117 protein-coding genes and 1 pseudogene (2 of these 118 only partly in view) are annotated in these 115,343 nt (G+C 49.0%); 21 read left to right on the top strand and 97 right to left on the bottom strand.

From position 1 onward, the window contains the following. The 27 genes from I8U23_RS07970 to I8U23_RS08100 all read right to left on the bottom strand — a co-directional run. On the bottom strand, positions 1-428 hold the beginning of the coding sequence (locus tag I8U23_RS07970; protein ID WP_062843229.1) for an NADH-quinone oxidoreductase subunit N. Its footprint begins 1,081 nt before the window's first position; 428 of the gene's 1,509 nt are visible here — the first part of the coding sequence; the start codon lies at positions 426-428; the stop codon falls past the left edge of the window. 4 nt (positions 429-432) lie between these two features. Further along, positions 433-1,953 (bottom strand): complex I subunit 4 family protein, encoded by a 1,521-nt coding sequence (locus tag I8U23_RS07975; RefSeq protein ID WP_121874272.1) that lies wholly within the window; start codon positions 1,951-1,953, stop codon positions 433-435. Next, the gene (gene nuoL, locus I8U23_RS07980; RefSeq protein ID WP_049720704.1) at positions 1,950-3,806 is read right to left on the bottom strand and encodes an NADH-quinone oxidoreductase subunit L; all 1,857 of its coding nucleotides are present in this window, start codon (positions 3,804-3,806) and stop codon (positions 1,950-1,952) included. The genes I8U23_RS07975 and nuoL overlap by 4 nt, the downstream gene beginning before the upstream one ends. Before the next feature lie 39 nt (positions 3,807-3,845). Further along, positions 3,846-4,151 carry an NADH-quinone oxidoreductase subunit NuoK gene (gene nuoK / locus I8U23_RS07985; RefSeq protein WP_037996651.1) on the bottom strand — a complete coding sequence of 102 codons (306 nt, stop codon included), beginning with the start codon at positions 4,149-4,151 and terminating at the stop codon, positions 3,846-3,848. 1 nt (position 4,152) lies between these two features. Further along, positions 4,153-4,656: an NADH-quinone oxidoreductase subunit J gene (locus I8U23_RS07990; protein ID WP_037996647.1), complete on the bottom strand. Its 504-nt coding sequence runs from the start codon at positions 4,654-4,656 to the stop codon at positions 4,153-4,155. Next, positions 4,656-5,099, bottom strand: a complete 444-nt coding sequence (gene nuoI, locus I8U23_RS07995; RefSeq protein WP_037996710.1) for an NADH-quinone oxidoreductase subunit NuoI — start codon at positions 5,097-5,099, stop codon at positions 4,656-4,658. The genes I8U23_RS07990 and nuoI overlap by 1 nt, the downstream gene beginning before the upstream one ends. Before the next feature lie 25 nt (positions 5,100-5,124). Beyond that, positions 5,125-6,099, bottom strand: a complete 975-nt coding sequence (gene nuoH, locus I8U23_RS08000; RefSeq protein ID WP_049720705.1) for an NADH-quinone oxidoreductase subunit NuoH — start codon at positions 6,097-6,099, stop codon at positions 5,125-5,127. Beyond that, positions 6,099-7,199 carry an NADH-quinone oxidoreductase subunit D gene (locus I8U23_RS08005; RefSeq protein WP_037996645.1) on the bottom strand — a complete coding sequence of 367 codons (1,101 nt, stop codon included), beginning with the start codon at positions 7,197-7,199 and terminating at the stop codon, positions 6,099-6,101. Before I8U23_RS08005 ends, nuoH begins: the two co-directional genes overlap by 1 nt. A gap of 5 nt (positions 7,200-7,204) precedes the next feature. Then, entirely contained in the window at positions 7,205-7,906 is a 702-nt protein-coding gene (locus tag I8U23_RS08010; RefSeq protein ID WP_370526928.1) for an NADH-quinone oxidoreductase subunit C, read from the bottom strand. Beyond that, positions 7,903-8,421 carry a NuoB/complex I 20 kDa subunit family protein gene (locus I8U23_RS08015; protein WP_049720706.1) on the bottom strand — a complete coding sequence of 173 codons (519 nt, stop codon included), beginning with the start codon at positions 8,419-8,421 and terminating at the stop codon, positions 7,903-7,905. The genes I8U23_RS08010 and I8U23_RS08015 overlap by 4 nt, the downstream gene beginning before the upstream one ends. After that, complete coding sequence (locus I8U23_RS08020) at positions 8,412-8,783, bottom strand: NADH-quinone oxidoreductase subunit A (RefSeq protein WP_037996639.1); 372 nt, start codon at positions 8,781-8,783, stop codon at positions 8,412-8,414. The genes I8U23_RS08015 and I8U23_RS08020 overlap by 10 nt, the downstream gene beginning before the upstream one ends. 289 nt (positions 8,784-9,072) lie before the next feature. Beyond that, a complete protein-coding gene (atpC, locus tag I8U23_RS08025; RefSeq protein WP_037996704.1) occupies positions 9,073-9,330 on the bottom strand; it encodes an ATP synthase F1 subunit epsilon in 258 nt (85 codons plus the stop codon). A 132-nt stretch (positions 9,331-9,462) separates the two neighbouring features. Next, positions 9,463-10,869: a F0F1 ATP synthase subunit beta gene (gene atpD / locus I8U23_RS08030; RefSeq protein WP_037996637.1), complete on the bottom strand. Its 1,407-nt coding sequence runs from the start codon at positions 10,867-10,869 to the stop codon at positions 9,463-9,465. Positions 10,870-10,926: 57 nt separating this feature from the next. After that, the gene (gene atpG / locus I8U23_RS08035) at positions 10,927-11,802 is read right to left on the bottom strand and encodes an ATP synthase F1 subunit gamma (protein ID WP_037996636.1); all 876 of its coding nucleotides are present in this window, start codon (positions 11,800-11,802) and stop codon (positions 10,927-10,929) included. 82 nt (positions 11,803-11,884) lie between these two features. Continuing rightward, positions 11,885-13,402, bottom strand: coding sequence for a F0F1 ATP synthase subunit alpha (gene atpA, locus I8U23_RS08040; protein WP_037996634.1), 1,518 nt, complete (start codon positions 13,400-13,402; stop codon positions 11,885-11,887). Positions 13,403-13,432: 30 nt separating this feature from the next. Beyond that, on the bottom strand, positions 13,433-13,975 hold the full coding sequence (locus I8U23_RS08045) for a F0F1 ATP synthase subunit delta (protein WP_037996632.1): 543 nt from the start codon (positions 13,973-13,975) through the stop codon (positions 13,433-13,435). Further along, positions 13,972-14,460 (bottom strand): F0F1 ATP synthase subunit B, encoded by a 489-nt coding sequence (atpF, locus tag I8U23_RS08050; RefSeq protein ID WP_037996629.1) that lies wholly within the window; start codon positions 14,458-14,460, stop codon positions 13,972-13,974. Before atpF ends, I8U23_RS08045 begins: the two co-directional genes overlap by 4 nt. 95 nt (positions 14,461-14,555) lie before the next feature. Beyond that, positions 14,556-14,780, bottom strand: coding sequence for a F0F1 ATP synthase subunit C (gene atpE, locus I8U23_RS08055; RefSeq protein WP_037996628.1), 225 nt, complete (start codon positions 14,778-14,780; stop codon positions 14,556-14,558). A gap of 94 nt (positions 14,781-14,874) precedes the next feature. After that, the gene (gene atpB / locus I8U23_RS08060; RefSeq protein ID WP_049720708.1) at positions 14,875-15,633 is read right to left on the bottom strand and encodes a F0F1 ATP synthase subunit A; all 759 of its coding nucleotides are present in this window, start codon (positions 15,631-15,633) and stop codon (positions 14,875-14,877) included. 18 nt (positions 15,634-15,651) lie between these two features. Continuing rightward, the gene (locus I8U23_RS13735; protein ID WP_037996626.1) at positions 15,652-16,029 is read right to left on the bottom strand and encodes an ATP synthase subunit I; all 378 of its coding nucleotides are present in this window, start codon (positions 16,027-16,029) and stop codon (positions 15,652-15,654) included. Positions 16,030-16,035: 6 nt separating this feature from the next. Continuing rightward, positions 16,036-16,245, bottom strand: a complete 210-nt coding sequence (locus I8U23_RS08070) for an AtpZ/AtpI family protein (RefSeq protein WP_037996624.1) — start codon at positions 16,243-16,245, stop codon at positions 16,036-16,038. A gap of 213 nt (positions 16,246-16,458) precedes the next feature. Then, on the bottom strand, positions 16,459-17,088 hold the full coding sequence (gene upp / locus I8U23_RS08075; RefSeq protein WP_037996622.1) for a uracil phosphoribosyltransferase: 630 nt from the start codon (positions 17,086-17,088) through the stop codon (positions 16,459-16,461). 132 nt (positions 17,089-17,220) lie between these two features. Continuing rightward, positions 17,221-18,462 (bottom strand): serine hydroxymethyltransferase, encoded by a 1,242-nt coding sequence (locus tag I8U23_RS08080; protein WP_049720709.1) that lies wholly within the window; start codon positions 18,460-18,462, stop codon positions 17,221-17,223. 70 nt (positions 18,463-18,532) lie between these two features. Further along, a complete protein-coding gene (locus tag I8U23_RS08085) occupies positions 18,533-19,078 on the bottom strand; it encodes a TIGR01440 family protein (protein ID WP_049720710.1) in 546 nt (181 codons plus the stop codon). After that, the gene (gene rpiB / locus I8U23_RS08090) at positions 19,075-19,518 is read right to left on the bottom strand and encodes a ribose 5-phosphate isomerase B (protein WP_037995829.1); all 444 of its coding nucleotides are present in this window, start codon (positions 19,516-19,518) and stop codon (positions 19,075-19,077) included. The genes I8U23_RS08085 and rpiB overlap by 4 nt, the downstream gene beginning before the upstream one ends. 59 nt (positions 19,519-19,577) lie before the next feature. Further along, a complete protein-coding gene (locus I8U23_RS08095) occupies positions 19,578-20,222 on the bottom strand; it encodes a low molecular weight protein arginine phosphatase (RefSeq protein ID WP_131470954.1) in 645 nt (214 codons plus the stop codon). A 137-nt stretch (positions 20,223-20,359) separates the two neighbouring features. Further along, the gene (locus I8U23_RS08100; RefSeq protein ID WP_037995831.1) at positions 20,360-20,920 is read right to left on the bottom strand and encodes a manganese efflux pump MntP; all 561 of its coding nucleotides are present in this window, start codon (positions 20,918-20,920) and stop codon (positions 20,360-20,362) included. A 139-nt stretch (positions 20,921-21,059) separates the two neighbouring features. Between I8U23_RS08100 and I8U23_RS08105 the strand changes: the two genes are divergently transcribed. Beyond that, positions 21,060-22,208: a metallophosphoesterase gene (locus I8U23_RS08105; protein ID WP_198050898.1), complete on the top strand. Its 1,149-nt coding sequence runs from the start codon at positions 21,060-21,062 to the stop codon at positions 22,206-22,208. A 58-nt stretch (positions 22,209-22,266) separates the two neighbouring features. On the opposite strand, the gene I8U23_RS08110 is transcribed toward I8U23_RS08105, so the two are convergent. The 5 genes from I8U23_RS08110 to prfA form a co-directional block, all read right to left on the bottom strand. Further along, positions 22,267-23,334, bottom strand: a complete 1,068-nt coding sequence (locus I8U23_RS08110; protein WP_049720714.1) for an L-threonylcarbamoyladenylate synthase — start codon at positions 23,332-23,334, stop codon at positions 22,267-22,269. Between the two features lie 48 nt (positions 23,335-23,382). After that, complete coding sequence (locus tag I8U23_RS08115; RefSeq protein ID WP_037995837.1) at positions 23,383-23,856, bottom strand: GNAT family N-acetyltransferase; 474 nt, start codon at positions 23,854-23,856, stop codon at positions 23,383-23,385. 73 nt (positions 23,857-23,929) lie between these two features. Continuing rightward, the gene (gene spoIIR, locus I8U23_RS08120) at positions 23,930-24,598 is read right to left on the bottom strand and encodes a stage II sporulation protein R (RefSeq protein ID WP_049720715.1); all 669 of its coding nucleotides are present in this window, start codon (positions 24,596-24,598) and stop codon (positions 23,930-23,932) included. 59 nt (positions 24,599-24,657) lie between these two features. Further along, a complete protein-coding gene (gene prmC / locus I8U23_RS08125) occupies positions 24,658-25,554 on the bottom strand; it encodes a peptide chain release factor N(5)-glutamine methyltransferase (RefSeq protein ID WP_049720716.1) in 897 nt (298 codons plus the stop codon). Between the two features lie 17 nt (positions 25,555-25,571). After that, a complete protein-coding gene (gene prfA / locus I8U23_RS08130) occupies positions 25,572-26,651 on the bottom strand; it encodes a peptide chain release factor 1 (protein WP_037995745.1) in 1,080 nt (359 codons plus the stop codon). Positions 26,652-26,848: 197 nt separating this feature from the next. Between prfA and I8U23_RS08135 the strand changes: the two genes are divergently transcribed. After that, on the top strand, positions 26,849-27,874 hold the full coding sequence (locus tag I8U23_RS08135) for a CPBP family intramembrane glutamic endopeptidase (protein WP_037995747.1): 1,026 nt from the start codon (positions 26,849-26,851) through the stop codon (positions 27,872-27,874). 25 nt (positions 27,875-27,899) lie between these two features. Here I8U23_RS08135 and I8U23_RS08140 read toward each other — a convergent pair whose 3' ends face one another. The 9 genes from I8U23_RS08140 to I8U23_RS08185 form a co-directional block, all read right to left on the bottom strand. Further along, the gene (locus I8U23_RS08140) at positions 27,900-28,514 is read right to left on the bottom strand and encodes a thymidine kinase (RefSeq protein ID WP_198050899.1); all 615 of its coding nucleotides are present in this window, start codon (positions 28,512-28,514) and stop codon (positions 27,900-27,902) included. A gap of 182 nt (positions 28,515-28,696) precedes the next feature. After that, a complete protein-coding gene (gene rpmE, locus I8U23_RS08145; RefSeq protein ID WP_037995751.1) occupies positions 28,697-28,897 on the bottom strand; it encodes a 50S ribosomal protein L31 in 201 nt (66 codons plus the stop codon). Between the two features lie 189 nt (positions 28,898-29,086). After that, positions 29,087-30,073 carry a M23 family metallopeptidase gene (locus I8U23_RS08150; RefSeq protein ID WP_198050900.1) on the bottom strand — a complete coding sequence of 329 codons (987 nt, stop codon included), beginning with the start codon at positions 30,071-30,073 and terminating at the stop codon, positions 29,087-29,089. 92 nt (positions 30,074-30,165) lie between these two features. Then, entirely contained in the window at positions 30,166-31,437 is a 1,272-nt protein-coding gene (gene rho, locus I8U23_RS08155; protein ID WP_037995753.1) for a transcription termination factor Rho, read from the bottom strand. A gap of 72 nt (positions 31,438-31,509) precedes the next feature. Then, positions 31,510-32,472 carry a class II fructose-bisphosphatase gene (gene glpX / locus I8U23_RS08160; protein WP_037995754.1) on the bottom strand — a complete coding sequence of 321 codons (963 nt, stop codon included), beginning with the start codon at positions 32,470-32,472 and terminating at the stop codon, positions 31,510-31,512. 321 nt (positions 32,473-32,793) lie between these two features. Next, on the bottom strand, positions 32,794-33,441 hold the full coding sequence (gene fsa, locus I8U23_RS08165; RefSeq protein ID WP_037995757.1) for a fructose-6-phosphate aldolase: 648 nt from the start codon (positions 33,439-33,441) through the stop codon (positions 32,794-32,796). Positions 33,442-33,475: 34 nt separating this feature from the next. Continuing rightward, positions 33,476-34,330, bottom strand: coding sequence for a class II fructose-1,6-bisphosphate aldolase (locus I8U23_RS08170; RefSeq protein WP_037995760.1), 855 nt, complete (start codon positions 34,328-34,330; stop codon positions 33,476-33,478). A gap of 87 nt (positions 34,331-34,417) precedes the next feature. Then, positions 34,418-35,650, bottom strand: a complete 1,233-nt coding sequence (gene kce / locus I8U23_RS08175; protein WP_232335486.1) for a 3-keto-5-aminohexanoate cleavage enzyme — start codon at positions 35,648-35,650, stop codon at positions 34,418-34,420. Positions 35,651-35,673: 23 nt separating this feature from the next. Beyond that, on the bottom strand, positions 35,674-36,036 hold the full coding sequence (locus I8U23_RS08185; protein WP_037995764.1) for a response regulator: 363 nt from the start codon (positions 36,034-36,036) through the stop codon (positions 35,674-35,676). 260 nt (positions 36,037-36,296) lie between these two features. Between I8U23_RS08185 and I8U23_RS08190 the strand changes: the two genes are divergently transcribed. Beyond that, positions 36,297-37,202, top strand: coding sequence for a PIG-L deacetylase family protein (locus I8U23_RS08190; RefSeq protein WP_049720718.1), 906 nt, complete (start codon positions 36,297-36,299; stop codon positions 37,200-37,202). A gap of 88 nt (positions 37,203-37,290) precedes the next feature. Next, complete coding sequence (locus I8U23_RS08195) at positions 37,291-38,217, top strand: ketopantoate reductase family protein (RefSeq protein WP_037995767.1); 927 nt, start codon at positions 37,291-37,293, stop codon at positions 38,215-38,217. Between the two features lie 44 nt (positions 38,218-38,261). Here the strand turns inward: I8U23_RS08195 and I8U23_RS08200 are convergent, their stop codons facing one another. From I8U23_RS08200 to I8U23_RS08265, 14 genes are all read right to left on the bottom strand, one after another. Further along, positions 38,262-38,765, bottom strand: coding sequence for a GNAT family N-acetyltransferase (locus I8U23_RS08200; RefSeq protein ID WP_037995769.1), 504 nt, complete (start codon positions 38,763-38,765; stop codon positions 38,262-38,264). A gap of 174 nt (positions 38,766-38,939) precedes the next feature. Next, a complete protein-coding gene (locus I8U23_RS08205; RefSeq protein WP_037995771.1) occupies positions 38,940-39,245 on the bottom strand; it encodes a cytochrome C oxidase subunit IV family protein in 306 nt (101 codons plus the stop codon). 114 nt (positions 39,246-39,359) lie between these two features. Continuing rightward, the gene (locus I8U23_RS08210) at positions 39,360-40,979 is read right to left on the bottom strand and encodes a CTP synthase (protein WP_037995773.1); all 1,620 of its coding nucleotides are present in this window, start codon (positions 40,977-40,979) and stop codon (positions 39,360-39,362) included. A 143-nt stretch (positions 40,980-41,122) separates the two neighbouring features. Beyond that, positions 41,123-41,551, bottom strand: coding sequence for a DNA-directed RNA polymerase subunit delta (gene rpoE / locus I8U23_RS08215; protein WP_049720719.1), 429 nt, complete (start codon positions 41,549-41,551; stop codon positions 41,123-41,125). Positions 41,552-41,714: 163 nt separating this feature from the next. Next, positions 41,715-44,945 (bottom strand): fused isobutyryl-CoA mutase/GTPase IcmF, encoded by a 3,231-nt coding sequence (icmF, locus tag I8U23_RS08220; RefSeq protein ID WP_049720720.1) that lies wholly within the window; start codon positions 44,943-44,945, stop codon positions 41,715-41,717. Next, positions 44,932-45,582 (bottom strand): TetR/AcrR family transcriptional regulator, encoded by a 651-nt coding sequence (locus I8U23_RS08225; protein WP_037995778.1) that lies wholly within the window; start codon positions 45,580-45,582, stop codon positions 44,932-44,934. Before I8U23_RS08225 ends, icmF begins: the two co-directional genes overlap by 14 nt. Then, complete coding sequence (gene meaB / locus I8U23_RS08230; RefSeq protein WP_049720721.1) at positions 45,545-46,528, bottom strand: methylmalonyl Co-A mutase-associated GTPase MeaB; 984 nt, start codon at positions 46,526-46,528, stop codon at positions 45,545-45,547. Before meaB ends, I8U23_RS08225 begins: the two co-directional genes overlap by 38 nt. Positions 46,529-46,550: 22 nt before the next feature. Continuing rightward, positions 46,551-47,693, bottom strand: a complete 1,143-nt coding sequence (locus tag I8U23_RS08235) for an acyl-CoA dehydrogenase (protein ID WP_037995782.1) — start codon at positions 47,691-47,693, stop codon at positions 46,551-46,553. A gap of 29 nt (positions 47,694-47,722) precedes the next feature. Continuing rightward, positions 47,723-48,865, bottom strand: coding sequence for an acyl-CoA dehydrogenase (locus I8U23_RS08240; RefSeq protein WP_037995784.1), 1,143 nt, complete (start codon positions 48,863-48,865; stop codon positions 47,723-47,725). Between the two features lie 47 nt (positions 48,866-48,912). Next, positions 48,913-49,776 (bottom strand): 3-hydroxybutyryl-CoA dehydrogenase, encoded by an 864-nt coding sequence (locus I8U23_RS08245; RefSeq protein WP_062843221.1) that lies wholly within the window; start codon positions 49,774-49,776, stop codon positions 48,913-48,915. Between the two features lie 15 nt (positions 49,777-49,791). Continuing rightward, a complete protein-coding gene (locus tag I8U23_RS08250) occupies positions 49,792-50,973 on the bottom strand; it encodes an acetyl-CoA C-acetyltransferase (RefSeq protein ID WP_198050901.1) in 1,182 nt (393 codons plus the stop codon). Between the two features lie 198 nt (positions 50,974-51,171). Next, a complete protein-coding gene (locus I8U23_RS08255) occupies positions 51,172-53,145 on the bottom strand; it encodes a sensor histidine kinase (protein WP_037995789.1) in 1,974 nt (657 codons plus the stop codon). A 56-nt stretch (positions 53,146-53,201) separates the two neighbouring features. Further along, positions 53,202-53,915, bottom strand: coding sequence for a response regulator transcription factor (locus I8U23_RS08260; protein WP_037995791.1), 714 nt, complete (start codon positions 53,913-53,915; stop codon positions 53,202-53,204). A 92-nt stretch (positions 53,916-54,007) separates the two neighbouring features. Beyond that, complete coding sequence (locus tag I8U23_RS08265; RefSeq protein WP_037995794.1) at positions 54,008-56,074, bottom strand: (Fe-S)-binding protein; 2,067 nt, start codon at positions 56,072-56,074, stop codon at positions 54,008-54,010. 381 nt (positions 56,075-56,455) lie between these two features. Here I8U23_RS08265 and I8U23_RS08270 point away from each other — a divergent pair, with 381 nt between their 5' ends. From I8U23_RS08270 to I8U23_RS08280, 3 genes are read left to right on the top strand one after another with little or no spacing between them, the layout of a single operon-like run. Then, complete coding sequence (locus tag I8U23_RS08270) at positions 56,456-57,250, top strand: ParM/StbA family protein (RefSeq protein ID WP_037995795.1); 795 nt, start codon at positions 56,456-56,458, stop codon at positions 57,248-57,250. Further along, positions 57,247-57,513, top strand: a complete 267-nt coding sequence (locus tag I8U23_RS08275) for a hypothetical protein (protein ID WP_037995798.1) — start codon at positions 57,247-57,249, stop codon at positions 57,511-57,513. Before I8U23_RS08270 ends, I8U23_RS08275 begins: the two co-directional genes overlap by 4 nt. 27 nt (positions 57,514-57,540) lie before the next feature. Further along, on the top strand, positions 57,541-57,894 hold the full coding sequence (locus I8U23_RS08280) for a hypothetical protein (RefSeq protein WP_037995800.1): 354 nt from the start codon (positions 57,541-57,543) through the stop codon (positions 57,892-57,894). 29 nt (positions 57,895-57,923) lie between these two features. Here I8U23_RS08280 and kamE read toward each other — a convergent pair whose 3' ends face one another. The 12 genes from kamE to speE all read right to left on the bottom strand — a co-directional run bounded on the left by kamE (position 57,924) and on the right by speE (position 72,462). Next, positions 57,924-58,682, bottom strand: a complete 759-nt coding sequence (kamE, locus tag I8U23_RS08285; protein WP_198050902.1) for a lysine 5,6-aminomutase subunit beta — start codon at positions 58,680-58,682, stop codon at positions 57,924-57,926. Then, positions 58,679-60,259 carry a lysine 5,6-aminomutase subunit alpha gene (kamD, locus tag I8U23_RS08290; RefSeq protein WP_198050903.1) on the bottom strand — a complete coding sequence of 527 codons (1,581 nt, stop codon included), beginning with the start codon at positions 60,257-60,259 and terminating at the stop codon, positions 58,679-58,681. Before kamD ends, kamE begins: the two co-directional genes overlap by 4 nt. After that, the gene (gene kamC / locus I8U23_RS08295; RefSeq protein WP_082240680.1) at positions 60,256-61,887 is read right to left on the bottom strand and encodes a lysine 5,6-aminomutase reactivase ATPase KamC; all 1,632 of its coding nucleotides are present in this window, start codon (positions 61,885-61,887) and stop codon (positions 60,256-60,258) included. Before kamC ends, kamD begins: the two co-directional genes overlap by 4 nt. Continuing rightward, positions 61,856-62,914 (bottom strand): lysine 5,6-aminomutase reactivase subunit KamB, encoded by a 1,059-nt coding sequence (gene kamB / locus I8U23_RS08300; RefSeq protein WP_049720727.1) that lies wholly within the window; start codon positions 62,912-62,914, stop codon positions 61,856-61,858. Before kamB ends, kamC begins: the two co-directional genes overlap by 32 nt. Continuing rightward, a complete protein-coding gene (gene kamA, locus I8U23_RS08305) occupies positions 62,898-64,154 on the bottom strand; it encodes a lysine 2,3-aminomutase (protein ID WP_049720728.1) in 1,257 nt (418 codons plus the stop codon). Before kamA ends, kamB begins: the two co-directional genes overlap by 17 nt. Before the next feature lie 16 nt (positions 64,155-64,170). Beyond that, positions 64,171-65,211 (bottom strand): L-erythro-3,5-diaminohexanoate dehydrogenase, encoded by a 1,041-nt coding sequence (gene kdd, locus I8U23_RS08310; RefSeq protein ID WP_232335487.1) that lies wholly within the window; start codon positions 65,209-65,211, stop codon positions 64,171-64,173. Positions 65,212-65,317: 106 nt separating this feature from the next. Next, positions 65,318-66,697 carry a sigma-54 interaction domain-containing protein gene (locus I8U23_RS08315; RefSeq protein WP_037995820.1) on the bottom strand — a complete coding sequence of 460 codons (1,380 nt, stop codon included), beginning with the start codon at positions 66,695-66,697 and terminating at the stop codon, positions 65,318-65,320. A 144-nt stretch (positions 66,698-66,841) separates the two neighbouring features. Beyond that, on the bottom strand, positions 66,842-68,308 hold the full coding sequence (locus I8U23_RS08320; RefSeq protein ID WP_049720729.1) for a protein kinase domain-containing protein: 1,467 nt from the start codon (positions 68,306-68,308) through the stop codon (positions 66,842-66,844). Positions 68,309-68,522: 214 nt separating this feature from the next. Then, entirely contained in the window at positions 68,523-70,193 is a 1,671-nt protein-coding gene (argS, locus tag I8U23_RS08325) for an arginine--tRNA ligase (protein WP_049720730.1), read from the bottom strand. Continuing rightward, positions 70,180-70,620: a YwiB family protein gene (locus I8U23_RS08330; RefSeq protein ID WP_037996352.1), complete on the bottom strand. Its 441-nt coding sequence runs from the start codon at positions 70,618-70,620 to the stop codon at positions 70,180-70,182. The genes argS and I8U23_RS08330 overlap by 14 nt, the downstream gene beginning before the upstream one ends. A gap of 125 nt (positions 70,621-70,745) precedes the next feature. Beyond that, positions 70,746-71,621, bottom strand: coding sequence for an agmatinase (gene speB / locus I8U23_RS08335; protein WP_037996353.1), 876 nt, complete (start codon positions 71,619-71,621; stop codon positions 70,746-70,748). After that, positions 71,611-72,462, bottom strand: a complete 852-nt coding sequence (speE, locus tag I8U23_RS08340; RefSeq protein ID WP_037996355.1) for a polyamine aminopropyltransferase — start codon at positions 72,460-72,462, stop codon at positions 71,611-71,613. The genes speB and speE overlap by 11 nt, the downstream gene beginning before the upstream one ends. A 193-nt stretch (positions 72,463-72,655) precedes the next feature. On the opposite strand from speE, the gene I8U23_RS08345 reads away from it, so the two are divergent. Then, entirely contained in the window at positions 72,656-74,701 is a 2,046-nt protein-coding gene (locus I8U23_RS08345) for a transglycosylase domain-containing protein (RefSeq protein ID WP_049720731.1), read from the top strand. A 43-nt stretch (positions 74,702-74,744) separates the two neighbouring features. Here I8U23_RS08345 and I8U23_RS08350 read toward each other — a convergent pair whose 3' ends face one another. The 5 genes from I8U23_RS08350 to I8U23_RS08370 form a co-directional block, all read right to left on the bottom strand. Continuing rightward, positions 74,745-74,975, bottom strand: coding sequence for a hypothetical protein (locus I8U23_RS08350; RefSeq protein ID WP_049720732.1), 231 nt, complete (start codon positions 74,973-74,975; stop codon positions 74,745-74,747). Positions 74,976-75,165: 190 nt separating this feature from the next. Next, entirely contained in the window at positions 75,166-75,666 is a 501-nt protein-coding gene (locus I8U23_RS08355) for a YwhD family protein (protein ID WP_037998157.1), read from the bottom strand. A gap of 18 nt (positions 75,667-75,684) precedes the next feature. Further along, the gene (locus tag I8U23_RS08360) at positions 75,685-77,739 is read right to left on the bottom strand and encodes a sensor histidine kinase (protein ID WP_037998160.1); all 2,055 of its coding nucleotides are present in this window, start codon (positions 77,737-77,739) and stop codon (positions 75,685-75,687) included. Positions 77,740-78,051: 312 nt separating this feature from the next. Further along, positions 78,052-78,618, bottom strand: coding sequence for a hypothetical protein (locus I8U23_RS08365; protein ID WP_037998162.1), 567 nt, complete (start codon positions 78,616-78,618; stop codon positions 78,052-78,054). Positions 78,619-78,819: 201 nt separating this feature from the next. Beyond that, on the bottom strand, positions 78,820-79,569 hold the full coding sequence (locus tag I8U23_RS08370) for a YheC/YheD family protein (protein ID WP_037998165.1): 750 nt from the start codon (positions 79,567-79,569) through the stop codon (positions 78,820-78,822). Positions 79,570-79,859: 290 nt separating this feature from the next. On the opposite strand from I8U23_RS08370, the gene yycF reads away from it, so the two are divergent. From yycF to I8U23_RS08395, 5 genes are all read left to right on the top strand, one after another. After that, complete coding sequence (yycF, locus tag I8U23_RS08375) at positions 79,860-80,573, top strand: response regulator YycF (RefSeq protein ID WP_231855191.1); 714 nt, start codon at positions 79,860-79,862, stop codon at positions 80,571-80,573. Positions 80,574-81,145: 572 nt separating this feature from the next. Then, positions 81,146-82,402: an ATP-binding protein gene (locus tag I8U23_RS08380; RefSeq protein ID WP_369792469.1), complete on the top strand. Its 1,257-nt coding sequence runs from the start codon at positions 81,146-81,148 to the stop codon at positions 82,400-82,402. Continuing rightward, a complete protein-coding gene (locus I8U23_RS08385; RefSeq protein WP_049720734.1) occupies positions 82,395-83,774 on the top strand; it encodes a YycH family regulatory protein in 1,380 nt (459 codons plus the stop codon). The genes I8U23_RS08380 and I8U23_RS08385 overlap by 8 nt, the downstream gene beginning before the upstream one ends. Positions 83,775-83,789: 15 nt before the next feature. Further along, complete coding sequence (gene yycI, locus I8U23_RS08390) at positions 83,790-84,566, top strand: two-component system regulatory protein YycI (RefSeq protein WP_037998178.1); 777 nt, start codon at positions 83,790-83,792, stop codon at positions 84,564-84,566. Between the two features lie 3 nt (positions 84,567-84,569). After that, the gene (locus I8U23_RS08395) at positions 84,570-85,361 is read left to right on the top strand and encodes an MBL fold metallo-hydrolase (protein WP_037998180.1); all 792 of its coding nucleotides are present in this window, start codon (positions 84,570-84,572) and stop codon (positions 85,359-85,361) included. 38 nt (positions 85,362-85,399) lie between these two features. Here the strand turns inward: I8U23_RS08395 and I8U23_RS08400 are convergent, their stop codons facing one another. Then, positions 85,400-85,654 carry a hypothetical protein gene (locus tag I8U23_RS08400; protein ID WP_037998182.1) on the bottom strand — a complete coding sequence of 85 codons (255 nt, stop codon included), beginning with the start codon at positions 85,652-85,654 and terminating at the stop codon, positions 85,400-85,402. A gap of 173 nt (positions 85,655-85,827) precedes the next feature. Continuing rightward, positions 85,828-86,943 (bottom strand): hypothetical protein, encoded by a 1,116-nt coding sequence (locus I8U23_RS08405; RefSeq protein WP_037998264.1) that lies wholly within the window; start codon positions 86,941-86,943, stop codon positions 85,828-85,830. A 373-nt stretch (positions 86,944-87,316) separates the two neighbouring features. Between I8U23_RS08405 and I8U23_RS08410 the strand changes: the two genes are divergently transcribed. From I8U23_RS08410 to I8U23_RS13425, 4 genes and pseudogenes are all read left to right on the top strand, one after another. After that, complete coding sequence (locus I8U23_RS08410; RefSeq protein ID WP_037998185.1) at positions 87,317-88,507, top strand: S1C family serine protease; 1,191 nt, start codon at positions 87,317-87,319, stop codon at positions 88,505-88,507. A 71-nt stretch (positions 88,508-88,578) separates the two neighbouring features. After that, positions 88,579-88,770, top strand: coding sequence for a CxxH/CxxC protein (locus I8U23_RS08415; protein ID WP_037998187.1), 192 nt, complete (start codon positions 88,579-88,581; stop codon positions 88,768-88,770). Further along, positions 88,767-89,246 (top strand): 23S rRNA (pseudouridine(1915)-N(3))-methyltransferase RlmH, encoded by a 480-nt coding sequence (gene rlmH, locus I8U23_RS08420; RefSeq protein WP_037998190.1) that lies wholly within the window; start codon positions 88,767-88,769, stop codon positions 89,244-89,246. Before I8U23_RS08415 ends, rlmH begins: the two co-directional genes overlap by 4 nt. Before the next feature lie 59 nt (positions 89,247-89,305). Then, positions 89,306-89,513, top strand: a pseudogene (locus I8U23_RS13425) (VOC family protein); the annotation flags it as partial. A gap of 82 nt (positions 89,514-89,595) precedes the next feature. Here the strand turns inward: I8U23_RS13425 and I8U23_RS08425 are convergent. From I8U23_RS08425 to I8U23_RS08475, 11 genes are all read right to left on the bottom strand, one after another. Then, positions 89,596-90,882 (bottom strand): adenylosuccinate synthase, encoded by a 1,287-nt coding sequence (locus I8U23_RS08425; protein WP_049720737.1) that lies wholly within the window; start codon positions 90,880-90,882, stop codon positions 89,596-89,598. A 114-nt stretch (positions 90,883-90,996) separates the two neighbouring features. Beyond that, complete coding sequence (gene dnaB, locus I8U23_RS08430) at positions 90,997-92,346, bottom strand: replicative DNA helicase (RefSeq protein WP_037998192.1); 1,350 nt, start codon at positions 92,344-92,346, stop codon at positions 90,997-90,999. Positions 92,347-92,400: 54 nt separating this feature from the next. After that, positions 92,401-92,847, bottom strand: a complete 447-nt coding sequence (gene rplI / locus I8U23_RS08435; RefSeq protein ID WP_037998194.1) for a 50S ribosomal protein L9 — start codon at positions 92,845-92,847, stop codon at positions 92,401-92,403. Further along, complete coding sequence (locus I8U23_RS08440; RefSeq protein WP_037998197.1) at positions 92,844-94,820, bottom strand: DHH family phosphoesterase; 1,977 nt, start codon at positions 94,818-94,820, stop codon at positions 92,844-92,846. The genes rplI and I8U23_RS08440 overlap by 4 nt, the downstream gene beginning before the upstream one ends. A 126-nt stretch (positions 94,821-94,946) precedes the next feature. Continuing rightward, the gene (locus I8U23_RS08445) at positions 94,947-95,849 is read right to left on the bottom strand and encodes a DUF2232 domain-containing protein (protein ID WP_231855196.1); all 903 of its coding nucleotides are present in this window, start codon (positions 95,847-95,849) and stop codon (positions 94,947-94,949) included. A gap of 16 nt (positions 95,850-95,865) precedes the next feature. Continuing rightward, on the bottom strand, positions 95,866-96,177 hold the full coding sequence (locus tag I8U23_RS08450) for a MazG-like family protein (protein ID WP_037998200.1): 312 nt from the start codon (positions 96,175-96,177) through the stop codon (positions 95,866-95,868). A gap of 110 nt (positions 96,178-96,287) precedes the next feature. Beyond that, positions 96,288-96,515, bottom strand: a complete 228-nt coding sequence (gene rpsR / locus I8U23_RS08455; protein ID WP_037998203.1) for a 30S ribosomal protein S18 — start codon at positions 96,513-96,515, stop codon at positions 96,288-96,290. Positions 96,516-96,550: 35 nt separating this feature from the next. Next, positions 96,551-97,015 carry a single-stranded DNA-binding protein gene (gene ssb, locus I8U23_RS08460; protein ID WP_037998204.1) on the bottom strand — a complete coding sequence of 155 codons (465 nt, stop codon included), beginning with the start codon at positions 97,013-97,015 and terminating at the stop codon, positions 96,551-96,553. Positions 97,016-97,069: 54 nt separating this feature from the next. Further along, complete coding sequence (rpsF, locus tag I8U23_RS08465) at positions 97,070-97,366, bottom strand: 30S ribosomal protein S6 (RefSeq protein WP_037998208.1); 297 nt, start codon at positions 97,364-97,366, stop codon at positions 97,070-97,072. A gap of 170 nt (positions 97,367-97,536) precedes the next feature. After that, complete coding sequence (gene ychF / locus I8U23_RS08470; protein WP_037998211.1) at positions 97,537-98,637, bottom strand: redox-regulated ATPase YchF; 1,101 nt, start codon at positions 98,635-98,637, stop codon at positions 97,537-97,539. A 151-nt stretch (positions 98,638-98,788) separates the two neighbouring features. Continuing rightward, positions 98,789-98,992: a DUF951 domain-containing protein gene (locus I8U23_RS08475; protein WP_037998213.1), complete on the bottom strand. Its 204-nt coding sequence runs from the start codon at positions 98,990-98,992 to the stop codon at positions 98,789-98,791. A 329-nt stretch (positions 98,993-99,321) separates the two neighbouring features. On the opposite strand from I8U23_RS08475, the gene yyaC reads away from it, so the two are divergent. Continuing rightward, complete coding sequence (gene yyaC, locus I8U23_RS08480; protein ID WP_082240796.1) at positions 99,322-99,927, top strand: spore protease YyaC; 606 nt, start codon at positions 99,322-99,324, stop codon at positions 99,925-99,927. 94 nt (positions 99,928-100,021) lie between these two features. On the opposite strand, the gene I8U23_RS08485 is transcribed toward yyaC, so the two are convergent. From I8U23_RS08485 to noc, 4 genes are all read right to left on the bottom strand, one after another. Next, positions 100,022-101,161 (bottom strand): aminotransferase class V-fold PLP-dependent enzyme, encoded by a 1,140-nt coding sequence (locus I8U23_RS08485; protein WP_062843214.1) that lies wholly within the window; start codon positions 101,159-101,161, stop codon positions 100,022-100,024. Positions 101,162-101,182: 21 nt separating this feature from the next. Further along, positions 101,183-102,052, bottom strand: coding sequence for a ParB/RepB/Spo0J family partition protein (locus tag I8U23_RS08490; RefSeq protein ID WP_037998216.1), 870 nt, complete (start codon positions 102,050-102,052; stop codon positions 101,183-101,185). Beyond that, entirely contained in the window at positions 102,039-102,809 is a 771-nt protein-coding gene (locus tag I8U23_RS08495; RefSeq protein ID WP_049720741.1) for a ParA family protein, read from the bottom strand. Before I8U23_RS08495 ends, I8U23_RS08490 begins: the two co-directional genes overlap by 14 nt. Positions 102,810-102,997: 188 nt before the next feature. Continuing rightward, positions 102,998-103,828: a nucleoid occlusion protein gene (noc, locus tag I8U23_RS08500; RefSeq protein WP_232335488.1), complete on the bottom strand. Its 831-nt coding sequence runs from the start codon at positions 103,826-103,828 to the stop codon at positions 102,998-103,000. A 420-nt stretch (positions 103,829-104,248) separates the two neighbouring features. Here noc and I8U23_RS08505 point away from each other — a divergent pair, with 420 nt between their 5' ends. Further along, a complete protein-coding gene (locus tag I8U23_RS08505) occupies positions 104,249-105,439 on the top strand; it encodes a ParM/StbA family protein (protein WP_037998222.1) in 1,191 nt (396 codons plus the stop codon). 173 nt (positions 105,440-105,612) lie between these two features. Then, positions 105,613-106,971: a hypothetical protein gene (locus I8U23_RS08510; RefSeq protein WP_049720743.1), complete on the top strand. Its 1,359-nt coding sequence runs from the start codon at positions 105,613-105,615 to the stop codon at positions 106,969-106,971. Between the two features lie 69 nt (positions 106,972-107,040). Here the strand turns inward: I8U23_RS08510 and rsmG are convergent, their stop codons facing one another. The 8 genes from rsmG to rpmH form a co-directional block, all read right to left on the bottom strand. Continuing rightward, entirely contained in the window at positions 107,041-107,760 is a 720-nt protein-coding gene (rsmG, locus tag I8U23_RS08515) for a 16S rRNA (guanine(527)-N(7))-methyltransferase RsmG (RefSeq protein WP_037998227.1), read from the bottom strand. 37 nt (positions 107,761-107,797) lie between these two features. After that, positions 107,798-109,702 carry a tRNA uridine-5-carboxymethylaminomethyl(34) synthesis enzyme MnmG gene (gene mnmG, locus I8U23_RS08520; protein WP_049720744.1) on the bottom strand — a complete coding sequence of 635 codons (1,905 nt, stop codon included), beginning with the start codon at positions 109,700-109,702 and terminating at the stop codon, positions 107,798-107,800. 15 nt (positions 109,703-109,717) lie between these two features. After that, the gene (gene mnmE, locus I8U23_RS08525; RefSeq protein ID WP_049720745.1) at positions 109,718-111,094 is read right to left on the bottom strand and encodes a tRNA uridine-5-carboxymethylaminomethyl(34) synthesis GTPase MnmE; all 1,377 of its coding nucleotides are present in this window, start codon (positions 111,092-111,094) and stop codon (positions 109,718-109,720) included. A 118-nt stretch (positions 111,095-111,212) separates the two neighbouring features. After that, positions 111,213-111,845 (bottom strand): RNA-binding cell elongation regulator Jag/EloR, encoded by a 633-nt coding sequence (jag, locus tag I8U23_RS08530; RefSeq protein ID WP_037998235.1) that lies wholly within the window; start codon positions 111,843-111,845, stop codon positions 111,213-111,215. After that, positions 111,842-112,597: a YidC/Oxa1 family membrane protein insertase gene (locus tag I8U23_RS08535; RefSeq protein ID WP_231564651.1), complete on the bottom strand. Its 756-nt coding sequence runs from the start codon at positions 112,595-112,597 to the stop codon at positions 111,842-111,844. Before I8U23_RS08535 ends, jag begins: the two co-directional genes overlap by 4 nt. 24 nt (positions 112,598-112,621) lie before the next feature. Further along, positions 112,622-112,867 carry a membrane protein insertion efficiency factor YidD gene (gene yidD / locus I8U23_RS08540; RefSeq protein WP_037998237.1) on the bottom strand — a complete coding sequence of 82 codons (246 nt, stop codon included), beginning with the start codon at positions 112,865-112,867 and terminating at the stop codon, positions 112,622-112,624. 15 nt (positions 112,868-112,882) lie between these two features. Then, positions 112,883-113,236, bottom strand: coding sequence for a ribonuclease P protein component (gene rnpA, locus I8U23_RS08545; RefSeq protein WP_037998238.1), 354 nt, complete (start codon positions 113,234-113,236; stop codon positions 112,883-112,885). 127 nt (positions 113,237-113,363) lie between these two features. Then, on the bottom strand, positions 113,364-113,498 hold the full coding sequence (rpmH, locus tag I8U23_RS08550) for a 50S ribosomal protein L34 (protein WP_082240799.1): 135 nt from the start codon (positions 113,496-113,498) through the stop codon (positions 113,364-113,366). Positions 113,499-114,042: 544 nt separating this feature from the next. On the opposite strand from rpmH, the gene dnaA reads away from it, so the two are divergent. Further along, positions 114,043-115,343, top strand: the 5' portion of a protein-coding gene (gene dnaA / locus I8U23_RS08555) for a chromosomal replication initiator protein DnaA (protein ID WP_049720746.1). It continues 55 nt past the right edge of the window; the window shows 1,301 of its 1,356 coding nt (coding positions 1-1,301); it begins with the start codon at positions 114,043-114,045; its stop codon lies beyond the right edge, outside the window.

Here is a 115,343-nt window from a genome sequence, read left to right on the forward strand (position 1 = left end):
GAGAGGCTCAACAGCTCCAGACCGACGAACAATGTGATCAACTCCGCCGACGACACCATGATCATGGCACCGAGCAAAGCGGTAAGAAGCAAAGAATAATATTCGCTTTCCGCTTTTAACTCTTCGTCTTTCCGGAAGGAAAACAAGAAAACCAAAGCCGTTCCGGCAAGCAAAATGCCTTTGAGCGTCAAGCTCAAATGATCAATCCGGTACGAATCCCCCAAAATCTGATACGGTTCATGCCCCCAACCCATGCCGACAAAAACGCCTGCCGCCAAGATGGCCATGAGCCCGAAGATGCCCATCCATTTCTTTGACACCGTTTCTTTCAACAACAAATCCAAAATCATCAACAGAGCGGCGGCAACGACGATCGTCAGCTCGGGGGCCATCACCCTCAGGTCAAAATCCAGCAATGTTTGCATCATGCCCCTACCCTCCGATCCGAGATACAATAAGATCTAACGTTTCTTGCATCGGCGCACTCAAAACGGCCGGATAAACACCGATCAGGACAATCAACAGCACCATCACCAACATCGGAAAGCTTTCGCGCAAATGCAGATCGCCAACCGCCTGAAAACGTTCCGGCAACGGTCCGAAGGTCGTTTTCAACACAGCACGCAATGCATAAACCACGGTGAAAATCAACCCGAGTGCCCCGACCGCCCCAATCACCGGATGGTTTTGGAACACGCCGAGATAGGCCAGAAACTCGCTGATAAAACCGGACAGCCCCGGCAATCCCAAAAGCGCCAATCCACCGGTGAGGAAAATCCCCGAAAGTACCGGTGCCGATTTGGCCAGTCCGCCCAGATCATCCAATTCCGTCGTTTTGGCACGGTCATAAATGCTGCCGACGAGGAAGAAAAGCAGTGCCGAAATGATCCCGTGGGACACCGCCTGGAAAACCGCTCCGTTTAGTCCGGCCGTATTTAAAGCGGCCAACCCGAACAAAATGATCCCCATATGGCTGACACTGGAATAAGCCAGCACATGCTTCAACTCTTTTTGCACAATGGCAATACAGGCTCCGTACAAGATGTTTATCAAACCGAACACAGCCAGATAGATGGAGATTTCCTTCATTTGCACCGGGAACAACCCCAACCCGAACCGGATTAAACCGTAAGCCCCCATCTTCAGCAGAACCCCGGCATGAACCATCACCACCGGGATGGGAGCTTCGACGTGGGTTTTTAACATCCAGCTGTGGAAAGGAAACACGGGCAACTTAATGCAAAATGCGATTACCAGTGCCGCAAACGTTCCCCACAACATCGTTTTCAAAACCGGGGGCAACAGCGCAAATTGCCCCATCACCTGATCCATCCGGTCTTGCAACACCGAATAATCCAACGTGCCAAAGAGAAGCAGCAAACCCACCATGGCAAACAGAAGGAATCCGGATCCCAGCCCGTTAAACAACAAAAACTGGTTGGCTGCTTTCTCCCTGCCCAAAAATCCCCACTTTCCGATCAGAAAATAAGCGGCAATCAATGTAACTTCAAAGAAGATGAAAAAGAGAAACAGATTGGATGCGGAAAAAACACCAATCATCCCTGTCTCCAAGAGCAAAAACAGCTGGTAAAACCCTTTGGTCTCCTCCTTGATGAATCCGGATGCCGCGGCAGCCACGGCACTGATCAGGGTGGTCAAAACGATGAAGGGAAGCGATAATCCGTCCACTCCCATGCTGTAATGAAAAGTCCACGGTTCTCCCTGTAAGAGGGGGATTTGAAACCAGACAACCGATTTCACCCACTGTAACCCTTTCAACCCCTGATCAAATTGCGCATACATCACAAGGGACAGCAAAAGCGGCGGAAGTGTGGACAAAATCCCGCAAATCCGGTGCCAGCGCACTTTCTCACGGGGAAGAAAAATGAGAACCAAAGCCCCTAAAAGCGGGAGAAACGTGACCAATGAAGGCATCCAATCAAACCGACTCATTTAAATAACCTCCCCGCTGTCATTCCTACCATCAAAAGGACAAAACCAATCACACTCACCAACACATAAGTCTGTGCCTGCCCGTTTTGGATCTTGGAACCCAAACGCCCGATCCATTGGACGACCCAACTGACAAACCGGACAATCCCACCAATCACAAACCGGTCCCATCCGGACAAAAACCAGCCGATTCCTTTGATCGTCCAGACAAACAAATACTGATACAATTCATCCACATAATATTTGTTCAAAACCAGGCGATGGAGCCAAGGAACGGTTTGTGCCGCCTGACAGGCGCTGAACTTACCGTTTCCGTAAAACAGCCAGGCCAATCCGATTCCGGCAAGGGAAACCGCAACCGTCACGACCGCCAACCACACCGGAACCGATGCGGCATCCGAAACGGATTCGTTGCCGGCGGCCAACCAGTTTTCAAACCCCCCGCCGGGAAGCAAACCGACCCATCCGCTTCCAATTGAAAGAATCCCGAGCACGGCCACCGGAATCATCATCACGGCAGGCACCGGACGGTCTGCCTTGGGACCCCTCGGTTCCCCGGCAAATACCAGAAAGAAAAGGCGGAACATATAAAGAGCCGTGAAGAAGGAGGCAATCAAACCGGTGACAAAAAGCCCCGTCCTTCCATCCTGGTAAACGGAAAACAAGATTTCATCCTTGGAGAAAAACCCGGAGAAAGGCGGAATCCCCGCAATGGACAAACAACCGGCCAAGAACCAAACACCGAGTTGGCGGTGGGTTTTCCAAAGCCCGCCCATCTTCCGCAAATCCTGTTCATGGGCGAGCAAAACAATGACCGCGCCGGCTCCCAAAAACAACAACGCTTTAAAAAAAGCGTGGGTAAAGAGATGAAAAACCCCGGCCACATATCCGGCCGAACCCAGGGCCAACATCATGAAGCCGAGCTGGCTCACCGTGGAATAAGCAAGCACCCGTTTGACATCATGCTGCATCAATCCGATGGTTGCGGCAAAAATCGCAGTGAACCCCCCGATATAAGCCACCACATCCATGGCCGGAGGAGATGCCTGAAAGAGGAAAAACAGATTGGCAACGAGATAAACCCCGGCGGCTACCATGGTGGCCGCATGGATCAGGGCACTGACCGGCGTCGGCCCTTCCATGGCATCCGGCAACCAGGTATGTAATGGAAACTGTCCGGATTTTCCAACCGCTCCGATAAAGATGAGAATTGCCAACAAAGTGATCAAACCGGGGGACATTTGCCCGGAAACCACAGCCGTTTTCAAATCGGAAACTTCAAAGCTTCCCACATGCCAAAACATCAGGAGAATGGCAATGAAGAAACCGACATCCCCGATCCTTGTAACGACAAACGCTTTGTGTGCCGCTTCCCTGGCCTCCGGTTTGAAGTACCAAAACCCGATCAACAAGAAGGAACAAACCCCGACCAATTCCCAAAAGATATAGATCCACAACAGATTGGCCGCCATGACCAGACCAAACATAGAAAAAGTGAACAAAGCCAAATAAGCATAAAACACCCGGATCCGGTCATCCCGTTCCATATAACCGTACGAATACAGATGAACCAGAAAACTGACGATGCTGATGATCAAAAGCATCAAGATTTGCAGGGAACCCAGATGGATGCTGAATGAAACCGCAACGTCCCCCAGATTCAACCAAGGAATGTTCCATGTGACGGTTTCCCCGGACAACCAAACGTAAACGGACAGCAACAAAGAAAGAAAAGTTGCCGTCACTCCTGTTGCGGCCGCAATTTTCCTTTGGATGAATCCACGGCCGGACAGAAGCAAAAGAAATGCAATGAAAGGAAAAAGAGGAATCAACAGAGCCATGTTTGCTTCCATTTCTGACCCTTCCTTCTTTTAGAAGTTTGATTGCTTCCGCTAATCTCTCAGCGAATGATAACGGTCGGCTTCCGCCGTGGACACCTGCCGGTACAAGGCAATCAAAATGGCAATCCCCACAGCCGCTTCCGCCGCTGCCACCGTAATCGTAAACAGTGTGAAGATCTGGCCCGCCAGATTGGGAAACAGACCAAATTTGGAAAATGCCACAAAGTTGATATTCGCGGCGTTAAACATCAACTCAATGCAGAACAGGACCATCACGGCGTTTTTCTTCGTCAACACGCCATACAAACCGATACTGAACAAGATGGCCGACAAAGCAAGATATGAGGTGATGACCATCTCATTTCTCCTCCCTTTTTGCCAGAATGACTGCCCCGACCAGTGCCACCAAGAGTAAGATCGATGCCAGTTCAAACGGGATCACGTATTCAGTGAAGACCCGCTCTCCCAACCGGACGACGTTCCATCCTTCACCGTTATGCGGTTCGCTCCATACCGGCACCTGATAAATGATCCACATCATGACGCCAAAAAAGGCAGCGACAGTGATAAAACCGAGCACGGCATGCCATGGCGCAATCGAACTTTTCTCTTCATCCCGGTGTTTGGTCAACATGATCCCGAATAACATGAGAATCGAAACGGCCCCGGTATAGATCAGCACCTGGATCACCGCCAAAAACTCGGCGTTTAAGAGCAAATAAATGCCTGCGATACTGAAGAAAGTGAATGCGAGCGCCAAAGCCATATGGATGACCCTTGTAAAGTTGATCATAAACACGGCCCCGCCAATCGCCATGACGGAAAGGATAAAAAATGCAATGAATTCAGCGTTTACGGGCATTATTTTTTTCCTCCCGGTTTTTTGATGAGATTGGTGCTGTTTTCTTTTCGAATCTTTGTATTATTTTGGTTGAGCCACTCCAAATCTTTAAACAATTCATCCCTTCCGTAAACGGCGAGCTCATAGTTATTGGTCATGACAATGGCTTCTGTCGGGCAAACTTCCGTGCATAAATCACATAAGATGCAAATTTCAAAGTTAATATCGTAAGTGTCAATCACTTTCCCTTTCTTTTCCGGATGCTTTTTCCCCGTCAGTGAAATGCAATCGGTCGGGCAGATGCGGACACATTGGTTGCAGACAATGCATTTTTCCGGATCGAAATGCTGGATTCCGCGAAAGCGGTCCGGCATCTCGAGCGGCTCATCCGGATACCGGTAAGTGACCTTCGGCTTTGTCATGTTTTTGAGGGTGACTCCCAACCCTTTGATCAAGCCAAGCACCATTTTCCCCTCCAATCCTTTTCCGTTAATAATAAGTCCCGATCACCGGCACTTCTTTTAAAAGACAAGTCAGCAAAATATTGAGGAGAGCGACCGGCAACAACACCTTCCATGCAAACTGCATCAGTTGGTCGACACGAATCCTCGGCATGGTGGCTCTCAACCAGAACAGGAAAAACACGACCAGCAAAAATTTCAATATAAACCAAAGGACCGGCGGAACCCACGTGAAGCCGAATGGCGCATTCCATCCGCCCAGATAAAGCACGGTCGTCAGGGATGCCATGGCAAAAATGTAGGTATACTCCGCCAACATAAAAAACGCAAACCGGAAACCCGTATATTCCACATGGTAACCGGCCACCAGTTCCGATTCGGCTTCCGGCAGGTCAAACGGCGTCCGGTTCAATTCCGAAACCGACGCGATCAAAAAGACCACAAAACCGATAAATTGCGGAAAAATAAACCAAACCTCTTTTTGGGCCTCCACAATCTCGGCCAGATTTAATGAACCGACCGACAAAGCAATCCCGACGACAGACATCACCAGCGGAATTTCATAACTGATCATTTGCGCTGCCGAACGCATCCCGCCGATCAATGCATATTTGTTGTTGGAAGCCCAGCCTCCCACCAGGATTCCGATGATGGTAATGCTGGAAACTGCCATGTAATACAGCAAACCGACTGCAAAGTCAGAAAACTGAATGGAAGGGGTGAAAGGAATCACCGCCATCACGGCAAAAGCGGGAACAAAGGCAATCGCCGGCGCCAATTTAAACAATCCGGCATCCGCTTTTGCGGGAATGACATCTTCTTTGATGAGCAGCTTCAAAACATCCGCCACGGTTTGAAACATCCCCCGGGGCCCCACCCGGTTCGGGCCGATGCGGTTCTGCATCCAGCCCAGCACTTTCCGCTCAAACAAAATGGCATACGTCACAAACCCGAGTACGATCAGCAAAAGCAGAACCGGTCCGATGATCATCCACGGATTCATCAACAATCCACCTCCCCGAGCACAATGTCGATTCCGCCCAAAATCGCCACCAAATTGGATATATTCTCTCCTTTTAATAAAGTCGGGAGTATCTGTAAATTATAAAAAGACGGACGCCTGAACTTCAACCGCCACGGTTTGTCTTTCCCATTGCTGACAATATGGCAACCCAGCTCTCCCCGTGGAGATTCGATACCGCAATAAATCTCTCCTTCCGGAACCCGTAGGACCCGGGGAACTTTTCCCATGACCGGACCGCTTTCGGGGAACTGAGCAACCGCTTGTTCGACGATTTTCAAGGATTCATCAATTTCCCTCATCCGACACAAATATTTTTCATACAAATCTCCGGTTTTCCCGACCGGCACATCAAAATCAAACCGTTCATAAATCGAATACGGCTGGTTCTTCCTCAAATCCCAATCCACGCCGGTCACCCGTAAATTGGCACCCGACAGTCCGTATTCAATGGCCAGCGACGGCGAAACCACCCCGATTCCTTTGGTCCGTTGAATAAAGATTTCATTTCCGGTGATGAGATCATGGTATTCTTTCATTTGCCGTTTCATGTCCTCCGCGAATTGCCCGACCTTGTCAATCCAACCCGGAGGCGCATCCCATTTGACACCGCCCACGCGCATATAGTTGAACGTGATCCGGGCACCACACAACTCATTAAACAGATCCAAAATCTTTTCGCGGTCCCGAAATGCATATAAAAAGGGGCTTAAAGCACCGATATCCAACAAATAAGTTCCCATCCAAACCAAATGGCTGGCAATCCGGTTCAGTTCCATCACAATCACCCGCAAAAATTGGGCTTTTTCCGGAACTTCCAGTTGCATCAGCTTTTCGGTGGCATGGACGATGGAATAGTTGTTGGTCATGGCGGACAGATAGTCCATCCGGTCCGTATAGGGAATGATTTGTGTATAATTCAGATCCTCCGCCAGCTTTTCGGTTCCCCGATGGAGGTATCCAATCACCGGCTCGGCATCCACAATGATTTCCCCGTCTATTTTCACGACCAAACGGAGCACGCCATGGGTGCTGGGATGTTGAGGTCCGACATTCAGCAACATTTCTTCCGTTCTAAGCACAAGGATTAAACCTCCTTATCCAGTGGTTCGTAATCTTTCCGGAGCGGATGCCCCACCCATTCATCCGGCAACAAAATCCGTTTCAGATTCGGGTGCCCTTCAAAAACCACTCCCATCAGGTCATAAGCTTCCCGTTCATTCCAGTCGGCTGCTTTCCATAAATGAGCCACACTCGGCACTTTGGCTTCATCCCGGTCTGTTTTGACGCGAATGGCAATCTGGTGTTTCTTTTTGAAAGAGTAAAACTGATATACCACTTCGATTTCTTTTTGGTAATCCACAGCCGATAAATTGCGCAGATAATCAAAGGAAAACAACGGATCTTCTTTCAAAAGCCGGGCCACCTCAAGCCACTTTTCCCTGGCGATGACAAACGTGGGAATATGTTCGCCGGCCCGGTTGATATAATCTTCAACCACGGCGTCTTCCCCTGCTTTTTCCACGATTTCCTGCTTAAAACGTTTTAAAACCGGTTCAAGCGGTGACGGCTCTTCCGGTTTTTTCTCCTCTTTGTCGGCTGGTTTGGAACGGACGGAAGCAGACCTTGCCCGCCGGGGAACTGCTTTGTCTTTCGGTTTCGGGGATTGGGGAGCCGGTTTTTCCGGTTCTAAAGCATTTGGACTTGATCCAGCAGTTGATGCGTTTTTCTCTTCCAGTCCTTTTTCTTTTTCTTCAGATTTTTTCCGATCCTCTTCATGAGAACTCACCGGTTCGTCACCTTCTTCCCGTGTTTGGCTTCATAACGGATTTTTTCCTGCAATTTGTTGATTCCGTAAATCAAGGCTGCCGGGTTGGGAGGACATCCCGGAATGTAGACATCGACCGGCACAATTTGATCAACGCCTTTGACAACAGAATAAGATTTCACATACGGTCCGCCGGCAGTAGCACAAGACCCCATGGCAATCACCCATTTGGGTTCCGGCATTTGATCGTATAATCTGCGCAACAAAGGCGCCATTTTTTTGGTCACGGTTCCTGCGACAATCATGACATCCGACTGGCGCGGGGACGCACGAAAAATGACGCCAAACCGGTCGAGATCATAATGCGGGGCCCCCGTGCCCATCATTTCAATGGCGCAACATGCCAACCCGAAAGTAAGGGGCCATAAAGAACTGCTGCGCGCCCATGCTTTGATCTGTTCCAAATTCGTCGTCACCACATTGCGCTTTAATTCCTGCTCCTCAACCGGAGCCAATTTTTCAAAATTTACTCCCATTCTAACACCTTCTTTTTCCAAGCATAAAGCAAACCCAGGATCAGAAAGAAAACAAACAAAACCATTTCCACCAGAATGAACAGCCCCACCTCAGAGCGCAGAACATCGTAACCGGCTGCCCAAGGGTATAAAAAAACCGCCTCCACATCAAAGATGACAAACAAGAGCGCAAACAAATAATAGCGGACATTAAACTGAATCCAACTGTCCCCGGTCGGATCCACACCGCTTTCATAAGAAATGGCCTTATCCGGGGCGGGCTGATGGGGACGAAGCAGTTTTCCAATGGAAAGCGCCACAATGTGCAGAACAATGCCGAGAATAAAAAAGATGGCAATGATCCCGTGACTGACGGCAGACAAACAAACCCCTCCTTCATCTTGATCTATACAAAAAATAAAACGCTTACATTCTTTGAATGAAATACTAATTTTTCAGTAATAAAATGCTTTTTTAAAGCAGTGCTAAAAAGTTGGCAATCCCCTCCTCTATTGTTTGATTATACACTACTTTCCCAATTGTGAGAAGGATCGTGTCCTTGAGAAAAATAGCGCTTATCTGAGATGGTTTACCAAAAGCGGGAAATATTTTTCACAAACCTTAAAATAAAAAAGACACCTTCGGAAAAGGTGTCTTTTTGAAGATCCGTTTTTATACCTCTGCGGATTCAGCAAGAATGGTGACTTTATCAGGGCGCACTTCAATGAACCCGCCGCTGATTTTAAACGTCTCTTCCGATCCGTCATTTTTCACCCGAACGGTATCCCCGATAATCGGGCTCACAAACGGAACATGCTTGGCCATCACGCCAATCTCTCCATTGGCCGCCTTTGTCACCACCATATCAATGTGCTTGGAATAAACAATCCGCTCAGGCGTTACAATATCCAACTGCACTTTATTCCCCATCATGACCTGCTGATCCCGGGAACAACCACGGGATGTGGCAGGGCTTCACCTCCTTGTCCTGCGGAGTGAGCCGTGTATCCATCGATCGGCAAACCGGTTCAACCGGAAACCCGCCGCAAAAAATGCCGGGATCTACACCATGCGGGTATAACCCAGTTTTTTCGCTTTTTCAACGGCTTCGTCAATGCCGCCGACCATGTAGAAAGCGTCTTCCGGCAAGTCGTCATATTTTCCTTCCAGCACTTCTTTGAAGCTGCGAACCGTTTCTTTCACCGGCACGTATACTCCCGGGTTACCGGTGAACTGCTCAGCAACGTGGAAGTTTTGCGACAAGAACTTCTCCACTTTCCGTGCACGGGCAACCACGATTTTATCTTCCTCGGACAATTCATCCATTCCCAAGATGGCAATGATGTCTTGCAACTCTTGGTAACGTTGCAGGAGTTCCTGCACGCCACGGGCAACCTGATAGTGTTCTTCTCCCACCACTTCCGGCGTCAGGATGCGGGAAGTGGATGCCAGCGGATCCACCGCCGGATAAATCCCTTTTTGAGACAAACGACGTTCCAGGTTGGTGGTCGCATCCAAGTGGGCAAAGGTGGTCGCCGGAGCCGGATCGGTGTAGTCGTCAGCCGGCACGTAAATGGCCTGAATGGAGGTGACGGAACCTTTCTTCGTGGAGGTGATCCGTTCTTGCAATTGACCCATTTCCGTTGCCAATGTGGGTTGGTAACCCACCGCAGACGGCATCCGGCCCAAAAGTGCGGACACCTCGGATCCGGCTTGGGTGAAGCGGAAAATGTTATCAATGAATAACAAAACGTCTTGACCTTCTTGATCACGGAAATACTCCGCCATGGTCAAACCGCTCAAAGCCACACGCATCCGCGCCCCCGGGGGCTCGTTCATCTGTCCGAACACCATGACGGTTTTGTCGATGACCCCGGTGTCTTTCATCTCATGATAAAGATCGTTCCCCTCGCGGGTACGTTCACCAACCCCCGCAAACACCGACAATCCGCCGTGCTCTTGTGCGATGTTGTTGATCAACTCTTGAATCAAAACGGTTTTTCCTACTCCCGCACCGCCAAAGAGTCCGATTTTTCCACCTTTGGCATAAGGGCAAAGCAAGTCAACCACTTTGATTCCCGTTTCCAGCATTTCCTGCTCAGTCGATTGTTCTTCAAAGCTCGGTGCCGGACGGTGAATGGAGTGTCTTTCGGCTCCTTTTACTTCTCCGGCCTCATCAATCGGCTCTCCCAATACGTTAAACACCCGTCCCAATGTCGGACGTCCGACGGGTACGGAGATTGGTCTTCCCGTATCGATCGCTTCCATCCCCCGGACCAAACCGTCGGTGGATGCCATGGCTACGGTACGCACCGTGTTATCTCCCAAATGTAAAGCTGTTTCCAAAACAAGCTCGCTTCCGTCCGCCCGCTTGACTTTAATCGCGTTGTTAATCTCAGGCAGATGTCCGCGTTCAAACTCAACGTCCACAACCGGCCCCATAACCTGAAGCACACGTCCAGAACTCATCGAATTCCCTCCTTAAACTGCCATGCACTGGTTTCTTCACTTGTGAAAAGATCATGCTCAGCCGTTTAGCGCAGATGCACCGCCGACAATTTCAGCGATTTCCTGAGTAATTGCAGCCTGACGCGCACGGTTCAACTGTAACGTCAATTGATCAATCAACTCCGTCGCATTATCCGTTGCATTGCTCATCGCTGTCATTTTGGAAGCAAATTCACTTGCTTTCGCGTCGAGTAAGGCGCTGTAAATCAGAGATTCAGCATACCGGGGGAGCAAGACGGATAACACTTCTTCCTGCGATGGTTCATATTCGTAAGCTGTTTTCGGACCTTGTTTCTGCCCGCTCAAATCCTCGCTCGCAAGCGGCAATAACCGTTTGTCCAAAGGCCGCTGAACAACCGGGTTTACAAACTCGTTGTAAACGATGTACAGCTCGTCATATTTCTCTTCTGCATAAAAACGAACGGCTTTTTTCGCAATTTCTTGCACTTCATCATAAGAAGGTGAATCAGAAAGTCCCGTAATCTCATCAATGACTGGATAATTGCGTTTTTTCAAGAAGTCCCGGCCTTTCCGGCCAATGACAAACAATACGTACTCATCTTTGCTTTGATGCCGTTCATTCAAAGTCTGAAGCAACATCCGCAAAAGGTTGCTGTTGTATCCTCCCGCAAGGCCGCGATCCGACGTAATCACAAGATAGCCTGTTTTACGTACGGGGCGCGAAACCAGCATGGGATGTTTTGCATTCGTCGTACCTTGGGCAATGCTTACGATCACTTCACGCATTTTTTCCGCATAAGGACGCGCTTTTTCGGCTCTTTCCTGTGCACGGCGCAAGTTCGCGGCTGCAACCATCTTCATCGCTTTGGTGATTTGTCTCATTTTTTCCGTCGAACGAATGCGCCTTTTGATCTCACGCATCGATTGACCCATGTTTTCACCGCCTTTCCGCTGCCAGTCTCCCCGTAAGAGCCGCTGACGACCAGCGACTCTTTTCTACTTTATCTGAAACGGCTTATTTCTCGGTAACCGCAAACCCTTTTTTAAAGGTTTCGATTGCTTTTTTCAGTTTTTCTTCGGTCTCGTCTTCAAGCGCTTTTTTCTCCCGGATCGATTTCAGAATGCCTTCTTCATTGGTTTCCAGATAGCTGTGGAATTCTTTCTCAAAACGGCGCACATCTTCCACCGGGATGTCATCCAAGTGCCCCTTAGTGACAAGATACAAGGAAACCGCTTGTTTCTCAACAGGAAGCGGATGGTGTTCCTCCTGTTTCAAAATTTCCTCGGTGCGTTTTCCCCGCTCCAGTTTTGCTTTGGTGGCTTTGTCCAAATCCGAACCAAATTGGGCAAAAGCCGCCAGCTCATAGTATTGGGACAAATCCAAACGCAACGTTCCCGTAAGTTTTTTAATGGCTTTGGTTTGCGCCGCGCCACCGACACGGGATACCGACGTCCCCACACTGATCGCCGGACGGAAACCGGAGTGGAACAAATCGGATTCCAAGAAAATTTGCCCGTCGGTGATGGAGATCACGTTGGTCGGAATGTATGCGGACACGTCCCCGGCTTGGGTTTCAATAAACGGAAGTGCCGTCAAGGAACCGCCGCCGCGTTCGTCGGACAATTTTGCAGCCCGCTCGAGCAAACGGGAGTGCAAATAGAACACGTCCCCCGGATAAGCTTCACGGCCTGGCGGACGACGGAGCAAGAGCGAAAGCTCGCGGTAAGCAGCGGCTTGTTTGGTCAAGTCGTCATAAACGCAGAGAACATGACCGCCATTGTACATGAAGTATTCACCCATTGCACATCCGGCATAGGGAGCGAGGTACAAAAGCGGTGCCGGATCCGAAGCGCTGGCAACCACCACAATGGTGTAATCCATCGCACCGTAGCGGCGAAGCTTTTCAACAACTTGTGCAACAGTCGATTGCTTTTGCCCGATTGCCACATAAACACAGATCATGTCTTCATCTTTTTGGTTAATGATGGTGTCAATGGCAATCGTGGTTTTCCCGGTTTGACGGTCCCCGATGATCAACTCACGCTGCCCGCGTCCGATCGGGATCATGGAGTCAATCGATTTGATTCCTGTTTGCAGAGGTTCATGGACGGATTTCCGGTCAATGACACCCGGTGCAGGAGATTCGACGGGACGGAATTCGGTGGTTTCAATGGGGCCTTTTCCATCAAGCGGTTGACCCAACGGGTTGACGACACGGCCAAGAAGCGATTTCCCCACCGGAACTTCCATCAAGCGGCCGGTGCGTTTGACCTGATCCCCTTCACGAATATCCTGATAAGGTCCTAAAATAATAACCCCCACATGGTGTTCTTCCAAGTTCAAAACCATTCCCATGACGCCGTTTTTAAACTCAACCAGCTCACCCGCCATTGCGTTGGAAAGGCCATGAACTTGTGCGATCCCGTCACCTACTTGAATGACGGTGCCGACATCCGTCACTTCCACTTCGGAACGGTAATTCTCGATCTGCTCTTTAATCAGAGAGCTGATCTCTTCCGGTTTAATGCTCATAAATGTCACCCCAATCTTTCCGTCTGTGATCTATCCAACTTGATTTTGTTTCAGCTGTTCTTGGAAACGATTCAGCCTGGTTCGCAAACTTCCGTCGTACAAACGGTCGCCGATTTGCACAACCACGCCGCCCAGGATATCTGAATCCACTCTCTCAACCAGTTCCATGGTTTTCCCGATCATTGGCTCAAAGGTTGCTTTGACTTGTTTTTTATCCTCTTCGGTCAATTCAAATGCCGTCGTGACAACAGCTTCGACAATCCCTCTGGATTCATTTGCCAGCTTTTTGTATTCTTCATACAGATCAAAGAGAACGTTTTCCCGCCGGCGATCCACCAACAGATACATCAGATTCTTGGTGTAAGCATTCAACTGATCAAAGATTTTGGTGAGCAGTTCCTTTTTTTGTCCGTTCCCGATTGAAGGATGGCTGAGCCATTCCGTCAATTCCGGGAAAGCTTCCAATGTATCGGTGATTTGCTTCAAATCTTTCTCAACGGCATCGATCTGCTTTTGTTCAGAGGCAACTTCAAACAGCGCTTTGGCGTAACGTCTCGCTACCGTCTTACTCATTGCAATCTTCCTACCTCGTCAAGATAGCTGGAAACCAAATCGGAATGCCGGTTTTTGTCCAATTCTTTTTCCAATAATTTGGACGCCAACTGAACGGAAAGCCCGCCGACTTCATCACGCAAGCTGGCCAACGCTTTTTCTTTTTCGCGCTGAATTTCGTTCGTCGCCTCTTCCAGAATGCGCCCTGCCCGTTCCTGTGCTTGCTTGATGATCGCTTCCGCTTCGCGGTCTTTTTGCGCTTTGGCACGTTCAATGATCTCTTTGGCTTCCTGACGCGCTTTTTTCAGTTCCTGCCGTTGCTCTTCAAGCAGTTTTTCCGCTTCTTTTCTGCGTTCTTCCGCTTCCTTGATCTGGCCTTCGATGTGATCCTGGCGTTGTTTCATCACCTGCAGCATCGGACGAAGGGCAAACTTGGACACAAGAAGCATTAAAATAATAAATGCAATCAGCTGAAACAGCATCGTACCGATTTCGATGGTCAGCAATCCAACTCACTCCCTTCGGGATCGTGTTTCTTCTTCAATACGACCAGACGGGGACTTAAAGTCAAATCCCCGCCTCCATCATACGGATCGATCCATTAAATTACACCGAAGAACAACATGACACCAAATGCCACGGCAATAACCGGCAATGCCTCAACCAACGCAATCCCGATAAACGCCCGGGTGAAAAGTTTCCCTTCCATTTCGGGTTGACGGGCAGACCCTTCCAAATAACGGCTGTATACCACTGCGTTTCCAAATCCTCCGGCAATCGCTGCGACTGCGAGCAACAATGCACCAGCCAAAATGTTTACATCCATGATATTTCCTCCTCTGATTTGTTTTCGTTTCAAAATTTTTTTGATAGTCCATATGCGGATCAGACAAGACTGACTTCAGACTGCATTCTGATTGTCATGATTCAATTTTTTGCGCCATGTAAACCATGGCCAACACGGTGAAGACATAGGCCTGAATGGTTCCGACGAACAAGGAATAACCCAGCCAGACTATCAACGGGGCCCCGGTCAGGAACCAGCTGCCTTTCACCATCACAATGATCAACACTTCACCGGCAAAGATATTGGCCCATAAACGCATGCCGTGTGTCAACGGTTTCGCCACTTCATCCACCGCATGCATCAAGACCATCGGCCAGAAAGGCTGGAAGTAGTGGGAAATATAATGCTTGGGAGATTTTTTGAAGCCCAGGAAATGAGCCGCCAGCGTGATGGCCAAAGCCATGGCCATGGTTACATTGATGTCGGCGGTGGGCGATTTCCACAGGGCATACGCATAATGTTCCCCTTCTCCGGCTGAATCGGCCGCCCAAATTTTCAAAAACGGAATCGATACATGCGACTCGGCGACGACATTGAACATGACTCCCATCTGGTTGGAGATAAAGATAAACAGAAAAAGCGTGAATGCAAAGCCGAAGAAACGTTCAGCCGTTTTCCCCGAGATGCTGGCACGGACTATTCCCTGCGTAAATTCGATCACCATCTCAACCACATTCTGCATGCCGGTCGGAACAAGCGAAAGGCGACGGGCAGCAAGCATGGCGATCACAAAAACCAGGATGCATGCGACCGTGGTTGTAAACATGACCGTGACGTCAAATTGAATCGGAATCCCGGCCACTTCAAATCCCAGCTTCGGTGTAAGTTCCATTCCCTCACTCCTTTCTCTTTAAGATGAAGAGCGAATCACTTGGATAAACTGAGTGCAATAAAACAATATATAGCAAACTGGTAACCCTGCGACAATTGCCTTGACTTCAATCCATTCCGGAAATCTGACAGCAATCATGACAGCGAGGGCAACCATGAGATAACGATGAATCATTCCAACTCCCCGAAATCTTGGTTTTGCATGAAAGGCACTTTCCCTACCTATTTTTATTTTCCACAACAAGTTTAAGACATTGTACAAACTTACACATAAACCCAGGAAAACGCCTGCAACAATGCGTTGGTGCGGAGTCATAAACCAAATGATCAATAACAGAGTGAGGAGTCCGGTTGTGAGGGATACCACTCGCTTCCGAATGGTCTTCACGGTATCCATGAGGGTTCATTCCTTTAACAATGCTTTCAGGGTGTAAATGGCACTGAAAAAACCCACTCCCAATCCCAGCAACACTCCAGCCATCAAAAGATACGGCCGGGTTCCCCAAACCGTATCCAGTTTTTTCCCTAACCAAGCTCCCCCCAAGGTCAAAAGAACGATTTCCATTCCCATGGAACTGATCACGGCAAACAACCGCCATGCATTTCCGTTCAATTTAAAACCCCCGTAACATTTGGCATTTTCAAAGGGGAAGTTTCGCCGTAGGGAGCCGGATTGACAAGAGTGAAGTTTTCTCAGTTTTCCATCCTTCCCCCTGCCTATAGTAACGAAGCGTTCTATCTTTTGTCAACGTTTTCTCAAAAACACTTATGAACAAATTGTCGCAATTTAAAAAACTCCGCTTGAAACACCGGGTTTTTTTCAAAATTATTTTGTACCGAAGAGTCGATCTCCTGCATCTCCCAGTCCCGGAATGATATAACTTTTTTCATTCAGAACCGGATCGACTGCCGCGACATAAATATCCACATCATCGTGTTCTTTTTGCACGCGGTCAATACCGGCTTGAGCGGCAATCAAACACATCAGTTTGATTTGTTTGGCCCCCATTTCTTTCAGCACGGAAATTCCCGCTGCAGCCGACCCGCCCGTTGCCAGCATGGGATCGATCACAATCAATTCCCGTTCTCCGATATCCGGAGGCATTTTGGAATAATATTTCACCGCTTCTAAGGTTTCCGGATCCCGGTACATTCCCAAATGCCCCACCTTTGCGGCAGGGATCAATTTCAAAATTCCGTCCACCATGCCGAGTCCCGCACGCAAAATCGGAACGAGGCCCAGTTTTTTTCCGGCCAACACTTGACATTTGGCCCTGGCCAGCGGCGTTTCCACTTCCACTTCACGCAAAGGCATGTCTCTCGTAATTTCATAAGCCATTAAAGCGGCGACTTCGTCCACCAGTTCGCGAAACTCTTTCGTGCCGGTGTTTTTGTCCCGGATATACGTCAGCTTATGTTGAATGAGCGGGTGATCTAATACATGTACACGACCCACTTGCTTCACCTCTTTCTCATCTATTTTTTATCCAACTGATTATAACCATAATTCACCCTGTGTACACAACTTTTTTATATATGTTTCTTATTGCCAAAAACCCGACCCTCGCGGATCGGGCATATGAATCCGTTAAAGTTGTGGATACAAGGGATACGTTTCCGTCAGCCGGGCCACCCGTTTTTTGGCTTCCTCCCGTGCATTTTCGTCTTCCGGATTTTTCAATGTCAATCCGATGATTTGCGCGATTTCCTCCATGGCTTTTCCGTCCATGCCGCGGCTGGTCACAGCGGCCGTGCCAATACGGACTCCGCTGGTGACAAACGGTTTTTCCGGATCAAAAGGAATCGCGTTTTTATTGGTCGTGATCCCCACTTCATCCAGCAGATGTTCCGCTTTTTTGCCGGTCAGGTTGAAGTTGCGGACATCCATCAGGATCAGATGGTTATCCGTTCCGCCTGAAATCAGGTTAAACCCTTCCTCTTTCAAAGATTCCGCCAACTTTTTGGCATTGTCGACAATGTTTTGGGTATAGGTTTTAAATTCATCGGTCAAGGCTTCCCCGAGCGCCACGGCTTTGGCCGCGATCACATGCATCAGCGGTCCTCCTTGAACCCCCGGGAAGACAGATTTGTCAATTTGCTTTGCATATTTTTCTTTGCACAAGATCATGCCGCCCCGCGGCCCGCGCAACGTCTTATGTGTGGTGGTGGTGACAAAATCGGCATAAGGAACCGGATTGGGATGAAGTCCCGTCGCCACCAGTCCGGCAATGTGAGCCATGTCCACCATCAGATATGCACCGACTTCATCGGCAATTTCCCGAAACCGCTTGAAATCGATGATCCGGGGATAGGCGCTGGCTCCCGCCACAATCATCTTCGGCTTATGTTCCAAGGCAACTTTGCGAACTTCTTCATAATCGATCCGGTGGGATTCACGATCCACCCCATAGGCGACAAAATTGTACATTTTTCCGGAGAAATTCACCGGGCTTCCATGGGTCAAATGGCCCCCATGGGCAAGATTCATGCCCAATACCGTGTCTCCCGGTTCCAAAACGGCAAAATAGACGGCCATATTCGCTTGGGCGCCGGAGTGAGGCTGAACATTGGCGTGTTCTGCACCAAACAATTCCTTGGCACGGTTCCTTGCCAAGTCTTCCACCACATCCACATACTCACAGCCGCCGTAATATCTCTTTCCCGGATAGCCTTCGGCATACTTATTCGTCAAGACCGTCCCCATCGCTTCCATCACAGCCGGGGATACGAAGTTTTCCGAAGCAATCAACTCGATTTTATCCCGTTGACGCCCCAGTTCCTGTTGGATGGCTTCAGCCACTTGCGGATCGCTGGTGATTAATTGCTTCATGATTTGCCTCCTTGTCCTGTTCGGTAATTTTCTCTATTTTATCAAACAAGTTCTCTTTTTTGGACTCGGATTACTTTTCCAACGCATAAACGGCCCGCTCTCCCCCGATCAGTTTGGGGCGGGTCTTGGCCAACGTGACATGTGCTTGTCCGATCGTCTTTTGCTGAGAGCGTACGGGAACGGCCACAGGCTTTAAATGCATGCCGATCAGTGTATCCCCGATATCAATGCCCGCATCGGCCTGAATCTGTTCGACCACCACCGGTTGCTCCATGTGTCTGTACGCATATGCGGCCATGGCTCCGCCGGCATTGTTCACGGGAACCACCGTCACTTCCGGCCAACCAAAACGTTCGGCGGTTTTTCGTTCAACCACCAATGCCCGGTTCAAATGTTCACAGCATTGAAATGCCAGATGAAAGCCAGCTTGCTTTTGAATTTCCGAAATTCCTTCATACAATTCGCGCGCAATTTCCTCACTGCCGCCGGAACCGATCCGTTTCCCGGCCACTTCGCTGGTGCTCGTACCTACAACCAAAACATGTCCGGCATCCAAGGGCATCGCCGCCAATAAATCACGTAAGGCCCTTTTCACTTCCTCTTTCATCATGATCATCCTTCATTTTCCAATTGCTCGATCTTATCCAAACGGCGCTGATGACGGTCTCCCTGAAACTCGGCCTTCAGCCAGGTGCGGACAATGGATTTGGCCAGGTCGGGCCCCACGACCCGTTCGCCCAATGCCAGGACATTGGCATTGTTGTGTTCACGGCTCATCCGCGCCGAGTATTCATCGCTGACGACCGCACAACGGATTCCCTTGATTTTATTGGCGGCAATCGACATCCCGATGCCGGTTCCGCAAATTAAAATTCCCCGGTCAAATTCCCCTTCGGCGACGCGTTTGGCCACCGGTTTGGCATAATCGGGATAATCCACCGATGTGTCGCAATCACAACCTGCGTCCTCATAAGCAATGTTCATTTCCTCAAGCAGTCCTTTAATCTCTTCTTTCAAATTTCTGCCACCGTGATCGGATCCGATGATCAGCTTCATCCCTTCATCTCCCTCCTTGGATCCATCTTAGTATAACATCATCAATCCTTCCCGCCGGGTCATGATTCTTGCTCCCACCGGTCTAAAATCCGGTTAATGTATTTTTTCAATTCCGCGGCGCATTCCCGGTACCGCTCCACGCTGCCGCCGACCGGATCTTCAATATCCATTGTCCCATTCATCTCTTCCAGATATTGTTGTTCCTGTTCCCTCAGCGGCTTCAGGGCTTTTTCCATGGCGGCCTTTGCTTCGTCCGGCCAAGGCTCGTCCGCTTTGACGGAAAACTGGGCCTGAATTTTTGCCCGGATGCTTTCCGCTTCCAGATACAATTGATCCAGCTTTTTATGGATTTGCTCAGATTCTTCTCCCCACAAAGCATACTCTTTCAAAGTGTATATTTTTTCTCTGCTTTGCAAGAAGTTTTGTGCGATGAATTGTTTATGCGCTTCCGTCATCGCCAAAATCAAATCAGACCATTCGACGAGTTGCTGATTCAATAAACGGGAACGATGATTGCAGTTGATGCCTTTTTCTTTTAATACCTCCACCGCCTGCATGGACGGCCTCACCCCGTCGATGGCAGCAATTCCGGCGGACTTCACCTCGACCGGGATGTTCCTTTTCCTGGCCGTTTCACGGAACAATCCTTCTGCCATGGGACTCCGGCAGGTATTCCCCGTGCAAACAAACAACACCCTTTTCATGATGTTCACCTCAATTTTCACCTGTTCTTCAGTATCCGTTGAACAGATGGATGATATACCCTTTCCCCCTTTCTTTTAAAAACATACCACTAAATCCCCGGCGGCTTCCACATCTTCTCTGTTCCTGCCGCCAGCGGTCAAAACAGAAATTTTCCTCCCAAAAAAAGCAAAATAAACCCTCCGATCACTTCCCCGTAGCGGCCAATCCATCCCCCGAAAATTCGTCCGAGCATCAGTCCCGTTCCCGCCATGGTCAGTCCGGCGAAACCAAACAACAAAACCGCGAGCACCATGTCTGTCGAAAAAAAGCCGAGACTCAATCCAGCCGAAAGGGAATCCATGCTTACACTCAGTGAAAGCATCAATGTTTGCCAGAACGATTGAACTTGAAGTTCCTCCGAATCATCCCCTTTGACGACCTGGTACAGCATATTCAACCCCAACAAGCAAAGCATGATGCCTCCCAGCATGACGGCAATATCTTTCAACAAAGCACTTAAAAAGTGCCCGATCCCCATTCCCAAAAGAGGCATGATGATATGAAAAAGGCCGACGGACAGGCTGATCAACGTCATTTGCGAACCGGAAATCCGCTTCAATCCCAGCCCGATTCCCATGGAAAAAGCATCCATGCCGAGTGCTACCGCAATCATGGATAAAGTCATCACTTGACCCCATTGAATGAGTGTAAGCTCCATTGGTTCCCCCCCTGAGCCTGCTTGTCACATTCCATCATATGCCGGATCCCGAAAAAAAGAACCAAGCTTGCCATGGCCACCGGAATCTGTAGTAAAATCATCTACAGACCATTTCAATCAATTAAGAGGAGAGAGCCATATGTGGGGTCTGGTTATTTTGATTTTTTTGACACTGTATGGCCTGATGGGTTATTACATCGGCCGCAAAGGTTGGAAATATTTGATCCGTAAGGATTCCCCCGTAAGCAAAGTCCTTTTTATCGCGGCGCTGTTGGCACTGATCGTCCCTTTCCCGCTGTCCGAACTGGGAAAAAACCTTTTGCCTGAGCGCATCGGTTCCTGGTTGGGCATCTGGGGAGGACACTCCATGATCATCGTTTTATATTTGTTCTTTCTGATCCTGATGCTCGATGTGGTCCGCTTCATCGACCGCCTGGCCAAATTCATTCCTCCCGCCTTTAAAAATCATCATTTCACTCCTTATTCCCTGGCTGCGGCAGTTTTTCTCCTCGCAACGGTTCCCGTGGCTTACGGCAGTTGGAATGCACAACATCCGGTGGTCAAAAAATACAACGTCCACGTCAACAAAGATGCCGGCGAAATGAAACAACTCCGGATTGCCATGGTATCCGACATCCATTACGGTCCCGTCATCGATACGGACAGACTGAAAACCTTGCAACAGATGATTCATCAAATCAAACCGGATTTGGTTTTGTTGGCCGGTGACATCACCAACGGTCCTCTTCCGCCGGGGGAAGACCGGAAATTGGCCACTGCGTTGGGAAATATCAAGGCACCGTATGGCGTCTATGCCGTTCCCGGAAACCATGACCGCGATCTTGCCGAACGGGGAAGCGAACTGATGCAGGCGTTGAAACAAGCCGGCATAAAGGTTTTAAAAGACGAGAAGGTTGTATTCCCAAACCGTTTCACCCTGATCGGCCGGGATGACCCTCATTTGATCCGGGAACCGGGACGCAAAGATCTGGCATCTTTGATGAAAGGAACCGATTCTTCCCAACCCTTGATTCTTCTGGATCACCAACCGATCGAGCTGGAACAGGCACAAAAAAACGGCATTGACCTGATGCTTTCCGGGCATACCCACCACGGACAAATTTTCCCCGGAAACTGGATCACCGCCATGATCTACGAGAATGACTGGGGACTTTTGCAAAAAGGCGGTTTTTATTCCGTCGTCTCCTGCGGGTTCGGCACATGGGGACCGCCTCTTCGGATCGGAAACCGGCCGGAAGTCGTGGAAATCACGATGAATTTTACATAAACAGAAAAAAACAGCTGCAGAAGATTGCAGCTGTTTTTTGGTTTCAGGGCCTATTGTCTCACACTTCCACCATGTTGCCGGAGGCCGCTTTTTTCATGCGATTCATCACGGAAGCAAACAACCCTTGTTCCGGAAAAGCTTCCGCAAAAATCACATCCACCTTTTGTTCGTCAAAACGGCGCAATGCACCATACAAATGGCGGGCAACGCTGGCCGGATGGCGGCGGGATCCGGCTGCAATCACACAATCCGCCCGATCATACTTTCCTTGGTTCTCTTCCGTGGTGAGAACCCCGACCCGTTTTCCGTTTTTGACGGCCTCTTGGACTTGTTGTTGTATGTACAAAATCACCGCTTCCGGATTCCCTTTGACCAGCCACATTTCTCCCTGCGGGGCGTAATGCCGGTATTTCATGCCGGGTGAACGGGGCGTTTGGCTTGCGTCCATCAATCCGGGATCCACGCGAACTTCCCCCAGTGTTTCTTGCAACTGTTCCAAAGTGATTCCTCCCGGCCGGAGCAACACGGGGATTTCCCCGCTGACGTCGACCACGGTGGATTCCACCCCGATGCCGGTCGGACCTCCATCCAAGATTCCGTCAATTCTTCCGTCCAGATCATTTAAAACATGCTCGGCCGTCGTGGGACTGGGCTTCCCGGAACGATTGGCACTGGGAGCCGCCACCGGAATGTCCACCTCGTTTAACAAGGCCAGCGCAACCGGATGATCCGGCATCCGGACCGCCACCGTCGAAAGTCCTGCCGTCACGTTTTCCGCCAGGTTATCACGGTGGGGCAATACCATCGTCAGAGGGCCTGGCCAAAATTTTTCCGCCAGCTTTTGCGCATTCTCCGGAAACCGGCGGACCCATTTGGCCAGCTGCTCTTTTTTTCCGATATGAATAATTAACGGATTGTCCGAAGGCCTTCCTTTGGCTTCATAAATCTGTGCAACACTGTCGCGGGATGTGGCAATCGCTCCCAAACCATAGACGGTTTCCGTGGGAAAAGCGACCAGTTTCCCCTGGCGCAAATAAGCCGCCGCCCGTTTGATGGCTTCCGAATGAATGAGCTGTTTTTCCTCCATCCCGCAATCCAGTTGAAACCGTTCTGTCTTTTTCAACATTGGCTCCCTTCTTTTCCACGTTTTATCCACTTATGATAACACATTTTCTCAATGCGGCAACGAGGTCGGATTCTCACAGGTGTATACCATCGGCTGCCCCCGGTGGATCGACTGTTTCAAATGGGCGGATTGATGCAACTCTTCCGGCAAATGTTCTTCGCCGGTCTTGACAAAACCGAGCCGGGTAAAAAAATGCGTGGATTGACCGGCCAGCAAATAAATCCGGGACAACCCCATCTGTTCGGCATAAGAAAGAATGACTTGAATCATATGGACTCCCACTTTGCTGTTCCAGGGAGCCCGCTCCAAAACAAAAGACCGGATCAACCCGTACGGAGGATACACTTCCATGCCAACGATGCCCACCATTTGGGAAACATCCCCTTCCCCTCCGCCGGGAAGTTCGGCGATAAAAAAGTGATCCAGGTGCTCCTCGATCCCCCGGTCATTTAATCCGACTTCTTTGAGCAATTTGCGAATCTGAAACAAATCTTTTTTCTCCGCTTGACGGATGATAAACATACCTTTCCCCCATTCCGCTGAAACTCTTTGATATTAGCGGTATGAAAGAAAAAGGTTTCATAGAACCAAAGAGTCAGTCATTCATCCACTTCTTTGCCTGGTCCAAGAGAAAAAACCGTACTTCGGGCTTCTTGTCCTGTTCTTCTTTTTGTGCTTTCGCTTCCGAAGCATAAACCGGTTGCGCCGATGTCATGGAAGTGGAGAACGATTCGGGCGATTTGGCCTTGACGGCATCCCCGTTGCTCATATCCACAAAACACAGGGGAGGAAACAACACGCACCACCAATTCTCCCCTTTGCCGCTTCCGATCTGGATGCGAAGCGCCTCATAATCTCCGGCGGGATAAACCTTGTCTCCGTATAATTTGGTCGGGAACGGAACCATTCCATAGTCCACCCGGACCGCGTAATCATACCCCTGTTCTCTGACCGTTTTCCGCGCAATTTCCTCAAAACGGGGCAAGTGCTCTTTCACCAGTTTTCTCGCTTCTTCAATCGTACGGGGCTGAGTCACCCATGTATTCATTTCGTGAATTACTTCGTCGCGGACTTTTCGTTTTAACCACTGATCTTCTGGCTGGTCGCTGTTGGCCAAAATTCTGAGGCGGATGGCCTGATCCGGGATCCGGTTCGAAGATGACGCCATTTGCGTTTGGGTCGCATCCTCCCAAACCCGTTGGTAAAAAAAGATTCCTCCGGAAAGCACGATGATACCAAGAATGAAATAAGTCCATTTACGCATTGCCCATTCCTCCTCTTTATCCCTACCCACAGTATGGACAGAGAGGAGAAAACTTAATCTTATTTTTTCAGAATTGATTCTCCGTCCTGAAACCATCCCAAAACCATCCGGTCTCTTCCCGCCAGATCTTTTCTCACTTCCACGCGGGTGATGCGCGGCATTTGGCGAACCAGCCCGCAAACCTCTTCGCCTTGGTCGGCGCCAATTTCAAAAGCAACCAGCCGCGGGCTTTTTGGCCAACCGGAAAGTTGCCGGGTGATCCGACGGTACGGTTCAAGGCCGTCCGCTCCCCCGTCCAATGCAAGGCGGGGCTCATAACAAGAAACGGTTTTGTCAAGGCTTGCAATCTCCCCGGAACGTATATACGGTGGATTGGAAACCAAAATGTCGATGGGGGGATGCTCCTTTTCAAGCGGCTTTAAATAACTTCCCAAAACCCACCGGATCCGCTCTTTCACCCCGAATTTCCGGGCATTTTGCCTTGCCACCGACAATGCTTGTTCTGAAATGTCAATCGCGGTGACCTGCCAGTGGGGATGTTCCAGTGCCAACGAGACAGCAATCGCCCCGCTTCCCGTCCCGACATCGACCACATGTACCGGACGGCCGGCAAACAGCTTTTCCCCTTCCCGCAACACAGCTTCCACCAGCAATTCGGTTTCCGGTCTGGGAATCAACACCCCGGGCTTCACCTCAAAAACCCGCCCAAAAAACTCCTGATCCCCCACGATATATTGCAGCGGTTCCCCCTCGCCACGTCGTTTCAGCCATTCCCGGAATTTGGGTTCCAGACGCTTTGGCCAAGGATCGGCCATTTTCGCAAAAAACGCGGCCCGCTCCACCCCGAGAAGCCGGCGCATCATGTATTCCGCTTCAAACTGCGGAGAATCGGTTCCGCTTTGCTGTAAAAAAGAAGAAGCCTTTTGCCAGGCTTCCCGGATCGTTTTATTTTTCATCAAACTCACCCTTTGAATCAGGAAGTCTTTGTTTCCTGCTCCTTCAACAACTCGGTTTGCTCATGCAAAATGAGCGCATCGATAATCTCTTCCAGTTCTCCGTTCAGAATCAGATCCAATTTGTGCAACGTCAGTCCGATGCGATGATCCGTTACCCGGCTTTGCGGAAAATTGTAAGTCCGGATCCGTTCGCTTCGGTCACCGGATCCCACGGCCATTCTTCGGGCGTTTGCCATTTTTTCCATTTCTTCTTTCTGCTTCAAGTCAAACAAGCGGGCACGAAGCACCCTCATCGCTTTCTCTTTGTTGCTGTTTTGTGATTTTTCATCCTGACAGGAAACAACAATCCCCGTCGGAAGATGGGTAACGCGTACGGCAGACTGGGTCGTGTTGACGCTTTGCCCCCCGGGGCCGCTGGAGCAGAAAGTGTCGATGCGAATGTCTTTATCATGAATCTCCACTTCCACTTCCTCGGCCTCCGGCAAAACGGCAACCGTGGCCGTTGACGTGTGAATCCGTCCGCCGGACTCCGTCTCCGGCACCCGTTGTACCCGGTGTGCCCCGTTCTCATACTTCAATTTGCTGTAAGCCCCGTTGCCATCCACAGAGAAAACCACTTCTTTAAATCCGCCGAGCCCGGTGGTGTTTGCCTCCAGGACTTCCACTTTCCATCCTTGTCTTTCTGCAAAACGCGTATACATGCGGTACAAATCCGCGGCAAACAATGCAGCTTCTTCTCCTCCTGCCGCCCCGCGCACTTCCACGATCACGCTTTTCTCGTCATTCGGGTCTTTGGGCAGCAACAGGACTTTGATCCTTTCCTCCAGCTCCTCTTTCCGGCGGCTCAGTTCGTCGATTTCGGCTTTCACCAATTCACGCATTTCTTCGTCCAGTTTATCTTCCAACATCGATTTCGCATCATTCAATTGCTCAATTGTCTCTTTATATTCAATATAGGCTTGATTTTTTTCTTCCAACCCGGCCTGCTCCTTGGAGTATTCACGCAACTTTTTGGTATCATTGATCACTTCCGGGTCACAAAGCAGGCGGCTTAACTCTTCATAACGTTGATGTATCGCCTCAAGACGATCTAACACTGTGCTCACTCCCGTAAAATCGGATCATTTTGCCATGCATATCGGCTAACTATAAGATATAAGTATGATGATTGATCAAGAATTGGCATCAATTGATTTTACCACAAGCCTTGAAAGAAAGCGAAGGAAATGGATTGGAAAGAATGGTATGATAAAAAAGCAGAAGACCGGTTAAAAAATATAAAAGGAGAGCGATCATGAACGAAGTCATCTTTAACATCATCAATAATCTGTTGCTTATCGGTCCTTTGATTGTTTTATTTTGGCTGATAAACCATTCCGAAAATACATACTCCGATTCCGATATAAAGGGAAACATTTTGGGTTTTCTGTGTTACTTGATCGTATGGATCGGTTATCTTGCCAGTTTCATCATCGGTCTCTTGCTTTTTTTCTACAGCCATGCTTTCTTGCCATGGACACAAAATTTCGATGTCGATCCGTATTCAGTGAACATGGTTAAAAACGTCGGTATGTCACTATGGATCCCGTCCTTGATCGCCATGTCGGTTTTGTTGCCGCCCGTACGCCGGTTTTGTGCCCGTTTTCTCCGCATTCACCCCGGGAGCAAGGTCCATGCCGTCGCCTTATCCCTTTCCATGCTGGTTTTTATTCAGTTTTTTGTCACTCAGAGCTTCGGGTTGGAATCGATCAATGAACAGACGGTTCCCGGAGATGAAGCCGGAACGCTTTCCTCCATCTGGTCGCAAGACATCCTGTTCGGCATTTTGGGACTGGTCGGGGTGGGATGGCTGTCCAGACGATCATTCAAGGAATCTTTGGACCGCTTGGGATTGAAAAAAATCACCCTCAAGCAGGCGGCAGCCGGCATTAGTATCGGACTGATCATGCTTTTGGCCCCGATCATCGCACAATCGGTGGCAGAGACCCTGAATTGGTCCGAGAACGTGCATGCCAATGAGTTGACGGACAAAATGCTCGGACCGTTACTCTCATCCATTCCCGGCATTTTAACCATCGGACTGGCAGCGGCTCTTGGAGAAGAAATGATTTTCCGGGGGGCATTGCTCCCGCGGTTCGGCTTCGTCTACACCAGTCTGTTGTTTACATTGGTCCACGCTAACTACGGATTCAGTTTCAATTCCCTTGTTGTTCTGTTGCTTGCCTTGGTACTGGGTTGGGCACGGATCCGTTATAACACCACCGTATGTATGATCATTCATGCGACGTATAACATCTCCGTGAGCCTGTTGGGCAGTTAACCCCCGTCTCCAAACGGCGGGTTTTTTATATTTCAAGAATCCCTTCTTTCTGTCTCAACACCTCATGGCAGTGCCGGCAACGGGCTTCATATTGTTCTTTGGCCCCGACTTGGATCACCGGATCATCAATGGCAGCCGGACGTCCATCGATCAGCCTCTGGGTGCGGCTTGCCGGACCTCCGCATTTTACACAAATGGCCTGCAATTTTGTCACATATTCCGCCACAGCCAACAACACCGGAGTCGGGCCAAACGGCTTTCCCCGAAAATCCTGATCCAATCCGGCACAAATCACCCGTTTTCCCTGATCGGCCAACTGCTGGCAAATATCGACGATTTCGGGTTCAAAAAACTGAATCTCGTCAATGGCCACCACATCCACATTTTCTTCCAGCAATCCGGAAATTTCACTTGCACTTTTCACCGGACGGGCATCCGCCATCAAACCATTGTGTGATGCGATCGCTTCTTGATGGTAGCGGTCATCAATGGCCGGTTTAAAGGCGGCCACTTTCTGCCTGGCAATTTTGGCACGGCGGATCCGGCGGATCAACTCTTCGCTTTTTCCGGAAAACATCCCGCCGCAAATCACTTCAATCCAGCCGCTGTGATCACCACTTAATGGATGAATATCTCTCATTGTTGTTCCTCCAACTCCCGAAAAATTGATGCTCAATCCATTTCTTTACACAAAGAAAAAGCACCCAGCCCTTCTGGATGCCCAAGCAAACTCTCTTTATTTTAACATACACAGTCTCAAGTTTGCTGAATGAAAAATAAAAAGGCAAGCCCGATTTTCTGCTTGCCTGACTTGCCAGGATATTATTTGAGGTTGTATTTCTTTTTGAAGCGATCGATACGCCCACCTGCACTGACCATTTTTTGTTTCCCGGTGAAAAACGGATGACATTCTGAGCAAATATCCACCCTCAAGTTTTCAACGGTCGATCCGGTTTCAAATGTATTTCCACACGCACAGGTGACTTTGGTCAATTTGTATTCCGGATGAATTCCTTGTTTCATTCGTCTCACCTCTTTCCTAATGCCGCTTCCATACGTACATTTAGAACCACTGGTGTATTATAGCACGTTTGATGATGAGAAAGCAAGAAAAGAGACCAGCCCCCGTCGCAACCGGCCGTTTAAAAAGGCACACTCTCCGGTTTCAGGAGAGTGTGCCCTTCCATAAAAATAAACCAATATGAGAGCAAGTTATTTTAAAACCCGCAAGGGATTAATCGCTTTCCCGTTTTTGCGAACCTCAAAATGCAAATGATAACCCGTGGCACGACCGGTCTGTCCCATCATCCCCAAAACGTTCCCTGTTTCAATCTCCTGGCCTTTGCTGACCAAAATTTGGCTGAGATGTGCATAATAAGTGACCCATCCGCCGCCATGGTCAATGACCACAAGATTTCCGTAAGATCCGGAATAACCCGCCTGGATCACGACTCCGCTTAACGATGCACAAATTTCAGCTTTGGCTTTCTTTGCGTTCCAAATATCAATCCCTTTATGCTGACGGCCGTTTCGCCAGCCGAAATTGCTGGTGATCTGCCCATTGACCGGCCACCGGAACACATAAGCCCCTTCACGGTCTGCCAACCGGATCGTATTCTTTTTCTTTTTGTTCGCATTCGCTTTTTTCGGCCATGACCCCGGAATGCTTTCCCTCCATTTCTCGGGAACGGCAATGAGTTGCCCGGCATACGTGAGCGGGGCCTCCTTCAGCTTCGGGTTCAAATAAAGCAACAGTTCACGGGATGTATGGTACGTCTCGGCCAAAGCCGACAAGGTATCCCCGGACTCCAAGCGAACCCATTTTTTCGCCAAAGGAATTTTGATCTCCTGACCAATGTATAACAAGTCCGGGTTTTCCAACCGGTTGAACCGGACCAGCTCTTGATGAGGGATTCCGAACAATCGGCCGATCTGTGACAGCGTATCCCCCTTTTGCACACGATAAGTGAGAGGCTTTGTCTCCACCGTGGCAGCCAAATTCCCCTCGGCAACCTGAGAAATGGGGCTTAAAAATTGGTACATTGCTTCCTGTGCAATCTGCTCCTTCTCCGGTTCCGGATCAGCTCCATCGGCCAATTCCCGGGCATAAACCGGATGCTTATCCGTCCCCATCATCCATGAAGCCGATGTTGAACAGATGGCTAAGGAAGAAGCCAATAAGGCACGTTTTGAAGACATTTTAGCACCTCACAGAAGATAATGGATGGGGTGAAGTTCACCCGGTTTTATCTTTATGTGAGGAATTTCTTTAATATGACAACAAGCCGGCGTTAAGAGACCGATGTCTTGGTGCGATGGGACTTGAACTCGATCGAAGCGAGGAATTCCTCATTCGACTCGGTGTTTTTCAACCGTTTCACCATAGCTTCTGTATAATCAGAAGAATCATTCAATGACTTGCGAATCATCCACAACTTTTCCAGTTCGGTCTTGCTGAGCAACAATTCCTCACGGCGCGTTCCGGAGCGGCGGATGTCAATGGCCGGGAAAATTCTGCGCTCGGCCAGACGGCGGTCCAAATGAAGTTCCATGTTCCCCGTTCCCTTAAATTCCTCATAAATCACATCATCCATCCGCGACCCGGTATCCACCAGCGCCGTCGCCAAAATGGTCAAGCTGCCGCCTTCTTCCACGTTGCGAGCGGCACCGAAAAATCTTTTCGGCCGGTGCAAAGCAGCCGGATCGATTCCGCCGGACAAAGTCCGTCCGCTCGGGGGAATCACCAGGTTATAGGCTCGTGCCAAGCGTGTAATACTATCCAGCAAAATGACCACATCTTTTTTGTGTTCCACCAGACGTTGGGCTCTTTCCAAAACCAGCTCCGCCACTTTAACATGGTTTTCCGGCAACTCATCAAAAGTGGAACTCACCACTTCCGCATCCACGGACCGCTGCATGTCCGTCACTTCTTCGGGCCGTTCGTCAATCAACAGGACGAACAATTCGATATCCGGGTGATTGGTGGTAATACTATTGGCAATTTCTTTTAACAGCATCGTTTTGCCGGCTTTGGGCTGAGCGACGATCAAACCGCGCTGTCCCAAACCGACCGGGGCGATCAAATCCATCATCCGCGTTGAAATCCGATCTGGGGTGGTTTCCAAAAAGAGACGTTTCTGCGGGTAAAGAGGAGTAAGCGCAGCAAAGTGGAGCCTTTCCGCAGCAATGTCGGGGTCTTCGCCATTGACTGCTTCTACATGAAGCAATCCAAAATAACGCTCATTTTCTTTCGGAGGCCGGACTTTACCGGACACCAGATCTCCGGACCGCAAATCAAAGCGGCGGATTTGTGAAGCGGAGATGTAAATATCCTCGGAGGACGGAAGGAAATTAATCGGCCTTAAAAAACCGTATCCCTCGGAAAGGATGTCCAGCACACCCTCCATAAACATATATCCGTCTTTTTCCGCCTTGGCTTTTAAAATCGCAAAAATCAATTCTTTCTTTTTCATCTGTGAATAGTACGGAATTTGATATTCTTTCGCCAGCTTATACAAATCCACCAAGCGGCGATTTTCCAAATCACTTAACGTGAGCTCCATGTGTCGCATCACCACTCGATTCTATTGAAATTCTCTTCCTCTTTCCGGATCAGAAAGAGGAAGAGGAGAAAATTATAAAATAAGATTTGGTTTTTTCTCAAGTTTATGCGTTCCGTCCATGAAACGGATGGTTCCGGTTTTTGCACGCATCACCAACGAATGGGTTTTGGCCAGGTTTCCTTTGTAACGGACGCCTTTCAACAATTCGCCGTCCGTCACCCCAGTCGCTGCAAAAATCGCATCATCCCCCTTGACCAAATCTTCCATTCGCAAGACTTTGCCCGGATCACTGATCCCCATTTGAACACAGCGGTTATATTGCTCCTCATTTTCCGGCAACAGCCGGCCTTGGATTTCCCCGCCCAAGCATTTTAATGCAACGGCAGACAAAACCCCTTCCGGAGCACCGCCGGCCCCGAACAAAATATCCACCCCGGTGTCGGGAAATCCGGTATGAATCGCCGCAGCCACGTCCCCGTCCGGAATCAACTTGATCCGCGCCCCCGCTTTGCGGATATCCTCGATCAGTTTCGCATGTCGCGGGCGGTCAAGCACCACCGCCACCAAATCTTCGACATCCTTGCCGGTTGCTTTGGCAACCGCCTTCAAATTATCCTCCACCGGCGCATCAATATCAACTTGTCCAACGGCTTGCGGCCCCACGGCAATTTTATCCATATACATGTCGGGGGCATGCAACAATCCGCCGCTGTCGGAAATCGCCACCACCGACAGCGCATTCCACAAACCTTTAGCGACAATATTGGTGCCCTCAAGCGGGTCCACCGCCACATCCACTTCCGGGAGATAACCCAAGCCCACTTTTTCTCCAATGTATAGCATCGGGGCCTCATCCATTTCTCCCTCGCCGATGACAACCGTCCCGCGCATCGGAATCGTGTCAAACACTTTGCGCATCGCTTCTGTTGCCGCTTCATCCGCTTCGTCTTTCTTGCCGCAGCCCATCCACCGTGCGGAAGCAATAGCGGCCGCCTCGGTCACACGCACCAGTTCCATCGTTAAACTTCTTTCCATGATCGATCCCCTCACCTGTTTAAAATAAACATCAAAACGACAACAAAACCCCCAATCAGAGTAACATATTTATGATATATGTTACACGATTGTACGGGGATGGATCAATTTTTTGATATCTCGATGGAGGAAACGCCTTTTCGGTGAAGAAAATCACGAGAACACAAAGTGGTTGTGCACAGAAAATGCGAGGGAACGACGAAGATATTTATAAATCATGACTATCAAAAACAGTAGAGTGAAAAATCCCAAAAATAGGAATGTACCGGTTAAAAGGGGAGTCCGGCCGGGAGATTCCTTCCCGGCCAAACCCGTCTGCGATCAAGATTGTTTCACTTTTTCCCAATCGGCCTCAAACTTTTCAATCCCTTGATCCGTCAATGGGTGACGAACCATTTGTTCCAACACCTTATACGGCAAGGTGGCAATATGTGCCCCGTTCAGGGCCGCTTGCGTCACATGCACCGGATGACGGATGCTGGCCGCAATGATTTGTGAGGAAATGTCGTGAATCCGGAAAATCTCAGCCACTTGCCGGATCAATTGCATTCCGTCCTGGCTGATATCATCCAGACGGCCGATAAAGGGGCTGACATAGGTGGCTCCGGCCCGGGCAGCCATCAAGGCCTGGTTGGCGGAAAAAATCAAAGTGACGTTGGTATGGATCCCTTTTTTGGCAAAATGATTGACGGCTTTTAATCCTTCTACGGTCATCGGGACTTTAATCGTCACCTGGTCCGAAATCGAAGCGAGACGCTCTCCTTCTTCAATCATCCCTTGCGCGTCACGGCTGAGGACCTCCGCGCTGACCGAACCGTCCACGATCTCCGTGATTTCTTTGAGCACTTCTTCAAAATCCCGTCCTGATTTGGCAATGAGGCTGGGATTGGTGGTTACCCCGGACAACAGTCCCCATTCATGAACCTGGCGAATTTCATCAACAATGGCCGTATCTAAAAAAAATTTCATCGCAACCACCTTCTAACCATAATTGTTCAATCGCTTACGCTTTGCCGGAGCTTCCAAACAAACGCATTTTTGCTTTAACGGTTTCTTTGATGGCTTCGCGGGCCGGCCCGAGGTATTTGCGCGGATCGATCATATCCGGGTTTTTATCCAGCAACTCACGAACCACTTTCACCATGGCAACTTGGTTTTCCGTATTCACATTAATTTTTCCGACACCCAGGGAAACGGCTTTTTGGATGGATTCGTCCGGCACGCCAGAACCGCCGTGCAGAACAATCGGAGCTTCAATTTGGCTGGCAACTTTTTCAATGATGTCGTAGCGGATTTTCGGCTCTCCTTTATACATGCCATGAGCCGTTCCCACCGCAATCGCCATCGCGTCCACTTTGGTTTCTTCCCAGAAGCGGATGGCTTGCTCCGGATCCGCCAATGCGGCATCTTCTTCGGAAACGTTCAAATCGTCTTCCACACCACCAATGGTTCCCAATTCTCCTTCCACAGATACCCCCACGGCATGGGCAGCTTCGACCACTTTTTTGGTCAGGCGGATGTTTTCTTCAAACGGATAATGGGAACCGTCGAACATCACCGAAGAAAATCCGGCCCGGATACATTTCATCACCACTTCAAAGCTGCTTCCGTGGTCCAGATGAAGGGCGACGGGTACATCAGCTTCTTCCGCAGCGGCTTTGGCCAATGCCACCACGTTGTTCAACCCCATGTAGCGGATGGCACCTTCACTGGCTCCGAAAATGAGCGGGGAACGTTCTTCTTTCCCGGCTTCGATAATGGCTTGCACGAATTCCAGGTTGTTTACATTAAATTGCCCGACAGCAAAACCTTCTTTTTTGGCTTGCGGCAAAAAGGCATTCATCGATACAAGTGGCATGATATGTAGCCTCCTTCAGTTCAAAAAATCATCATTTTGACATTATAACACTTGATCGGAGGATTGGGTAGAAAGAGATGCACTTCCTTAATAAAACCGACTCTTTGTTAAATGCAATATTTGTCTGGCGTCATCCGGGGTTGCCACCTTCCGCTCCAGTTCCCCGGCAATCCGGACCACGCGCTCGACCAGCCGGACATTGGTTGCCAGTTCCCCTTTCCGGTAATAAATGTTGTCTTCCAAACCGACGCGTACATGCCCTCCCAAAATCACGCCGAGTGCAGCCATGGGCAATTGGTGCCTCCCGATTCCCGCCACCGTCCAGGTCGCCCCTTCCGGCAACTGGCGGATCAAATGGAGCAGGTTTTCCGCCGTGGCCGGAATCGCACCGGGAACCCCCATCACGAAATCAAAATGAAGATGACCGGTAAAATAGCCTCCTTTCACAAGCTTCAAGGCATTAGCTATCATTCCCACATCAAAGATTTCAAATTCAGGCCGGACCCCGTACCGTTCAAATTCTTCCGCAAATCGGGTGAGATGCGCGGGAGAATTCATGAACACTTCCCGACCGAAATTGACGGTTCCCGTTGTCAACGTGGCCATCTCCGGACGCAAAGAAAGGGGCTGCAACCTCTCATCCGGAGACATCCCCACCGCCCCGCCCGTGGAAACTTGCACAATGAGATCGGTCCGTTTTTGAATTTTTTCGATCACTTCCTGATAAAGCGAACGATCTTGGCTGGGACGGCCGTTTTCGTCACGGACATGAAGATGGACAACCGATGCGCCCGCCTCTCTCACTTCTTCGGCTTGAGCGGCAATTTCATCCGCCGTAACCGGAAGATGGGGGGTGTCCTCTTTCATCACTTCCGCCCCCACCAACGCCGCCGTAATGATCAGCTTTTGCAAACCGGCTCCCTCCTTCAAACCGATGATCCGGTCCGGTTCTTTTTCGGAACCACACAAGTTCCGGAAGCTCTGGCAACCACCACCGGCTCCTTGAGCACCCGGGCACGGGACGGGGCAAGCGGGGTCAATGCCGCCTTCAATGACCTTGACCGCTTCAAAGGTCATTTTCCGGCTCGTGTTTCCCACTTTGACGATCCGTCCGGTCACTTCGATAAAATCGCCGGCATGAACAGGAGCCAAAAATTCCACTTGGTCATAAGCCACAAACAACCCTTCGTCGCCATCATGGCGTATCAACAGTTCCGTCGCGGCATCCCCGAACAAAGACATCACCCGGGCTCCATCCACCAGATTGCCCCCGTAATGTGCATCCGACTGACTCATCCGCAAGCGAATTTTTGCTTCCATCCTGATGATCCCCTTTATTCTCATTATGATGCCAGTTGCTTTAACACTTCCGTACGCAGCTCTTCAATGTCAAACGGCTTGGTAAAATGGGTGAGCGCCCCGAGTCGGCTGGCTTCGGCAACCATATCCAATTCGCCGTAAGCCGTCATCATAATCACCTTCGATTCGGTGTTAAACTTCCGCAAACGCCTTAACAGTTCCAAACCATCCATTCCCGGCATCTTCATATCCAATAATATGAGGTCCGGCTTTTCCGCTTGTATGATTTCAAGTGCCTGTTTTCCGTTGGAAGCTTGAAAAATATGTACATTTTCCTTGGAGAACACTTCCTGAAGCAAAAGTCGGATTCCGTATTGATCATCCACCACAAGTATTTTTTTATCCATTTCACCTCTTGCCTCCTCTCAGATCCGTCCCTGCAAACCCCGCTTCCATTTTGCATCTTCGAACATCAAAAGGGATTTATGACTAATATTTATCGATTCCTTCACTTATTTCCTGCTTCTTGGCGAAAAATGCGACACCCCCTTCTCCCACGAAAATTCCTTTAAATTTTAAAATGAGCTTATAAAAGAGGGACTCTTTTCATCGTATAATAAATTCATTGCAAAAGAGTTTTATTTGGACAAAGTAGGTGCAGACATTCATGAAATGGAAATGGTTTCCCATCATCACAGGGCTGGCCGTCCTTTTATTCTCCGCTTTTTTCATTTTTCACAAAGTATCCGCTCTGGAGGATCAAGAACTGCATGCGTTAAGCGGGGACGGATCCGACCTGTCTCACCAGCCGCAAGTGGTGTATTTGGTCCCTCATGCCGATGATGAATTGTTGTCCATGGGTGTCGACATCGTCAACCACATCCGCTTGCGCTATGATGTGCATTTGGTTTTGATGAGTCCCGGCGGCCACTCCCGCGCCCGCTTTTTGATCAACGGATTCAAAGACTCCGACCAAGAGCCCTTCCTCTTTAAAACGCCGGTTTATTGCCCTCTGCACAAGCGATATCATGATCCGGAAAAAGAACACTACCAGGATCTCTATCTCACCGTGGACGATCTGGGGGAAGCCCGGGTCCGGGAATTCAAAGAGTCTGCCAAGCTTTTGGGGATTCCTGAAGATCACGTCCATGTCTATGATCTTGAAAACGACCGGTTTGAAGAACAGGAACAAGAGATTCGCGAAATTGTGGACGAGCTTTTGCAACGTTTTCCGGACGCCCACTTCCGGACGATGAGCATCGAGGATTACCATCCGGATCACAGGATGCTGGGAAAAGTCCTGAGCGAATTTGAGAAAGAAGGCAAAATCCAGGGCGAAAAAACTTTATATTTTCTTTCCATTTACAAAACACGGTTCACAAAATACAAACCCACACAAAAAGAATATACAATGAAACTGCTGGTTCCGCAGGATGCAAATAAAATCAAGCGTGCCGTCCAAGTATACGGCAAGTGGGATCCGAAAAACGGATGGTACCAAATCGGCTATCACAGTGTCAAAAGCCAGTTTCTGCAATTAATGAAAAATAACCAAAATACATATCATTATTAATCGGCAGACAAAGGTCTGGGTTCCTCGCCCGGTCCTTTGTTACAATAGCTTTACAAGAGGACCTTTGTTTGACAAAAGGAGGAATACGATGCGCGTTTTGATGGTTGGCGCCGGTGCGGTAGGCGGATATTTCGGAGGAAGGCTTGTTGAAAAAGGAGAAGATGTCACCTTCCTGGTGCGAAAGAAAAGACAAGAGCAATTGGAGCAGAACGGGTTGGTGATCAAAAGCGTCAACGGCAATGCCGAATTAAAAGTGAAAACCCTGACCGCCGGACAACCGGCCCCCGCTTTTGACCTGATCATCCTCTCGGTTAAAGCTTATCACTTAACGAAGACTCTCAATGATTTGAAGCCGTATGTCGGGGAAAACACCACCATTCTCCCCCTGTTAAACGGGATCATTCACATTCAGCAGTTACAAAACGAATTCGGCGCTGAAAAGATTCTGGGCGGATTATGCTTTATTGAATCCACCTTGAATGACAAAGGGGAGATTGAACAATACAGCCCGCAACATGAAATCGTTTACGGCGAATTAAACGGAGATGTGACAAAACGGATCCTTGACATCCAAGCGTTGTTCGATGGTGCCGGTTTTGACGCGAGATACAGCCAAAAAATCCGGATTGAAATGTGGCAAAAATATATTTTCATCAGCGCCATGAGCGGAATGACCTGCCTGATGAACAGCAGTATCGGTCCGATCCTTTCCGCACCTTACGGAAAAGAAATGTACCAACAGCTGCTGGAGGAGATTGTCTCGGTTGCCCATCATCAGGAACCGGAAATCCCGACCACCCTGGCCGGAAAAATCCTCCACAACATGGAATCCCTTTCCCCAAGCATGAAATCTTCCATGTTGAGGGACATGGAAAAAGGAAAGCCGGTGGAATCCGACCATTTCCACGGGGCCTTGCTCAAAATGGCACCCGGAGATGCCCGTCTGCCGCTCATAAAAGCGGTCTACAGCAGGTTGTCGATTTATCAGCAAGAACTTGAGAAATCCAGTCAATAGAAAAAGCAGGCTCCACCTCGTGAAACCTGCTGTCCTGCTTGTTTCTAAGTCACCCGTTTTTCAAAAGCCATATACGGCTCATCATGACGGGGAAAATAAAATTTTCCTCTTTTCTCGTAACCGCAAGATTCATACAAATACATGGCCTTTTCATTGATCATCTGGGTATCCAGCCGGATGCTGGCATACCCTTCTTTTTTGGCAAATCGTTCGATTTCCGCCAGCAAAGTGCGCGAAATTCCTTTTCCTTGGTACTTTGGGTTCACACAAAGCCGGTGAACAACTAAAAACCGCCCGGATGAATCTTCCCACGGTATGTGATCATACTCCGGTTCCTGATGTTGATCCAACACAACACAAGCAACGATTTCCCCTTCGTTCATCAGCACATATAAATTTCCGCTTTGGATATCCTTTTCAATATCCTCCCGTACCGGATAATTTTCAGACCACTGATAAATATTATTGGCATTCATGATTTTGGTGGCTTCTTTGTATACTTGGAAAACTTCATCGGTTTGTGATGGTACGGATTTTGCAAATTCCATTTCTGTCCCTCCTGTTGTCACTAATTTGCGCAAAAAAATCAATAATAAAAGTCCCGAAAAAAAAGAGCTGTCATATGACATGACAGCTCCAACACAAAATTATACCAGGCTGCAAAGCGAATACAACGATGAATCAAATCCTTATTTAACCATTTTATGAACACTTCTCCCCCATTACATGAGGAGAATCCCCACGGCACAAACCGTTCCGCACAACAGACCGAAAAAGATGAAAATCCTCATCATCCCGTACCCTTTTTGATCCAGATGCATGAAAATATAAAGCTGCAAAATCACTTGAACAGCCGCCAAAAAAAGAATCACAAAGAGCGTTCCCTGCAAACTGAACCATTGATTAATCACGGCCAGAAACGAAACGGCCGTCAGGACAATCATGAATAAAAAAGAAACCACGTGTTTGAAAGCGGTATCACTTTTTTGCCTGACCGGCTTCACTTCGTTTTGCAGTTGTGTCTTCAAACCGGAAGCACCCCCGCTCTTTCAATCTGATTATTTTTATTATACAGAAAATAGCCAATGTTTGCGAATCCCTATACAAAAAACCCGGCTCTGAAATCAGCCGGGTTTTTCGCCTCAAACTTCCACTTGCGGCTTTAAATGCATTTGAAGTGCTGCTTTTACAAATTCACGGAACAGCGGTTGCGGACGCGTCGGACGTGATACAAATTCCGGATGGAACTGAGCAGCCACAAACCACGGATGATCTTTGTACTCCACAATCTCGACCAGTCTTCCGTCCGGTGAAGTTCCCGAGAACACGTATCCCACTTCCTCCAACGCTTTCCGGTATTCATTGTTGAATTCGTAACGATGGCGATGGCGTTCGTACACCAAATCCGATCCGTATGCCTGATGTGCGAGGCTGTCGGGAACCAACTTGCACGGATACAAGCCACGGCGCATGGTGCCGCCTTTTTCCTCGATCGTTTTTTGTTCCGGCAATAAATCAATAATCGGATGAGGCGTCGATGCATCAAATTCCGCACTGTGTGCCCCTTCCAGTTTCAGGAGGTTCCGGGCGCCTTCCACACAAACCATCTGCATACCCAAACAGATGCCGAGGAAAGGAATCCGCTGTTCCCTTGCGTACCGGATCGCCGAGATCTTTCCTTCAATTCCGCGGTCGCCAAATCCGCCGGGGACCAGAATGCCGTCCACATCCCCGAGAAGAACATGGACATTGGAATCGGACACGTCTTCGGAATTGACCCATTTGAGGTCAATCTCCGTATCCCGGTCAAAGCCGGCATGACGCAATGCTTCAACCACACTCATATAAGCATCATGCAAAGCCACGTATTTTCCGACGATGGCAATGCGTGTTTGATGGGTCAGGTTTTTCACTTTGTTGACCAGCTCCAACCACTCGGACATTTCCGCCGGTCCGCATTCCAAGCCCAACCGCTTGACCACAATTTCATCCAGCCCCTGCTCCTGGATCATCAGCGGGACTTCATAAAGGGTTTCGGCATCGCGCACTTCAATCACCGCTTCACGATCAATGTCACAGAACAAGGCGATTTTATTTTTTAGTTCTTCCGAAAGAGGATATTCGGTCCGGCAAACAATCACATCGGGTTGAATGCCGAGACTGCGCAGTTCCTTCACACTGTGCTGGGTCGGTTTCGTTTTCAATTCGCCGCTGGCCCGCATCATTGGCACCAAGGTGCAGTGGATATACATGACATGCTCCCGGCCGACATCGCTTTTGATTTGACGGATGGCTTCCAAAAAAGGCAAGCTTTCGATGTCCCCGACAGTACCGCCGATCTCCGTGATCACCACGTCGGCGCCCGTCTCACGGGCCGCACGGAAGACCCGGTCCTTGATTTCATTGGTAATGTGAGGGATGACCTGAACCGTCCCCCCTAAGTAATCCCCGCGGCGTTCTTTGTTAATGACGGATGAATAAATTTTTCCCGTTGTCACATTGCTGTTTTTTGTCAAATTAATATCGATAAATCGTTCATAGTGGCCCAAATCCAAGTCCGTTTCCGCCCCGTCGTCCGTGACGAATACCTCACCGTGCTGGTAAGGACTCATGGTTCCCGGGTCCACGTTGATATAAGGGTCAAATTTTTGGATGGTAATTTTCAGTCCTCTGTTTTTTAACAATCTTCCCAGGGAAGAAGCGGTAATCCCTTTCCCCAGAGAAGAAACCACACCACCGGTAACAAAAATATATTTCGCCATTTTTATCTTCCTCCTATAGACAAGGATGCCCTTTCTTTTCGCAAAATAGAAAAGAGCGCCCCCAATCAAGGGGCGCTCTTTTATTTCCGTTCATAACGAGCCCAGAAAATAATTTATCGCAGGAAATGACGATTGTCAAGCAACTAAATCACTTCATCCCCGTCGTCAAATTCATTTTCTTCCTCATCCATTGCAAATTCATCTTCCGTATTTTCGATCTCGCCCAACTCTTCTTCTTCCTCATCAAACAGTTCTTCATCAAGGTCATGATATTCGTCGTCTTCTTTGACGTTGGCTGCAACCGCGGAATCCGTCGCTTGGTCCGTCGGATACCATTCCCTCAATCCCCACAAATTGCGGCCGACACAGACAAACCTTCCGTCAATGTTGATTTCGGTGTAAAGCTGGGCGATGTAATGCTCGGCTTCTTCCTTTGTAAACCCTTTCATGCTCGAAACTTCGCCCATGATATCCCGGTACAGCATTGCTTCTCCCTTTTGTTTCAAAAGGTCGTAAGCCAAATCAACCATGGCAGTCTCTCGCACTCTTTCCACAGCGAGATTGTCACTCAAATTCGGACACATCCTTCCATCCAGAGGTGAAGACCGTATATCCTGTTTCTAGTACAACTATTTTATCCAAAAAACAGGTGAAGTCAACCATAAACATCCAAAGCCGGACGGCTCAAAAAAAGGGATGGAGCAACAACCGTCTCCATCCCGGACATGAAAACCTTTACATATTCCGGCGGTACTGGCCTCCCACCTCATACAAAGCACGGGTGATTTGGCCCAAGCTTGCCACTTTTACGGTTTCCATCAACTCGGCAAAAATGTTTCCATTTTCGCGGGCCGTTTTTTTCAAACGCTCCAGCGCAACTTTCGCCTCTTCCCGGTGTTTTTCCTGGAATTCACGGAGACGGCGGATTTGCAGGTCTTTTTCCTCTTTGGTGGCCCTGCTGAGCGGAACTTCCACATCTTCCGGGGGATTGGGGTTTTCAAAAGTATTCACGCCGATGATCGGCAACTCGCCGGAATGTTTTTTCGTTTCATACAACAAGGATTCCTCTTGAATTTTCCCCCGTTGATACTGGGTTTCCATGGCCCCCAGCACGCCCCCGCGGTCACTGATCCGCTCAAATTCACAGAGGACGGCCTCTTCCACCAAATCCGTCAGTTCATCAATGATGTAGGAGCCTTGCAAAGGATTTTCATTTTTGGCAAGCCCCAGTTCCTTCATGATGATCAACTGAATGGCCATGGCCCTGCGAACCGATTCCTCGGTCGGTGTGGTAATCGCTTCATCATAGGCATTGGTGTGCAACGAATTGCATTGGTCATAAATGGCCATCAATGCCTGCAGAGTCGTCCGGATGTCATTAAAGTCCATTTCTTGCGCATGCAGGGAACGGCCCGAAGTTTGAATATGATACTTTAATTTCTGGCTCCGCTCATTGGCTCCGTACAAATGCTTCATCACAATGGCCCAAATCCGGCGCGCCACCCGGCCGATCACGGCATACTCCGCATCCAATCCGTTACTGAAGAAGAAGGAAAGATTCGGGGCAAATTCATCAATCTTCATTCCGCGGCTCAAATAATACTCCACATAGGTAAAGGCATTGGCGAGAGTGAAAGCCAGCTGGGTAATGGGATTGGCGCCGGCTTCAGCAATGTGATAACCGCTGATGCTGACCGAATAATAATTGCGGATGCCTTTTTTAATAAAGTACTCCTGGATGTCCCCCATCATCTTCAGCGCAAAATCAGTGGAGAAAATGCAGGTGTTTTGCCCTTGGTCTTCTTTCAAGATATCGGCTTGAACGGTTCCGCGCACCTTTTTCAGAGCCTGATTCTTGATTTCCTCCGCCTCTTCAGCCGTGGGCTCCCGTCCTTCCCTTTTGCGGAATTGTACCATCTGCTGCTCAATCGCCGTATTGAAATACATGGCCAAAAGAATGGGGGCCGGCCCGTTGATCGTCATGGACACACTGGTGTTCGGAGCACAAAGGTCAAAGCCTTCAAACAACCTTTTCATATCTTCCAAGGTACAAACACTGACGCCGGATTCACCCACTTTTCCGTAAATGTCCGGGCGTTCGTCCGGATCTTCCCCGTAAAGGGTCACACTGTCAAAAGCGGTGGACAGCCGCTTGGCCTGATCATTTTTTGACAAATAGTGAAACCGCCGGTTGGTGCGTTCGGGCGTTCCTTCTCCCGCAAACTGCCGTTTCGGGTCTTCATCCGTTCTTTTAAACGGAAACACACCGGCCGTAAACGGGAATCTCCCCGGAACATTTTCCTTGCGCAAAAAGCGTAAACGTTCTCCCCAATCCTCAAACCGGGGCAAGGCCACCTTGGGGATTTTGCTTCCGGCCAACGTTTTGGTATAAAGAGGAATCTCCTTTGTCTTGTTGCGCACCTTGATGGTGAATCGATCCTGCCGGTAGGCATCGGCCAACAAACCCCATTCATCCAGCAATTTCCGGTTCTCCGGGGTGAGGCGTTCCTCAATTTTTTGAATGGTCTCTTTAAAACGTTCCGTCAGGCTTTCTTCCCCGGCCGCTTCTTCCTTCATGCATTGCAGGCTTCCATTTAATTGATAAAGCCTTGTGGCCAGCTTTGCCTGCGCTTCCGTCTCTTGATGGTATTTCCGCACGGTGGACGCAATTTCCCTTAAATAATGGCTCCTTTCCGGAGGGATGATATGATGGATGTCCATTTCCGAAACCGGGGCTTTTACTTTGGTTTCCCAACCGAGATCAAACTTTTCATTCAATTTCCGGATCATTTCCTGGTAAAACCGGTTGGTTCCGGGATCATTAAACCGGGAAGCCATCGTGCCATAAACCGGAATCTCCTCATCATCGGCGTCAAACAACTGATGATTGCGGCGGTATTGTTTTTTCACGTCTCTGAGGGCATCTTGCGATCCTTTCCTGTCAAATTTGTTGATGGCCACCATGTCGGCGTAATCCAGCATTTCGATTTTTTCCAGCTGGGAAGGCGCACCGAATTCCGATGTCATCACATAAACGGAAAAGTCACTTACTTCGACCACATCGGCATTTCCCTGCCCGATTCCGCTGGTTTCGACAATCACTAGATCATATCCGGCCACTTTTAAGATTTGAATCGCTTCTTTGATTCCGCCGCTTAATTCCGACCGGGTTTTCCGGGTGGCCAGGCTTCGCAGGTAAACCCTGGGATGATGGACGGAATTCATGCGGATCCGGTCCCCCAACAACGCGCCTCCCGTTTTTTGCTTGGAGGGGTCGACGGACAAAATCGCAATTTTTTTGTCTTCAAAGTCATGGATAAAACGCCGGACCAATTCATCGGTCAATGAACTTTTCCCGGCTCCCCCCGTCCCGGTGATCCCGATGACCGGAACAAATCCCTGCAATTCTTTGGATAACTGTTCCCCCAGCCTTGCCCGCTGGTCAGGATCATCCTCCACCCAAGTGATCAAACGGGAAATCGCTTGTTTATCCCCTTTCTTGGCACGACTCATTTCCCGGGAAATGTCGCGAACCGTGGGGAAATCCGTCGTCTCCACCATGGTTTGGATCATGCCTTCCAATCCCATCTTTCTCCCGTCTTGCGGGGAAAAGATTTTTTTGACGCCATACTCTTCCAGTTCCTTGATTTCCCGCGGGACAATCACGCCTCCCCCGCCGCCGAACACTTGAATATGGCCGGCGCCGCGTTTTCTGAGCAAATCGATCATATATTTAAAAAATTCCATGTGCCCGCCTTGGTACGAAGAAACCGCGATCCCCTGCACATCTTCCTGAATGGCGGCCTCCACAATTTCATCCACGGACCGGTTGTGTCCGAGATGAATCACTTCCACTCCGGCCTGTTGCAACAAGCGGCGGAATAAATTGATCGAAGCATCGTGTCCGTCAAACAAGCTCGCAGCGGTCACAAACCGAATGGCATACTTGGTTTTAATCCCCTGCATCCCGATCGCCTCCTGCTGTAAATTCTCCCAACAACAAAGCCATTTGCCGCTTTGTGTATTCTTCCACATCATACTCGCGCCCCAACGCCCAGTGGCGAAACGTCCACATTTGGCCGATCACCATGATATTGTGGGCCATCAACTTGATGGAGGAAGGATCGATTCGGATGGTTCCGTCGTTCATTCCTTTTTCTAAAATTCGGGAAAATAAATTGGTGATCTCTTCTTCTTTTTTTAATACATATTTCATCTTGTCTTTGGGCAATGATTTGGTTTCTTGATAAATCAAAAGAACCAAGGAGCGCATCTCATCCATGACTCGGAACAATTGTTTCAAGCTTTTTTGCAATGATTCCATTCCGGTGTCTTCTTCGTTCATGACTTTCAGCAACCGGCTCTCCAATTTGGAATGGATGTGCTCGCAGACCAGATAAAGAACGTCTTCTTTGCTCTGGATGTATTCATACATGGTCCCGATGGACAGTCCGCATTCTCTGGCAATCTCACGAGTGGTGGTTTTGTGAAAGCCTTTTTCCACGAATAACCGAACCGCCCCTTCGATGATCTGTTCCCGCCTTTGTTCGATCAAACGCTCATTCTTAATCATCGAAGGAATCAGTTTGGAATGTTTCTTCACAGACTCCCCTCCCCAATGCCCCGATCCATTTTTCAGCCAGCTTCCGCGGACTGATCTCACGGGATTCCAGATTTTGCAAATCTTTTTTCCAATCCGGACTCCTCCATGCCCTCTCCAAAAGGCGCCGGACAGATTCTTCGATGATTTGGCGGGTTTCCAGCTCCAACTGTTTTTTCCGCTTCTTCTTTAATTCCCCGTTTTCTTCCAAGTAGCGGCGGTGCCGTTCAATCGCTTCCCACCATTTCTCAATTCCTTCCCCCCGTGTCGCAATCGTCCGGACAATGGGAGGGCGCCAGCAGCCTTCCTTTTGCTTCGACAAATCGAGCAAATCATTGATCTCCGATTCCAAGCGTCCGGCTCCCGGTAAATCGGCTTTATTGATGACAAACAAATCGGCAATTTCCATGATTCCGGCTTTAAACACCTGAATAACATCCCCGGCGGTCGGATTGAGAACCAGGCACACGGTATCGGCCACATGCATCACATCCAGTTCGGCCTGCCCGACTCCCACCGTCTCCAATAAAATCAGGTCATAGCCGGCCGCATCCAAAATTTTGACGGCGTCTCTGGCGGATTTGGAAATGCCGCCCAAAGATCCGCGGCTTCCCATGCTCCGAATAAAAACCCCCTCATCCAGGGAATGGCGGGTCATTCTCACCCGGTCCCCCAGAATGGCCCCACCTGTATAGGGGCTGGAGGGGTCAATGGAGATGACCCCGACCGTCAAGTTTTGGCGACGCAAATAAGAGATGGCTTCGTCCAACAACGTGCTTTTGCCGGCCCCCGGCGAACCGGTGATCCCGACAATGTATGCATTTCCGGTGTTGGAATAAATCGCTTCCATCCATTGGTCCGCATCCGGATCTTGATTTTCAATCCGTGTGATCAGGCGGGCAATCTTCCGCTTGTTTTTTTGCCTGATGGCTTGGATCCAACTCTCCATCACTCCCCCTCCCGGAGACGGTTTATTCTTTTAACAAGTGGTTTGCGATCACGACACGTTGGATTTCATTCGTTCCTTCATAAATTTGTGTGATTTTTGCATCACGCATCATGCGCTCCACCGGATATTCACGGGTGTATCCATAGCCGCCGAAGATTTGAACGGCTTCCGTCGTCACTTGCATGGCAACATCCCCGGCAAACAATTTGGCCATGGCCGATGCCTTTCCGTAAGGAATGCCTTCGGATTCCCTCCAAGCAGCCTGGTAAGTCAAAAGGCGGGCCGCTTCAATCTGGGTGGCCATATCGGCCAGTTTAAATTGAATGGCTTGCTTTTTCGCGATCGGTTTCCCAAATTGATGCCGTTCTTTGGCATAGGAAAGCGCCTCATCCAAAGCGCCCTGCGCAATTCCCACCGCCTGGGCGGCAATCCCGTTCCGGCCCCCGTCCAGCGTCATCATGGCGATTTTAAATCCTTCTCCTTCTTCCCCCAAGCGCTGGCTCGCCGGAATCCGGCAGTCTTCAAACAAAATTTCCGTGGTCGGGGACGACCGGATCCCCAATTTTTTTTCTTTTTTTCCGATGGAGAAGCCGGGAGTTCCCTTTTCCACAATGAATGCCGTGGTTCCCTTATGTTTCAGCGACGGATCCGTCAAGGCAAAAACGACATAAATCTCTGCTTCTCCCCCGTTGGTGATAAAAATTTTACTGCCGTTTAAAACATAGTCGTCCCCGTCGCGGACGGCGGTGGTTTTCATGGCCGCCGCATCGGAACCGGATCCCGGTTCGGTCAAACCGAAGGCGCCCAACTTCTTTCCTTCGGCCAACGGACGCAAAAACCGTTCTTTCTGCTCCGGGGTGCCGAACTTAAAGATCGGCCAGCTGGCCAGGGAAATATGCGCCGACAAGGTCACTCCGGTGGACGCGCAAACCCGGGACAACTCTTCCACGGCAATCACATAACTCAAAAAGTCCGCTCCGCCTCCGCCGTATTCTTCGGGAAAGGGAATGCCCGTCAGTCCGAGCGTTGCCATTTTTTCGAAAATGGTACGGTCGAACCTCTCTTGTTCATCCCGTTCGGCTGCAGACGGGGCCACTTCTTTTAATGCAAAATCACGCACCATCTTGCGCATCATTTCATGCTCTTCACTCAACTGAAACTCCATCGGGTTTCACTCCCATCCATCATCGTTTTCTAACCATTTAACAGTTCGCCGGCGATGACAATCCGTTGAATTTCATTGGTGCCTTCGTAAATTTGCGTAATTTTCGCATCACGAAACAATCTTTCGACCGGATACTCGCGCGTATAACCATACCCGCCGAAAATTTGGACCGCTTCGGTGGTCACCTTCATGGCCGTATCCGATGCAAACATCTTGGCCATGGATGCCTCTTTCTTGCACGGTTTTCCTTTTTGCCTTTTCTCCGCTGCCTGGTAAATCAAGAGACGGGCCGCCTCGATTTGCGTGGCCATGTCGGCCAGTTTGAATTGAATGGCCTGTTTCTTTGCAATCGGCCGGCCAAACTGTTTCCGTTCTTTGGCATAGGAAAGTGCCTCCTGCATCGCTCTTTGGGCAATTCCGATGGCTTGCGCGGCAATGCCGATCCGTCCTCCCGCCAGGTTGGACAAAGCCACTTCATACCCCTGCCCTTCGCTTCCCAGCAGGTTTTCTGCCGGTACTTCCGCGTCTTCAAAAATTAGCTCGCACGTATTGGAACCATTTAAACCCATCTTTTTCTCTTTTTTACCGACACGGAAGCCGGGCGTGTCTTTCTCCACAATAAAGGCCGAAATCCCTTTGGAACCCTGATCGGGATCGGTTACGGCAAACGTGACATATACATCCGCTTCCCCACTGTTGGTGATGAAGATCTTGTTCCCGTTCAAAATATATTTGTCTCCTGCTTTCCGGGCACTGGTCCGAAGATTGGAAGCCTCCGAGCCGGCTTGGGGTTCGGTCAGGGCAAAAGCCCCGAGATACTCGCCGGCAGCCAGACGGGAAACGTATTTCTTTTTCTGTTCCTCATTTCCGTATGTCAAAATCGGCATCGTGCCGACGGAAGTGTGAACCGACAAAATCACGCCAACCGTGGCACTGACTTTCGAGATCTCTTCCAGTGCAAGGATGTAGGAGATAAAATCCGCTCCTGCTCCTCCCCACTCCTCGGGAATCGGAATTCCCATCAAACCGAGTTGTGCCATTTTATTGACAATTTCTCCCGGAAACCGGTCTTCTTCATCCATGCGGTTTACCAACGGAGCGATTTCCGTTTCTGCAAAGTCCCGCACCATCTTGCGCATCATTTCTTGCTCAGCCGTAAAGGAAAGCCGCATGAGAATCACTCCACTCCGTGAAAATGAAAGTTCAGGATGCTTTTTCTCTATTTTTCATTGTCATATTGATAAAAACCGCGACCGCTTTTCTTTCCGAGCCAGCCGGCTTTCACATATTTTCTCAACAGAGGGCACGGGCGGTATTTGCTGTCGCCAAACCCTTCATACAAGGTTTCCATGATATACAGGCAGGTATCCAATCCGATAAAATCCGCCAACGTCAGCGGCCCCATCGGATGGTTCATCCCCAGTTTCATGACAGTGTCCACATCTTCGGGCGAAGCCACGCCTTCATGCACGGCATAAATGGCTTCATTGATCATCGGCATCAGGATGCGGTTGGACACAAAGCCTGGAAAATCGTTGACTTCCACCGGAACTTTCCCCATCTTTTCCGCCAAATTCCTCACGGTTTCATTCACTTCATCCGATGTGGCCAATCCCCGGATCACTTCCACCAATTTCATCACCGGAACCGGGTTCATAAAATGCATGCCAATGACCGATTCGGGGCGGGAAGTCGCTGCGGCAATTTCTGTAATGGGCAGGGAAGAAGTGTTGCTGGCCAAAATCGCATACTTCGGACTGTATTGGTCCAACCGGCGGAACAAATCGGTTTTGACTTCCATGTTTTCCACCACGGCTTCAATCACCAGATCCGCATCCTTGACCGCTTCCTGCAAATCCGCGGTGGTTTGAATCCGTGACAACACCGCCTCTTTTTCTTCCCCGGTCCACTTCCCTTTGGCCACTCCTTTTTCCAAGAGACCTTCAATCCGCGCCAGTCCTTTTTTCACCTGCTCTTCAGCCACGTCATGCAAAGAAACGGAAAAACCGGATTGGGCAGCCACTTGGGCAATTCCGCTCCCCATCTGCCCGGCACCGATCACTGCAATCCGTTTAATTTCCATCATTCCACTCCCTTTCTATCCATCCACCCGGACCAAGACGGCATCTCCTTGGGCTGCTCCGCTGCAAATGGCGGCAACCCCCAATCCTCCGCCACGACGTTTTAATTCCATGATCAGGGTGAGAAGAATGCGTGCACCGCTGGCTCCGATGGGATGCCCCAATGCCACGGCACCCCCGTTGACATTCAGTTTTTCCGCATCGATTCCCAAAAGTTTTTGATTGGCCAGGGCCACCGCGGCAAAAGCTTCGTTGATTTCATACAAATCAATGTCTTGGGGCGACAACTGGTGCTTGTTTAACAGTTTCCGGACGGCATATGCCGGTGTGATGGGAAAGTCTTTGGCTTCCATCGCCACGGATGCATGCCCCAAGATGCGTGCCCATGGTTTTACGCCCAGTTCCTCCGCTTTTTTGGCGGTGGAAACCACCAATGCGCAAGCACCGTCATTCACCCCGGGGGCATTTCCGGCTGTAATGGTGCCGTCTTTTTGGTAAGCGGGCTTTAAAGCAGCCAATTTCTCCAGTGTGGTGTCCGGCCGGACCGATTCATCCTGATCCACGACATGTTCACTTTTTCTGGTTTTGACGGTGACCGGAACAATCTCTTCCGCAAAGAAGCCGGATTGAATGGCTTTTAATGCCCGTTCATGGCTTCTCAAAGCCCATTCATCCTGCTCTTCCCGCGAAATGTTTTGTTCTTTGGCCGTATTGCTTCCATGGATGATCATGTGAACATCGTGAAATGCACACCACAAACCGTCATGCACCATCAAATCCACCAATCTCCCGTCGCCCATCCGATGACCAAAACGCGCGCCGGGCAAAACATAAGGCGCATTGCTCATGCTCTCCATGCCGCCTGCCACCATCAATCCGGCATCGCCGGCCCGCAAAATCTGATCCGCCAAGGTCACACTGCGAAGACCGGAAGCGCAGACTTTGTTAATCGTCTCCGTTCCCACTTCCCAGCTCAACCCTGCAAGCCGGGCGGCCTGGCGGGAGGGAATTTGTCCGGCTCCGCCTTGCAAAACCATCCCCATGATGACTTCGTCCACCGATTGATCCGGCACACCACTTTTGTCCAGAGCGGCCCGGATGGCCGTGCCACCCAATTCCACTGCTTTTTTGTCCTTTAATCCTCCTCCGAGTTTCCCGATCGGAGTTCGTGCACCACCCAAAATCACCGATTCGGACAAATCTCTTCACCTCCGGTAAATAGGCACTCTATCGAGCGTTCGTTCGATATGCTGGCATACGTTGAAAACGCCTTCATTCATTAGCTTACCGGAAATTATTATTTTTAACAATAGTTAATCGAATTTATTTATTACCATAAAATGCTTTATTCTGTATAGATAAAATTTTCTATAAAAAAATCCGCACGTTGCGTGCGGTTATTTGGAATCCATCACAGGAAAACAAAGGCGAACCAAAGTGCCTTGATTGGCCTTGCTTTCCACTTCAATTTTTCCGCCCATGGCCTCCACCCATTCTTTGACCAACGCAAGCCCCAGCCCTGCCCCGTGTTCGCGCCCTCCGGTTTTTCCCTGGTAATATCTCTCGAAAATATACGGAAGTTCATCCTCGGAAATCCCCATCCCCGTATCCTGCACTTCAATGACACAGTGGTTCCCCGCCGGCCTTGCCGATAATTTGATCATCGATCCGCTCGGGGTGAAACGCAATGCATTGCGGATCAGATTGTCCAGCATTTGCGACAACCTCTTCCGGTCCACCCGGATCAGGGGCAATTTGGGCTCGATCTCCAATAAAATACTTACTTTTTTGCTTTGCCATGCGATCCGGGAAAAAGTTTCATGACTTTGTTTGATGAGTCCGGCCACCTGCGTTGTTTCCGGCTGTAAAAAAGAAGCAAGCGATTTTTTTTCATCTTCGGTGGCAATGACAAAAAGGTCATCAATCATCCTTTGCAACCGGGTGACTTCTCGTTTCAAGATTTGAACCTCTTTCGTCTCCTTCCACGGGTCATGCATGTGCAGTTGTTCCACATACCCTTGGATAATGGCAAGGGGATTCCTCAATTCGTGGGAAACATTGGCGACAAACTCCTGTTTGCTTCGCAATAAACTCTCCACTTGTCTCTTTTCATTGTGCAACTTCTGCGTCGTTTCCTCCAAAGATCCGGCCAGCTGATTCAATTGGCGGCTCAAGATTCCCAGCTCATCAATTTGTTCGTCACGAATCCGAAAAGCAAGATCTCCCCGGGACCAGGCTTTGGCGGCTTCCCCCACCTGGACGACCCGGCGGGTGACAAAGCGGGCATGAAGATAGGAAAACGGTAGAGCAATGACGAACGCGAGCAAAACCGTCAACAGGATCAGCGGAATGGATAACAAAAACGAAAAGAACATGGTCAACACCACTGCATCCACGTAAAAGAAATCGTCAAAGCGGATCATCTGATTGACCACGCCCAAAATTTGCCCGTCGTGTCCGTAAATCGGAGCGGCCGTCATATACCGGCTCCCGCTTTTTAACGGGATGCTGATCATTTTTTGCGTCTTCAGCACCTCCCGGATAAACGCTTTTTCTTCGTGATGGGCCGCTTGTGAGATCAGGGCTTCTTTCAAAAACGGATAAGTGCTGTCGGCCACCAACTCGCCTTTTTGGTTGTAAATGGTCCAATACCGTTCAACCTGATAAGGAGACCACCGGAAAATCCAATCATTCCATGCCGTGGATTCCACCTGCCGGATCCACTCGGGCAACGACGACTGAAGCCGTGGGTTTTCCATCATGTAGGAGGCCCAACGGGCCACTTGAACCGTTTCATTTTCGCCCCGGACCACTTTCGGGATATAGGTGGTGACGGTATAAAAAACAAGAGAAGAAACCAGGGAAAACACCAGAAAAAGAAACAGATTGACATGTGATAAAGTGATTTGGCGCACCAACCGGCCGGATGCCCATTCCCAAATGGCACCCAGGAAGAAAAAGATCAGGCGGAAGGCAACCAGGATGAAAAGCGCAATGGCCAAAATCCAGACATAATCCATATAAACTTCCTGATTGTCCGGCAAAAGAACCGGATATTCTTTGAAAACGGGCAACCGTTTCAACAGCCATTCCATGATCCATTCAAAACAAAAAACCCCCGTCAGGTAAGGGATCAAAAACTTTGCCCACAAAGCCAGACTTTCTTTGGCATTTTCTCCTTTTTTGAAACGATAAGCCGGCCAGACACTCATCCAAAACTCGGGAATAAACGTCAATATATACATCCAAACCAACTCATAAAAGGTACGGACCTGCCAAAGGAGCATCAGCACATATAAAAGCAAAAACGGGGCAAAGGTTTCAATCAATACCCGTTTGATTCCTGCTTTTTGGAAACTTTTCAACTGCATGAATGAGACCCCCGAATCCCTTTTAAAAAAAGGTCATCTGCTGTGCAGAGACCTTTTCACTCCTGTGATGAATCATTATTTGCCGTTTTTAACACAAACTTATAACCCATTCCCCACACCGTCAGAATATGTTTTGAATACGGCGCCAATTTTCTTCGCAAACGCGATACATGCGTATCCACCGTCCGGTCAAATCCATCATACGTCAAATCCCAGATTTGTTCCAATAAAAATTTCCGGCTGAACACCCGGCCCGGGTGGGCCAAAAACAAGTGCAACAATTCATATTCCTTTGGTGTGAGTTCCAGCAGGGAATCCTCCAAAAAAACCTCACGGGTCTCCACATTCAAGCGGATAAACCCGTAATCGATACAGGTCTGTTCGTGTTTTCCCTTCTCCTGTTCCATCAAAACCATTCTGCGAAGCATGGCACGAACCCTGGCTCTCAATTCACCGGTGCTGAAAGGTTTGATCATGTAATCATCCGCACCGACATCCAGTCCCCAAATCCTCTCCATCTCGCTGCCACGGGCCGTCAACATCAAAATCGGCACCACCGATTTCTGCCGGATTTTTCTGCAGACCTCGATTCCCTCCATATCCGGCAAAACCCAATCCAAAATCACCAGATCCGGTTGCTCCTGTTTCCAAAGTTCCAATCCTTCGCCGGCCGTGTGGGCCACCAACGTATCATAACTGTCGCGGCGCAGTTCCCCTGCAACCAGACCGGCCAATTCCACTTCGTCCTCCACGATCAAAATCTTTGGCATTTGTGCTTCACTTTCCTGTCTTTTTTTTCCTCAAAAGAAGAAGACAGCGAATACAGGAAGTTTTCTTCCCATATTCGCTTTCCCGTTGTTGATCAATGGACGCCTTCTGCCACTTCTCCCGGCTCATCCTCAATGGAAAGAGCCAAAATTTCAGCAACATCCATGGTTTGCACTGTGTCTTCAACTTCTTTGGCTTTGGTTCCGTCGGACAACATTGTCAAGCAATAAGGGCAAGCACTTCCGATCACGGTCGGGTTCACTTCAAGCGCCTGCTCGGTACGGGCGACATTCACGCGCACCCCTTCGGTTTCCTCCAGCCACATCAATCCTCCGCCGGCTCCGCAGCACATGCCGTTTTCTCTGTTTCGTTTCATTTCCACCAGCTCGATGCCCGGGATTTGATTCAGGATATAACGCGGGGGATCAAACACCCCGTTATATCTTCCAAGATAGCAGGAATCATGGTATGTCACACGTTCTTTCACTTCTTTGGTCGGCTTGATCCGTCCTTGTTTCAAGAGTTCGGCCAACACTTCCGTGTGGTGATATACTTCCGCTTCCAACCCAAGATCGGGATATTCTTTTTTAAAGGCATTATAGGCATGAGGATCAATCGTAATAATTTTTTTCACTTTATGCTTTTGGAACAAAGCAATGTTGTCCATCGCCAATTGTTGGAACAAAAATTCATTTCCCAGACGGCGGGGGGTGTCACCCGAGTTTTTCTCTTTATTCCCGAGAATGGCAAATTTCACACCTGCATGATTCAATAATTTCACCAAAGCCCGGCTGATTTTCTGACTGCGGTTGTCATAAGACCCCATTGAACCCACAAAGAAGAGGTACTCGAATTCTTTTTCTTCTTTGACGGTCGGAACGGGGACATCCGAATTTTCAATCCATTTGGCCCGGTCTTTCCGGCTGATTCCCCAAGGGTTCCCCTGACGTTCAATGTTCGAGAAAGTCCGTGAAACTTCGGGGCTCATTTTCCCTTCCGTCATCACAAGGTAACGGCGCATGTCAATAATTTTATCCACATGCTCATTCATCACCGGGCATTGGTCTTCACAGTTGCGGCAAGTGGTGCAAGCCCATAATTCCTGCTCGGTGATCACATCCCCGATCAGATTGACTTCCCCGGTGTTTAAAGCTTGTTGATTCGCCCCGGCAAAGGCAAATCCCGGAACCCAGGGGCTTTTGGAAGTAATGGCTGCCCCTTTGGCGGTCAAATGGTCCCTCATTTTGACGATCAAATCCATGGGAGACAACATTTTTCCCGTTCCGGCAGCCGGACACATATTGGTGCAACGCCCGCACTCAACACAGGCATACAAATCGATCAATTGGTTTTGGCTGAAGTCTTCAATTTTTCCTTTCCCGTATTCTTCGATGGATTCATCTTCAAAATCGATTAAAGACAACTTGGATGGTGCCTGCTTCTGTTTTTGTTTCAAGAAAACATTCACCGGCGCCACCAACAAATGGAAGTGTTTGGATTGGGGAACGTAGACCAAGAAAGTTAGCAAGACCAAGGCATGCATCCACCAGAAAACGTAAAACATCACCTTGGCGGCCTCCGCACTCATCCAATCCATAAACGGCATGGCAAGGATGGAAGAAAACGGGGTGTACCAAGTGACCCCCTCGCCGGCCCACAATTTTTCAAAGGCCGCGGACAATAAAATGGAAGACATCAATAAGGTCAGAAAAATAATCACAAGACCGGATTTAAAACCTCTTTTCAACCGGGGCAATTTTTCAATATAACGCCGGTAGAAAGCATAAAGGGTGGCCAACAAGACGATGAATGTCGTCAGTTCCTGCAAGAACAGAAAAAACGGATATGCCGGCACGGGAAGATGATGTCCCGGTGCCAAACCTTTGATGAATAAATCAATCGCTCCAAATTGAATGATAATAAAACCGTAAAACATCAATACATGCATGAACCCGCTTTTTTTATCCTTGAGCAGCTTCTTTTGTCCAAAAACGTTTACCAGCACTTGATTGATTCCGGTTTTTAAATCCACCTCCAAATCGGCCGGCTTTCCCAATTTCACATATTGATACCGACGATATACAACACTGGCAAATAAGTATACGGCATAAGCGGTAACTCCTAAAAAGACCAAGAGGTTCACAATTTGCAGCATCGACATCCTTTTCTCTCCTTTCCATTATTTATGTTAATTCAGAAAAAAGATTTTGCAAACACACAAAAATTACTTTAAATTCAGTTTGTTTACATTCTATCATAAACTGAGCAGTCATTCATTAATTTTTATCAAAACCAGCTTCATCCATTTCCATGGATATTTATTCAATTTTAGCATATTTTCATGCTCCAAGCCGTTTTTTTGCGCTATAATAGACCATGGTCCGGACTATGGACATTTCTATTCCGTTTATGCAGACTTGAGTCATGACAAACGGCAACCTGATTTTCCATTTCGTTGACTTTTGTCCGGACTGAAGTCCCCGGACAGACGAATCGAATGACACTTGTTCCGTTTGCCAAAAATGATGCAGGAGGCGTTTTTATGTTAATAGCGGTGGATGCAGGACGTGCCTTTGTAAAAACAGTAACGGGAAACCAAAAATTCTCATTTCCAAGTAAAGTTTCAAAAGCGAGAAAAAGAACATTTGTACAGACATTGGAGGAAGATATCGAGCTCCGGTATCAAGGGAAGGAATATTTTATCGGGCAACTGGCAGAGCGGGAAGGGTCTTTCACAAGACAGATGATGACCGAAAGCAAAGTCAATGTGGAAACGGTATTGTTGATCCTGACGGCTTTGTTTAAAGCAGGAGCGATCGGGGATGTAAAATTAGTCACCGGCGTGCCGATCAACATGTATAAAGAGGAAGAAAGAGCGAGGCTTCGTGCCAAGTTGGAGGGAGAGCACGAAGTGGTCTTAAACGGTACATATCGAAAGATCAATATCACCAAAGCCGCGATCACCATTGAGGGAGGAGCGGCCTATTGGGTGCACCGGCGCATGGGAACGGTGCGTATCGTGGATCCGGGAGCCCGGACGACAAACTATGCCACGTTTAAAGACGGGATTTTTATTGACCGGGAGAGCGGAACGTTGCCAAAAGGATGGGATAATGTGCGGGAAGCCGATCCGGAGGAAATGGCGGCCATGATCGTCGGACATTTGGGAGGAATGTGGTCCACGACCGATGTGGTCGAGTTGATCGGCGGAAAGGCAACGGAATTGGTGGAGCCCTTCAAACATGTGGGTTTCATCCACGCCACCAGTTTTGGCAATCCGCAATATGCCAATGCACTCGGTTATTATGCACTGGGAAAGGAGACGCTCGGTGAATGAGGGAATATAAAAAGAGGGAAAGAAGACAAGTTTCCTTTAATACCGAAGATGCGGTGGAACTGGAACTGCTCAAGTTGGCAGACCGGGAAGACATCAACTTTTCCGGACTTGTCAAAAACCTGTTGTTTGCCTATTGCATGGGCCAATTGCAACCTGCCAAAGATCTTTCTCCCGTGAAAAATTCCCGGATGCTGTCGAGTCAAAATGTACCTCCATCCTCTTTTCAAGAGATTAAAGCCAGTGGCATCCCGTTTGATTATTAAGTTTATATAGAATAGGAGAGAGAGAATATGAAGCCTCATTCTTTTCAAATCCCGTATTCTGTCGTTGACAAACTCCCTCCGATGGAACGATTCGTTTACTACGAACTGAGCCGCTTGGCCTCTCCTGTCGCTAAAAAAGATACCATTTTCAGAGTGAATATTCCGCCACGGGGGCTGATTATCAACCATTTCCGGTTGGCCAAGGAAATGGATTTTCCCTATTCGCGTGTTTCCTTTGCCATGGAACAGTTGGAGAAAAAAGAATTGATTGAAATTCATCCCTTAAACAACAAGGAGTTCCGATCCTACTATCTGGTCTATGTAAGAAAAGTTTACCAGGAAAATGAAATCCCCTTGTCTCCTCCCGAATTTTCGTTTTAAAGAAAAAGGCTGGCGCTGGCGTCAGCCTTTTACAACATCCGGGACCGGTTTTGGCGGCGAACCAGTTCCTGCACAAAGTACGAAGCGACATCCGGGGCCAATGTGCCGGGGCCGAAACCGGCATCAAACCCCAACTCCAAAGCCAGTTCATGATGAATGCGGGGGCCTCCGCATATCAGGATAAACCGGTCCCGCACCCCTTCCGCTTCCATCAATTCCACCAACCCGGTAAGCGTTTGGATGTGGGCCCCTTTTTGGGTCACCACTTGGGAAACCAAAATCACATCGGCCTTTTTCTTTAAAGCTTCTTCCATCAACACTTCGTTTTCAACCTGGCTTCCCAGATTGTAAGCCTCGATTTCCGGATACCGTTCCAGTCCGTATTCCCCGTGATAACCTTTCATATTCATGATCGCGTCAATGCCGACCGTGTGTGCGTCCGTTCCGGTGCACGCCCCGACCACAACCACTTTCCTTCCGATGTTCTCCCGGATATACTGATTGATCTGATCAAAATCCATGCGGACACTGTCCACTTTCGGAACCCGGATGGCCGTGAAATCAACGGCATGGCGGCATTTTCCGTAAACGATGAAGAAAGTGAAGCCTTCCGTCAGGTCTTTCATATGGTACACTTGCGGTTCATCCAGCCCCATTTTCATCGCCAGTTGTCTGGCTGCTTCCCGGGCTTCTTCACCATACGGAACCGGCATGCTGAAACTCAGCTGGACCATGCCGTCACTCAGTATGTCGCCATACGGTTTCACACGGGTCAAATCCGCCTTCAACGTCCAATCCCCTCCCTTGGTTTCAATCCGAGACGCAACCGGAGTTCCGCTTCAATCGGGTTATAATAGTCACGGCTTTTTTTGAGAACCCCTTCCAGCCCCTTTCCTCCGGTCCTTGACCGTTTCACATCGGCAAACATGCCTTTTTCCAAAGCATAAAACAAGCCGGTTTCACGAATTTCTTCCAATAGTTTCATCGCTTCCTCCAAAACATGGCAGGCTCTTTGTTCGATGCGCCCCCCTGGCCGGAAGCAGATTTCTTCTCCCAAATGGCGGGCATTGCGGAAAATGTACCGGGCATTTTCGATGGCCAGTTGCCGGTCATGGATATGTGGTGTATGCATGGCTTCGGTCATCATGCCAAGCAATTGCACCCCTTGGTTCGTCATGATGCCGACCAAATTAAACAGTGCATTTTGGATATGGCCCTTAAAAATATTTCCGGTCATGTGTTTGGTCGGCGGCATATACTTCAAGGGGGCATTGGGAAAGATTTGCCTTGCCATCTGGGCCTGGGCAATTTCCCACAGCAACCCGTCTTCCAAATCCGGATTCATTTCAAACGCATGGCCGAGTCCCATTTGCTCCGGGGGAAGTCCCGACAACAGCGCCAACTGTTCATTGATGAATTGCGACGCCAGCACGGTATGCGCGCTTTTTACGGCATCGGCTGTTGTCAAATAATTGTCTTCCCCGGTATTGATCATGATGCCGGCATAACTGTTGATCATGCGGGAAAACGATTGGTCGATCAGGGTTCGCTGCATGTTGATATCCCTGAACAAAATCCCGTACAGGGCATTATTCAGCATAACATCCAACCGCTCAAACGCTCCCATGGCGGCAATTTCCGGCATGCATAACCCCGAGCAATAATTGCACAGATAAATATACCGCCCCTCTTCCCGGCTGACTTCATCCAGCGCTTTCCGCATGATCCGGAAATTCTCCTGGGTGGCAAACGTCCCCCCGTACCCTTCCCGTGTCGCGCCATAAGGCACATAGTCCAGCAAACTCTGACCCGTGCTGCGGATCACGGCGATAATATCCGCCCCCTGGCGGGCCGCAGACTTGGCCTGCACAACATCTTCGTAGATGTCGCCGGTTGCCACGATCACATACAAATAAGGATTTTTTCTCTCCCCGGTTTTCCCGGTCCACTGCTGTCGCACCATCCGGTTTTTCCAAATCTCATCCAGAGCCAGAGCGGACATTTGCTTTCCTTTTTCCTGAATCTCAGCCAAGGGGGCACGGCGGAGTTGCACCAAATCCCATTTTCCCTCCGCCACTTGTTCCGCGACATACTGCGCCGAACACCCGTTGATCACCATCGCATTTAAAACCCAATAAGCGGCACCCGTTTCCAATTGTCCTCTTTCCAGCAAGTGATCCACAACCACATTGGCCAGCGGCACTCCATCTTCATTCACCCCGTCGATTCCAAAACAACGCAAAACCGTCCGTTCCACCGCAACCGTGGTGTGATCGGAAACCAACCGGTCCACTTGGGTGGCGATCTTTTTGGCCGCTTGACGCGCACGCGCGATTTTCTCAGGATCCAGCCTCAATTTATTCACTGTTCCTCCCCCGCTTTCTCCCCCGCTTGTTGTTTGGCCATCCGGATGATTTCGGGAGGCAGACCAATGGCTTCAGCAATCCGGATGGCTTCATGCGGGATGCTTTTTCGTCCCTCTTTGACCGGGATCAGCCGGTAATCCATCCTTTTTTCAAGAGCATCGGGAAGAAATGCACCGGCTTCGGCCATCCGCCTAGAAATCCCGGCCACTTGGTACAGGCGGATGCCTTTGACTTCCAGCACCTCCTGATAATGCGTCACATGCACGGAATAGTGCCGCTCTTTGGCAAGAAAAGCCGTGACGGCCCGGGCCAATGCCCCTCCTTCCACCGGATTGGTTCCGCTTCCCGTTTCATCCAACAACAACAGTCCCGTTCCCGGAAGCTGTAAAAACTCACGAAACCGGACCATTTCTGCACCAAAACGGCTTAGCCCTTGCCGGATTCCCTGTCCGTCACCGATCAAACCGGCAACCCAGGAAAACAAAGGCATGTCACAGGCGGCAGCCGGGACAAAAAATCCGTATTGCGCCAAGACAGCAATCAACCCGAATGTTTTTAATCCGACCGTTTTCCCCCCCATATTGGGGCCGATGATCACCGTCACCCCGCGCCGGATGGAACAATCCACACGGGTCATGGATTGTCCGCGTTCGTTCAGCTTTTGCTCCAAGGCAGGATGGAAAGCGCCTTTCACCCGGAATTGATTTTTGGACCAGCGCGGGCGGACTCCTTGCCAGTGTTCGGCCGCCCGGATCCGGGCCCATTGCAGATCAAGCCGGGTGATGTGAACCATCCATTCACGGAAATCCGGGACCAACGGGACCAGTTCTTTTACCAACCACCAGTTGATTTCCTGTTCGATCCGGGCGATCTGTTCTTCCCATGCGGCAATTTCACACGACAAGGGATGCTCGTTTTTTAAGCGGTAAACCGATTCATGGGACGTTTGCCGAACCAGCATCAATTCCGCCTCTTCTTTTAACAACCGGTCCCCTTCTGTATCCCGGGGCACCACCCATTCTCCAAACCGGTTGCAAGTTTGCCCGGTTTTTTCCGCAATCCTTACCGCCTTTTGTTCCTGATCCCGTTTGACTTTTGCCTGCAATTTCCTGAGCGTTTTTCTGGCTTCTCTCAAACGGTCATCATAGGCATCATCAAACCAAAAAGAAGATGTGTGCGTTTTGGCGGGATTTAAAAGGAGAAAAGCCTTTTCGCACCGCTTTTCCATCGCTTTGTTTTTGAGAATCATGCGGAAGAGCGTGGTTTGTTTCAACAGCGAATGGAGCTTCTGCGTGCTGTATAAAAAGGTTTTCAGTTGGAACCATTCGGTCAAGTCCAATAACCGGAACTCCTCCAGTTTCCGTAATACAGAGGAAATGTCCGGGATTTCGGTGAGAAGGGCATGAACCGGTTCCCGTATGGAAAAAGCGTCAAATTGCTTTTTGATCTCTGCTTGCTCTTGTAAACATTGCTGCCAGGCTTCTTCCTCTCCCGGCAAAAACGGCCGGCAATCCTTTTGCTCTCTTCCGTAAGGGGTGAGCGGCTGAAACAAGTCCAGGCAAACCGAGAGGCCGATTTCTTTGGCAGTACGCTCATCACAAAACATCACACCACACTCCCTGCTCATGCCGGTCCCTCATCACATCCACCACGGGGACGGGAAAGAAAAGGCGGCCGATTTTTTCTTTCATTTCCCCGGGGGGAAAGGAATATCCGTCCGGCGATTCCGGGTTGACGGCCACCTGAAGGAGACGGATCGGTTTCAGGACGCGAATCTCCCCTCCTTGCTTGTAAAAACGGCGAAGCACCGGCATACTGACAAATAAATGCGTAATGTCCGGAACGATGATGCGGACGGCCCTCCGGGAGCGGAGAAAAGTTTGCAACATCCGATCGGTCAACGCTCCGCTGATCGCCAGTGCCTGCCATTCTTTTTGCAACCATTCTCCGTCCTCCCGGACGGAAAACAAACCGGTGAAAGGAAGCAGTTCGATGCGGTTGCGGAGAACTCCGACCACCCGCTTTTTTTCCAAAGCCAAGGCTCCGGCTTTTTGTTCCGGAAAATGGCTGCATGCCTTCAAGCGCAGCAAGCGGCTCCATTCCCCGGCTTTGCGGAGGACCTCTGCAAAATTTGGATCAAGGGAAGCCCCGATGACGAGAATGGTTGCATCGGTCAGTTGGGGACTGGACGGCGATCTTCGGTCATAAGCCCCGTCCAACAGGATTTTTTGTGCACCGGCCTGCCTCAAAAACTCCATCGCCCGTTCCGCCCCGCTTTTGGAAGGAAGACCTGCCAACAGAACCGGTCCCTCCCGTTTGGCGCGGGCAATGAACACTTCCCCCATCACCGATTGGATTCCGCAGGATTGAATCACTTCCCAGTGCCCCGGTTGACGGTTCAACCAGTGAGCGGAAGTGGCCACCAGCATATTCTCCCTCACCCGGATCAAAGGCTTTTCCCTGCCGCTTATGGCATCATGTTTCTCCCCGTCCACGCCCATGCTTAATATCCCAAGCACACCGGCCTTGGGGGCATCGCGGATCAACGCATTCAACACGGTTGTTTTTCCGGCGTTTTTGGACAGTCCGATGACAGACAAGGAGGAGATATCCATTTTTAAGCCCATGGCCGGTTCCTTAAGACGGATGGACACGCCGGTCTTCCCGTGTCAATTGTTTCGGTTCCAGATTGATCCGTTCATCGTTCATCAAAGCGGCGATTCCCACTTGCTCCCCGGCTGCTCTGCAGTATTCACATTCTTCTTTGTTATGTGGTTGGTAATGGGTCGGCTCGGGATAACTGGTGATCACTCCTTCAAAATTGCGCAAAACGGTTTTTTCGGTGCTTTGCGAGATCAGATAATTCGGGCTGAGCGGAATTTTGCCTCCTCCTCCCGGGGCATCCACCACAAACGTGGGAACGGCATAACCGGAAGTATGCCCCCGCAAATACTCGATGATTTCCAATCCTTTGGAAACAGGAGTTCTGAAGTGCCCGATGCCTTCCGATAAATCGCATTGGTAAATGTAATAAGGCCGGACACGGATTTTCACCAACTCATGCATCAATTTTTTCATGATATGCGGACAGTCATTGACCCCGGCCAGAATCACGGACTGATTCCCCAGCGGCACCCCTGCATCCGCCAACATTTCACAAGCCCGTTTGGCTTCCGGCGTGATTTCCTTCGGATGGTTAAAATGCGTGTTCAGCCATACCGGATGGTATTTCTTTAAGATATTGCACAAATTTTCAGTGATCCGTTGCGGGAAAACAACCGGGGCCCTGGTTCCGATCCGGATGATTTCCACATGGGGAATTTCGCGCAGGTTTTTCAGCAAATACTCCAAAATCCGGTCGTTGACCAATAATCCGTCTCCCCCGGATAACAGCACGTCCCTGACCTCGGGTGTGTTTCGGATGTAGTCGAGGCAGGCATCCATCTGTTTTTTGGGAACGCCCATCCCGATTTGCCCGGAAAAGCGGCGGCGCGTACAATAGCGGCAATACATGGAGCATTGGTTGGTGATCAAAAACAGGACCCGGTCCGGATAACGATGGGTCAATCCGGGGACGGGGGAATCGGTATCTTCCAACAGCGGATCTTCCATGTCGTAAGGAGTGCGGTCCAATTCGGCAGAAACCGGCACCGATTGCATCCGGATGGGATCTTGCGGATCATCGGGATCCATCAACAGTGCATAATACGGCGTGATATTCAGCGGAATGGTCTGTTTGGAGATCTTCACCCCTTCGATCTCTTCCGGCGTCAAACGGATCACCTTGCTTAAGTCTTCAAACGTGCGGATGGTGTGCGTCAGTTGCCACAGCCAGTCATTCCACTGTTCCTCCGTCACATCTTTCCACAGTTCGATCTCACGCCAATCTCTCATCTGTCTCCGACCCCTTTCATTGATAGCGTTTGGCAAAAGCTTGAAACAACCGGTCACATTCCCGAAGAGACTGAAAAGCCAACGTTGCGTGCCCGGGAGCATAGCCGTTTCCAATCATCATTTGCACGTCCTTGCCCATTCCTTCGGCTCCCAAAGCTGCTTTGGTAAACTGTACCGCCATGCTGAAGAAATAAACCAATCCTTGATCCCGGGTGGCCAAAATGGAGGAAAGCTCCGTATCACAAGCGTTGACACAGTTGATGGTCAAATCAGCCAGCTTCCCGAAGGTGGCTTTGTGAACCGCCTCATAAACCGCCATCGGATCCGTGGCATTCAACCGGATCACTTCATGGACCAGCCCAAGGGAACGGATTTCCCGACATGCCTTTTCGCTGGCCTCAATGGCGATCACTTGCCCGGACTTGCCCGCTTTTTTCCATGCCTGATACAAACTGAGCATCCCCGACTTTCCGCCGGCTCCCAGCACCACCACCCGGTCCTGCGGCCGGACCAGACGGGCCGTTTGGGCAGGGGCACCACATACATCCAACACAGCCAGTGCCACTTTTTCCGGGATGTCATCCGGCAAAAGGGCAAATGGTCCGCTTGCAAACAGGACGGCCCGCCCCTTGATTTCGACTTGACCGGTATCCATGTGTATTTTTTTGATTTTTTCGATGTGAAGCGGCGTCAGTGTCAGGGATACCAAGGTGGCAATTTTCATCCCTTTTTTGACGTCACGGGATGGAAAACGGGGGCCGGCCTCTTGCACCGTGCCGATCAACATGCCGCCGGATCCCGTCACCGGATTGTGCATTTTACCGCGTCGGGAAACAATGGACAAAATCTGTTCTTCCACCTTGCCGGCGTCATGGCGTGCTTCTTCTTTCAATTGCTGAAAAGAAGCGGAATCAATGTTTAAGCAATCCACTTCAATCAGCAGTTCATTGTCATAAACCATCGGATCCGCATTCAGCTTCCAAGCCGGTTGCGGCAACGCGCCGGCCGGTTCCATCACACGATGCAAACCATAGGGGTGGCCTTTCGGATAAATCAAGTCGTTCCCTCCTCTCGCCCTTTATTCATGCAAATCCGGTGCCAACCGAAAACACGGGGCATCCCGGGTTTTTTAACATAAAAAAAAGCCCATTTTTGGGCACTTTTTAAACCGAGTTGATTTTCTTCAATTTGTATTGCAGGGTCTGGCGCGGAATCCCCAACCGGCGGGCTGCTTTTAACACATTGCCTCCGGTTTCTTTCATCGCCTGCCGGATCAACCGGGTCTCCACTTCTCTCACCACTTCCCGCAGCGACTTGCTGTTTTCTTTGAATAAAGTTGATAATTGGATCCCGGCATCGGATTTTCTGTTTTTGAAATGGGCGGGCAGATGGTCGACGCTCAGTTTTTTTTCGGTCGCCAACGTCAAAGCCCCTTCAATGGTATGTGCCAACTCCCTGACATTTCCGGGCCAATGGTACTGATGGAACAGCCGGAACACTTCATCGTCGATTTCTCCGGCCGGCGAATCGATTTCGGCCTTTAACTTCCTGAAAAAATAACGGGTCAAACATGGGATGTCGTCTTTTCGCTCCCGCAAAGGAGGAAGATGAATTCCCACCACATGGATGCGGTAGTACAAGTCTTTTCTCAACTTTCCTTTTTGCATGCTGATGAGCAGATCTTCGTTGGTCGCCACAATTATCCGCACATCCACCGAACGGAATCTCGCATCCCCGACGCGCCGGACACCGCCTTCCTCGAGTGCCCGCAATAATTTGGCCTGCAACTCAATCGGCATCGATTGGATTTCATCCAGGAACAACGTTCCTCCATCTGCCAATTCGAATAATCCCGGGCGATCTTCGGAACCTGTAAACGCTCCTTTCACCGTGCCAAATAAGATCCCCTCCAGCAAAGTTGACGGAATCGCCGCGCAATTTTGCACAATGAACGGCCCCTTCACACGACCGGAGGCACTGTGAATCGATTGGACAAACAATTCCTTTCCGGTTCCAGTCTCACCGACCACCAAAACGGGAGATTTGGTTTGCGCAGCCCGCTTGGCTTTCTCGATTTCCTTCAGCATAACCGGGTTTTGCGTCACAATATCGGCAAACTGGTAAAAGGATTGTTTTTTTGAAGTTAAGCGGCGAGGCGTCGGGTTCATTTTTTCTTGCAAGTGAATCACCTGGTCGGACAATTCCTTGACCTGCGTGATGTCGCGCGAAATTTCAGCAGCTCCCACCACTTCCCCACGGACCCGGAGCGGAATGGTGCGGTTGACGGTCAGCACCCTCTGTCCTCTCCGGTTCATAAACGACTGCTGTTTTTCTTCGATGGATTTTCCCGTTTGCAGCACGTTCAAAAGTGTACTCGTTTTCTGTGTCAACGAGGGAAATGCCTCAAGCACATGGACGCCCATGACTTCGTCAATCTCCATCCCGTCCAGCTTGGAAGCCGCTTTGTTGTAAAAGACCGTCATTCCCCGGGCATCCACGATATGCACCCCTTCATTCAAACAATCCAGAAACCGGCAAATCATTTTTTTGGACAAGCGGGTATGAATCAGACCAAATTCCTCCTTCCGCGGTTGGTGCCGAAAAATAATCAGAATTGTGCTTAAAATTCATCACTATCCATTGTACCGCATTATCCGGACAAAAAACAGGAGGGGATTTCCCTCCTGTCAATCGGATTTTTTCTCTCCTTCAGATTCGGGGACCGTTCCCCACATCTGCAATAAATTGTCGATGGTGTATTTTTCTTTCCGGTTCTCTGATTTCTTGTCGAGACTGTATATGGTGATTTTGGCAATTCCCTCACCCGATATGGGCATGATCGCTTCTTTGGGAATGTTGACTTCAAAATCCACCGTTGTAAAATCTTGATCCTTGTCTTTGTGAAAGGTGACCGAACGGCCGTTTAACACCGACCGAGAACTGAATCCATCCACCACATAAATATCATAATAAAAAGTCCGTCCCTTAAGGTCATTGTTGACTTTGAGGGTCACCTCGTACTCGCCGTCGGCTCCCTTCACCTCAAAATCACGAAACATTTTGCTTTCGGTCTTTTCTTCTTTGGGTATTTCCTTCCACCATTTATGGTTCCATTCAGGCCGCGACTCGTTTGCCGGTGTTTGCGAAACCGTCGGGGAGGATGAAGGAGGATCCGGCTTTTTTTCCTGCTTGGTTTCCCCGATCATTTTGATGCCGAATGTCAGCAGGAAAAGTCCGACAACCGCCACACCGGACAAGATCCCGATTTTTTTGGGGCTGAATTTGGTTGATTTTTTCTTCTTCGGCCGGTCCACCGGCAACATATAAGCATCCGGCTTTTCCAGGGCTTGTTGCAAAGCGTGTTTCAATTCCACTGCCGTTTGGTACCGTTTTTCCGGATCCTTTTCCAACGCCCGCATCAGCACTTGCCGCATCGATTCAGAAATATCCGGATTGTAAGTTGTCGGGTCCGGAACCGGATCGTGCAAATGTTTCAAGGCAATGGAGATGGAACTGTCCCCGTTAAAAGGAACTTTTTTGGTCAACATCTCATAAATCACGATTCCCAATGAATATAAATCCGAAGAGTAGTCCACCTTTCTCCCTGAAGCTTGTTCCGGGGAGAAATAATGAACAGATCCCATGACATAACCAGTTTTGGTTTTGACGGTGGCGGCACTGGGCAAATGCGAAATCCCGAAATCGGTCAGCTTGTAACGTTGGTCGGAACCGACCAGAATATTGTGCGGTTTGATGTCACGGTGAATAATCCCGTGACGATGGGCATGAGACAAACCGTCACATATCTGTGAAGCAATTTTCACCGCTTTTTCCGGCGGGAAAGGACCTTCTTTTTTAATGAGGTCAATCAACGACGGACCGTCCACATACTCCATCACCATGTAATAGATGGAACCTTCCCGCCCCACATCATAGACACTGACAATATTGGGATGGGACAAACTGCCGGCCGCTTTCGCCTCCCGGATAAAGCGCCGGACAAAATCCTGGTCATGAATCAGCGAATTGTTCATCACTTTGATCGCAACATACCGGTCAATCACCAGGTCCTTTGCCTTGTATACAACCGCCATGCCGCCCCCGCCCAGAGAGTGAAGGATCTCATATCTCTCCGCCAGCTTCATTCCTTCCATAATCATTCTATCTCCTTAATCGCAGTGTTTATTATCCAAATCATTTCTTTCATTCCCAAGCCACGAAAAAAGGTCTGAGCATCTCTATTAAAACTCGGTTTTCAGCGATAGAATGTTACATTTTTTCAAACATTCATTCAACATGTGAAAAATACCCCTGTGATGATGGCATAAAAAAAGCCAGAAGGGATTTCCCCCTCTAGCTAGTATAACATTACATTTGCTCCGGTGCGTCCACTGCGATCAAATTTAATCCGTTCCGGATCACTTGGGCAATGCCTTGAAGCAAAGCCAGTCTGGCCCGCGACAGGTTGACATCATCGCTGATGACGCGATGGGCGTTGTAATAACGATGGAAGTCGGAAGCCAACTCATACAGATAACGAACCAACTTGTGGGGGGCCAGCTGTGCGGCCGAGGAAGCAATCTCGCCCGGAAAACTTCCCAATTTCTCCAACAAGTCGTATTCCTGTTCCTCCCGGAGCAATTTCAAATCTTCGCGGTCTCTGGAAGGAGTGATGCCTTTTGCCTCCGCCTGGCGAAACACGCTCATCATCCGGGCATGGGCATATTGGACATAGTAAACCGGGTTTTCATTGGACTTGGAAACCGCCAAATCCATGTCAAAATCCAAATGCGTGTCCGGACTTCTCATGACAAAAAAATACCGGGCGGCGTCCGTTCCCACTTCTTCCATCAAATCGACAAGTGTCACGGCTTTGCCGGTCCGTTTGGACATCTTGACCAGTTCACCGTTTTGGAACAATTTCACCATTTGCGTAATCACGATTTCCAATTGATTCGGGTTATAACCCAAGGAAGCCAGCGCTGCTTTCATCCGGGCGATATAGCCATGGTGGTCGGCTCCCCAAACATTGATCAACCGGTCGAATCCCCGGTGGAATTTATTGCGGTGATAAGCGATATCCGGGGTTAAATACGTGTAAGAACCGTCTTTTTTGATCAGGACACGGTCTTTGTCATCCCCAAATTCCGTGGACTTCAGCCACAAAGCCCCGTCCTTTTCATAGGTGTAACCCCGTTCCTTCAACGCCTCCAGGGTTTCTTCCACGGCACCCGATTCATAAAGCGAGGTTTCGCTGAACCAGACGTCAAATTCCACACGGTATTTGGCCAAATCTTCCCGGATTTTGTCAAGCAGGCGCTTTTTCCCGTATTCACGCAATTTTTGAATCCGTTCTTCCCGGTCGATCTTTAACAGGCGGTCGCCTTCTTTCTCCACCAGCTCTTTGGCCAGGTCGACGATATCTTGCCCGCGATAACCGTTTTCCGGGAAGGAAACGGGCTGCCCCAGCTGTTCCAGATAACGGGCTTCCAGCGACAAAGCCAACATTTGGATTTGGTTTCCGGCATCATTGATGTAATATTCACGGGTGACATCATATCCGGCAGCTTCCAACAGATTGCACAAGGCATCGCCCACCGCCGAGCCTCTGGCATGGCCCAAATGAAGGGAACCGGTCGGGTTGGCGGAACAAAACTCGACATTTACTTTTTCGTTCTTCCCGGCCGGGGATTGTCCGTAATTTTCTTTTTGGCGGTCGATCTCATCCAAAACATCGACCAAAAAGCTGCGGTCCAAGAAGAAATTGATGAACCCGGGGCCTGCGATCTCGATTTTTTCAATGTGATTCTTCTCTTTGTCCAAGTGTTCCACAATTTTGGCCGCGATTTCACGCGGATTTCTGCGTGCCACTTTGGTCAGTTGCATGGCAAGGTTGGTGGCCCAATCCCCGTGCTCTTTTTCCCTCGGCACTTCCAGCAAAATCTCCGGAATCTCTTTTTCTTCAGCAAGTCCGGACTGAATCACCGCTTGTTTCAGTTCCTGTTTCAACGTCTCTTTTTTCTGCTCAAGCAGACTCATTCCATGATCCTCCCATCCACCGTAAACTCAACTGGTATTTTCCTAAATTTTGTTGACCCATATGTAATAAAAAGGAAAAATCAATCCATCCTTCCTGCCCTTTAAGTTTCCGCTCATACGCCAACGTGGTGACTTCCATTTCCGTGGTCCCGGCAGGTGTGTGAACCACGCTTCCCAACGTCTTCCCCGGTTCGTAACTTTGCCGGTAGGAAACAGCGCCTTGCCGGATGATCGTGACTCTTTCCGGCATGGACTTGACGGAGGTTTTCACTTCCTCCCGGGTTCCGCTGTTTTCCTCGTATTTCAGGATCCACTCTCCGTTTTCCTTTTCTTGAAAGCGGCCGTTCACTTCTTGTTTGATCACATCCGGTTCCTGGTCCGGTTCCGATTGAATGACCGATTCAATATAGATCTTGACCGGAATCATCATCCTGCCCCTTTCTGTCTAATATTAGTATCTTATCACTGGTTTTTGCCGTTTGCCAATCTTGAAGGCAGCATATGAAAAAACCCCCTTTATAAGGGGGAAACGGCACCGGACGTGACGTTTTTTTACGATTTTACAAAACCGAGCAGCATTTCGCGAACCAGTTTCGCCGCCAAAATGGGGGTTTGCTCACTGTGATCGTAGCAAGGCGCCACTTCGACCAAATCGGCACCGACCACACGCACTTCCGACCGGGCGATCGCATGGATGGCCTGCAACATTTCCCGCGTCGTGATTCCCCCCGGTTCCGGCGTTCCCGTTCCCGGAGCGTGCGCAGGATCCAACGCATCGATATCGATGGTGACATACACCGGACGCCCTTTTAGTTCCGGCAGGCATTGATTCAACGGCTCCACCACATCAAACGGATAAAAATGAATCCCGGCCTCCCCGGTATACATCACTTCTTCTTTGGTCATGGAGCGGATGCCAAACTGATAAAGATTTTCTCCCCCGATCCGCTCGGCGATTTTGCGCAAAGGGGTGGCATGGGAATAAATTTCCCCTTCATAATCGGTACGCAAATCGGCATGGGCATCGATATGGATCACCGCCAGGTCGGGATAAGCCCGATAAACTTCCTCCACCACCGGCCAGGTCACCAAATGTTCCCCTCCGAGCCCCAAGGGGAATTTCCCGGCATCCAGAACTTTTCTCACGAACTGCCTGATACACTGCAAGCTTTTTTCCGCATTCCCGAAAGGAAGGGGAATGTCCCCGGCATCAAAATAAACCACTTCCGACAACTCGCGTTTTAAATAGTGGCTGTATTCCTCATGAACCAGGGAGCTTTCCCGGATCCTCGCCGGGCCAAAGCGGGAACCCGGGCGAAAGCTGACGGTCCAGTCCATCGGCATGCCATAAATCACGGCTTGAGCCCGGTCAAAATCATCGCTTGCTCCGATAAACACGTTTCCGGAATACTTCTCGTCAAAGCGCATCGTTTTCCTCCCCATCCTCTAACAGCTCCTCAACAAACCGGGGCAAATCGAACAAAGCATGATGCATTTTCGGATGATAATAACGGGTGTCCAAATCGCGAATGGACTGTTCATCCACATCGAGCGGATCATATTTTTTGGACCCGATGGTAAAGCTCCACAATCCGCTGGGATAGGTGGGAATGCTGGCCGTATAAAGGCGGGCGATCGGGAACGTTTGGGAAATGTCCCGGAACACCTGGCGGATCAGCGGCCGGTTAAACCACGGGGATTCCGTTTGGGCAACCATGATCCCATCTTCTTTCAAAGCTTCGTAAATCCCTTCATAAAACGGTTTTTGGAACAGTCCCACCGCCGGCCCGACCGGTTCGGTGGAATCCACAATAATCACATCGTATTTTCCTTTATTCTCCTGAATATGGCGCACGCCGTCCGTCACTTGGATGTCCACCCGCTCATCGTTCAACTTGCCGGCAATTTGCGGGAAATATTTTTTGGAGGTTTCAATCACTTTTCCGTCGATCTCAGCCAAAACCACTTTTTCGACGGAAGGATGGCGCAAAACTTCGCGGACGACGCCTCCGTCTCCGCCACCGACAATCAAAACATGTTTCGGCTTTGGATGCGTGTTCATGGCCACATGGCTGATCATTTCATGATAAACAAATTCATCGCGGTCGGTGGTCATCACCATTCCGTCCAAAACCAGCATCTTGCCGAATTCTATGGTATCTATGACATCCAAAGATTGATACTCTGATTTGTCGTGATATAAGGTTTGCTTAATTTTTGTGGTAATTCCGTGGTTTTTGGTTTGTTTTTCCGTATACCACAATTCCATGTCCATCTTCCATCCAATCTCCTTTCATCCTGTCCACACTGACCAGATCCATAACATACTAAGAATAATGCATGTTTTAAGTGGTTACAATCATTTTTCCCGGGAAATACAAACATAATTTTTTCAGGTATATTTTTCCTGATGGCTCCGCATAATACCCTTTGTCAACTTGTTGGAAGGAAGGAGCCTATTTGTGAATAAACAGGATTTCCCAACCGGTGTCCAACCCGGGCATGTCCCCCGCCTTGCGAAAATCATCCTGCGTCTTGCACGCATGATTAAATTGGCATTCATCAGCGTCATCCTTTTTTCCCTTTTCTGCGGGCTTGCCTTACTGTACCTGAAAGGGCGCCCGCTCCCTCCTCCCGATACATACGCCAGTTCCATGATGCTGGATGACCGTGGAAGGGTGATCGGCTCTTTGGATCACGGGGAACCCCGGGACATCATCCGTTTGAATCAACTTCCCAAATCTTTGATCCATGCCACCTTGGCGGCCGAGGATAAAGATTTTTACCGCCATCACGGATTTTCCGTTTCCGGAATCGTGCGGGCCGTTCTCGCCAACTTAAAAGCGGGCGGGGTGGTGCAAGGGGCCAGCACCATCACCCAACAATTGGCCCGAAACCTTTATTTGACGCATGACCGGACCTGGACCCGGAAACTGAAAGAAGCGATCTATACGTTGCAATTGGAGTTGCATTACACAAAAGATGAAATCCTGGAACTGTATTTCAATGAGATCTATTACGGCCACGGGGCTTACGGAATCGGACGGGCCTCCAAAATGTATTTCAACAAAAAGCCGGAAGAATTGAGTTTGGCTGAATCCGCCCTCTTGGCAGGGATTCCCCGCGGGCCTTATTATTATTCCCCTTACCGCCATCTCAACCGGGCTAAAAAGCGGCAACATCACATCCTGGATCTGATGGTGAAAAACCGGTTCATCTCGCCGGAAGAAGCCGAAGCAGCCAAGAACCAGGCCGTCAGCATGCATCCCTTGTCCCGATCCAAGCCGGCCAAAGCCAGTTATTTCCGCGATTACATTATCCAAACCGCGGTCACCCGGTACGGGCTGGACGAATCGCTGGTCAGAAGCGGCGGGCTTAAAATCTACACCACCTTGAATGCAGACATGCAAAAAGCGGCGGAAAAAGCGGTGCAAAACCATACCCAAAATGACAAAGACCTGCAAGGAGCCCTGATCTCCGTGGATCCGGCGACCGGTCACATTAAAGCCATGGTGGGGGGGAAGGATTATCAACAATCTCAATACAACCGGGTTTTTGCCCGGAGACAACCCGGTTCGTCCTTCAAACCCGTCGTCTATTTAAGTGCATTGGAAAACGGTTTTACCCCCCTGTCCAAAATCATGAGCCGTCCCACCATTTTTCAATTCGGCGGGGACACTTACACGCCCCGCAATTTTCATCAGCACTATGCGAACCGGCTGATCACGTTGAGAGAGGCGATTGCCCGTTCGGATAACGTTTATGCCGTTGGAACGCTGGCCAAAATCGGCACCGAACCGGTGATCGAAACCGCCCGCCGGCTCGGGATCAAAAGCCCGATTCAAGCGACCCCTTCGCTGGCCTTGGGAAGCTATCCCGTTTCCCCGTTTGAAATGGCGCAAGCATATGCCACTCTGGCAGCCGGCGGCATCAAAAAACCGCTAATCGGGATTACCAAAATCGTCGATCCGTTTGGACGGGTCCTGGTCGAAGAAAAGACCGCACCCGAGCGGGTGGCTTCTCCGGCACACACCTTTGTGCTGACAAAACTGCTGGAAAATGTGTTGAAACCGGGTGGCACCGGTTACCGGGCAGGACATCTGTTCCATCAGCCCGCGGCAGGAAAAACCGGAACCACCGATTGGGACGGATGGTTGTCCGGATACACACCGAATTTGGTCACAACAGTGTGGGTGGGTTATGACCAAGGGAAAAAGCTTCCTTATCACAAAGCGCGTCTCGCTCAAAACATTTGGGCCGAGTACATGAATAAGGCAACCGGAAAGCAACCGGCCCGTATCTTCGCCATGCCGTCCGGTGTAAAGGCCGTCTATGTGAATCCGGAAGAAGGGAACATCGCCGCCCCCGGGTGCATGGGTAAACAAGCATATTTGGAGTATTTTGTGGCCGGCACCGAACCGGTCGTGTCCTGCACTCCGTCTCATATCCCCCGGAAGAAAAAGCCTTCCATGCTGGAACGTTTCCTCCGCTGGTGGAAACACGGATAAAAAAACACCCCGGCTTTATGGATGCCGGGGTGTTCCCGTATTTTCAACAATCTTGGCTTCCTCCCACTTCTCCCTCTCCATCGGCAAACAAACCGTCATTGTAGATGGTGATCATCCCTGCTGATTCCAATTCTTGCATCACTTGGAACATGCTTTGTCTTTTGTGTTCCGGCAAGGACCGGACATATAAGTTGATTTGTTGCTTGGGGACATTGGCCCGGTAATGGACTCCCCCGTGTTTGGCAAAAAGATCGACCGAATTGAAATCACGCATGAAAAAACGCCTCCTTTGCCATTTATGTTGACTCAAAGGAGACGAAAATATCATCCATTTCCAAATAAAAAACAGCGAGCGGGTATGCTCGCCATTTCCGTGTCCTAGCAAAAGATTCCGAAACCACAAATCAAGTGTACCCCTGCCGGTCAACCCCGGCAAGATATATGTTGATTTGTTCACGAACCGTTCACTTTTTGGACAATTGTTCCTTCAACTCATCCCCACTGTTTTCCCACATTTCCTTATTATGCCGGATCAAAAATTCCTTCAGGGCTTCTCTCTCCCGGCCGCCCAACTCGTTGATTTTGATTTTGCGCTTCAGGGCATCATCCATCCGGTTCACGTGAAAGGCCAGATTTTTCCACCCTTTCCGCTTTTCCCGGTCAATGCGCATCGGACAAGCGGTAACGCCTGCATAGTAAGGCCCTTTTTCGCTCCGGTCGGCGGCCACCCAGATAACCCAATAGTCCTTTCCTTCCGGAACTTCTTCCGGATTGGCCGTAAATTTGATGCCGCGCTCCACCGCACTTTTGGCATGAAGAAGCCCCAAATCGATTTTTACTTCATCCCCGTCAATCAGAAGTGAGGACAAATTGCTGAGATTCAAAGTTCCGGTATAGTAACTGCCGTGGATGCTGTTGGATGTGTTACCGAGAATCTGAAATTGCGTCTTCTTTTTGTCTGCCATTCTTCATCCTCCTTCCTTTTATTTTACAGCACGTTCAGCCCGATGGGCAAAATCGGTTTTCTTTTTTTCGGATAACCCTTTTCGATCCGCCCTGTTTTCTTCTTTCAGGCGCTTATGGCCGGTGATCGGGCTTACCTTTGCTTCCTCCTTCCATTTCAAGGCGATGGTGCGTTCCGCTTTTTGCATCATGGCGGCAATTTTCCGGGACACTTCCGGGCTGATCGAGACTTTTTTTCCGCCGGCTGCCGGCTTCTGTAACACGGCAACTTCCCCCTGTTTTTGCTCCTCTTTCCTCGGTTCCGCCTTTTGAACGGAAACGACGTTTCTTTCCGGTGCCCCCGGATCGGGATCCGCCTCCAGATGGTGGTTTTGGCCTTCATCAACTTCTTGGCACAAGCTTGCTTGTTTAAGTGGCAGATAAATCTGGAAAGTGGTCCCACGGCCCGGACGGCTGTTCACCGTGATTTGCCCGCCATGCTCCGAAATAATGCGCTGACAAATGGAAAGCCCCATGCCGGTTCCATCGCCTTTGGTGGTGAAAAAAGGATCGAAAATCCGGGAGAAATCTTCCGGATTGATTCCGTTTCCATTATCTTTGACAGTGAGCAGGACATACTGGTTTACCCGCTTCCAGCCCACTTCCACCCTTCCTTTTTCGTTCAGGGCTTCCAACCCGTTTTGGATCAGGTTGATCAAAACTTGTTTGATTTGTTCCGGATCCGCCTCGATCTCCATGTCTTCCTCCGGCGGATCTTGTTTCAATTCATGCCCCATCAACAACGATTTGGGTTCCAATAAACTTAACACGTCACTCATCAACTGATTTAAAGAAAAGCGCGTCACTTGTTTCGGCTTGGATTCACTCAGGTTCAAAAACTGTTTCAAAAGATCGTTGATCCGGTCAATCTCCGGCAAAATGATGGACTCCCATTTTTTCACGGCTTCCGATTCCGCCGCCGATATCTGCACAAATCCCCGGATCGACGTCAACGGATTGCGGATTTCATGCGCCAGCCCCGCAGCCAGTTGGCCGACCGCCGACAATTTTTCCATATGCCTTCTTTGCTCCTCCTCTTTGTGGCGAATCCGGTTCTGTTCAATCCGCAACCTTTCCTCAGCCAAGCGGATCAATTCCCCTCCGGTGCTGGCTTCCCGCGGATAACTGGCAAACCCGACGCAATATTGAATGATGCTTTGCTCGGTGCGGATGCCGGCCATGATCGCTTCAATGGTCTCCAAAAGACGACGCAACACCGATTCGTCCCCCATCAATCCGATCGCATACTGATCCCCGTCATAGCGGGCCAGCTTGGCAGAAGGAGGAAGATGTTTTTTCAGTTGACGGGCAATCTGCACAAGAATGCGGTCGCCCGTCTCAATGCCTTCTTCAATGTTGATTTGCCTGAACGAATTCAAATCAATGCAAATCACGTGATAGGCCGTTTCCGGCCAAAACCGCGACAAACTGCGAATCACCTGCTCCTGAAAACCGTGAAAGTTATACAGTCCCGTGAGCGAATCCCGGAGATACGTCTCATCCAGTTCCCGCTGGAAATCCCGGAGACGCTGATTTGCCTCATTCTTTTGATCAACGAGGAAACGGATTTTTTCCCTTTGTTTTTGCAATTCAAAAAATATATCCCGCACATGATTTGCCATCCAGGTGACCCATATAAATAAAAGCCCGTGGCTGATCAGCTCAATGATCATCAACCGGTTCCAAACCGTCAACGCCGAGATGACCAAATACACAGACAAAAAGGCAACCGCCACTTTATAGCTTTTTTCCTCATTGGACCGAAACAGGACATATCCCAATACAATCAGGTAAACAGTTAAAATCGGGATGGATAAAGTAAATAAATCCAATAATGCAATGGTCAACAAAACGGAAGCCATATATCCGTAGCGCGGAAACCGTTCCATCGTTTTTTTCGGAATCAATAACAAAAAGATCAACAATCCCGTGACCAATCCGACACTCATCCAATGCAAAAAGGGGTAGGCCGAAAATAATTTTTGGATTTCATAATAGAAAAAACCCTTTTCTGCCAGTGCATAATAATCCAACACGATGATCCGCACTCCCTTAGTTGCTATATTTTGTCAAAATTCATTCTTTATCTACATCCAGTGCAATTATTCTTCGTTGATTTCTTCCACTTGCAAATAAAATAATCCTTCAAACCTTGTTTTATTCGACAAAAATTGTCAAACTTCGATCCTCTGTCTGAAATCAAGCCAAATAAAATAGAGCCCGCACTCAACAGTAAACGGACTCTTTCATTCCTTCTGCCTGATTTTCCTCCACACTGTCATTCCTCTTTTTCCCATGATGTCGTTCATCTTTGTGTGCATTTATCTTTCCGTCATCAAACCCGCTTGTCATCCCAGATAGTTGACCAAATGGCTGAATCCTTTGGTGGCTTTATCCTTCCCCTCTGCATCCCCTTCGGTCGGGTACGGTTCTTCCATCGCGATCTGTTCCCGTTTGAGCAGGGTCAATTTTTGCGTGTCGTCCGGATAAGGGCGGTACATGCCTTGGGCTTCATGGGCCTCCATGCCGCCGTAAGGGACTTGTCCCATCATACGTTGCGGATATTGCGGTTGTTCATTCAGCAATGTGTGAACCACCGTTTCCTTCAAAATGTTTTTGATTTCCTCACTGCGGTAACCGCTTTCCAGCCCTTTGATCCATTGATAAACCGGACCGTCTTCCGGGGTGAACGTGACATTCCGCTGGGTGGGAACATACTCGCTTCTTTTTTGGATTTGCTCTTTCAACTGTCTTGCATCACAAATGGATTGCAACGGGAAATAGTTGTTTCTCAGATAAGACTGGATGCAGTATTTGACCAACATCGGGAATTGGCCTTTTGGCAAAATTTCGTACCAATAACGAACCAACCGGTCCTTTTTCCCCAGATATACGCCAACCGTAATGGAAGACATAAATACACCTCCAAAAAATCGTTAAAAAATTTTAAATACCTAGAATTAATATTAATGGTAACAGGTGTTATACAAGAACGTCAACGGGAAGACTTTGTCGAAACATGTTATATATTTTCGAAAACGAAAAAAACATGCTTTGCGCATGTACAAATCATTTAACCCGCAATGGTTTGCGTGATAATTTTTCTTCTTAAATTTTTAAACGATCATGGCATGGTTTTTCAAAATTCGACGGTACATCCGGGGATTATTCAAAGATCGGAACATTTTAAAGTCCGGACGGGTGTTGACTTCAAAAATCCAGATCCGCAAATCTTTATCCACCCCCAGATCAATGCCCAACTCTTTTAAACCGGGGAAAGCCGCATTTAATGTGCGGGCCGTCTCTTTGGAAAGCGCCTGGATCTCATTCATTAAATGAATCGTCCGGCTTGGATGCCCCGCCACCTGACACAACGCATGTTTTGCTTCCACCGGCAATCCTCCCTTGCAATGGTTGGTGACAATCTTGCCGGGAGCGGCCACCTTGGCGCAAACTCCGGTGATGTGCCAACGATGAAAAGGCTTTTGCAGATGAACCCGCAAATCAAACGGGCGTCCGCCGATTTCCCCCAGATCGATTCCCTGTTGGATGATATAGTTTTTCCCGGGGTGCATGCATTGGTTTAAATAATGGAAAAGCTTCCGGATCTCAATCACTTTTTTGCGGTTCAAAGTGCGGATCTCAATTTGCCCCCAACCTCTTTGTAACAACCGGACCGCCCCTGCACCGCCTCCTCCTTTATCCGGTTTGAGAAACAAAGAAGTGTGGCGGCCGAGCATCCGGATCAGGTTCCGGGGACTGAAAAGTCTTGTTTCCGGAATGTAGGGCCGGATCCGTTGGTTTTTCATCAGGACCATGGTCTTCAATCTTTTGCTGGCAACTTGCTGATACGGCAATGGTTTCAATGGCGCTCCCCCCCTTTTTTTTGTATCCTATTCCAAAGAAAGTCGCATGGATCAGGAATAAAAAGCCCAATTTTCGTAAAACCGGTCTCCGGGAGATTTTTTAAGGTTCCGTGGATTTCCATCTTTTCGTCTGTTTTCTCTGAATTCCGATGTTAAAATAAGACATAAAAACAAATTGTACACATGAAGGCAATTGTGGGAAAATGGTTTTAACTTTTTTCTTTTTTGTTTTTGAAACCAGTGGATGACCATAAATTCTCCGATTCCTGAAAACCTTGGGAGGGATGGGCTTGAGCGCCAAAATTTATGTCGTCGAAGATGAAAAACCGATTGCAGACATCATCCAGTTCAATCTGGAAAAAGAAGGATACAGCGTGGAATGCATTCATGATGGCAGTGAAGCCATTCAAAAAGCTTTGTCCTCACCTCCGGATCTCATGCTTTTGGATCTGATGCTGCCGGGCGCCGACGGCATTGAAGTTTGCCGGCAGGTGCGACAGCGTTATCAATTTCCCATCATCATGCTCACCGCCAAAGATTCGGAATTGGACAAAGTGCTCGGACTGGAAATGGGCGCGGATGATTATGTCACCAAGCCTTTCAGCAACCGGGAACTTTTAGCCCGGATCAAAGCCAATTTGCGGCGGACGCAAACGCTGAAGCAGGCAAATGCCGAAGAAGAAAAGAAAGGCACATTAAATGTCGGGGAAATTTCGATTGACCCCAACAGCTTTGTCGTCACCAAAAAAGGGCAAACCGTGGATTTGACCCATCGGGAATTTGAGTTGCTCCTTTACCTGACCAAACACGTCAATCAGGTTTTGACCCGGGAGCATCTTTTGCAATCCGTGTGGGGATATGATTACTTCGGGGATGTACGCACGGTGGATGTGACGATCCGGCGGTTGAGGGAGAAGATTGAAGATGATCCGGGCGCTCCCCAATATATCATCACGCGCCGCGGGATCGGTTACACGATCCGGGATCCTTATTCGAAACAGTAGCCGGGTGATGGATGTTGAAAAGATGGAAACAACTTGCTAACAGTATCCAGTGGAAACTGGTCGTGATCTATTTGCTGATGATTATCATGGCCATGCAGCTGATCGGGGTCTATTTCTTCCGTCAGCTGGAAAATCATTTTACGAGCAGTTTAAATCAGACCCTTCGCACCCAAGCCGAGGTCTTAAAGAAAATGGGCGTCACGGAAGAATTGGCGAAAGGACAAAATGACGAAGAGCGCTCCAATCACCTGAACACGTTGCTTGGCAAACTGGCTCCGTCATTGAAACAATCCGACATCACCATTCACATCATTGACGAAAACAATTTTATCATCGCTTCGACGGAGCCCAACCAATCCAAACTGAAAAAGCGGCCGTTCACCTATAATTTGCCCCAACAGCCCACGGAAGTGCTGAAACGCACCAACCCGGCCACAAACCAGGATTATCAATTCTACACCGAACGCCTGTCCCATGCCGGCAACTATGTGGGAATGATTTATGTTGAGGCGCCTTTAAAACAAACTTATGAAAACATCAAAGACATCAGTGTGATCCTGGTTCAGATCACCATGATCTCGCTGGTGGTCACTTGCATTTTGATTGTCATTCTGGCCCGCACCATCACCTCTCCGGTGAAAGAGATCACCGAACAAGCCACGTTGATGGCAGCGGGGGATTTTGACCGGAAAGTGGACGTCCGCAGTCACGACGAGATCGGGCAACTGGCTCACGCCTTCAATCATTTGGCAGCCCATCTCAGAAATGCTCTGGCTGAAAAAGAAGAAGAAAAAGAGAAGCTGGAATCGGTCCTTTCCAACATGAGCGACGGTGTGATCGCTTTTGACAGCGCAGGAAAAGTGATTGTGAAAAACGAATGGGCGGAAAAACTGTTGGATCGTCCGATTCCGATCGGGGAAAAAATCGATCACATTCTCCCGCTGGATCAACCCCTGGACAAACCGCTCGCCCAAGAGTGGCAAACTTATTTGGAGATCCGTCAGCAGGATTCGGAAGATCCCGTGATTTTGCGGGCCACTTTCACCCCGATCAAGCTGAAGGGAGAAAACGTGTACGGAACGGTGACCGTTTTGGGGGACGTCACCGAGCAAAAAAGACTGGATCAACAACGAAAAGATTTTGTGGCCAATGTTTCCCACGAGCTGCGGACACCCTTGACCACGATCAAAAGTTATCTGGAAGCACTGGAAGATGGAGCGGTGGAAGAGCCCGAACTTGCCCGTCGCTTCTTGAAAGTGTCCCTGCAGGAAGCCGACCGGATGACACGTCTGATTCAGGATCTGTTGCACCTTTCCCATTTGGATTCCAGAAAGGCGACCTTCAACAAACAGTCCATTTCTCTGGAACCTTTGCTTGAGGAAGTGGCCGACCGTTTCCGTTTACAATGCGAAGAAAGAAACATTTCTTTCACTTTGTCCATTCATCCGCCGGTTCCCAATGTCTACGCCGACAAGGACAAACTGAATCAGGTTTTGGACAATCTGGTCTCCAATGCCGTGAAATACACACCGGACGGAGGATCGGTCGCCTTGGTGCTGCAAACCAACCGCCAAGGAATGGTGGAAGTCGGAGTGGCCGACACGGGGATCGGGATTCCCAAAAAAGACCTGGGAAGAATTTTTGAACGGTTTTATCGCGTGGACAAAGCGCGCTCCCGCAGCTTTGGGGGAACGGGATTGGGACTGGCCATCGCCCAAGAGATTGTTCATCATCACGAAGGCGAAATCGAGATTGACAGTGTTTACCAAAAAGGGACTTTAGTCACCTTTACCTTGCCCCCTGTCACAGGAGGGAAAAACGATGAGTGAAAAATGGGTGGAGCACATCAAAACGGGGCTCCTCATTGCCCTGGTCCTCGCCAGCTTCCTGCTGACCGGCTTGTTGTGGTTGAATCAACCCGGGGAAAAGCGGTCCTACAATCCGCTCGATGCTTACACCATCAATCCGATTTACGACGAAAAATACAACGACCGGAAAATTTATCAACTGGCCGCTCCCAACCAAATGATTGTCCACCGGAAGGGAGCCCATTATTGGTTGCTGCCGGAGGAAGCCGGTTATGAACAATTATTAAGATCCATGCAATCCATGTCTGTCAGTGACATAGAAAAAATAGGGAAGGTGAGCCCGGACACATGGAGAAACATGTTCACCCGGTTTACGGGGGTTGAACTTTATTTTCCGGATGATGTTTCCCTGGAATACGCCGACATCTTTTTCCAGGAATCTTTGTCCCAACATTATTCCATATCGCACCTTTCCTCGGTGAGCCGGATCTGGTTCTTTTCCAACCCGGAAAAAAAGCAAAACTATGTCTGGTTTATTTCGGATCAAGACCAGCAGATCATCCAAGCCAAAACGGATATTGACTTGGAAAACCTGCTTTCAAAGATGAAACATCCGTTGTCCCCGTCTCTTGAGGCGGTGCCTGCAACCGGAAAAGCACCGTGGGATCCGGCCAATCAAGACGAACCTTTTCCGCGGATGTTTTACCTTCCGGCCCAACCGGTCTCTCTGAGCGAAAAAACCTATCCGTTGGAAGACATCTCTGCGGATGCGATGATTGACTGGTTATTTAAAGATCCCGAGGTTCGCCCGATCCCGATCAATAAAAATGAAGATCTGTACATGTATGACGAACAAATGATGACCGTCAACAAAAGCAACCGGTTTATGGTCTACAGCGAAGCCGTGGAAGAGTCCCCCGGAGAAATCCAGCCGGTGGAACAACGTTTGTCGGCTGTGAACAACTTTGTGCAACGGCCGCATGGATGGACCGGCAATTATCTGCTCGATCAGGTGGAAGACAAAGAGAATGCTTTTAGCGAATTCACATTCCGTCTTTACATGAACGGCTACCCGGTTTATTGGAAAGACAGGAATTTTATTCACCCTGATGAAATCAAATTACAAACCAATCCGGTTGAAAATGCAGTCAATGTCAATAAATACGAGCGTTCTCTCTTTTATCTCACAGGAGAACCGCAACAAAAACAGGCAGCCTTGCCGGATAAAGAGACCCTGATCAAACAAATGTCCAGGCAGAATCTTTCCCTTTCCAACGTGAAACGGATCCATCCGGGATATCAGGCTGTCACAACCAACCAACAAGTCCGGTTGACACCCGTCTGGGTGGTCAAAACCACATCCGGACAGCAAGTATGGATTAGTTCTCCATGACAGGGAGGAACCCAAATGGATTGGAGTCGGGCCAAAAGTATCCTGATCGCCACCTTTTTTATACTCGATCTTTTTCTCGGCTTGCAATTAAGCCAAATGATGCAAACACAATCCAAAATCATCCGCGAAGACCAAATCAACCGCAAACAGATTGAGCAGTTGCTGGATCAGGTCCATGTAAACGCAAAGTTGGACCAACTGGAACAAAAAGATTATCCCGGGCAACTGACGGTGTACAAAGCGATGATTTCCGAACTGGGGAACCCCTGGGTCAAAGAAAAACAAGGAAGCTACATCCAAACCTTTTCCCCGGGGCTTGAGTTTAAAAATGAACAAGATTTGGAGCGGATTTTAAATCAACAAATTCCGTTTTTTCAGGACTTCCGTTACTCCAAAGCATTTTCATCAGAAAAAAAGCGTGTCTATGTCCAAGTGGTGAACCAAATCCCACTTTTCAACGGAAAAGTGGAAGTCCATTTAAACGGAAAACAAATTGAAGCGATTCGTGTGCTGCATTTTAATCACTTGGAAAAGCTGTCTTCAATCTCCGCGGTCAATCTGCGCACGGCCTTGTACCGCCTGATCACCAATTGGGAATTCAACAACAATGCGACAATCAATGGCGCAAACATCGCTTACCGGTCCAAACTGTACAACAGCGTCAACAACGAACATATCCTGCTTCCCTATTGGTACTTTGAAGTGGGATCGGATTATCTCCTCATTCAGGCAAACAACCGCGGACAAAATGAAGGGGTTGAAAAAATACCAATAAAGCAAGGGAACGAATGAATCATGAAATTCAGTGTACTCGCAAGCGGAAGCACAGGCAATGCCTTATATATCGAGTCGGAACAAACAAGGATTCTGGTGGATGCCGGAATCAGCGCCAAACAACTGACCATGCGCCTGCAACAACTGGACGTTGACGCATCGACCATCCAGGCGATTTTTGTCACCCATGAACATATCGATCATGTGAAAGGATTGGGCGTGTTGGCACGCCGACTGCAAATTCCCGTTTATATGAACGAACCGACCTGGCGACATTTGCCGTCCAGTGTGGGCGAAATTCCGGAGCCTTTAAAAAATGTGATGGAAACAGGAGCGTCTTTGGAATTTAAAGACCTGCTCATCGAATCCATCCCGGTATCCCACGATGCGGCCGAACCCGTGGGATACCAGATTCACCACGGCAAGGAAAAGCTGGCAACCGTCACGGATCTGGGTTATGTCAGCTCCCGCATCATCGACTTTTTGCAAGGCGTGGATACATTGATTTGGGAAAGCAATCACGATGTGGAAATGCTCCGGATGGGTTCTTACCCTTGGAATGTCAAACGGCGCATTTTAAGCGACACCGGCCATTTGTCCAACGAAGACGCCGGAGAAGCGTTGGCGGAAATTTTAAAGGGGATGGGGGAAAATGTTTATCTCGCTCATCTGAGCAAAGATAACAATTTAAGTGAACTGGCCCATCTGACCGTAAAAAACATTTTGGAAGAGACCGGACTCAAAACCGGCCGGGATGTCCATTTGTGGACAACCTACGATGATCGTCCCACCCCTTTACGGGAAGTGAAATAAGCGCAACAAAACAGGGCAGCCGGTGAATGGCTGCCCTGTTATTCTTCGGTCGGCTTTTGTTCCAGGGGATACAGATCTTTTGCCAATTCCATATCTATTTTCATCGCCATACGAGCTATTTCTTCTTTTTGCAGTAAATCTTTTTCAATCAGCAAATCCATCATCGCGGATAACAGCACACTTTGCTGGTAAAAGCTTAATTTCAATTCTGCCAACTGGCCTGCCAAGTCCAATTTGTCAACCGAATCCAACGAGCCTGAAAATTTCGCCCGTTTGGGTCTGTGTTGATCCATATTCTCAACTCCTAATCTGTCCTGGCATATTTACTTTTTCTATTCATCTCCTCTTTTTTCCTATTTTATATAGTCAAAGTAAGAAAATTGTGATCAGGAAGTGAATGTTCCTAAAGAGCTTTGTGTCATACAAAAAACCCCATCCTCATACCGATGGGGTCAACGTATCTCCTTTAAGGCCGGACGGCATACAACACGCGCTTTCCGGGATGCTCGGTCACCGTCCATAGCTGATCGCGATTTGGCCAGTAATACAGATCTTCCGGTCCGATCCCCGCAACACGGGAAGAAGGTGCATTCCCCGGGGTTCCTTTGTACAATTTCCCGTTTTTGGTCTCTCCGGCACTGGTCATCGCATACCAATTGCCGTTTAAAGCCAGGGCCCCTTGTGCATGGGCTTTGGGCAGACGATATGCTTCACTTGCATAAACTTTCCCGTCCTCTGCCGTTTTCAGTTGCCCGGTCGAGGCATCGATCGGCCATCTTGCCACCCGCCCGTATAATGTGCGGTCCTCTTCCGGATTGGGAGGATTGCAATATTCACCGGTAATCAGCGAATCAGGCACAGTACTGCGATCCAGTCCGACAAAACTGAACCGGGGAGGACCCGAAGGTTCACAATTGTCTTTTGTTTGGTCTCCGGAAACTGTCCAGGCACCGATCTGGGGCATCACATACCGGTAACCGTGACCGTAATAAACCCCGTTTTGCCGCCCGATTAAATCTTTGTTGGAGGTATCGCCGTTTGAACTGGTCCCCAAATCAAACACATACCTCATGTCAAAAACGCGAAACCCTTTTTTCGTATCCACGACATACAAATAGTTTCCATACCATACGATCCCGCCGGCATGAATTTTCACTGCCCGGTAGCTCGGATTTCCATACGAGTTGGTGTAAGGTTCAACCAACAAGACATGGCGGTATTTTCCCGTATCCGTATCCAGAAAACTGATCCGGACCCCTTTTTGGGAATGGTACCAGCTGACCAAAATCGCCTGTTTGCTTCCCCGATAATCATCGGCTTGGGCATCGCCGGTTCCCGTCACTCCTTGCGGATACCATTCGGACGTCTGATTGTCCCCGCTGTTGAAGCACCAGTTGTCCAGAATACCCGACACTTGGTTCAGCGCCGGGGAACTGCATCCCCGCGTTGCCTCACGATTGGCCTCATCCAGCAATTTTTGAATGCCGCTTTTTTTGAGCTCCCCTTCCAGCTTACTCACCTCACCGGGTAAATTCGTCGCGGTGCGGGTGAGAACAAACGGTTTCGTACTGACGGGAGCCATCGGTTCCTCTTCGGAAAATACGGGCGGGACAGGGAAACCGCAAACCAAAACAAGTGAAAGGATCCACCCTGTGACAGCCCGACGGAAAAGCCGTTGGTTTTTAATATCCAAACACTCCCCTTCACTTTTAGAATGTTTTTTAATCTTTACAAACCTATTCCATTCATCCCATACGTTTTCCTCTTTGATTTTGGCGAATTCCAGGAGTGGGAAGGAACCTGATGTTCCCAGATTTGATTGATCTTTTTCACATGAACTACACACAAGTCCGGTAGAATGAAAACAGAAACACCATGAAACACAGGAAAATCTTGCAAACTGCCGTTTAAAAAAAAGAACATTTTGGGTATATTAACTTGCAGGAGGGAACGCCATGGGATTTTATGATGAATCCGATGTTCAAAATCCACCGCCGAAGAAAAAATTTTCCCCGTCAACCATATGGGTTCCGCTCGTTTCGGCCATCATCGGCGGGCTCGTTGTATTGTTCCTGTCTACTTTTTTGATGGGAAAAGGAATCATTCCCGAGTATTCCAAACAACAGGAACCTATATTTGGCGACTCCAAAACAGCCAGTTACCGTGTCAATTCCGAAGTGACGGAAGCCGTCAACAAAGTGGGGCCGGCTGTTGTATCCGTAATTAATTTAAAAACTTCGGGAGATTTCTTCAGTACCGAACAAGTCCAACAAGGAACCGGATCGGGAATCATCTTTCAAAAAGCCAACGGCAAAGCGCTCATTGTAACCAACAACCATGTCATCGAAGGCGGATCCAGCTTTAAAGTCAACATCTCCAGCGAAGACGGCGACCATCATGAAGTGGATGCCAAACTGCTTGGCAGCGATCAATATACAGATCTTGCCGTTTTGGAGATTGATGATAAATATGTCACCAAAGTGGCCGAATTCGGCAACTCCGATTCGCTGAAAGCCGGGGAACCCGCCATTGCCATCGGCAATCCGCTGGGACTCGGGCGTTCCATTACCGTCGGAGTCATCAGTTCCCCGAAACGAACGATCGAAGTTAGTTCAAATATGGCGACCGATGTCATTCAAACGGATGCCGCCATCAATCCGGGGAACAGTGGCGGTGCTCTGGTCAATGTTGCCGGCCAGGTGATCGGAATCAACACGTTGAAAATTTCCGACCAGGGTGTGGAAGGACTGGGATTTGCCATCCCCGTCAATGAAGCACGTCCGGTCATTGAAAGCCTGGTCAAAGACGGAAAAGTCCAACGCCCTTATTTGGGACTCAGTCTGATTGACCTCTCCAACCTTCCGGTTTATGTCCTTGAGGAATTGAGATTGCCCGGTTCCGTGCGTGAAGGCGTGGCTGTGGCCGAAGTGGTTCCAAGCAGCCCAGCCGACCAAGCCGGACTCCAGCCGCGGGATGTGATCGTCGCTTTGGATGGCCAGGAAATCTCGAGCAGTTCCGAGCTTCGGAAGTATTTGTACACGAAAAAAGAGATTCATCAAAAAGTCAACGTTACTTACTATCGCCACGGCGAAAAACAAACCGCATCCATTGCCCTGGGGGAAGCCCCGAAATCATTCCAACCATGATGTTTAAATGAAACGGGTGAAACACTCGTTTCATTTTTCATTTCATCCGATGGTCGAAAGGAGGAAAGGTTTTGGACGGAGAAAAAATCGTCTGGTATGCTTGTGAAGAACACACAGAGATCGTCATGGAAGATTTCATCGATACTTACCAAGCCCCGCCGGTCATGGAACCATGCGACACGCAACAAGCCGGGGCGCGATGCAAATGGTGCGGGGAAAAACCGAAATATCAGTTTGAAATTCAAAAGCAGGAGATCTTATGAAAATTCAAATCATCACAGTGGGAAAGATGAAAGAAAAATACTTACAACAAGCTTGCAAAGAATACTTGAAACGATTAACCCCCTATGCCAAAACGGAAATCATTGAAGTGGCGGAGGAAAGGGCGAGTGACCCGGTTCATCCGGCACAAAAAGAGCAAATTTTGGAGAAGGAAGGGCAACGGATCTTGCGCCACTGTCCGGCGGATGCCTTTCTCATCGCACTGGCCATCGAAGGAAAAGCTTTTACATCCACCGAATTCGCCCGGAAACTGGATCAGCTGGCCACCTACGGGAAAAGCCGCATCCTCTTTGTGATCGGCGGATCCTACGGTTTGTCGCCCGAGGTGCTGAAACGGTCTGATCTTTCCCTTTCTTTTTCAAAGATGACTTTTCCCCATCAGCTGATCCGCGTCTTCTTGCTGGAACAAATCTACCGGGCCTTTAAAATCAACCGGGGAGAAACCTATCACAAATAAACAAAAGAGAAATTTAATGACATACAGGGATGGTATGAAAATAATCCTCTCAATTGTTCGATGATGACCAATTTGTCCTCACATTGATGAAAGGAAAAGAGATCCGGTATCCAAAAACGTTTCATATCGGGTTTCCACAAGAAAGCAGGGAAAAAGTGGACCAAATCCGTGAGCGCTTGAAAAATGACTCCTCCCGTAAAATCCCACGGATATACTTTCTATGTAAAAGTACCTAGCGGGTTTAAAATAGAAATCATATCAAAGTAAAATACAAAAAAAGAAAAAAGGACATTACATGATGTAATGTCCTTGATTGTTCCATATGCCTGTCTTCACAAAGATCCGTCTTTTAAGCATAAACCGGACGGACTTGAACCGTTTGATCCCTGCCGGGTCCGACAGAGAAAGTGGTCACCGGAATCCCGGTCAATTGGGACACCCGTTCGATATAATGCCGCGTTTCCTCCGGCAGTTCATGAATGCTGCGAACGCCGGTGATGTCTTGTTTCCATCCGGGCAATTCTTCATAGACTGGTTTGCATCTTTCAAGAAGGGACAAATTGGCCGGGTAATTTTCAATCCGTTTGCCATCCACTTCATAGGCGACACAAATTTTGACCGTATCCAGCCCGGTTAACACATCGAGTGAATTCAAAGACAAGCCCGTGATGCCGCTGACCCGGCGGGCATGCCGGACCACGACGGAGTCAAACCATCCGACCCGTCTCGGACGACCGGTGGTGGTTCCATATTCCCGCCCGATTTCGCGAATTTGGTCACCAATTTCATCATGCAATTCCGTCGGGAACGGTCCGTCTCCGACCCGCGTCGTGTAAGATTTTGCAACCCCAATGACATGATGGATTTTGGTCGGGCCGACTCCGGACCCGATGCAAACGCCTCCGGCCACCGGATTGGAAGAAGTGACAAACGGATAAGTTCCTTGGTCGATATCGAGCATGACGCCTTGCGCCCCTTCAAATAATACCCGTTTTCCTTGATCGATCGCATCATTTAACACCACTGAGGTATCGGTGACATATTGACGGAAACGGTCGGCACAGGCCAAATACGACTCGTAGATTTCCTCAAATGTGAATCCATCCGTTTGATAAATCTGTTCCAACAAACGGTTTTTCTCTTCCAAATTTCTTTTTAATTTTTGTTTAAATTGTTCCGGATCCAGTAAATCGCTGATGCGGATTCCCACCCGTGCGGCTTTGTCCATATACGCCGGTCCGATTCCTTTTCCGGTGGTTCCGATTTTTTCGTTCCCTTTCAGTTTCTCGCTCGCCAGATCCAAACGCAGATGATACGGCATGATTACATGGGCACGGTCTGAAATTCTGAGATTATCGGTAGAAACACCATGTTGGTGTAAATAATCCAGTTCTTCGACAAGCGCCTGGGGATGAATCACCATCCCGTTTCCAAGTACACAGATTTTTTCTTTGTAAAAAATCCCGGAGGGAATCAGGTGCAATTTATAGCGGGTTCCGTTGAAAACAATGGTGTGTCCCGCGTTGTTTCCACCTTGATAACGGGCTACGACTTCCGCTTTTTCCGCGAGATAGTCGGTGATTTTCCCTTTTCCTTCATCTCCCCATTGGGTACCTACGACAACCACTGTAGACATCTTATCGTTCCTCCTGAAACGAGGTTTTGTATCGCTTTAGCACAAGCACATTTTATCAATATCCTGTAAAAAGAGTCAAACAAAAGTCGAACATTGATAAATAAAAAATAAATATCATTCGGGAATTGGCGTTTTGTTCATTTCCAAGCTTAAAAACTTGTTATAGTTCTTCAAAAACAAGAGCTCCACTTTTCCGACCGGACCATTCCGCTGTTTGCCGATGATCAGCTCTGCGATATTTTGCTTTTCGGATTCCTCGTTGTAGTAATCATCGCGATACAAAAAGGTCACCACATCGGCATCCTGCTCAATCGACCCGGATTCCCGAAGATCGGATAACATCGGCCTTTTATCCTGACGTTGTTCCACGGCACGGGATAATTGCGACAAAGCGATCACCGGAACATCAAACTCGCGGGCCAGCAACTTCAAGGAACGGGAGATCTCCGAAATTTCCTGTTGGCGGCTGTCTCCGCCCCGGCCGGAAATCAGTTGCAGATAGTCGATCACCACGAGCCCCAAACCGTGTTCGGCTTTTAACCGCCGGAGTTTCGCCCGGATATCATACACCGTCACCCCCGGCGTATCATCAATAAAAATCGGTGCTTCGCTCAGCGTGCTCATCGCCATGGTTAGTTTTTCCCAATCTTCCTCATTCAAATTACCGGTCCTAAATGCTTGGGCATCGATATTCCCTTCCGCCGCCAACATCCGGGTCACCAGTTGGGAAGCCGACATCTCCAGGCTGAAAATCGCCACGGTCTTTCCGCTTCGCACCCCCACATTTTGTGCCAGGTTCAGTGCAAATGCCGTTTTTCCCATACTGGGACGCGCAGCCAGAATGATCAGCTCCGAACCTTTCAGCCCGGAAGTCATCCGGTCAAAATCGACAAAACCGGTCGGAATCCCGCTGATCCCGCCCTTGTTGAAATGAAGCGTCTCAATCTGTTCATAGGATTCCATCAAGGCATCGTGGATCGAAACAAAATCCTCCCCACGAACCGTCCGCTGTGAAATCTCCAAAATCTTTCTCTCTGCTTCATTCAAAATTTGAGTCAATTCGGCTTGGCCCGAATAACCGGACGCGGCAATTTGCGTGGCTGTGCGAATCAACCGCCGCAAAATGGCCTTTTCTTCCACGATTTTGGCGTAATACTCCACATTCGCCGCGGTGGGCACGGCATTGGCCAATTCGTTCAAATAAGGAACGCCGCCGATTTCGTCGAGCAGTTTCCGGTCATTCAATTCAGCCGTTAACGTCACCAGATCAACCGGTTCACCTTTTTCGTCCAGTTCATTCATCACTTGAAACAGTTTTTGATGAGCCTGGCGATAAAAGTCCCCCGGCTTTAATCGCTCATTCACGGTTGTTAACACAGAGGGGTCCAGTAAAACCGCTCCCAACACGGCTTGTTCCGCTTCCTGGTTGTGAGGGGGGAGCCGGTCCGCGAAAAGATCACTCATGATACATCCCTCCGATCCATAAAAAAGCACTCCAGATCAATGGAGTGCTTCCGCTCATTCTTCAACCACATGCACGGCGAGTGTCGCCGTCACTTCCGGATGAAGTTTCACGGGAACTTTCGTAACTCCAAGCGAACGGATGGGCTGATCCAATTGGATCTTTCTCTTATCCACATTCATTTGATGCTGTTTCTTCAATATCTCGCTGATTTGTTTGGAAGTGATGGAACCGAAAGTCCTTCCGTCTTTCCCCAATTTCATGGAGATAGAAACCTTCATCTTGTTCAGCTTTTCTGCCAAAGCCTCTGCCTCTTTCCGTTCTTCCTCTTTGCGCCTTTGTTCTCTTTGTTTTTGGTCTTTCAATGCATTCATGTTTCCCTGTGTGGCCGCCACCGCCATTTTCCGCGGAATCAGGAAATTTCGGGCGTACCCTTCTGCAACCTCTTTGACTTCCCCTTTTTTTCCGGTACCTTTCACATCTTTCAGCAAGATTACTTTCATCTGTTCACTCCCCCACTCTCCAAGATTTCATTCAACACATTCAGCAACTTTTCTTTCGCTTCCGCCAAAGAGACCTGTTCCAGTTGGCAAGCCGCATTGGTCATATGGCCACCGCCCCCCATTTTCTCCATGACCACCTGGACATTGATTTCTCCTTGAGACCGTGCACTGATGGAAACCAATCCGTCTTCTCTTTTGCCAATCACAAATGAAGCGCGGATTCCCTGCATATTGAGCAAAGTATCCGCCGCCTGGGCAATCAGCAATTGATGATATTCCTCATCTTCCTTTCCGAGAGCCACGGCAATGTTTTCAAAATAAATTTCGGTGTTTTTTATGATCTCCGCTCTTTTCACATAATGCCCCAAATCTTCCTTGAGCAGAGACTGCACCATCATCAGGTCCGCCCCGTGGCGCCGCAAGAACGAAGCCGCTTCAAAAGTGCGGGACCCGGCACGAAAAGCAAAATTTTTCGTATCCACCACAATACCGGACAACAAAGCGGTCGCTTCCAGCGTATCCATGGGCAGGCGGCCATCTTGGTATTGCAGCAGCTCCGTCACCAATTCACAAGTGGAAGAAGCATAGGGTTCCAAATACACCAGCACCGGATCCGAAACAAAATCTTCCCCCCGCCGGTGATGATCGATAACCACGACCCGTTTGGCCTTATCCAACAAACGGGGTTCCATCACGAGCGAAGGTTTATGCGTATCCACCAGAATCAACAAAGTGTCCGGATCATCCAGCCAATGCATCGCTTTTTCGGGAGAAATCAAATGATCTTTCAGGTACTCATGATTTTTCAAGGCCATCAGCAAGCGTTGAATGGAAAGGTTGTCTTCATCCTCATCCAATACGATCGCCGCTTCACAATCATGGAGGGTGGCAAATTTGACCACACCGACGGCCGCTCCGAGCACATCCATATCCGGGCGCTTATGTCCCATCACCAGAACCCGTTTGCTGTCGCGAAACAAATTGCTCATGGCATGGGAAATCACCCTTGCCCGGACGCGGGTCCGTTTTTCAACCGCATTGGTCTTTCCTCCATAAAAGGTAATCTGTTCTCCCGCGTGGACTGCTGCTTGATCGCCTCCCCGCGCCAGCGTGATGTCCAATGCCGCCTGTGCATTCTGGACTCTTTCCGCCATGGTTTGGCCGACACTGGCTGCCCCAATGCTCAACGTAATCGGAATTTTATTTTGACGGGTCATTTCCCGGACAACATCCAAAATTCCAAAACGGGATTTCATCAACTTCTCCAAGGATTTCTGTTGAGTGACAAAGAACATTTTATCCGTTTCAATTCGTTTGAGGGCGATATCATATTCCAGTGCCCATTTTGAGATCGCACTCGTCACGTTTGACAACAGCAAGGTACTTTCCTGATCCGTCAAACCTTGACCGGCTTCATCAAAGTTATCCAAGTGAATAAATCCCAAAACGGCCCTGTCATCATGCAACTGCTTTTTCAAACGGCTCAACTCGGTGACATCCCAGAAGAAGTACAACCGTTCTTCCGACTGGGGAGTGACTTGATAGATATGCTCCCCCAGCTCCATGGTAAAGCTCCCCTCTTTTTCCGAAGCATGTTGTTTCAAGGAGGGAAGCACTTCACCGATTTCCTTGCCCACCATTCGGTCAAGCCCTGTCATGCGCTCGACAAAGGTGTTATGCCACTCGATTTTTCCGTCCCGGTCATAAAGCAGGATCCCCAGCGGCAACTCATCCACCGCCGTCTGTCCCGCGTTCTTCACCCGGTTTCCAAGCGTCAGCACATACTCGGTAAAATCCTTGCGAAAGGCACGCTCGGCCCGGTACAAGACCCATGCCAACACCGTAAAAAAAACGAGACCGATCACTCCATAGATCCATTTGTACGTCGATAAAAGCGCAATCAAAATCAGGCTGAAACACATGGCAAAAACCATGTGATAGCCATGCCATCTTTGTATTACAAACTTCGGCATCCTATACACCCTCAAACTATCCGATGCATCACAATATGCAACCGTTTCTCCTTCTTATTTTACCCTAGTTGACACAAGGAGCAACTCCCTTTGTGAAACATCCGCGGTTCCATAAAGTACCTGTTGTCATTTCTGCATTCTTTTCCGCAAGGGTGTTCCTGTATCAATCATCCCCATCAGCAAAATAACAAAGGAAACCGGGGGAAACCACGCCAACAAAACCGCCGGTGCCAGCCACACCATGCTTTTTCTTTTTTGTTTCAGCAAAAACGCAATCAATGACAAGCCTTGGATAAAAAACAAGACATGCAAAATCAGCAGGGCGCTGATGATCCAATGGAAATTTTTCCCGTACTCCTCCGTGACCGCAAGCCACTGCAACAGCAACACAATGACAAAAAAATAAAAGAATACCTTCGGCAAACGCCACTCATAAAACGGAGGGAGCGATTTGCTTTCATATCCTTTGGATACGAGCCGTCTTTTGGCGACCGCAAACGTTATCAATACCATGGGCAATAAAGCCATCAACAAAAAGATGAGCACAAAAGCTTCCAACGGCGGGATGATTTCCCCGGGCACCGACACTCCCGATTCTTGCAAAATTTTTTGGGCCTGATGCCATTCATTCAACCACAGGGCATTTAACCGGTCAAAGAACCCGAAGGCCCATTGCATCACACTCATGGTCATGACGGAGACGATCAATCCGCTGACCAATCCGCCCAATACCACATCGGTTCCGGTCATCCTGGTTTGGGCGTATAAGCTTCCCATCACCACGCCGACGCACCCGGCCGAAACACCGAGCAGGATGTACCAAAGCGGAATGCCGATGAGAAACATGATGAAGAGGCCCAATAGCGGAACAACCATTGCACTGACCGGCTGTTTCACGCGCAACATAAAAAAAGGAAAAGGAATGATCCACAATGCAAGCCATTGGATAAAAGGAATGTGAATGGAGGCCAGCAAGAAGAGAAACAGCCCTGTGTACAGGAAGCTGTCTTTTATCCAACCTTTGTCCATTTGCGGCAAATATCCGTCACCTCTTGTTTAGATACTCGTCCAGTTTTGACAAATCACCATACCATTTCTCCAGCTGGTGCCCGTCCCGGGCGTGTTCACGCAACTTTTGCGAAACCGATTGATCCAATTCACTGAAAGAAAAACCCATTCTCCGTGCCAATACATACACCGAAATCACCAAGCTGGACAAACTGTCTATCATCAAATGCTGATTGGCTGAATAAATCGCCCGGAACAAAGCGGCAATTTGATCCAGGATTTCTGTCTTCAACCAATCCACAATCTTTATGCTCTTTGCGAATTGTAACCCCCGCTCAGGCCGACTCATTGGTTGCACTCCTCCAAAACCCAACATATTTAGGAGAAGTTTCCACAGATGATTCGCGTTTTCCTGCTTTTTATATGAAAAACAGGGGCGTCATCCACCCCTGCTCTCGATCAATCATTGGTATATGGCAACAGAGCCATTTGACGTGCACGTTTGATCGCACGTGTCAACTGGCGTTGATATTTGGAACTGGTTCCCGTTACACGACGGGGTAAAATTTTGCCGCGTTCGCTGATGAACTTGCGCAGCAAATCAACATCTTTGTAATCGATGTATTCGATTTTATTCGCTGTAAAGTAGCAAACTTTACGGCGCTTATTCCCACGACGGCGTGCCATGAGACCATCCCTCCTCCCTTAAACCGTTTTTGTGCTCAGAAAGGAAGATCATCGTCAGAGATATCAATCGGTTGTCCGTCATCGGCAAAGGGGTCATCCAACGGCGTGTTCTGGCTGTAACTGTTTCCGTTCCGACTGTTGTCAGAAGCTCCAAAAGCACCGCCGGATTCCGCATTCCGGTTGCGCGGTTCCAAGAACCGGACATCTTCCGCAACGACATCGGTTGTATAGACCGTCCGTCCTTCCTGGTTCTCATATTTTCCGGTTTGCAAACGTCCGTCAATCCCAACCAACGAACCTTTCCGCAAATAGTTGGCACAGTTTTCCGCCAAATTCCGCCAAGCGACAATATTGATAAAATCTGCTTCACGTTCGCCGCGCTGATTCAAGTAATTCCGGTTCACCGCAACATTGAATCGCACCACGGCGATACCGCTCGGAGTGTAACGAAGCTCCGGATCCCGCGTCAAACGCCCGACCAGGATGACCCGATTTATCATGACAAACCTCTCCCTTTCCCGTGATCAACCTTTGAATCTATTCCAACGTTCCAATTATTTTTTCTCGTCCACATTGATGATCAAATGACGCAAAATGTTGTCATTGATCCGGATCGTGTAATCAAGCTCGTCAATCACTTCGGCATCCGCTTGGAAGTTCACAACGGTGTAATAGCCTTCGCGATAGTGATTGATCTCGTAAGCAAAGCGGCGTTTTCCCATGTCATCGGTATCGGTGATTTCACCTTTGTTTGCTTTGATGGTTTGCGCCACTTTATCACGGGTTGCCTGCAATGTTTCTTCATCCACATCCGGACGAACAATATACATCATTTCATAGCTGTGTTGCATCTCTTTCCACCTCCTTCTGGACTTTCGGCCCTGCCTTCCCGGCAGAGCAAGGAGCGTATCATCGCCCATGTACAATACGATATTTAATTCTAACAAAGCCACCGTCATAAATCAATACGGGGGATGCGCATCCGGCATTGAAATTTTTGCCCTTTCCGGTTTTCTCAACCTTAAACATTAAAACGGAAAGTGATAATGTCTCCGTCCTGGACGATATAATCTTTTCCTTCCAACCGGAGCAATCCTTTCTCCCGGGCATTGGCCAGGGATCCGGAGCGGATCAAATCCTCATAGGACAAAACCTCCGCACGGATAAACCCGCGCTCAAAATCGGAGTGGATCACCCCGGCGGCTTGCGGCGCTTTCGTTCCTTTGCGGATGGTCCAGGCGCGCACTTCTTTTTCCCCCGCCGTAAAGTAGGTCATCAATCCCAACAGGCGGTAGGCCGCCGCAATCAACCGGTCCATTCCGGAAGAACGGAGTCCCAGCTCTTCCAGGAATAATTGCCGCTCTTCCTGATCCAACTCGGCGATTTCTGCTTCCACCTGCGCACTGATCGGAACCACTTCAGCCCCTTCCGCAGCTGCAATCTCTTTGACCACCCGGACATATTCGTTATTCTCCGGATCGGCGATATCCGACTCGTTCACGTTGGCTGCATACAGCATATTTTTCATGGTCAGCAGGTTTAAGCTTTTGATCATTTTTTTCTCATCCGCGTCCAATTCCACCGTGCGGGCCGGTTTTCCCTCTGCCAACGCCTCTTTTAAACGCGTCAGGATGTCAAATTCCAAAACCGCTTCTTTATCTCCGCTTTTCTTGATGCGTGCCACGCGGTCCAGCCGCTTTTCCACGGTTTCCAAATCCGCCAATACCAGCTCCAGATTGATCGTCTCAATGTCACCGGCCGGATCCACTTTTCCCGCGACATGCGTGATGTTTTCATTTTCAAAACAGCGAACCACGTGGATAATCGCATCCACCTCGCGGATGTGGGACAAAAACTTGTTTCCCAATCCCTCCCCGCGGCTGGCTCCTTTGACCAACCCGGCAATGTCGACAAATTGAAAGGAGGTGGGTATGACTTTTTGCGGACCCACAATTTCTGCGATTTTCTCCAGTCGTTCGTCCGGAACGTCAACCACGCCCACATTCGGGTCAATGGTGCAAAACGGGTAGTTGGCTGATTCAGCCCCTGCTTGGGTGATGGCATTAAATAGAGTGGATTTCCCCACATTGGGAAGTCCGACGATTCCTGTTGCTAACGCCACATCGGCTCCTCCTTGCTATTTATAAAATGGTTTTTCGCACCGGATTTTTATGCCCCGTCAATCCTCGTCCATTATAGCGTAAAACGGGAGGTCTCTTCCATCCGCAAAAAGAAAACCTCCCTCCCGGGCCGATTCAGGGAGAGAGGTTCTCTTATTCCGAGTCTTTTGCCGAAACCAAAACCCGCTTCATTCTTCTTTCAAACCGGCTGCGCGGCAACAAGACACTATGGTCACAGCCGGTGCATTTCATCCGGATATCTGCGCCCATGCGAATCACTTTCCAGGCATTTGTTCCGCATGGATGAGGTTTTTTCATCTCCACAATGTCCCCTAAGCCAAATTCCTTCCTCTGCAATCGGAATCACTCTCTTTACTATTTTATTGCTTCATTATAGAAAGAGACCCGTTAAAATTCAACCGGACATTCCGGAGGCTCCCCGCCTCTTTTGACAAGACCGGTTTCCCGGAACCGGATCCCAAATGAACCGGCCGCTGGACCGGCAAACAAAAGCTTGCGATGAAGCTTGCAGCGATCCATTCTTCTTTTCCTCTGAATCTATTTATATTTCATTTTAAAAGAATCCGCCTTATTTTACGCCTGTGGGACTTTTCGGCATGTATATTTTCTTCTCTCCAGCCGTATACTGAATTTGAGATTTCAGAGTAAAGGAAGGGATCCCCCGAATGCGAGAAACGATGCCTCCGCGGTTCAGCGCGAAACCCCCCGGCCTTTTTCGGGTGGAATACAGTGATCCGTATGCTCCACATCAATTTTCAAGCCAATTGCAAAAATTAATGTCTGTTTTTTTTCCATTTGAAGAAGTCGTCTGTGTCTCCATCGGGACGGACCGTTCCACGGGGGATGCGTTGGGTCCGCTGGTCGGCTCCCTTTTGGAGAAAGATCTTCCCGATTCACTTTCGGTGTACGGAACACTGGATGCGCCCGTTCATGCACTCAATTTGAAACAAACCCTTTCAAAGATTAAAGACGCTCACCCTCATGCACTGATCATTGGCATCGATGCGTGTCTCGGACAAATGAAAAACGTGGGTTGGATTCAAGCGGGGCCGGGGCCTGTGAAACCCGGGGCCGGCGTCCATAAAAAATTGCCGGAAGTGGGCCAGATTCATATCACCGGCATCGTCAACGTGGCAGGATTTATGGAATACTTTGTCCTGCAGAATACGAGGCTGAATCTGGTCATGAAAATGGCCGAGCTGATTTCCTCATCCATCAGACGAGCCGTGTGCAATCTGTCGGAAGAAAAACCTGTGTATTTGCAACCATAAAAAAGGCGCCTTTTTCGGCGCATGACGCGTGGGAAAGTCCTTTCCCAAAACAGCCGGAACACTCTTGCGGCAGGACGGCAAAACTTGTGGAGATTTACAGGGAATAGGCCTTACTGATGTCCCGCACCGCAGCAAGCAATTGATCCACTTCATCCCCGGTGTTGAAATACCCCGGACTCACCCGTACCGTTCCTGTTTTCGTCTTCAGACCGCGATGTTTCAGTGCCGCACAATGAAAACCCGCGCGCACCGCCATTTGATAATGCTGATCCAAGATCATGGCCACTTCATGACTGTCCACACCCTGAACATTAAATGAAATCACAGGCAAAGCGGGCGGGGCGTCCGTCACCAGTTCCACCCCGTCGATCCCCCTCAATCCTTCCCAAAGCTGCCGGGTCAAAGCTTGTTCATGCTCACAGACCGCCTCGACACCGGTTTTTAATAAAAAATCAACCCCTTTTCCCAATCCCGCAACTCCGGGGGTATTGGGAGTGCCGCTTTCAAAACCCGTCGGACGGATTTGCGGCTGTTCCATCTCTTCCGATTTCGTCCCGGTTCCCCCTTGCATCCAGGGAGTTAACGGAACATTCGGGGCCACATATAAACCTCCCGTTCCTTGCGGTCCCAATAAGCTTTTGTGTCCGGGAAATGCCAGCATGTCAATGGGCATTTGATCGAGTTGGTACGGAAACAAACCGGCGGTTTGGGCTGCATCCACCAGATAATAAATCCCCTGTTCACGGGCGAACTCTCCGATTTCCAACACCGGCAGGCATTCTCCCGTTACATTGGATCCATGGATGGTGACCAACAAGCGGGTATTTGGACGAATCTCTTGTTTGATCGCCGAAACCCAATCGCCATTGGCATCCACATCCACCACACTCACACCGATTCCGTGATGATCCTGCAACCAAAAGGCGGGGCGTGCCACGGCATTATGTTCCCATCCCGTGATCACCAAATGGTCCCCTTCTTTCAATAATCCTTTCAACGCCAGATTGATGGCATGGGTGGTGTTGAAACAAAACAACAGATGCTGTGGATCATGAACCCCCAGCAATTCAGACAATCGTCCCCGCGTCCCTTCAATGATGTCTTCCGCTTTTCGGGCCAGTTGATGCCCGCCGCGCCCGGGATTGGCTCCCGCATGCATGATCGCTTGTTGCACAGCTTCCGCCACTTCCGGAGGTTTCGGCCAGCTGGAAGCCGCATTGTCAAAATAAATCATGGTTCGTTTCTCCTTTGACTGTTAATCCGTCATCACCTGATCCCGGTTTAACATTTCAATTAAACGTTCCAGTTCCCGTTCGGAATAATATTCGATTTCAATTTTTCCTTTTTTCTTTCCGTGTTTAATGCGCACCGGCGTGCTGAACACTTGCTGTAACATGTTTTCATATTGTTTGATAAAAGGATCTGCCGCTTTCTTCTTTTTCTTTTCCTTTTTCGGAACGGATTGATTCAATTGCTGCACCCATTCCTCCAGTTGGCGGACACTGGGCTTTTCTTTTTTTGCTTTTTCCGCCAGTTTCTTCATTAAATCACGGTCTTTGATCCCCAATAATGCCCGGGCATGCCCCATGGACAATGTTCCACGTGAAACATCCTCCTGAATCTCCGGCGGCAGTTGAAGCAAACGAAGGAAATTCGCGACATGAGGCCGGCTTTTTCCAACCCGCGCCGCCAACTCTTCCTGCGTGATGGATAAATGCTCCATCAATTTTTGATAGGCACGCGCCATCTCAATGGGATTCAAGTCCTCCCTCTGAACATTTTCAACCAAAGCGATTTCCATCATCTGTTCATCGGTAAAATCGCGCACCACCACCGGAACCCGTTCCAGCCCGACTTCTTGGGCAGCCCGGAAACGACGCTCTCCCGCCACAATTTCATATCCGCGAATGCTTTTTCTTACGATTAACGGTTGGACAACCCCGTGTTGCTTAATGGACTCTGCCAATTCCTGCAGGGAGTCGGGATCAAACTCTTTACGAGGCTGATAAGGGTTGGCGCGCAACTCGGAAATCTCCGCTTCATGGACGGTTTCATCCCCGTCCTCCACATCAATCGGTTGAAACAGCGCACCCAATCCCCGTCCCAAACCTTTAGAATTGCTCATTATTCATCACCACTTCTCTGGCCAGTTGATTATAACATTCCGCACCCCGGGAGCGGGCATCATAAATCGTGATCGGCTTGCCATGGCTGGGAGCCTCACTCAGCCGGACATTCCGCGGAATCACCGTTTCATAAACTTTTTGTTGAAAATACTTTTTCACTTCTTCCATCACTTGGACTGACAGATTGGTGCGCCCGTCAAACATGGTCAACAACACACCTTCAATTTCCAGTCCCTTGTTCAAATGTTTTTGTACGATGCGAATTGTATTTAATAGTTGTCCCAATCCTTCCAAAGCATAAAACTCGCATTGGATGGGAATCAGGACAGATTTGGCAGCTGTTAACGCATTCAGCGTAATGATCCCCAACGACGGAGGACAATCGATAAAAATGTAATGATAATGTTGGGCTGCATTTTTCAATGCTCTTTTTAACCGCAATTCCCGTGAGATGGCCTGAGACAGTTCAATTTCAACCCCTGCCAACTGAATGGTTGCGGGAATAATCGATAAATTCTCAACCTCAGTGGGCAAAACCACCTTTTCTGCCGGAACTTCATCCACCAAAATGTCATATACACACTGCTTCACGTCCGCTTTGTTGATCCCGAGTCCACTGGTCGAGTTCCCCTGCGGATCAATATCCACCAGTAAAACCTTTTTCCCCATCGCCGCAAGGCTTGCCGCCAGATTGACTGAGGTTGTCGTTTTCCCAACGCCCCCCTTTTGGTTTGCAATTGCAATTACTTTGCCCATTCTCCCACCTCATTTTCGGACTTTTAGTTTTCCGAACCACACCGCCGAACCAGCCTATGTACGAAAAGAAAATGAGGCGAATCATTGCCTCACAGCCCCATCCGTTTCTTCTCTTATTTTAATGATAAAAAAGAAAGAAAAAAAGATAAAATCAAATTCATCATAACAGGAAGAAGATCCGTTTCCCGTCATTTGGGAAGGCGGATGACCACTTCAACGAAATGTTCATGTTCCCGTTCATCCACCATGACATCCATGCCCGTTTTCTTCACCAGATCCACCGATTGGCGGATGGTGTTCATGGCAATGCGAAAATCACGCGTGACCGACTTGCGTTTGGCCTGCTGTTTCTTGGTTTCCTTGACCAGAAGCTTTTTGACCCGTTCTTCCGTCTGCTTTACATTCCAACCTTTGGCCAAAATCTCTTCCAGTACTTGTTTTTGCAAAAACCCCTCTTTTAACGGAAGGAGCGCCCGTGCATGACGTTCGGTGATCATCCGCTTCTGCAATGCTTCCTGCACCTCGGCCGGCAGCTGCAAAAGCCTCAATTTGTTGGCGATGGTGGACTGCCCTTTTCCCAACTTTTGCGCGAGGCCTTCCTGTGTCAATTGATGAATCTCCATCAACCGTTGATAAGCATGCGCTTCTTCAATGGCCGTCAATTCCTCGCGCTGCAAATTTTCAATGAGGGATGCCGCCGCCGCCTGATGATCATCCATTTCCCGAATCACTGCAGGAATCCGTTTCAGCCCCAATTTTTTTACCGCACGCAATCTGCGCTCACCTGCAACCAACTCATAACAGCGTTCGGTGCGGCGCACCACGACGGGTTGAATAATCCCGTGCATACGGATGGTTTGGCATAATTCATCAATTCGTTCCTCATCAAAAATCGTGCGGGGTTGATAGGGACTGGGTTCAATTTCGTCCACGGGAATCTGCATGACTTGATCCGGATGAACCTCTTGTTCTTGTTCTTTCTCTTTCAGACCGAATAATCTCGTGAAAGACTGTCTCATGAACACAGACACCACCTTACGGTCAACTCAGGTCACGGAATCACCTAATATACCTTTTCGCTTTGATCGTTCAACCCCCTTCTTTCCCGAAACATTATAGAAAAAGATTCACATGTTCCACGTGGAACATGACCGGTTTCGTTGTATGATATGAGAGGAAAGTTTATCATGCCAAACCCGTTCCTTTCACCATTTGGTTAAAAAACAGGGGAGAATCCGGAAACTTTATCGTGGAAAGAAAGGTCTGATACATCGACGCAAACCTTCTCCCCCTGCCTTTCGATATAAAAGAATTTACAAATCTAAAAAACCCGTTATAAGCTGGTGAAGATTCACTTTATTCTGTTGACCCTTTACCTTCACAATTGATAGAATCGTGGGAAGAAGGGGATTTCATCACTTGAGGAGGATATTTCAAAAATGAGCGTACCTGTATACATAGGAAATGACCAAGGATACTATGGTACCAAAGTAGTGACCCGGGCGAATGGAAAGTTTTATAAAATGTTCATCCGGAACATGGTTGTGCCAAACCGTGTGGGGGAAATCACCTATAACAACGATCCCCATAACATCATGTATCGGGAACATGAAGGGGACCGCGAATGGTTCTGCGGAAAGCTGGCCATTGAGCAAGCCGGGGATGACGAACTTTTCGATTCACACAAACGTCGTCTCTTCAGCCCGACCTGGTTCCGGGAACAAGAATACTTGATCATGTTCCGTGTCAGCACCGGCCTCATGCTGCAAGGATCGACGGAACCGGTCGTTGCGGTGGCCCTGCCGACGGACAACTACATCGATTACAAAGATGAATTGAAACGCCGTCTCATCGGGAAACACAGTTTTGAAGTGAAACAAGGGAACTTACCTTGGCGCAAAATCGAGTTTGAAATTAAACAGGAAAACCTTTTCGTTATCAGTCAACCCATGGCAACCTTGTTCCACATCGCCTTGGACCGCGAAGGAAAACTGCTCAATGAAGACTTGTTTATCCAAAAAGTGAGCATCAACGATTTGGGCTTTGGTACTTCGGACATCGAAACCCTGCACGGGGAAACGATCATCAAACGCCAAAGCTTCACCTCCCGCCATGCTATGTTGGGCGTTTACCAAAACCTGACGAAGCGCTTGCTTGAATTCACCCGGAACGCGGATAAAGACGGAAACGGAAAAGAGTATCCGTTATGGAGCCTGCCTAGGATCGTCCGTTCCGGCGAAATCAGTTTCAAAGGAAAATCATATGATGTCAGTGCCATCGTTCAGGAATCGATCAAGGAAGTGGGCGAAGCTTTGGTGGATGAAGTCTGGCACCGCCTGGATTATGGTGACGACATCACTTATATCATCCTCACCGGCGGAGCTTCGATTCCGTTCAAACCATTTTACCGGGAACGCTTCGGCGATAAACTGATCTTCTCCGAAGACTATGGAATCGAAGCCCAATTTGCCAACGGCTTTGGATTGTGCAAATTTGCCCAATCCAAAGCGCGCACCGCATCATCCAAAGAAATGATGGAAGCGGCAGCCTCCATTCACCAAGAGTTTAACGTTCCTGATAAATTCGGGGACACCCAGCAAAAGAAAGATCGGAAATCCGGGAAAAAATAAAAAAGCGATTCACCCCCCAAGGAAATCCTTGGGGGAAAACTTTTCATGGGCTTTCCATTGAGGAAATTTGTCAAATAAACAAAAAAAATTATAGAGATTGTCGCTGAAAAAAGAGATAATAATTGAGAAAGAAGGTTGGAAGGGATCAGGCGACTATAAGGAGGGTGGAGTAGATGTCACAATTTGAATCCCAATTCGATTGCATTCTTATCGGTACGGGCAATTCGGGAAAAGCGGCTGCCGATGCACTCAAAGAAAAGGGGAAAAACGCACTGTATATCGAATTGAAACCCGAGATGATTGCAACGTTAATCAGTCAACAAGCAGTCGGGCAATCCACCGGATCAAGCGACCCCTCCTCACGAACAGATACGCATGGAAACGGGGAAATCTTTGTACAAAAGCAAACCTTACATACCAATCATCTTGAAACCAACACATATACATTCCAAAGCAAACCGGTTGAAGATTTTTCTTATCAAACCGACTCTTTTTATGATGAATCGTCTCAGGCCGACCAAAGCTCCAGCGCCAAAGACATGGAGATCATCGAAGCTCAAAAAGTGGAATATGCGCCTCCCCACTATTCTTTTTTCACCAATCGCGGCCCTTTACGCAAAAAAACTTTGCGCCGTAAACAAAAGTTGAATTTCCAGGAACCATCGGAAACAGGGGATGAATATCCGGTATACCACTTGGAACGGGTTCAGTTGGGGGAAGAGGAAGAATCAAGCAACCACGGGGAAGATCCCTGGAATCCGCCTTTTATCGACGAAGATCAGGAAAAACAAGAAGAGATGCTTCTGGAAAGGGAACCAAAACTTCGCAAAAAACGGACAAACAATCAGTGGATCCATTCATTCAACCAGGATGCCGAGGAATCGCCGATGCAATCAGACCGTTCCTCTTTTTCGCCGGAAACGTACGGAACTTCGGATGACCCGTTTTCTTCCGACTCGTTCCCTGATTTTTATTCGAACGGATTCGATGCGGAGTCCGACAATAACCTTCCATCGGATTATTTCAAACCAAATGAACAAAGCAAAGACAACCCGTCAAACGAACTCGTCCCGTTTGAGCCTTTTTCGCCGCGCCGCCGGGTCCGCCAGGGAAAGCGAAGCCGATTGCAAAAAAAGCGGGGAGCACTTGCGGAAAAAACAAACCAATCATTGACGGAAAACCATCAACAACAAGGAAACCAGTCAATGCTGTTTTCAGAAGAACACGCCACCCATGAAAAGCACCCCATCTTTCCCAACGGTTCATCCGGTGTCCAATCCTTCGGGATTGAAGACAAGATCGAGGCGCAACAACCGGTTTCCGCTTTTCAAACGAATGAAAGTGAAGAATCTGCATCCAGTTTGAAACGGGATGACATTGAGTTTGAAGATGCTTATGGTGGCTACAGTTCGTGGGAAGAAATCATGACCCCTTATTCCCAAAACAGCCGGAAGCGCCAAGAAATCGATAAAATTGAGAAGAGAAAAATCGCTTTGCGTGGATTGCACAATTTAATCAATAATATGGGTTAATTAAAGAAGCCGAATCACTCCCTGACTCCAAGAGCATTCGGCTTTCTTTTTATATATGAAACAGACTTTTTAAACCAATGGTTGTTTGGCCGGTGTCCCTGCTTTCCGCGGATAAGCTTTGGGCGTATGATCCCGCTTTTTCATCCACAGCAGACTGCGCGTCCCCATCTCTTCCGGCAAACGAAACTGCTTCACATCCAGCGTCGTTTTCCCGAGGGTGTGCAAAGCCTTGCCCGCTTCTTCCATTTCCTCTCTCACATCCGGCCCTTTCATGGCGATGAAATGCCCCCCCACTTTGACAAACGGCAGGCAATATTCGGCCAATACATTTAACCGGGCGACCGCACGCGCCGTGGCCAAATCAAAACTTTGCCGGAATCCTTTTTTCTTTCCAAACTCTTCAGCCCGTCCATGAATGCATTCCACCCGGGTCAATCCCAATTCCCCCACAATTTCGTTTAAGAAGTTGACCCGTTTTTTCAGCGAATCCAACAAAACCACCTGCAAATGGGGAAAAGCAATCTTTAATGCCAATCCCGGGAAACCGGCACCAGTCCCCACATCGATCACGGACCGGACACGATTCAACGGAATGACGCGGGCCAAGGTTAATGAATCATAAAAATGCTTGATGTAGACTTCCTTTTCTTCCGTGATTGCCGTTAAATTCATCACTTTGTTTTTTTCAACCAAGAGCTCATAATACCGGTGGAACTGCCGGAGCTGTTCATGGGACAGATAAATGTCCCATTCCGCTGTTTCTTGTTGCAACCAACTCCCCCAATGCATCCCCTGAAACCTCCTTTAAAAAAGCCTGACAAACTTGTCAGGCTTGATTTTCCGATATGGCATAAGCTTTTCCGCCTTGCTCGATATGCACCATCAAAATGGATATGTCCGCAGGATTCACCCCGGAAATTCGCGAAGCCTGGCCCAAAGAAACCGGCTGTACTTCTTTTAATTTTTCCCGTGCTTCCGAAGAAATTCCCGAGATTTTGTCATAATCCACCCAATCGGGAATCCGTTTTTCTTCCATACGGCGCATTTTTTCAACTTGCTGGAGCGCTTTTTTGATATAACCTTCATATTTCAATTGAATTTCCACTTGCTCCATGACATCCGCCGGGAGCGGCTCAGGCGGCGGGGACATGCTGGCAATTTCTTTATATCCCAATTCGGGGCGTTTGATTAAGTTTGCCAGTTCCACCGCATTGTTGATCTCCGAGGTTCCCATTTCCTTCAGGATCGCTTGGACTTCCGGTTTCGGCCGGACTTTGGTTTCCCTCAGGCGTTGAATTTCCTTTTGGATCAATTCTTTCTTTTTGACAAACCGCTGATAACGCTCTTCCGGAATCAACCCGATTTCATAGCCCAATTCCGTCAAACGCAAATCCGCATTGTCATGCCGGAGCAACAAGCGGTATTCCGCCCGTGATGTCAACAGCCGGTACGGTTCATTGGTCCCTTTGGTGACCAGGTCATCAATCAAAACACCGATGTAAGCTAGCGAACGGTCCAAAATCACGGGTTCCTTGCCTTGCACTTTTCGTGCGGCATTGATTCCGGCCATGATGCCTTGTGCGGCCGCTTCTTCATAACCGGAAGTTCCGTTCAATTGACCCGCGGTAAACAAGTTTTTCACCAATTTTGTCTCCAACGAAGGCCAAAGTTGCGTCGGAACGATGGCATCATATTCGATGGCATAGCCGGTACGGAGCATTTCTGCCTTTTCCAGTCCTTTGATGGTGTGAAGCACTTTTAACTGGACATCTTCCGGCAAGCTGGTGGAAAGCCCTTGGACATACATTTCTTCCGTGTCCCGTCCCTCCGGTTCGATAAAAATCTGGTGCCGCCCTTTGTCGGCGAACCGGACGATCTTGTCTTCAATCGACGGACAATAACGGGGCCCCCGCCCTTCAATCATCCCGGAATACATGGGGGCGCGGTGCAAATTTTCCCGGATGTAACGGTGCGTCTCTTCATTGGTGTATGTCAGCCAGCAAGGCAGTTGATCAGTGATGTATTCCGTCGTTTCATAGGAGAAAGCCCGTGGTTCCTCATCTCCCGGCTGAATGGTCATCTTGCCGGTGTCAATGGATCGTTTATTCACCCGGGGCGGGGTGCCGGTTTTAAACCGGACCATTTCAAAACCGAGTTCTTTCAAATGATAAGCCAGTTGGATGGAAGGCTGTTGGTTATTCGGGCCGCTTTCATAACTGATATCCCCGATGATGATTTTGCCGCGCAAATAGGTTCCGGTCGTCAAAATCACCGTTTCGGACAGATAGCGGGTTCCGGTCCGGGTGATGACGCCTTTGCACACGCCGTCTTCCACAATCAGCTTTTCCACCATTCCTTGCTGCAAACGGAGATTGGGCGTTGATTCCAGGGTTTTCTTCATTTCTTGCTGATACAGCACTTTGTCGGCTTGTGCCCTTAACGCATAAACAGCCGGCCCTTTCCCCGTATTTAACATCCGCATCTGGATATGGGTTTTGTCAATATTTCTCCCCATTTCTCCACCCAGCGCATCAATCTCACGCACCACATGGCCTTTGGCCGGGCCCCCGATCGAAGGGTTGCATGGCATGTAAGCGATGGTATCCAAACTCAGGGTCAACAGCAGTGTGGAACAACCCATCCGGGCCGCGGCCAAGGCCGCTTCGCATCCGGCATGACCGGCACCGATTACAATCACGTCAAATTTTTGGGATTGGGATGCATCCCTCATCCTGCTCACCTCTCTTTATTTGCCCAAGCAAAATTGCGAAAAAATCTGGTCGATCAAATCTTCGGAGACGGAGTCCCCAATGACTTCGCCCAACGATTCCCAGGCATTTTTCAAATCAATCTCCACCATATCCAGCGGAACCCCCGAATCAATCCCTTCGATCACATCTTTCACACTTGTCAAAGCTCTGCGAAGCAAGTGGATATGCCGGGAATTGCTGACATACGTGGCATCGGCAAGTTCCACTTTTCCCAACTGAAACAGCCGGGTAATGGCTTCTTCCAAATCCTCTATTCCCCGGTCCTCTTTGACGGAAGCGGAAATAATCGGAACGTCGCCGGCCAAGCGCTTCACTTCATCCAATTCGATTTGCCGGGGCAAATCTGTTTTGTTCACAATGATGATCGAACTGTGCTCCTTAATCAGCGAAAGCAGCTCCCGGTCCAACGGGGTGAGGGGTTCGGCGTAATTTAACAAAAGCAACACCAAATCCGCCTGTTTCAATGCTTGGCGGGAACGTTCCACCCCGATCCGTTCCACCACATCCTCGGTCTCGCGGATTCCGGCTGTGTCCAACAGTTTGAGGGGAATTCCCCGCACATTGACAAATTCCTCAATCACATCCCGTGTGGTTCCCGGGATGTCGGTCACAATGGCCTTGTTTTCATGGGTCAAAGCATTCATCAGCGATGACTTGCCGACATTGGGACGCCCCACGATTGCCGTTTTGATTCCCTCCCGGTAAATTTTCCCTTGGCGGGCGGTTTGAAGCAACCGTTCAATTTCACCGGAAATGTAAACACAGCGCTCACGCAAAAATCCGGCCGTCATCTCTTCGGCGTCATACTCCGGATAATCCACATTGACCGCAAGATGGGCAAGGGTTTCCAAAATTTCGCTTCTCAGTCGTTGAATCAAACGGGAAAGTTTCCCGTCATGTTGGGACAGAGCCACTTTTGCGGCACGGTCCGTTTTGGCGCGGATCAAATCCATGACAGCTTCGGCCTGGGACAAATCAATCCGGCCATTTAAAAAAGCCCGTTTGGTAAACTCGCCAGGCTCCGCCAATCTTGCTCCATGATCCAACAGGATTTCCAACGTTTTTTGAACGGGAATCATCCCGCCATGACAACTGATTTCAACCACATCTTCCCGGGTGAATGTTCGTGGTGCGCGCATCACGGTCACCAGCACTTCATCGACCCGCTCTCCCGCTTCCGGATCCACGATATATCCGTAATGGACGGTATGCGAAGGCACCTTGTCCAGAGATTTTTTTCCTTGATATATCTGATCTGCAATCGAAATGGCATCGGGTCCGCTGACACGGATCACCGAAATGCCCCCTTCCCCCACGGGGGTGGAAATCGCTGCAATGGTATCGGTCTCCATTTTTTCACACTCCAACATGATTCCTAATACTTAATCTTAGCATAATCCGATTCATTCAATCAAAAAAATCGCCGAAACAAAAAACCCCCCTGAACGGGGAGTTTACGGGCGCCGTCTGCTATTGGTTTTTTCTTAAATCAATCACCACAGAGCGCCGGGGTTCTTTTCCGACACTGTATGTGGTTAAATCTTTTTCCCGCTGTACCAAGCGATGAATCATTTTCCGTTCGCTTGCGGACATCGGATGCAAGGTCACCTCTTTTTTCGTTTCACGGACTTTTTCCATCATCTTCGCCGCCAGGTGCTTTAACGACTCCTTCCGGCGACGGCGGTAATCTCCCGCATCCACCGTCACGCGAATGCCGTTATTGTATTTCCGCCAGACAACGGTTTGCACCAACGTTTGAATTGCATTTAACGTCCGGCCGTGTTTTCCGATCAGAAGAGACAAGTCCTCTCCTTTCAACACAAAGGAAATCTCCGCCGGCTCTTCCTTCATTTCGACTTGGCACGGCCAACCAATCCGCTCCACGATCCCCTTCAAAAATTGACAGGCATATTCCCCGGGGCTTTCCTTCCGGATGACGGAAACTTCCACGATGGCATCCCGTCTCCCGAAAATACCGAGGAATCCTTTTTTGGGCGGTTGGATCACTTCATACCCAATTTCACCGGGTGACACCTGTAACGCATCACATGCTTTTTCAATCGCCAATTCAACGGACCGGGCCCGCTCTATCCGTTTGCTCAACGAGTTGCACCCTTTACTTCATTTTTTTTATTCAGCTTCTGCAAAATGAGAGATTGGGCTATGGTGAAGATGTTCCCGTATACCCAGTATAAAGAAAGTGCGGACGGGAACTGATAGGCCAGGAAAAAGATCATAACCGGCATGATCCAGACCATTACTTTCATTTGCGGATTGCTTTGCGCTCCGGTAACAATAAACTGCAAGTACGTGGTAAACGCCGCGATCAAAGGCAGGATGAAATAAGGATCCGGACTTCCCAATTGCAGGTAAAGGAAACTGGATTCCTTGATATGCTCATTTCCCATGATCGCTTGGTAAAAAGCGAACAAAACGGGAATCTGAATCAATAAAGGCAAGCATCCGGCCATCGGGTTGATGTTGTGCTTTTGAAACAGCTTCATGGTTTCTTCTTGCATTTTTTGCGGATTTTTCTCGTACTTTTTGCGGATCTTCATCATTTCCGGCTGAATTTCCTGCATCCGCTGGGTGCTTTGTTGCTGTTTCCAGGTAAGCGGAAAGACGATCAGACGGACGAGAAAAGTCAGCACCAGAATCGACAATCCGTAATTTCCCAAAGCATCTTTAAAGATGTCCAGCAATTTGACCATCGGGATAACCAAGATCTGTTGAAAAAAGCTGGGATTGTTGTAATCGATCTTGTACCGGTTTTGATCGGGGGCACACCCCGAAAGGATGGTGACAGCCATAATCATCAGCAAGAGTACAGCAATCCCGCGCCTCCGTTTTTGCAAGGATAACTCCTCCTCATCTTCTCTTCAGTCTCTGAATCCATTTGTTTGCGGTTTCTTTTTTTCCGGCACATCATCAAATCCGCCCGGATGAAAAGGATGGCATTTCAACAGACGGATCAACGTATACCATCCCCCGACAACAAATCCGTGTCTCCGAAAGGCAATCAAAGCGTATTCCGAGCAGGTGGGAACGAAGCGGCAGACAGGGGGCTTAAGCGGTGAGATGACATAGCGATAAAATTGAATCAGACCGATGGCAATCCACTTCATTCCACTCCTCCTCCCCTATTCCGAAGGCTTTGACACAAAACATTTTCCCTTGCGAAACACGTGAAAAAGGCTGGATTTCACCTGTTTGTAATCCATTTGGGCAACGGGGTTTCGGGCGATGATAACGTAATCGGTTCCGGGTTTCAAATGGGAAACCCAATGCCTCGCCACCTCTTTGATCAAACGTTTGCACCGGTTGCGTATCACGGCATTCCCGACCTTTTTGCTCACGGAGATGCCGATACGCGGTGGCCCGGAAGGAGAACGGCCATACTGGATCACGACAAATTGCCGATTGGCAAAAGATTGACCGGCCTGAAAAACCCTCCGAAAATCTTTTCTCTTCTTCAGACGGTATTCCCGCTGCAATGAAAATCTCCTTCCTCGCTAAAATCCCCGTTTTTTCTTCACATTATAAAACAAAAAGAAGCAGATTAAACACTTTCAACGTGAATTAAATAGGAAAAAAGGCCACAAAACACGTGGCCGGCATTTATTAAGCAGATAATACTTTTCTTCCTTTTCTTCTGCGTCTTGCAAGAACACGACGTCCGTTTTTCGTGCTCATGCGTGCACGAAAACCGTGCTTGTTTTTACGTCTGCGGTTACTTGGTTGAAATGTGCGTTTCATTTTCATTCCCCTGGTTCCCCATCACTCAGCCACGGCAAATTTGCCGGCTGAGGACCGCGTTCCAGGATACCTCCCTTCTTTCAATCAAGTCCGTGAATAACCGATGGACAATCTCTATCATTATAGACAGCATCGGCAATCACTGTCAAGAATCCGGCCGGATCCACTCCTGTTTATCCACATGTGGATAAATTTTTCATTATCCACCCGTTATCCCAAAATTATCCACGATTTATCCACAAATCCCCTGCTGTGGATAACAAGGTTTTTTCCGCTTTGTGAATTGTGGATAACTCACTATTTTTCATTGTAAATATTGGTATATTTTGATATTCTATTCTTGTTTTCCTGTGGATAAATATGTTGCGGAGCAGTGAATATCCACAGTTGTGGATAATCCGGGAGATCATTTAACCACAAGTTGTGGAAAAAAGTATCCACAGCCTGTGGATAATGTGAATAAATGCAATAGACTCTGATGCATCGTCGCTTTTGACTGTGGATAAGTATTGTTCATTTTTTTGTCAGGAAGGAGGTTCTTTGGGTGATTCACATCCAAGAATTATGGTCCCAAACGTTGGATTCCATCCAAAACAAAATCAGCAAGCCCAGTTTTGAAACCTGGCTCAAGGCGACTGAAGCCATCAACATGGAAAATGACATCCTGATCGTTTGTGCCCCCAATGATTTTGCCCGGGACTGGCTGGAATCGCGCTATGCCGATTTGGTGCGGGACACCTTGAAAGAAGTGACCGGCGGTTCAAAAATTGGCGTGAAATTTGTCAGCCAGACCCAGGAAAAAAACCATCATGAATCCTTAAAAGAACCGCAACAACCGGCGGCGGAAAACGTGGAAGACGAAAAAGACCCCGGCTCCCAACTGAATCCGAGGTACACTTTTGACACATTTGTCATCGGTTCCGGGAACCGGTTTGCCCATGCGGCTTCCCTGGCTGTGGCCGAAGCGCCTGCCAAAGCATACAACCCTTTGTTCATCTACGGTGGCGTCGGCCTTGGAAAAACACACTTGATGCATGCCATCGGTCATTATGTACTGAAACATGATCCGTCCAGCCGGGTGGTGTACATCTCATCCGAAAAATTCACCAATGAATTTATCAATTCGATCCGGGATAACAAAACGATCCAATTCCGGAACAAATACCGTTCCGTGGATATCTTGTTGATCGACGACATTCAGTTTTTGGCGGGAAAAGAACAGACCCAGGAAGAGTTTTTCCACACCTTTAACGCTTTGCATGACGCCAATAAACAAATCATTATCTCCAGCGACCGGCCGCCCAAGGAAATCCCCACGCTGGAAGACCGTTTGCGCTCACGCTTTGAATGGGGTCTGATCACCGATGTGCAACCGCCGGATTTGGAAACGCGGATCGCGATCTTGCGAAAGAAAGCAATAGCTGATAATTTAGATGTTCCAAGTGAAGTCCTTGCATTTATCGCGGATCGCGTGGATACAAACATTCGTGAACTGGAAGGTGCGTTAATCCGGGTTGTGGCTTATTCAGCTCTCTTGAATCAACCCATCACTCCCGATCTGGCACTGGAGGCACTGAAGGATATCATGCCCGATTCAAGGCCAAGAATGCTCAGCATTCATATTATTCAACAGACGGTCTGTGATTATTACCGTCTCCGCATAGAGGATTTGAAAAGTAAAAAGCGAACAAAGTCGGTGGCATTTCCAAGACAGATCGCTATGTATCTGTGCCGGGAAATGACAGAGTTCTCTTTGCCGAAAATCGGGGAAGATTTTGGAGGGCGCGATCATACAACCGTGATTCATGCACATGAGAAAATCAGCCGCATGATCGAAGAAGACCC

The sequence above is a fragment of the Thermoactinomyces sp. CICC 10735 genome, assembly GCF_016055175.1.
Lineage (GTDB): Bacteria > Bacillota > Bacilli > Thermoactinomycetales > Thermoactinomycetaceae > Thermoactinomyces > Thermoactinomyces vulgaris.

Excerpts from the sequence above, each read along its gene's own strand:
- I8U23_RS07975 (WP_121874272.1), bottom strand. The coding sequence starts at position 1,953 with ATGAGTCGGTTTGATTGGATGCCTTCATTGGTCACGTTTCTCCCGCTT.
- nuoL (WP_049720704.1), bottom strand. The coding sequence starts at position 3,806 with ATGGAAGCAAACATGGCTCTGTTGATTCCTCTTTTTCCTTTCATTGCA.
- nuoK (WP_037996651.1), bottom strand. The coding sequence starts at position 4,151 with ATGGTCATCACCTCATATCTTGCTTTGTCGGCCATCTTGTTCAGTATC.
- I8U23_RS07990 (WP_037996647.1), bottom strand. The coding sequence starts at position 4,656 with ATGCCCGTAAACGCTGAATTCATTGCATTTTTTATCCTTTCCGTCATG.
- nuoH (WP_049720705.1), bottom strand. The coding sequence starts at position 6,099 with ATGAATCCGTGGATGATCATCGGACCGGTTCTGCTTTTGCTGATCGTA.
- I8U23_RS08015 (WP_049720706.1), bottom strand. The coding sequence starts at position 8,421 with ATGGGAGTAAATTTTGAAAAATTGGCTCCGGTTGAGGAGCAGGAATTA.
- atpC (WP_037996704.1), bottom strand. The coding sequence starts at position 9,330 with ATGGGGAATAAAGTGCAGTTGGATATTGTAACGCCTGAGCGGATTGTT.
- atpD (WP_037996637.1), bottom strand. The coding sequence starts at position 10,869 with ATGAGTTCTGGACGTGTGCTTCAGGTTATGGGGCCGGTTGTGGACGTT.
- atpG (WP_037996636.1), bottom strand. The coding sequence starts at position 11,802 with ATGGGTCAATCGATGCGTGAGATCAAAAGGCGCATTCGTTCGACGGAA.
- atpA (WP_037996634.1), bottom strand. The coding sequence starts at position 13,402 with ATGAGCATTAAACCGGAAGAGATCAGCTCTCTGATTAAAGAGCAGATC.
- I8U23_RS08045 (WP_037996632.1), bottom strand. The coding sequence starts at position 13,975 with ATGAGTAAGACGGTAGCGAGACGTTACGCCAAAGCGCTGTTTGAAGTT.
- atpE (WP_037996628.1), bottom strand. The coding sequence starts at position 14,780 with ATGGATGTAAACATTTTGGCTGGTGCATTGTTGCTCGCAGTCGCAGCG.
- atpB (WP_049720708.1), bottom strand. The coding sequence starts at position 15,633 with ATGGAACTTACACCGAAGCTGGGATTTGAAGTGGCCGGGATTCCGATT.
- I8U23_RS13735 (WP_037996626.1), bottom strand. The coding sequence starts at position 16,029 with ATGGATACCGTGAAGACCATTCGGAAGCGAGTGGTATCCCTCACAACC.
- I8U23_RS08080 (WP_049720709.1), bottom strand. The coding sequence starts at position 18,462 with ATGAAGCAATTAATCACCAGCGATCCGCAAGTGGCTGAAGCCATCCAA.
- I8U23_RS08085 (WP_049720710.1), bottom strand. The coding sequence starts at position 19,078 with ATGATCATGATGAAAGAGGAAGTGAAAAGGGCCTTACGTGATTTATTG.
- rpiB (WP_037995829.1), bottom strand. The coding sequence starts at position 19,518 with ATGAAGCTGATCATCGGATCCGATCACGGTGGCAGAAATTTGAAAGAA.
- I8U23_RS08095 (WP_131470954.1), bottom strand. The coding sequence starts at position 20,222 with ATGAAAAGGGTGTTGTTTGTTTGCACGGGGAATACCTGCCGGAGTCCC.
- I8U23_RS08100 (WP_037995831.1), bottom strand. The coding sequence starts at position 20,920 with ATGGAGCTTACACTCATTCAATGGGGTCAAGTGATGACTTTATCCATG.
- I8U23_RS08105 (WP_198050898.1), top strand. The coding sequence starts at position 21,060 with ATGTGGGGTCTGGTTATTTTGATTTTTTTGACACTGTATGGCCTGATG.
- I8U23_RS08110 (WP_049720714.1), bottom strand. The coding sequence starts at position 23,334 with ATGTTGAAAAAGACAGAACGGTTTCAACTGGATTGCGGGATGGAGGAA.
- I8U23_RS08115 (WP_037995837.1), bottom strand. The coding sequence starts at position 23,856 with ATGTTTATCATCCGTCAAGCGGAGAAAAAAGATTTGTTTCAGATTCGC.
- spoIIR (WP_049720715.1), bottom strand. The coding sequence starts at position 24,598 with ATGCGTAAATGGACTTATTTCATTCTTGGTATCATCGTGCTTTCCGGA.
- prmC (WP_049720716.1), bottom strand. The coding sequence starts at position 25,554 with ATGAAAAATAAAACGATCCGGGAAGCCTGGCAAAAGGCTTCTTCTTTT.
- I8U23_RS08135 (WP_037995747.1), top strand. The coding sequence starts at position 26,849 with ATGAACGAAGTCATCTTTAACATCATCAATAATCTGTTGCTTATCGGT.
- I8U23_RS08140 (WP_198050899.1), bottom strand. The coding sequence starts at position 28,514 with ATGAGAGATATTCATCCATTAAGTGGTGATCACAGCGGCTGGATTGAA.
- rpmE (WP_037995751.1), bottom strand. The coding sequence starts at position 28,897 with ATGAAACAAGGAATTCATCCGGAATACAAATTGACCAAAGTCACCTGT.
- I8U23_RS08150 (WP_198050900.1), bottom strand. The coding sequence starts at position 30,073 with ATGTCTTCAAAACGTGCCTTATTGGCTTCTTCCTTAGCCATCTGTTCA.
- rho (WP_037995753.1), bottom strand. The coding sequence starts at position 31,437 with ATGGAGCTCACGTTAAGTGATTTGGAAAATCGCCGCTTGGTGGATTTG.
- glpX (WP_037995754.1), bottom strand. The coding sequence starts at position 32,472 with ATGGAAAGAAGTTTAACGATGGAACTGGTGCGTGTGACCGAGGCGGCC.
- fsa (WP_037995757.1), bottom strand. The coding sequence starts at position 33,441 with ATGAAATTTTTTTTAGATACGGCCATTGTTGATGAAATTCGCCAGGTT.
- I8U23_RS08170 (WP_037995760.1), bottom strand. The coding sequence starts at position 34,330 with ATGCCACTTGTATCGATGAATGCCTTTTTGCCGCAAGCCAAAAAAGAA.
- kce (WP_232335486.1), bottom strand. The coding sequence starts at position 35,650 with ATGGAAGCAAAAATTCGCTTGCGGATGAGTCAGTCGGATGCACATTAC.
- I8U23_RS08185 (WP_037995764.1), bottom strand. The coding sequence starts at position 36,036 with ATGGATAAAAAAATACTTGTGGTGGATGATCAATACGGAATCCGACTT.
- I8U23_RS08190 (WP_049720718.1), top strand. The coding sequence starts at position 36,297 with ATGAAATGGAAATGGTTTCCCATCATCACAGGGCTGGCCGTCCTTTTA.
- I8U23_RS08195 (WP_037995767.1), top strand. The coding sequence starts at position 37,291 with ATGCGCGTTTTGATGGTTGGCGCCGGTGCGGTAGGCGGATATTTCGGA.
- I8U23_RS08200 (WP_037995769.1), bottom strand. The coding sequence starts at position 38,765 with ATGGAATTTGCAAAATCCGTACCATCACAAACCGATGAAGTTTTCCAA.
- I8U23_RS08210 (WP_037995773.1), bottom strand. The coding sequence starts at position 40,979 with ATGGCGAAATATATTTTTGTTACCGGTGGTGTGGTTTCTTCTCTGGGG.
- icmF (WP_049720720.1), bottom strand. The coding sequence starts at position 44,945 with ATGCAGGGGATTAAAACCAAGTATGCCATTCGGTTTGTGACCGCTGCG.
- meaB (WP_049720721.1), bottom strand. The coding sequence starts at position 46,528 with ATGGAGAGTTGGATCCAAGCCATCAGGCAAAAAAACAAGCGGAAGATT.
- I8U23_RS08235 (WP_037995782.1), bottom strand. The coding sequence starts at position 47,693 with ATGGAGTTTCAGTTGAGTGAAGAGCATGAAATGATGCGCAAGATGGTG.
- I8U23_RS08240 (WP_037995784.1), bottom strand. The coding sequence starts at position 48,865 with ATGCGGCTTTCCTTTACGGCTGAGCAAGAAATGATGCGCAAGATGGTG.
- I8U23_RS08245 (WP_062843221.1), bottom strand. The coding sequence starts at position 49,776 with ATGGAAATTAAACGGATTGCAGTGATCGGTGCCGGGCAGATGGGGAGC.
- I8U23_RS08255 (WP_037995789.1), bottom strand. The coding sequence starts at position 53,145 with ATGCAGTTGAAAAGTTTCCAAAAAGCAGGAATCAAACGGGTATTGATT.
- I8U23_RS08260 (WP_037995791.1), bottom strand. The coding sequence starts at position 53,915 with ATGCCAAAGATTTTGATCGTGGAGGACGAAGTGGAATTGGCCGGTCTG.
- I8U23_RS08265 (WP_037995794.1), bottom strand. The coding sequence starts at position 56,074 with ATGTCGATGCTGCAAATTGTGAACCTCTTGGTCTTTTTAGGAGTTACC.
- I8U23_RS08270 (WP_037995795.1), top strand. The coding sequence starts at position 56,456 with ATGTTAATAGCGGTGGATGCAGGACGTGCCTTTGTAAAAACAGTAACG.
- I8U23_RS08275 (WP_037995798.1), top strand. The coding sequence starts at position 57,247 with ATGAGGGAATATAAAAAGAGGGAAAGAAGACAAGTTTCCTTTAATACC.
- I8U23_RS08280 (WP_037995800.1), top strand. The coding sequence starts at position 57,541 with ATGAAGCCTCATTCTTTTCAAATCCCGTATTCTGTCGTTGACAAACTC.
- kamC (WP_082240680.1), bottom strand. The coding sequence starts at position 61,887 with ATGAGCAGGGAGTGTGGTGTGATGTTTTGTGATGAGCGTACTGCCAAA.
- kamA (WP_049720728.1), bottom strand. The coding sequence starts at position 64,154 with ATGAGAGATTGGCGTGAGATCGAACTGTGGAAAGATGTGACGGAGGAA.
- I8U23_RS08315 (WP_037995820.1), bottom strand. The coding sequence starts at position 66,697 with ATGATTTGCCGGTTTCTGGATTGTTTGAATGAAGGGGTGCATATCGTG.
- I8U23_RS08320 (WP_049720729.1), bottom strand. The coding sequence starts at position 68,308 with ATGGAAGGAATGAAGCTGGCGGAGAGATATGAGATCCTTCACTCTCTG.
- argS (WP_049720730.1), bottom strand. The coding sequence starts at position 70,193 with ATGAGTCTGCTTGAGCAGAAAAAAGAGACGTTGAAACAGGAACTGAAA.
- I8U23_RS08330 (WP_037996352.1), bottom strand. The coding sequence starts at position 70,620 with ATGATTCCGGTCAAGATCTATATTGAATCGGTCATTCAATCGGAACCG.
- speB (WP_037996353.1), bottom strand. The coding sequence starts at position 71,621 with ATGCGCTTTGACGAGAAGTATTCCGGAAACGTGTTTATCGGAGCAAGC.
- speE (WP_037996355.1), bottom strand. The coding sequence starts at position 72,462 with ATGGAATTGTGGTATACGGAAAAACAAACCAAAAACCACGGAATTACC.
- I8U23_RS08350 (WP_049720732.1), bottom strand. The coding sequence starts at position 74,975 with ATGCGTGATTTCAATTCGGTCGATCTTTTTGCCAAACACGGGGGAGTC.
- I8U23_RS08355 (WP_037998157.1), bottom strand. The coding sequence starts at position 75,666 with ATGGCAGACAAAAAGAAGACGCAATTTCAGATTCTCGGTAACACATCC.
- I8U23_RS08365 (WP_037998162.1), bottom strand. The coding sequence starts at position 78,618 with ATGTCTTCCATTACGGTTGGCGTATATCTGGGGAAAAAGGACCGGTTG.
- I8U23_RS08380 (WP_369792469.1), top strand. The coding sequence starts at position 81,146 with ATGATCTCGCTGGTGGTCACTTGCATTTTGATTGTCATTCTGGCCCGC.
- I8U23_RS08385 (WP_049720734.1), top strand. The coding sequence starts at position 82,395 with ATGAGTGAAAAATGGGTGGAGCACATCAAAACGGGGCTCCTCATTGCC.
- yycI (WP_037998178.1), top strand. The coding sequence starts at position 83,790 with ATGGATTGGAGTCGGGCCAAAAGTATCCTGATCGCCACCTTTTTTATA.
- I8U23_RS08395 (WP_037998180.1), top strand. The coding sequence starts at position 84,570 with ATGAAATTCAGTGTACTCGCAAGCGGAAGCACAGGCAATGCCTTATAT.
- I8U23_RS08400 (WP_037998182.1), bottom strand. The coding sequence starts at position 85,654 with ATGGATCAACACAGACCCAAACGGGCGAAATTTTCAGGCTCGTTGGAT.
- I8U23_RS08405 (WP_037998264.1), bottom strand. The coding sequence starts at position 86,943 with ATGGCTCCCGTCAGTACGAAACCGTTTGTTCTCACCCGCACCGCGACG.
- I8U23_RS08410 (WP_037998185.1), top strand. The coding sequence starts at position 87,317 with ATGGGATTTTATGATGAATCCGATGTTCAAAATCCACCGCCGAAGAAA.
- rlmH (WP_037998190.1), top strand. The coding sequence starts at position 88,767 with ATGAAAATTCAAATCATCACAGTGGGAAAGATGAAAGAAAAATACTTA.
- I8U23_RS08425 (WP_049720737.1), bottom strand. The coding sequence starts at position 90,882 with ATGTCTACAGTGGTTGTCGTAGGTACCCAATGGGGAGATGAAGGAAAA.
- dnaB (WP_037998192.1), bottom strand. The coding sequence starts at position 92,346 with ATGAGTGATCTTTTCGCGGACCGGCTCCCCCCTCACAACCAGGAAGCG.
- rplI (WP_037998194.1), bottom strand. The coding sequence starts at position 92,847 with ATGAAAGTAATCTTGCTGAAAGATGTGAAAGGTACCGGAAAAAAAGGG.
- I8U23_RS08440 (WP_037998197.1), bottom strand. The coding sequence starts at position 94,820 with ATGCCGAAGTTTGTAATACAAAGATGGCATGGCTATCACATGGTTTTT.
- I8U23_RS08445 (WP_231855196.1), bottom strand. The coding sequence starts at position 95,849 with ATGGACAAAGGTTGGATAAAAGACAGCTTCCTGTACACAGGGCTGTTT.
- I8U23_RS08450 (WP_037998200.1), bottom strand. The coding sequence starts at position 96,177 with ATGAGTCGGCCTGAGCGGGGGTTACAATTCGCAAAGAGCATAAAGATT.
- rpsR (WP_037998203.1), bottom strand. The coding sequence starts at position 96,515 with ATGGCACGCCGTCGTGGGAATAAGCGCCGTAAAGTTTGCTACTTTACA.
- ssb (WP_037998204.1), bottom strand. The coding sequence starts at position 97,015 with ATGATAAATCGGGTCATCCTGGTCGGGCGTTTGACGCGGGATCCGGAG.
- rpsF (WP_037998208.1), bottom strand. The coding sequence starts at position 97,366 with ATGCAACACAGCTATGAAATGATGTATATTGTTCGTCCGGATGTGGAT.
- yyaC (WP_082240796.1), top strand. The coding sequence starts at position 99,322 with ATGCGAGAAACGATGCCTCCGCGGTTCAGCGCGAAACCCCCCGGCCTT.
- I8U23_RS08485 (WP_062843214.1), bottom strand. The coding sequence starts at position 101,161 with ATGATTTATTTTGACAATGCGGCTTCCAGCTGGCCGAAACCTCCGGAA.
- I8U23_RS08490 (WP_037998216.1), bottom strand. The coding sequence starts at position 102,052 with ATGAGCAATTCTAAAGGTTTGGGACGGGGATTGGGTGCGCTGTTTCAA.
- I8U23_RS08495 (WP_049720741.1), bottom strand. The coding sequence starts at position 102,809 with ATGGGCAAAGTAATTGCAATTGCAAACCAAAAGGGGGGCGTTGGGAAA.
- noc (WP_232335488.1), bottom strand. The coding sequence starts at position 103,828 with ATGAGACAGTCTTTCACGAGATTATTCGGTCTGAAAGAGAAAGAACAA.
- I8U23_RS08505 (WP_037998222.1), top strand. The coding sequence starts at position 104,249 with ATGAGCGTACCTGTATACATAGGAAATGACCAAGGATACTATGGTACC.
- I8U23_RS08510 (WP_049720743.1), top strand. The coding sequence starts at position 105,613 with ATGTCACAATTTGAATCCCAATTCGATTGCATTCTTATCGGTACGGGC.
- rsmG (WP_037998227.1), bottom strand. The coding sequence starts at position 107,760 with ATGCATTGGGGGAGTTGGTTGCAACAAGAAACAGCGGAATGGGACATT.
- mnmG (WP_049720744.1), bottom strand. The coding sequence starts at position 109,702 with ATGAGGGATGCATCCCAATCCCAAAAATTTGACGTGATTGTAATCGGT.
- mnmE (WP_049720745.1), bottom strand. The coding sequence starts at position 111,094 with ATGGAGACCGATACCATTGCAGCGATTTCCACCCCCGTGGGGGAAGGG.
- yidD (WP_037998237.1), bottom strand. The coding sequence starts at position 112,867 with ATGAAGTGGATTGCCATCGGTCTGATTCAATTTTATCGCTATGTCATC.
- rpmH (WP_082240799.1), bottom strand. The coding sequence starts at position 113,498 with ATGAAACGCACATTTCAACCAAGTAACCGCAGACGTAAAAACAAGCAC.